Here is a 111,917-nt window from a genome sequence, read left to right on the forward strand (position 1 = left end):
GGAGAGGGGCGCGGCGGGGTCGGGGCCGGCGGTGTCGGGGTGGGCGCCGGCGGCAGGGGCAGCGGCGGCACGGCCGTCGGCGTGGGCGGGGTGGGCGTCGGCGGCGCCGGCATGGAGGGCGCGGCCGGATTCGGCGGCGGCGGGGGCGGTAGCGGCGTCGGCGGCTCGTTCCGCGGCGGCTCGGGCGGGGTGGGCGTGGGCGTTGGGGTCGGCGGCGTCCGCTCCGGCGCCGGCGGGGCAGGCAAGGGCAGCGGCTCCGGCGCCTGGGCCAGCTGCGGCATGTCCGGTGTCACGATCTCGACGGGCATGGCCGTCTCCACCGGCTCCGGAAGCTCCCGGCCCGGCAGCTCGATCAGCAGCAGCGCGAAGACGAGGGCGTGCGCCACCAGCGACGCCACCAGCCAGGGGCGGAGCCGGTCGTCGCCCCCCTTCATCACGCCTGTGGCCCCCGACATCGCCGTTTACCGCCTTGGTGTGCTCGCCGGGGCCGCCGGGGCGGCGGCGGCCGCGCCGCGCGCGGGGGCGGCGCCACCCGTGCGGGCCGGCGTGCCAGCCGGCTGCTCGGCCAGCAGCGCGACGCGGGAGAAGCCGGCGGAGGAGACGATGCCCATCACCTCCATGATCTTCCCGTAGGCGATGGTGCGGTCCCCGCGCACGAAGATGCGCCGCTCCGGCTGGCCGGAGGGCTGGGCCTCCATGATGGCGCGCAACTGCGGCACGAGCCCGTCCGGCTGCACCTCGGTCTCCTGCAGGAAGATCCGCCCCTCCGGGTTGATGGAGATGGTGATCGGCTCCTGCTCCTGGTTCAGGGCGGCGGCCTGGGTCTTGGGCAGGTCCACCGGCACGCCCACCGTCATCAGCGGCGCGGCCACCATGAAGATGATGAGCAGCACGAGCATCACGTCCACCAGCGGGGTGACGTTGATCTCCGCCATCGGCCGGCGGCGGCGCCCGCCGCGCCCGCCACCCGTCTGGATCGAGGCCGCCATCGGCTCAGACCTGTGCCGGCTGGCGCGGGGGCGCGTTGGGGGACGGCGCCACCGGCGCCTCGTCCGCCTGGCGGGAGAGGATGGCGCCGAACTCGGCCGCGAAGCCCTCCAGCCGCCCGGTGAAGCGCGCCAGGTCCGTGTTGATCTTGTTGTAGGCCAGCACCGCCGGGATGGCGGCCACCAGGCCAATGGCGGTGGCGAAGAGCGCCTCCGCGATGCCCGGCGCCACCACGGCGAGGTTCGTGTTGTTCATCCCGGCGATGGCCGAGAAGGAGTTCATGATGCCCCAGACCGTGCCGAACAGCCCGATGAAGGGCCCGACCGAGCCGACGGAGGCGAGGAAGGTCATCCACTTCTCCAGCCCGTCCATTTCGCGGTTGATGGCCACGTTCATGGCCCGCTCCGCCCGCTCCTTCATCCCGGTCATCGCCAGCGCGCCCGTCAGGCCCATGTCGGCCGCGCGCGACCACTCCCGCATGCCGGAGCCGAACACGGAGGCCATGGGATGCGTCGGCCGCTCCCCCTCGCTGCGGTAGAGGTCCTCCAGGCTGCCGCCCGACCAGAACTTGTCCTCAAACCCGTCGGCCGCGCGGTTCACGCGCCGCATCGTCGTCCACTTCTCGAAGACGATCGCCCAGACCCAGACGCTGGCGAGCAGCAGGCCGATCATCACCGCCTTCACGACCCAGTCCGCCTGGAGGAACAGCCCCCACAGCGAGAGATCGTGCCCGGCCGCGGCCAGGTTCTGCGCAGTCACACCACCGTTCACGGGCGGTCTCCTCGTTCACGCGCCCGATGCGGGCGCCATCCCCTGGCGCCCCCCGGCGCCCCCGAACGGCCCTTGCGGGCCACACCATTATCCCCGGCCGGAGCCTGCCCGGCACCGGGAGCGGCATTGCGGCAGCCCCGCCACCGCAAAGCCCGAATCCGTCAGCCCGCCGCCGAAGGCCGCAGCGCGGAGCGCCAGGGCTCCGGCAGCGGCGCCGGCCGCAGGCTCTCCTGCGAGACGCAGACCAGCCCGACCTTCAAGCGCGCCAGCACTCCGCCATCCTCTGCCACCACGTCCTGCCCCACATCCACCGAGGCCCCGCCCGCCTTCAGCACCCGGGTCTCGATGAACACCAGGTCATCCAGCCGCGCGGGCCGCAGATACGCCACTTCGATGCGCCGCACCACAAGCAACGAAGCATAACGTTCCATCAAAAGATGATGCGGCAAACCTATGTCACGCAAGGATTCCGTCCGGGCCCGCTCCGCCCAGCGCAAATAGTTGGCGTGATAGGCCACCCCGCCTGCGTCGGTGTCCTCGAAATAGACGCGGATGGGATAGCGGTGCACGGCCATGGCGCCCGCCCCTAGCGCCGAATGAGGCCCGCGCCCAGGCCCGCCGCACCGCGGCAGCCCCGCATGCCCGTCATTTCTGCCGGGGAACCGAAGATTCCACTGCGGGCCATGGCCGCCTGACCCGCCCCACCAGCATCAGAGGCTGGTCCAGAACGCCCCCTCATAGGGCACGGCGGAGAAGTCCGCGTTGATTGCCGCCATCGTCGCCACCGGGTCCAGATCGGCGAAGAGTTCGGGCCGGACGGCGCGCGCCATGGCCTCCAACTGCACGATGTTGGCCGCCAGCGCGTTGAAGTAGTTCCAGATCCCCAGCGCCCGCCGAGACCGCACCGCCGGCAGGCCGGAGTATTCCGCCATCCGCAGCACCCGCTCCAGGCTGGCCCGCGCCGCATCGGGCGGCGCCCCCGGGCCAACCTGGATGCCGGCCGAGGTGTCGCCCGGCGCGTAGAGCCCCGTCCCGATGAAGACCTCGGCGTTGGAGAGCAGCACCTGCTCCACCGCGATGTTGCCGCCGCGCGGGTTGCCGGTCAGCCCCTCGGCCACGTTCCGCGCGCCCAGCATCGCCATGAACTCGCCGTCGCCACCGCCCGCGCCGGGCGACCAGCAGCAGGGCCATCGCCCCGGGAAGGCGGAGAGAAGCACTCGCGGCCCCGGCTTCCCCGCCTCGGCCACCCGCTTCACGATCCGGTCGCGCCGCTCCTCGTAGAAGCGCGCATAGGCCTCGGCCTTCTCCTCCGCCCCCAGCACGGCGCCGAGGAGCCGAATGGTGGGCAGCGTGTTGCGACCGGGCTGCTGGAAGATGTCCATGTAGACCACCGGCACCCCGGTGCTCTCAAGCAGCTCCACCCCGCGCCGCATCTCCGGCGAGTTCGCCTGCCAGGTGCTGAGGATCACCAGGTCCGGCTTCAGCGCCAGCGCCCGCTCCGCCGAGAACCCCTGCCCCACGGCGGCCGTCAGCTCCGGCACCTTGTCCAGGGCCGGGAAACGTTGGCGGTAGGCCGCGTCGCTCACCGGGTTCACCTGTTTCAGCTCGCCTCCCATACCCACGAGGACGGAGACCGGGTCCGGCAGGAGAAGCGCCATGTTGAGGAGCTGGAACCCCTCCCCGATCAGCACCGCCCGCGGCCTGGCGCGCAGGGTGACGCTGCGGCCCAGCAGATCCGTGACCTGCCGCGGCCAGGCGCCCTGGCCGGAGGCGCGGAGCGCGGGAAGGACCAGCGGCGCGGCGAGCAGCGCGCGGCGCCGGAGGGAGTGCGAAGGCATGGCCCAGCCCTTCGTTGAGAACGGTTCGCGGTTACCTACACTCGCTGGGCGCCGCAATCTCCCTTCCCATCACATCGGCAGGCCGCCGCTCAGGCCAGCGGGTCGTCCAACAGGTCCCCCTGGGAAGCCATGGCGTTGCGCGGCGGCGTCATCCCCAGGTGCTTCCAGCCCGGCAATCCCAGCACGCGCCCGCGCTGGGTCCGCAGGATCAGCCCTTCCTGGATCAGATAGGGCTCGATCACCTCCTCCAGCGTGTCCCGGCTCTCCGCCAGGGCCGCGGCCAGCGTCTCCACCCCCACCGGCCCGCCGCCGTGGTGGTCCGCCAGCCGCCGCAGATAGCGCCGGTCCATCGCGTCCAGGCCCAGGCGGTCCACCTCCAGCCGCTCCAGCGCCGAATCCGCCAGCGCCTGGTCCGCCGGCCGCCCGGCCACCGCCGCGAAGTCGCGCACCCGCCGCAGCAGTCGCCCGGCGATGCGCGGAGTGCCGCGGCTGCGCTTCGCGATCTCCCGCGCCCCGTCGGCCGTCAGCTCGAAACCGAGCTTCTGCGCGCCACGGGCCACGATCCGCTCCAGCTCCTCCGGCGTGTAGAACTGCAGGCGCAGCGGGATGCCGAACCGGTCCCGCAGCGGCGTGGCCAGAAGCCCCGCCCGCGTGGTGGCACCCACCAGCGTGAAGGGCGGCAGGTCGATCCGCACCGTCCGCGCCGCCGGCCCCTCCCCGATGATGAGGTCCAGCTGGAAGTCCTCCATCGCGGGATAGAGGGTTTCCTCGATCGCCGGCTGCAGCCGGTGGATCTCGTCCACGAAGAGCACGTCGCGCGGCTGCAGGTTCGTCAGGATGGCCGCCAGGTCGCCCGCCCGCTGCAGCACCGGCCCGGAGGTGGCGCGGAATCCCACGCCCAGCTCCCGCGCCACGATCTGCGCCAGCGTCGTCTTGCCCAGGCCGGGCGGCCCGAACAGCAGCACGTGGTCCAGCGCGTCCCCGCGCGCCCGCGCGGCCTGGACGAAGACCGACAGGTTCTCGCGCAGCGCGGGCTGGCCCGTGAAGTCGGCCAGGGTCTGGGGGCGCAGCGTGGCTTCCGCCGCGTCCTCCTCCTGCCGGTGGCCGGCGGTAATGCGTTCCGTATTCATGACGGGGAACATAGCGTGACCGTGCGCCCCTGTCGCGGCCACCCATCGCCGCACGCCCCCGGCACCCTGGCCTCAATCCTTTGTTCACGCCGGCCGATGCAGGCTGCGGCGCCATCCCGGGCCCGGCCCGGGGAGAGGCGGGAAGGATTCCCACCCTCCACCCACCGCCGAAAAGCACGCATGACCCCGCAGATCGCCAACCTCGCCTTCTACCTCGTCCTGCTGCCGCTGGTGGCGGCGGTCGGGTCCATCGCCCTCGGCATCATGGCGCGCGCCGTCGTGGAGCCCTGGGCACGACGGGTCCGCAACCCCGCCCCGATCCGGGCAGCGCGCGCCAGGCGCGGCGCCCGGACGCCGGCACGCGAGGCCGGTCCCGCGGGGCCGGAGACAGCACCGGCGGCACGGGCGCCGGGGCCCGCCTGACTAGGGCGGCACCGGGGGTCCCGTGCGGCCCCGCTTCCTTCCGGTCAGGCGCGTTCTTCGGAGACCGAGAACGGCCTCATGCCCGGCCAGCTAGCGCGGGGCCATCTCCTTCAGGCTCTCACGGATCAGCGTGTTCAGGTCCGCCCCGTCACCCAGCCGGTCCTGCACCCGCGCAACCACGGAGGCCGCCTCAGGGCGCCGCCATCCCAGGTTCAGCAGGGCCGAGACGGCGTCCGCCGCCGCACCTCGCTCCGGGGCCACCGGCACGGCGGGCACGACGAAGCCGGCGTCGCCCGTCGGCATCCCGCCCACCTTCTCCCGCAGCTCGGAGAGCAGCCGCACCGCCAGCTTCGGTCCCACCCCCGGCGCCCGCGTCAGGCTTCCCCGGTCCCCCGCCACGATCGCGGCGGCAAGGTCGCGCGGGGAGAGCGCGGAGAGCAGACCCAGCGCCACCTTCGGCCCCACGCCCTGGATGCCCGTGAGAAGCCGGAACCAGTCCCGCTCCGCCGCGTCGGCAAAGCCGTAGAGGGTGATCGCGTCCTCCCGCACCATCGTCTCGATCCACAGCGTGCCCACCCCGTCCTGCGGCAGGGCCGAGACCGCGCGGGAGGAAGCGGAGACGAGGTATCCCACCCCGTTCACGTCCAGGATGCAGCCGCCCTCGTGCACGGAATCCAGGCGGCCGCGCAGCTTGCCGATCATGCCCCGCCTCCGATGACCAGAGGGCGGAGCCCGAAGGTCTGAACCGGAGGCGTCCTCATGCCGTCTGGTAACCCCGCGCCATCGCCATGCGGGTGGAGCGGTGATTGGCGTGGCAGATGGCGATCGCCAGCGCATCCGCCGCGTCCGCCCGCTTGATCGTGGCGCCCGGCAGCAGCCGCCGCACCATGTCCTGCACCTGCACCTTGTCCGCGTGCCCGGTGCCGACCACGGCCCGCTTGATCTCCATGGCCTGGTACTCCGCCACCACCACGCCCAGCAGGGCCGGCGCCAGCAGCACCACGCCCCGCGCCTGGCCCAGCTTCAGCGCCGCGCCCGGGTTCTTGTTGACGTAGGTGTGCTCCACCGCCGCCTCGTCCGGGCGCATCTCCTCCACCAGCGCCGTCAGCGCCCGGTGGATGGCGCAGAGCCGGTCCGCCAGCGGCATGTCCGCCTTCGTGCTCACCACCCCGTCGCCCAGGTGCCGCAGGCGCGACCCCGTGCTCTCCACCAGCCCCCAGCCCGTGTGCTGGAGGCCGGGATCCAGTCCCAGGATCCTGACAGAGTGATTCAAGCGGTGAGCTTCTCCAGGATCTCGTCCGGCACGTCGAAATTGGCGTAGACGTTCTGCACGTCGTCGTGGTCGTCCAGCGCGTCCACCATTTTCAGCACGCCGCGCGCGGCCTCCTCGTCCAGCGGCACGGTGGCGTTGGGGCGCCACTCCAGCTTCGCGCTCTCGGCCGGCCCCAGCTTCGCCTCCAGCGCGTCGCGCACCGCGAACAGGTCCTCGATCGCCGTGCGGATCGCGTGCCCGTCCTCGTCCGTCTCCACGTCCTGCGCCCCGGCCTCGATCGCGGCCTCCAGCACCGTGTCGGCATCCCCGGCGGAGGGCAGGTAGCGCACCACCCCCTCGCGCTCGAACTGGAAGGCCACGGAGTTCATCTCCCCCAGCGCCCCGCCGTTCTTGGAGAAGATGGAGCGCAGGTCGGAAGCCGTGCGGTTCCGGTTGTCCGTCAGTGCCTCGACAATCACGGCCACGCCGCCGGGGCCGTAGCCCTCGTAGCGCACCTCATCGTAGTTCTCCGTGTCCGTGCCCTGGGCCACACGCTTGATGGCGCGCTCCACCGTGTCGCGCGGCATGTTCGCCACCAGCGCGGCCTTCACGGCCGCCCGCAGGCGGGGGTTGTGGGCCGGATCCGGCAGGCCCTGCTTGGCGGAAACCGTCACCTCGCGGATCAGCTTGCCCCAGGCCTGGGCCCTCTTGGCGCTCTGCGCCGCCTTGCGGTGGGCGATGTTCTTGGCATGCGAATGGCCGGCCATGGTCGGCGTCCTGTTCCTTCTCTGGCATCGGCGCGCCGGCCCGGAGGGAACCCGGGGGGCCGCGCACCGGCCCGCCGGGGCCAGGCCCCCGGAAGGCAGGGGAGGCGGCCCGCGCGGCGGGGCTGGGAAGCCCCATCCTACATCAGCGCCCCGTCCCGGCGCCACCCGGCCCAGGCCGGCATCCCCAAGTCGGCTTCCCACAAGTCGGCTTCCCCCAGGGGCAGGCCTCACCCGGGCCGGCCTCCCCCGGGCCGCCCCTCACCGCTCCTGCCGGCGTCTCGCAGGCAGCCGCCCCGAACCGGCCCCGCGAGCCTGCGCGGAGATCGCGCTTGCCCTGGCCGCCGGGAACCGCTTCACCATGCGCCGCACTCGCATCCCGCCTGCCGCCCCGAGGTCGCCATGGACGCCAACCCCGCCGCCAACCCCTTCGACGTGACGTCGCATGAGGCGCTCTCGGCCCTTTACGACGCCCCCCGCCCCTTGGTCCTGGCCAAGGCCACCGACCGGATCGAGGGCAAGAGCGCGGCCTTCATCGCGGCCTCCCCCTTCTGCGTCCTTTCCACGGTCGGCAATCGCGGCCCCCACGCCACGCCGCGCGGCGACGCTCCGGGCTTCGTGGCGCTGCTGGACGAGAAGACCCTCGTCCTACCGGACCGCCGCGGCAACAACCGCATCGACGCCATGCGCGACGTGCTGGACGACCCCCGCGTCGCCCTCCTCTTCCTCGTCCCCGGCATGGGGGAGACGCTGCGGGTCCACGGCACCGCCCGCATCAGCACCGATCCCACCCTGCGGCAGCGCCTGGCCATGGGCCGCGCCGTGCCGCCCACCGTGCTGGTGGTCTCCGTGACCGAGGTCTTCATGCAATGCCCCCGCGCCCTGCTCCGGGCGGAGCTCTGGGCCGGTCGCGAGAAGCCCCAGGGCGCCCCCACGGGCGGCGAGATGATCTCGGAGCACACCAAGGGCGCCTTCGACGCCAAGGTCTACGACAACGAGACCGCCCCCTTCTGCGCCGAGAACCTCTACTGAGCCTGTGCCCGACCTCCGCATCACCCGGAGCCTGACTGTCCCGGACGCCGCGCTGGAGGAGAGCTTCATCGCCGCCTCCGGCCCGGGCGGGCAGAACGTGAACAAGGTGGCCACCGCCGTGCAGCTCCGCCTGCACACGGCCCGGGTGCCGGGGCTGAGCGAGCGCGTGATGACGAACCTCCGCGCCCTGGCCGGGCGCCGCATGAACGAGGAGGGAGTCCTCCTCCTCGTCTCCCGGGAGCACAGGACGCAGGAGCGCAACCGGGAGGCCGCCCGTGCCCGCCTGGAAGCGCTGCTGCGGGAGGCCGCCGCTCCTCCCCCACCAGTCCGTCGCCCCACGCGTCCCACGAAGGGAAGCCAGGAACGCCGCCTAACCGAGAAGGGCGTGCGGTCCGGCATCAAGCGCAACCGCGGCCGTATTCGGGACGAATAGTCCAGCCTATCTTCCGGTCTACACCTTAAGGTTGTATTTCTGCGCGAGATCGCCGCGGTAAGGGTCAAATTCGTCCACTTTCGGACCTTGTTACATCCGTAAAGAAACTGTGACCTTCGAAACGCAATCATAGGTTGTATGTTCTCTCGCGGCGCAACCGTTCGTTAACTATTTCTGGGACGGGACGACGGAGGTGGCGCTCCGCCCGCGGGCAGGAAGCAATCCCGTCCTACGAGCCACGAACCCTCCCGTGCGGCGCGGGTAGGTAATTCATCAGGGAGCGATCAGCATGAGCGGCACGACCACCGGCGTTGGCATCTGGACCCAACCCCCTCTGAGCATCGGGTTGCCCATCGCGGACCAGGGTAACCCGACCTCCGGCGATGACCGTTTCGACGGCGACGCCATCCTCGTCGCCAACGTCCTCGGCGTGATCACCCCCACCCTGGCGCTCACCGCCACGGACAACTTCGCCAATGGCGGCGCGGGGAACGACCAGCTCTTCGGCAATGGTGGCGACGACACCCTCGTCGGCGGCGTCGGCGCGGACGTGATCGATGGTGGTGCGGGTTTCGACACCAGCACCTACGCCTCCAGCCGGCTGGCGGTCACGGTGGACCTGCGGACCGGCACCGGGACAGGTGGCGACGCTGAGGGTGATAACCTCTTCAGCATTGAGCGCGTGATCGGCTCCAGCTTCGACGACACCCTTTATGGCGGATCTGGGGATGACGTCCTCAGCGGCGGCAGCGGCAACGACACGATCAACGGCTTCGCCGGCGCCAACACGCTGAACGGCGGCGCCGGCAACGACACCATCAACGGCGGCAGCGACAACGACCGTATTTCCGGCGGGACCGGCATCGACATCCTCCGCGGCGGCGACGGCTCTGACCGCATGGATGGCGGCACCGGGAACGACCTGCTGATCGGCGGCGGCGGAGCCGACCTGCTCCGGGGCGGCGATGGCGCGGACACCTTCCGCTACAACGAGCTCGCCGAGAGCACCCGCGGCGGCGTGGACCGCGTGCTCGACTTCAGCTCGGCCGAGGGCGACAAGATCGACCTGTCCGTCTTCGGGGCCTCCTATGCCGGCGATGGGCCCTTCTCCCGCGGCGAGGCCTCGGTCGTCTGGCGCGATGTGGACCTGGACGTGGGCAGCGGCGTGCAGGTGCTGCTGGACGCAGACGGTAACGGCACTGCCGACCTGATGGTCTTCCTCCAGGGCGTGCAGTCCCTGTCCCAGAACGACTTCATCCTCTGAGCACCAGCGTTTGAGTAAGGGGGCTTCCGGCCGGAACGGCTGGAAGCCTCTCCACCCGGCCGGGCGTGCTCGGTCCACCCATGTCCTTCTTGAACGCTCAGCCCGCTGTTGCGGGCGCAGCCTCACGCTTCCCGGCAGCGTCACCTCGTGACAATCCGTCCACTGGCAATCGCCCGCGCCGGTATGGAAATCGGCCCGGCCGGCGCCAGAACGTCCCCCGCAAGCGCCTCTGCTTCGAAGGACATGACGGCTCGTCCGGGAACCGGACCACGCGTTTTCTGGCCCCGGCCCGGTCGCCCGGCCGATAGTCTGGCTGTTCCGCCGCCTGCCCTCGCGCCGCCAGGCGGACCGGATCAGCCGGAGGACGCCCCATGGCCAAGCATCGCCACGCCCTGCCCCAGATCGGCGGAAAGACCTTCCTGACTGATGGCGGCATGGAAACCACCCTCATCTTCCTCGAGGGGATCGAACTGCCCCACTTCGCCTCCTTCGTCCTGCTCGAATCCGAGGAAGGCCGGCGTCAGCTTCGCCGCTACTACGAGGCCTATCTCGCCATTGCGCGGGAGCGCAGGCTCGGCTTCATCCTGGATTCCCCAACCTGGCGCTCCAACCCCGAATGGGGCGCCCGGCTGGGCTACGACGCGGAGGGGCTCCGGCGCATCAACACCGCCGCCGTCACGCTCATGCACGAGCTCAGCCGGGACTGGGACACGGCGGAGGCGCCCTGCGTGATCAGCGGCGCCATCGGCCCACGCGGCGACGGCTATCAGCCCGGCCGCACAGGGATCGAGGAGGCCCGGCGCTACCACTCCGCCCAGATCGCCACCTTCGCCGAGGCCGGGGCGGACATGGTGGCCGCCTATACCCTGACCGGCACGGACGAGGCCGTCGGCATCACCCTTGCCGCATCCGACCACGGCATCCCCTGCGCGATCTCCTTCACGGTGGAGACCGATGAGCGGCTGGCCACCGGCGTCACCCTGCGGGAGGCCATCGAGGCGGTGGACGCCGCCACGGGCAATAGTCCGGCCTATTACATGGTGAACTGCGCCCATCCCACGCATTTCCAGGGCGCGCTCTGGGCCGGCCAACCCTGGGTGGAACGGATCCGCGGCATCCGCGCGAATGCCTCTACCCGGAGCCATGCGGAGCTGGACGAGTCAGCGACCCTCGACATCGGCGACCCGGCCGATCTCGGGCGCCGCTACCGGGCCCTGCGCGCCTCCTTTCCCGGCATACAGGTTCTCGGCGGCTGCTGCGGCACGGACCACCGCCATATCCGCGCCATCTGCGAGGCCTGCCTGCCCGCCGCACGCGCCTGAACTGCCCCGCACGGGCCGCGCGCCCCGGCCTCCCCGCTTCACAGTTCCGCGAGCCGGTGGCATGTCGCCGCCCTACCCAGCGGAGAGGAACCGTGGCCGGCCACGCCCATGTCGACCATTCCGGCGAGAACAAGCGCGTCGCCCTGCTGATCGCAGTGCTGGCGCTCCTTCTCGCCGTTGCCGAAACCGGCGCGAAATCCGCGCAGACCGAAGCGCTCTCCCGCAACGTGGAGGCTTCCAACCTCTGGGCTTTCTTCCAGGCCCGTACCATCCGGCAGACGGTGGTCCGCACCGCCGCGGAGGCCGCCGCCCTCGATCCCGCCGGCAGCGAGGCCTCGGCCCGCCAGCGAGAGGCCTGGAACGCCACGGCCCAGCGCTGGGAGAGCGAGCCCGCCACCGGCGAGGGCCGGCGCGAGCTGGCCGAGCGCGCCAAGGCCGCCGAGCGCGTCCGCGATCGCTCCATGGCCGCCTATCACATGCACGAGTACGGCTCCGCCGCCTTCCAGGTGGCCATTGTCGTGGCCTCGGCCAGCATCGTCACCGGCGTCCCGTTGCTCGCCCTCGGCGGCGCGATCCTCGGCGTCCTCGGCATCGCCCTCAGCGGCCTTGGCTTCTTCGCGCCGGAGATGATCCACTTCTGACAGCCGCCGCCCCGCCACCCGGAAGGGCGGCGGGGCAGCAACCTACTGCGTGTTCCCCAGCGCGGAGGGCGGCGGGGAATGTGTCTTCGCCCCGGCATCGGCCCCCACGGTCTCGGGCCGCCTCGCCTCCCGCCCCGGATCCAAGGCTTCCGCCTCGGCCGGCGTCCGCGCGAAGCGGGAGAGGATGACGCTCTGCGCCGGCACGGCGATGGCGATGCCCAGCTCCTCGAAGCGCCCCTTAATCCGCCGGTTGAACTCGCGCTGCACGCCCCAGCGCCCGGTATCCGTGCAGGGCATCTGGCCGAGCACGGTGAAGGTGGCGCCGTCCACCTTGTCCACGCCCCACAGCGCGAAGTCGTCCAGGATGTTGTCCTTGAAGGCCGGGTCGGCGCGCATCCCCGCCCCGATCTCCTTCAGCACCTGCCCCACCCGGTCCGGGTCCTCGGAGAAGGCGACGGTGACGGAGACCGCGGCATTGCCCTTGCCCCGGTTCGTGTTCGTCACCGTGGTGACGGAGCTGAAGGGGATCACGTGCACGGAACCATCCCCCGCCCGCAGCCGGATGGTGCGGATGGAGAGGTTCTCCACCGAGCCGGAGAGGCCGGAGACCGTCACCCAGTCCCCCACCTGCATCGTGTTCTCCAGCAGCAGGAAGATCCCGGTGATCACGTCCTGCACCAGCTTCTGCGATCCGAAGCCGACGGCCACGCCCAGGATCCCGGCGCCCGCCAGCAGCGGCGCGATGTTGACCCCGAGTTGCGAGAGCGCGGTGAAGCCCACGATCGCCACGATCAGCACCAGCAGGGTGGTATGCAGCAGCGGCAGCAGCGTCCGCAGCCGGGCGGACCGCGCGCGGTCCCCGCGCTGGGCCATCTCCGCGATCGTGCGGTCGATCCAGGCGTTCACCCCCTCCCAGATCATCACGGCCAGCACGCCGGCCACGAGCAGGATCAGCGCGGAGGTCGCGAGCCGTTGCCCCAGCCCGCCGTCGCGGAAGGATTCCATCACGTCCACGCCCCAGACCTGCAGCAGGGCGAGCACGGTAACGAGGCCGATCGCGACGGAGATGCCGCGCCGGAGCACGGGCACGTAGCGGTTGGCGCGCCCCTCCAGCAGCGGCAGCCGCTGCGCCGTCTCCGCCTTGATGCGGAACACCCGGTCCAGCAGGCCAAGCAGAGTCACCGCCACCAGCCGCGCGACCACCAGCACCGCGAGCGTCGAGCCGGCGTAGCGCAGGAGCAGCCCGTAGCCGTTCTCGATCTGCAGCGCCCAGACGAACCACAGCGCCAGCAGCAGGAAGATCGCCATGATGTGCCACACCCGCGCCAGCCAGCGCCGGGCCAGCGCCAGCCCACCCGTCGCCTCGGGCGCCGGCTCGATCAGCGCGGCGATCCCGCGGCGGCACTGCAGCACCACCACCATCAGCAGCACGTGGTTCAGCAGCACCACCAGCTTCGCCGCGGAGGCATAGGCGGCGGGGTACAGCCCGAGGATGCGCGCGATCTCCAGCGCCGCCATGCCGTAGATCGCGATACCCGTCACGCGCCCCAGCCAGACCTCGGCATAGGCCGCCGTCTCGTCGGACATGCGGAACAGCCGCAGGAAGCGCGACTTCGGCGAGACCACCGCGCAGCCCGCCGCCATGACGACGTGCTGCACCACGAAGGCGTTCACGGCGGCCAGGATGATCAGCGGCGTCACGCCCCCGTCGCTCAGCGGCGTCGCCAGCAGCAGGTTGCCCACAAGCGCGAAGACGCCGATCGGGATCAGCTCCAGCACCAGCCGGATCAGGGCCAGCGGCGCGCGCTGCATCAGGCGCAGCTCCGCCTGGCTCGCCACCTGCGGCGTGCCCGCCGTGGCGGCGGAACGGCGCGCCACGGCCTTCTCCACCGCCCGCCTCTCCAATGCCGCCAGCGGCCGCCGCAGCGCCCGCCGCAGCACCCAGCGCGCGCCCCAGGCCAGCGCCACCACGACCGCCAGCCGCCAGGCCGCGTCAAGGATGGCCGACTGCGCGAAGGGGTTGGTGGCCGTCCGCACCAGCCACATCCAGGCCAGCGGCAGGCTGGAGACGGTGGCTCCCACCGTCGCCAAGTGGTTCGACAGCGCCGAGAGCCAGCGCGACAGGGCCGCGATGACCTCCGCCAGCAGGCTGTCAGAGGTGAGGGAGACCTTCTCCGTCGGCTCAGCCGGTGCCGGAGCGGGTGTGGTAGCGGGCGCCGCTGCCGCCGGGGCCGCCGCGGGCGCGGCCCCGGCGGAAGCCGCCGGCCGCGCATCATGGGCCGGCGCCACGCCCGCCACGGCGCGCAACGCGTCCAGCACCTGCTGCCGACGCGCATCGTCCTGGAGGATGTCCAGCGCGTTCCGCGCCTGCTCCGGCGTCAGCGCCTCCGCCCCGGCAACGCTCCCGGCCACTGGCTGGGACCGGGCCGGAAGCGTCGCCAGAAGCAGCAAGGCGGCGAAGGCAAGGGGACGCGCGAAGGGGCTCAGGGCACGGATCAGCTGCTGCATTCCTCGGAGCACTCCAGGGATCATCCGAAATCGCCCCGGGCCTCGGCCCGGAGCCGGCGGGGACCCCTGGCCCCCGCGCGTCACGGCCGGGCGCGGCCCCGGAAGGGGCGGCGCGCGATCCGGCACGGCAGATGCACCCCGCCGCCCCATGGGCGCGGCGAAGGTACGCTCCCCCGAGAAGCGACCGAGGGCCGCGCTTGGTTGCAGTTGCGAAGGCGGAAGGGAGGCTGGGTTAGAAGCCCGGCATGATCTGGGAAAGCCGGCCGCCCAGACGCACCGGCCCGATCCGCGTGGCCAGCCCCGTCGCGTCGTCCGTTTCGGCCAGCACGCCGCAGAGCGTCGCCTCGCCCTCGGCAGGCGCCAGCCGCTCGCTCGGCACCTTCCGCCAGAAGCGGATGGAGGCCCCCGCCTTCCCCATGCCGATCACGCTGTCGTAATCCCCGCACATCCCGGCGTCAGTGACATAGCCGGTGCCGCCCTCCAGCACCTGGTGGTCGGCGGTGGGGACATGGGTATGGGTGCCGCAGACCAGGCTCACCCGGCCGTCGAAGGAATGGCCGAAGCCCAGCTTCTCGCTCGTCGCCTCGGCGTGGATGTCCACCACCACGGCCTGGACCGACCCGTTCGCCCCCATGGTGTGCCGGGCCAGTTCAGCCTGCGCGGCACGGAAGGGGTCGTCCAGCGGCTCCATGAACAGCCGCCCCATCACCTGCATCACAAGCGCCCGGCCCTTGCCCGGCACCTCCACCACCGTCGCCCCGCGCCCGGGCGTGCCGGGCGGGTAGTTCATCGGCCGGATCAGCCGCGGCTCGCCCTCGATGTAGGGCACGATCTCCTTGCGATCCCAGGCGTGGTTGCCCAGCGTCAGCACGTCCGCCCCGGCCTCCAGGAAGGCGCGCGCCATGTCCGGCGCCAGCCCGAAGCCGTGCGAGGCGTTCTCGGCGTTCAGCACCACCAGGTCGGCCGAGAGCTCCCGCCGCAGCCCCGGCAGGCGGGAAACCACCGCATCCCGCCCCGAGCGCCCAACCACGTCACCGAGGAAGAGGATCCTCAACCCGCCGATCCCCGAAACCGCACCACGCCCGTCTCCGTCGCCACCGCGTCCAAGGGGGCGTCATGCGGCCCGCAGGGCACGCTGTCCATCTCCTGGCAGGCAAAGGCCACGCCGAGCGTCCCCGCATCCGGCAGGGCCGCCAGGGTCCGGTCGTAGTAGCCGCCGCCATAACCCAGCCGCCGCCCCGCCCGGTCGAAGGCCAGCAGCGGCACGATCAGCCAGTCCGGCACCAGCGCCGGCGAGTCCTCGCCTGGTTGCAGCGTGCCGAACGGCCCCTTGGACATGGGATCGCCGAAGGCGAAGGCCCGGAAATCCAGCGGCAGCCCGCGCTTCGGCGTGCGGGGCAGGCACAGCCTGTGCCCCCGCCCCTCCAGCGCCCGCATCAGCGGCCGGATGTCGATCTCGTGCCCCATCGGCCAGAACCCGGCCACCACGGCGCCCGCCGGCGGCGGCGCATCCCGCAGCACATGCGCGGCCAGGGCCGGCCCGGTACCGGCCGCCTCGGCGCGCGCGCGCCGGGCCTGCGCTTCCTCGCGCGCCACGATCTTGGCGGCACGGAGCGCGGCGTCGTCGCCGATCGAATGGGGAGGAGAGTGCGGAGCCGCCATGACCGCTGGCGAAACGTCCTCCAAGGCCTGCTATGCAGGTGGGCGCCAGATATCCGGACCAGGGCCCGGACAGAGCCAGCTCCCGGAGGGTGCTTATTGGCCCAGGGGATGATATGCCTGGCGTGAAAGGCAGCCCCGCCAGACCTATCTAGTGCCGCGCGGTCCCTTCCGCCAGCCCGCCGCCAGTTCTTTCGCCCTCAGTTTTTACCGAGATCGGTGGCGATTCCCTCGATCCGCTCCGCCACCCGCGCCAGCCGCTCGGCCAAGCGCGGGTCCGTCGGCGCGGCCGGGGGCAGCATCCCCGCCCGGGCCTGGGCCAGCTCCACCTTCAAGTCATGCACCTCGTCCGCCAGCAGCAGGGCCGCCAGCAGCAGCAGGCGCGATTCGCCGTAGGACCCGCCCATGGTCCGCACCGAGGAGACGCGGCGGTCCACCTCCGCCGCCAGGGCGACGAGATGCGCCTCCTGCCCGTCCTCGCAGGATACGGGATGGCTGTAGCCGCCGACGCGAACCGTCACCTGTCCCAAAGCCTAACCCTCCAACGCCATCAAGAACCGCCCGACCACGCCAGTCACCCGAGATTCGGGCCGGCGGGGCCGCTCCGGCCGCCCTCGTCCTCGGGCAGCCCGGCCTCGTCGAAGCCGGCCTCCTCGCCCATGCCGTCCTCGCCCAAGCCTTCCTCGGCGAGCACCTGGGACCCCTCGGGAAGGGCCGCGCGCAGCCGGGCGATGGTCGCCTCCAGCCGCGCGGAGAGCGCCTCCACCTCCTCGACCGGCACGCCTGCCGGTGCGGGCGCCACGCGCGGCATGGATGCCGCCGCCCGCGCCAGCCGCTCCACCGCCGCTTCCAACCGCGCGGCCGCCTCTGCCAGGCTGTCCGACATGCCGTCCCCAACCTCCGCGCCCGCGCCAGATGGCGGGCCAACCTCTACCGAGTGCCCGCCGCGAACGGACCTGACACGTGAGCGTGATGGTCTTACGCATCCCCCCGCAAGGGGGTCAACCGCAGTGCTGCCCGCGATCCGCTTCCATTCCGCCGAGGAGGCGGCCGCCGCCCTCGCCCTCGCCCCCGCCGCGGGCGTGCTGCTCCTCTCCGCGCCCGGCGCCGCCGCCTGGCCCGGGGCGGCCGTGGTGGCAGCCATGGTCGCCCGCGCCGCGGCCGCCCATCCCGGCGCCGCGTACCGGGCGGCACTGGATTGCGGGTGTGCCCCCGGCCTCGCGCTGGACGCCCTGCGCCAGGGCTGGCGCCTGCTGCTGCTGGACCCCGCCCACCCCGCTTTCCCCGCGATCCACGCCGCGGCGGAGGAGGCCGGCGCCGCCCTGTGGCCCAGGGCACCGGAGGCGCTGGACCTCTCGCGCCTCGATCTCCGCAAGCCAGGTGGGCGCGCCATCCTCGCCCGCCACCTCGGCGCGGAGATGTCGGAGCTTTAACCGCACCGCCACGCCGCTCGGGCCGGCGTGGGGCGTTCAGGAAAGGCATTCCCCACAGAGGAAAACTCCCATGCGCCTCCTCCTTCCCGCCGCCCTCCTTGCCGCCACCATGGCCGCCGCCCTCCCCGCCCAGGCCAGGGAAGGCGGCTGCGTGAAGGATGGCGCGGTCGGCGCGGTCGCCGGGCATTTCGTCGGCAGCGGCCACGCGGTCGCGGGCGCAGCGGTCGGCTGCGCCGTTGGCGTCCACCGTCGCCACGCGGCGGAGCGGCGGGAGCAACAGCAGCAGCAACAGAATCCCAGCCCCGGCAACCACGGCTGACGCGCCCGTCACGGGCCCCATGGAAGGGGCCCGTGACAAGCCCGCCGCCCTGCGGCTTACTCCGCCCGCCCCGGCCACGCCCCGGCAAAGGAGGAACCCGCCCGATGCAGCTCACCCCCAAGGTCCGCGAGATCCTCGGCTGGTACGAGAGCGACAATCCCGGCACCAAGGCCAACCTTTCCCGCATCCTGATGGAAGGGAAGCTCGGCGGCACCGGCCGCCTGGTGATCCTGCCGGTGGATCAGGGCTTCGAGCACGGCCCCGCCCGCTCCTTCGCCCCCAACCCCGCCGCCTACGACCCGCGCTACCACTTCGAGCTGGCGATCGAGGCCGGGCTGAACGCCTATGCCGCCCCGCTCGGCATGATCGAGGCCGGGGCCGCCACCTATGCCGGCGCCATCCCGACCATCCTGAAGGTCAACAGCAGCAACTCCCTCTCCACCACCAAGGACCAGGCCGTGACCGGCACGGTGGCGGACGCGCTGCGCCTGGGCTGCTCCGCCATCGGCTTCACCATCTATCCCGGCAGCGAGTACCAGTTCGAGATGATGGAGGAGCTGCGCGAGCTGGCGGAGGAGGCGAAGGCCTCCGGCCTCGCCGTGGTGGTCTGGAGCTACCCGCGCGGTCCGAACCTGGACAAGACCGCCGAGACCGCGCTCGATATCTGCGCCTACGCCGCGCACATGGCCGCGCTGCTCGGCGCCCACATTATCAAGGTGAAGCCGCCCACCGAGGCCATCTCCCTCGATGCCGCCAAGAAGACCTACGAGAAGAGCCCCGTGCCCGACATCGGCACCCTCTCCGGCCGCATCGCGCACGTGGTCCAGGCCTGCTTCGGCGGCCGCCGCCTCGTCGTCTTCTCCGGCGGGGAGGCCGGGACGACAGATTCGATGCTGGACATGGCGCGCGGCATCCATGCGGGCGGCGGCAACGGCTCCATCATCGGCCGCAACACCTTCCAGCGCCCGAAGGCGGAGGCGCTGAAGCTGCTCTCCGACATCATCGGCATCTACAAGTCCTGAAACGCCGCCGGGCGGGCCGCGCGCCCGCCCCGCGAAGCATGACCGGGTTCCCCAGCACGTGCCCCATCCCGACGAGCCCCGTCGTCACGAACCAGGCGGCTGCCGCCTCTACCTCATCACCCCGCCGCGCATCGACCTCGCCACCTTCCCGGACAACCTCGCCCGCGCGCTGGACGCCGGCGACGTGGCCTGCCTCCAGCTCCGCCTGAAGGATGCGCCGGAGGATGAGGTCCGCCGCGCCATCGACGCGCTGCGCCCCGTGGCCCAGTCCCGCGACGTCGCCTTCCTGCTGAACGACAATGCCGAACTCGCCGCCCGCACGGGATGCGACGGCGCCCATCTCGGCCAGGAGGACGGCGACCACGAGAGGGCGCGGAGGCTGCTGAAGGCCGGCACGCTCGGCATCACCTGCCATGCCAGCCGGCACCTCGCCATGGAGGCGGGCGACATGGGCGCGGACTACGTCGCCTTCGGCGCCTTCTTCCCCACCACCACGAAGGAGGCGAAGCACAAGGCGGAGCCGGAGATCCTGGAGTGGTGGTCCTCCCTCTTTGAGATCCCCTGCGTCGCCATCGGCGGCATCACCGCGGAGAACTGCGCCCCGCTGGTGCGCGCGGGCGCCGATTTCCTCGCCGTGGTCGGGGCCGTGTGGAACCACCCCGAAGGCCCGGCCGCCGGCGTGCGCGCCATGAACGCCGCCATCGCGGCGGCCTGAAACGCGAAAGGCCGCGCCCCCACCGGGAGGCGCGGCCCACGGGCCGGGATGTGGCCGGCGATCAGCGGACGATCGAAACGCCCGGGTTCCGCGTGCCCATCGGGGTGATGGAGCCGGCCGGCGCCGTCTGCTGCGGCATCGGGGCCGGGGCGCCGGGCGCGCCCTCCAGGACCATGCCGCCGCCGTTATAGGCGCGGTCCGAATCCGCCGTGCGTCCGCCGCGGTCGATCGGCGGGCCGGGGGAGCGGCCGGTGCTGCTGCGGCCATCATACATGTTGGCCATCGCCGGAACGGCGAAGAGCGCAGCGGCAGCCGCGAGGGCGAGAACGCGCATTGTGCACCTCCGTACTTGTCCCCGCTGAACGTCACCCCTTCCCCCGGGTTGCACCGCGGCACGGGCCCGGCGATGACCCGTCCATGGACGAGCTGACCTTCCTCACCGCCTTGCACCGCCCGGGCACGCTGGTGGATGTGGGCGCGCACCAGGGCCTGCTCTCCCTGCCCCTGGCCGCCCTGCCCGGCGCCCGGGTGATCGCCTTCGAGCCCCTGGCCGAGGCCCGCGCGGTGCTGGAAACGCGCGCGCCAGGAATCACGATCCGCCCGGAGGCGCTGGGCGATGCACCGGGAACGCTGGACCTCTCCATCCCCGTTCTGGACGGCGCGCCGCAATGGGAATGGGCCAGCACCGCCAAGAGCTACCAGGCGCATGAGGGGCCACACCTGGTGGTGCGGCGAAGCCCTGTCCCCGTCATCACCCTGGACAGCCTGGCCCTGCCCGACGTGACAGCGATCAAGATCGACGCGGAGGGCGCGGAATACGCCGTGCTACGCGGCGCGCGGGCCACCCTCGCCCGCTGCCGCCCCTTGCTGACCCTGGAACTGGAGGAGCGCCACGCGGAGGGCTGCACCTGGGCCGTCCCCGCCTTCCTCGACGCGCTGGGCTACGAAACCTGCTTCGCCCACGAGGGACGCTGGCACCCCATGGCCGCCCTGCACCGCCCGACGATGCAGCGCGCCAGCCCGGACCCCGCCGTGTTCGCGGCCTCGGACCCCTACATCTTCAACTTCTATGCCTGGCCGGCGGAGCGCGCGGTGGAAGCCCGCGCGCTCCTGCCGGGATAGCGGATCAGCCGGGCTGCTGCCCGCCCAGCTCGCCGGACTGCACCAGCCGGTTCGCCTCCTCCGCCTGCGAGTCCAGCGACTGCCGCAGGCCGGAGGCCAGCCCCAGCCGGTGCGCCAGCGCATCCAGATAGGCCCGCTCCGCCGCCGTATCCGGCTCCGCCACAAGGCGGGAGACCATGTAGATCTCGGATTTCTGCGCGTCCGTCCGCGCCATCGCCGCGATGGCGCCCGGATCGACGGGCGCGTCCAGCGCCTGGAACACGAAGCCCTTGGCGTCCGCGTCCAGCCCCAGCCGCTCCACCTCGTCGAAGATCCGGTTGCGCTCCGAATCGTCCAGGTGCCCGTCCGCCTTCGCCGCGGAGATCATCGCGCGGATGAGCGAGAGGCCGAAGGGGTTCCCATCCGCCGCCGGCGCATCGTCGCGCGCAAACTCGGCGGGCGGCGGCACGGCAGCCGCCCCACGCCCCGGCGCCGCGCCGGACCAGGGCCCGGATGAAGGGACCGAGGCGGGCGCGGGGGCCGGCGCCTGTCCGGCGCCGCCCTGGTTCTGCGAATCCTGCCACTGCTTCCAGGCGCGGTAGGCCAGCGTGCCGAGCACGGCCATGCCGCCCATCCGCAGCAGCCCGCCCCCGCCCCCGCGCCGGCCGCCGCCGAGCACGGAGCCGAGCAGACCGCCCGCCGCCGCCGTGCCCATGGCCCCGCCGAGCATGCCGCCCAATCCACCGCCCAGGCCACCCCCCGTGCCGCTCCCCGCGCTCCCGCCGAGGCTGCCGATCGGCCCGCGGAAGAACCCGCCGCCCGCGCGGTCGCTGTCCTGGTCGCCGGAGCGGCCGGGCGTCGCCATCGCGCCGCCGGTGTCCCGCTCGTTCCCCAGCGTCCCGATCGGGCCGCCGAAGAAGCCGCCCCCGCCGCGCGAGCCGCCCTCGTTCCCCAGGCTGCCGATCGGGCCGCCGAACATCCCGCCGCCGCGCGAGCCGCCCTGGTCCCCAAGGCTGCCGATCCCGCCGCCGAGCAGCCCGCCCAGCACGTCGCGCAGCGATCCGCCACCGCTGCCGCCCAGGCTGCCGATCCCGCCCTGAGGCCGGGAATCGGTCCAGCGTCCGCCACCGGAGTTCCCGCCGAGGAATCCGTCCAGCAGCCCTTTCGTGTCGAACATGCGCGCCTCTCCCGATTGAGCCCAGGGAACGCAGCAGGCGGCCCTTCGATGCGGCCCGCCTCAGCGCGCCATGCCTGCCCAGGCCGCTCCCGCCCCGCCCGGCGGGTCCCAGAGCCCGTCCTCCGCCTGCCTCAGCAGGGCCCCGAAATCAGCCGCGCCCCCCGGCCCGTCCGCCACGGCCACGCGCAGCTTCAGCCCGGGCTCCTGGCCGAAGGGATCCGCCGGCCCCATGCGCTCCGGGATCAGCCGCGGCAGGTCCTCGGCCAGCCGCCGCGCCGCCGCGGGCGGGATGCCCTCCAGCAGCAGCGCGAAGCCCCGCGCCCCGTGGCGGAACACCAGGTCATCCACCCGCAGCGCCCCGGCCAGCGCCTGCGCCATCTCCCGCAAAGGCGCGGCCGGCCCTGGCGCGGCCACCTGCACCAGCAGCAGCCCGAATCCCCGGCCGCGGCGCCGCGCCCGCTGGAACCGCTCCGCCCCGAGCGCCGCCAGATGGCGGGAGGCCAGCGCGCCCGTCACCTCGTCCCGCTCCAGCGCCCTCTCCGCCATCGCCTCGCGCCGGTAGGTCAACAGGTCGAAGAGGTCGCCCAGCCGCCGCCGCGCCCCGGCGTCGCCCCGCGTCTCGAAGTACCGGAAATAGCCGGCCAGCAGCGCGCCATAGACAAGCGCCGCCCCCATCTTCGCCGCCCAGCCGCCCAGGAGCGCAGCCGGCGGCACCCCCGCCACCATCCGCAGCACCCCGAAGAAGGCCAGCTGGTCGAAGGTCAGCACCACCGCCAGGCAGAAGATGACCCGCGCAGCGTGCTGCCGCCCGAACAGGGAAGCCGTGCCCTCGTAGAGCAGCACGACCATGAGGCTGTCCACGAAGAGCAGAAGCGTGCCCCAGATCATCAGCACGCCCATCTGATCGACGAAGCCCAGGTCCGGCGCCATCGCGCCCAGCGCCACGGGCGCGTGAAAGCGCAGGATCAGGCAGCTTGCGACGACGAGCAGGTTGCCGATCAGCAGCCCGTACACGGGCTGCCGCACCGTCTCCGCGTCCTCCTTCACGTAGAGCAGCAGCACCATCGCCAGCTTGCCGGAGAACAGCACCACGGAGCCGGGCGAGATCAGCCCGAAGGGCAGCTCGATGAAGAACACCGCCGCCAGATAGGTCTCCAGGAAGTGCATAACCCCGAGCGCGCAGACGAAGACGCCCGTGCCAAGCGCCCCCCGCGCGCGGAACAGCACCGCCATGACGCCGAAATACAGGACGGCCTGCAGCAGCAGCAGCGAAACACCGCTCACCGTCCGTAAGCCCCGCGCGAGGGTATCATACGCCCATCCCGTCCTGCCCCTCGCAGGATGGGGGAATGTCGTTAAAGATCAACCTTCGGTTGTCTTTATGAAGCAGAACGCACTTTCTTTAGGGCGCCCGGATGTAAGGCCAGCCTCCCAGCCACCGCACCCCGCCCAGGTCCGGCACCCCGGCCGCCAGCATCGCCAAGCGGTCGAAGCCCATCGCAATTCCCGCTACCGGCGGCATGCCCTGGCGCAGCGCCGCCAGGAAGTCCTCGTCCACGCCCCAGGCGGCGCCGTACAGCGCCTCCCGCTCCGCGACGTCCCGGGCAAACCGCACGGCCTGCTCCTCCGGGTCCAGCAACTCGTCGAAAGCGTTGCCCAGCTCCAGCCCCGCCGCGAAGACCTCGAAGCGCAGCGCGGCCCGCGGGTCGGCCGGATTCCGCCGCGCCAGCGCCGCCTGCGGCGCCGGCCAGTGCGTCAGGAAGGTTCCGCGCTCCCGCCCGAGGGCCGGCTCCACATGCTCCAGCATCAGCCGGAAGAACAGGTCCTCCCATCCCAGCCCTTCCGGCACGGAAAGCCCCGCCGCCCGCGCCGATGCGGCCAGCGCGGCCGCATCCCCCTCCGCCGTCTCAGGATCGACGGACGCCAGCACATCCACCCCCACCCGCGCGAAGGCCTCCGCCACCGTCACCCGCTCGAAAGGTAGGGAAAGGTCGGTCTCCACCCCCGCATGGGTCACGCGGGCTGGCAGCACGGCGCGCAGATACGCCTCCACCGCGTCCATAAGCCCCTCCAGCCCGGCGCCGAGGAGATAGACCTCCAGCATCGTGAACTCCGGCGCGTGGCGGGGCGAGACCTCACCGTTCCGCCACACCCGCGCCAGCTCGAAGCAACTGCCCGCGCCCCCTACCAGCAGCCGCTTGATGGACAGCTCCGGCGAGGTGCGGAGCCACAGCTCCCGCCCCTCCCCGCGCCCGAGATGCGGCTCGAATCGGCTGCGGAATCCGTGCAGGTGCACCTCCATCCCCGGCACGGGCACGAGGCAGGGCGTCTCCACCTCCGCGCAGCCCCGCGCCTCCCAGAAGCCGCGCGTTTCACGCACCAGTGCCGCCCGCCGCCGCAGCGCTGGCAGCCGCGCCGCCAGGGCCTCCGGATGCCATGGGGGAAGAGGGTCATGCGCCACGCTCGGGCCTCCGTTCCGCAAGGCGTCCCGTGACACAACCGCCCGCTCCGGGCTACCAGCCCCGGCCATGCCCGACGGCTTCCCCCTGAACCACCCCCTGCGCGACATCCCGGCCCGCCCCTTGCGCGACGCCGACGCCCTCGCCACGGCCGGCCTCGTCCCGCCCGAGACCCTGCCGGAGCTGCGCCGGGTCGCGGCGCGCTACGCCGTCTCCGTCACCCCCGCCATGGCCGCGCTGATCGACCCGGCCGACCCGGCCGACCCCATCGCCGCCCAGTACATCCCCACCCCGGCCGAGCTGGAGACCTCCCCGCTCGAGCTGGAGGACCCGATTGCCGACCACCCCCACTCCCCGGTGAAGGGCGTGGTCCACCGCTACCCCGACCGCGCGTTGCTGAAGCCCCTGCTGGCCTGCCCGGTCTATTGCCGCTTCTGCTTCCGCCGCGAACAGGTCGGCCCCTCCGGCGGCGTGCTGAGCGAGGCGGAGCTGGACGCGGCCCTGGACTGGTTCGCCGCCCACCCGCAGGTGAAGGAAGCCATCCTCACGGGCGGCGACCCGCTGATGCTCTCACCCCGCCGGCTGGGCCACATTGTCCGCCGCCTCTCGGCCATGCCGCATATCGGCATCATCCGCCTGCACACCCGCGTTCCCGTGGCCGACCCCGCGCGCGTGAACGAGGCATTGGCCGAGGCGCTGGACACGGAAACCGCCCTCTTCCTCTGCCTCCATGCGAACCACGCGCGCGAGTTCACCGGGGAAGCCCGCGCCGCCCTGCGCCGCCTGTCCCGCGCAGGTGTCGCGCTGCTCGGCCAGGCCGTGCTGCTGCGCGGAGTGAACGACACGGCGGAGAGCCTGGAAGCCCTGCTCCGCACCATGCTGGAGCACCGGGTGAAGCCCTACTACCTGCACCAGCTGGACCGCGCCCCGGGCACCGCCCGCTTCGAGGTGCCGATCGCCGAGGGCCGCGCCCTGCTGCAATCCCTCCGTGGCCGCGTCACCGGCCTCGCCTGGCCCACCTACGCGCTGGACCTGCCGCAGGGCCAGGGCAAGGCGCCCATCGGGCCGGACTTCGCGGAGCGTGTGGAGGGCGGCTGGAAGGTTCGCGGCCCGCTCGGCGGAGGCCACTTCCAGGCGGACGGGGCGGACTGAAACACCGCCGAAGCCCCTGGCCAGGCCGCGCTTCGGGCAAGCCCGGCAGGGCGGCTCACCGAGGAACCGGCCCGCGGCCATCCGGCGTCAGGGAACGGTGTAGTCCGAGCACTCGGGCAGGGCCGTGTCGGGGCGGTAGGCGGCAGCCGCGGCATTGAAGCGGAAGCGGCGCGTGAAGCTGCACGCCGGGTCGCGGTGCCGCACCAGATCACCCGGCCTGAGCGGCGGCATTCGCGTCGAATCCGCGGACCGCGAGACTCCGCGCGGAAAGGTCCATGCCTCGGTCGTGTAGGTCAGGATCGGGAGGCTCGCCGCGGCGCCGGGTGCCAGCCCGATCCGGGCGGAGAAGCCGTATTCGTCGTGGCAAGCGCCCCGGCGCCTTTGCATGTCTCTCTCGCTGAAGCAGGCCCTGATCATCAGGGAGCCCTGCAGCGGCACGCTCAGCGAAGGCTCGGCGGCCACAGTCCCGTCGGATGACACGTGGAAGATGCGAAGCTCCGTCGCGCTTCCGCCGCCACCGGAATAGGAGGTGCCCGTCCGGACCTGGACCCCGGCCAGGAAGCCACCGTCCCTCAACGTCACCAGGGCGGGCCAGACCGCGTACGACTCCTCGGTCGAAGGCTCCTCCGCCGGCGGAGGCGGCGCTGCCCTCACGGCACCACCGGCGGAAACCACTGGCCGCACGGCGCCGCCTTCGTCGGGCTCGTCCAGGAGGACGCACCAGCGCCGGTTGCGCGTGCAAGACCCGGCCTGGCCGGCGCCGCGCGGGACCAAAGGGAGAAGTTGGTCACCTCCGTGGCCACCAGTCGCGGCCGCGGCCTGCCCTCCGGCAACGACTTCAGCCGCCAGCAGCGCGAGGACGAGAACGCCGGGCATCATCAGATTCATCCTTCCCGACTACCGCCTCCGGGGCGCGTCGGCCAACCACCTCTCCCGGGAAACGGCTCTCCACCTCGCGCAGCGGTCCTGCCGGCCCCATTAGAGGTCCGGCCACGAAGAAGGCCCGGGCAGCAACGCCGCCCGGGCCTCCTCAGCGTACGAAACGATCAGCGCGACTTCTTGTACAGCTTCGTCGCGATCTCGAACATCTCCTCCGGCGCGTAGTCCGGCGTGAAGGCGGAGGGGACGCCGACCAGCTGGTGGATCTTGCCGCCCTCGGGCATGCCGTCCACCACCGTCAGCTCGCCCGGCGGATCGGTCGGCAGCGCCTGCTCGCCTTCCCAGATGCCCGCGATCTCCTTGTAGTCGTTCGGGCTCCAGGTATAGAGCCGGCGGTGCGAGCCCTCCTGCAGGTACTTCTGGCACTCCGGAATCTTGTCCAGCGGGATATTCGGCGTCGGCAGGAACTTCTCCAGCTCCACGCCCGTGATCTTCTTCAGCGCCAGCGCGTAGGAATGCGCGTGCACGGAACCGCGGACGAGGAGGTAGCCGCAGACCTCGCGCCCCGTCGGATCGGACAGGGTCTCATAGACCCGCAGCTTGTGCAGCCGCGCGCCGCATTCCAGGTGGAAGTTGTGCAGCAGGTCCACCACCACGTTGCCCGTTGTCGTGATCATGTCGTTGTTCCACGACATGGAATTGCTGTTCACCGGCATCGCGCCGCCCGCGCCCGAGAGGAAGGAGGCGGCGGAGCGGATCTCCTTCATTGCCTCGAAGGGCGACATGGAGATGTCGCCGCCATCGCCCGCATCGGCGCCGGGCTTGTCGGGGCCATTGTTGAGCATGGCCACGCCGTTGCTCACCAGTTCCACATGGCCCAGCTCCTCCGCCGTGATGGAGGCGACGAGGCTGTAGAAGGGCCGGAGCTTGTCCTTGGAGCGGAAGTTGAAGCTCTGGAACATGTAGTTCCCGAGCGTGGACATCTCGCCGTACTTCCCGCCCAGAAGCTCCTGCAGGGCTGCCGCGGCGTTGGGATCCTGCTTCTTCGGCGGTGGCAGTTCGGCCTGCAGCTTGTCGACGCGCATAAACATAGGTTTGCCTCCAACGGACGCGGTTGCGTTGGAGAACGGTGAAGACTGTCATGGGTTATCGGCCTGACGAACCCGTGTTCGATCGTTTCGATGAAAACTGCGGACCCTTCCCCTCGCCCCGCCGCCCGGTCCAGAATTTGCGTGCGAGCGGCGCCCGCGAAGGAGGCGCCGCCGGGGAGACTTCCATGACAGCACTCACCCGCCGCGCCCTCGCGGCGACCAGCCTCGCCGCGCTCGCAGCCCCTCGCCTTGCCCGCGCCCAAGGGGGAGCCCAGGGAAGCACCCAAGGCAGCTTTCCCAGCCGCCCCGTCACCATGGTCATCCCCTTCGCGCCGGGCGGCCCCACCGACATCGTCGGCCGCCTTCTGGCGGAGGCGATGGCGAAGGACATGGGCCAGCCCGTGGTGGTGGAGAACAGCACCGGCGCCGGCGGTACCATAGGCGCCCAGCGCGTCGCCACGGCCCGGCCGGACGGCTACACGGTGCTGCTGCACCACATCGGCATGGGGGTGATCCCCACCATGTACCGCCGCCTGGCCTACGACCCCGTCAACGGCTTCGAGCCGCTGGGCCTCGTCACCGAGGTGCCGATGACGCTGGTGACGCGGAAGGACATGCCCGCGAACAACCTGGCGGAACTCGTGGCCTACATGAAAAGCCAGGGCGACCGCTTCAACCTGGCCGATGCCGGTATCGGCTCCTCATCAGCCCTCTGCGGCGCCCTCTTTGCCAATGCCATCGGCGCCCGGCCCACCATCATCCCCTTCCGCGGCACCGGCCCGGCCATGCAGGAGATCCTCGGCGGCCGGGTGGACCTGCTCTGCGACCAAACCACCCAGACCACGGAATATATCCGCGGCGGCAACGTGAAGGTCTTCGCCACGCCGTCCCGTACCCGCATCGCCACCCTGCCGGAGATTCCCACCACGGCCGAGGGCGGGCTTCCGGACTTCGTGGTCACAGTCTGGCACGGCCTCTATGCGCCGAAGGGCACCCCCGCCCCGGTCTGCGCCCGGCTCACCGCCTCCCTCCAGGCCGCGCTGCGCGATCCCCGCATCGTCCAGCGCTTCAGCGAGATTGGCACCGCCCCCGTCTCCCAGGCCGATGCCACGCCCGAGGCGCATCAGCGCTTCTGGACGGCCGACATCGCCAAGTGGAAACCCGTGATCGAGGCGACCAGCGCCTATGCGGACTGATCCGGCCGGGCGTCATCCCCAGGGAGGACGCCCCGGCGACACAGCTTGCCAACAGGGTTATCCACAAGCCGGCCCGGAGATCATTTGGGACTTTTCATATACTTACGGGGCGGCACGACGGCCGCCCCACAGCTTTTCCCACTAAATGCGCTCTCGAAACCGTGAGTAATGTCGCGGTGCCCAATCGCGGCGTTCCCGCGGATCCCAGCCGGCCCGCGCGAAGGGCCGGCAACCCCGCCAGAATGTTGCCAAGCCCAGGGCCCGCGTGTAGAGCCCGCGGCCTGATCCTTCCCTTCCGCGGCGCCACCCCCGCGCTGCCCCAGACGACGAACAGGACGCCCCCAATGGCGAAGATGCAGGCCAATCAGATGCGCGCCGGCATGGTCATCGAGTTCGAGGGCCAGCGCTACACGATCCTGAAGCAGAACATCATGATCCCCGGCAAGGGCGCCGCGGTGATCCAGGTGGACATGCGCAACATCAAGACCGGGGCGAAGAAGGACCAGCGCTGGCGCACGGCCGACACTGTCGAGCGCCTGACGACCGAGGACAAGGAGTTCACCTACTCCTACGCCGAGGGCGACAACATCGTCTTGATGGACCCCGAGACCTTCGAGCAGACCACCGTCTCCAAGGACATCCTCGGCGACCGCCTTCCCTTCCTCGTCGAGAACATGACGGTCAACGTCCGCCTCATCGAGGGCGAGCCCGTCTCCATGGACCTGCCGGACACGGTGGTGCTGGAGATCGTGGAGGCCGACCCCGTCGTGAAGGGCCAGACAGCCTCCTCCTCCTACAAGCCCGCCGTCCTCTCCAACGGCGTGAAGACGATGGTTCCGCCCTTCATCACCGCCGGCGAGAAGATCGTCGTCCGCACCGAGGACGCCTCCTACCTCGAGCGCGCCAAGGGCTGATCTGGTGTCCGGCGCACAACCCTCCGCACGACTCTCCCCCGCGCTGACCGTCGTGGTGAACGCTGCCCGCAAGGCCGGGCGGCGCCTGCTGCGCGACTTCGGCGAGGTGGAGAACCTCCAGGTCAGCAGCAAGGGCCCCGGCGACTTCGTCTCCCAGGCCGACCTGCGGTCCGAGGAGACGCTGCGCGAGGAGCTGCGCCGCGCCCGCCCCGGCTTTGCCTTCCTCATGGAGGAGTCAGGCGAGAGCGGCGGGGATGACTGGGAGTGGCGCTGGGTCGTCGATCCGCTCGACGGCACCACGAACTTCCTGCACGGCATCCCGCAGTGGTGCATCTCGGTCGGCATTGAGAAGCGCACCGCTGACAAGACCTCGGAGATCATGGCGGGCGTCATCTACAACCCCGCCTCCGACGAGCTGTTCTGGGCGGAGAAGGGCCGCGGCGCCTTCCTGAACGACCGGCGCCTCCGCGTTTCCGGCCGGCGCGACCTGAACGCCGCCCTCTTCGCCACCGGCATCCCCTTCGCGAAGGTGCCGCACCGCGCGGAGTTCTCCACCACCCTCGCCCGCCTCATGCCCCACGTCGCGGGCATCCGCCGCTTCGGCTCCGCCGCGCTCGACCTCGCCTGGACCGCCGCCGGCCGCTACGAGGGCTACTGGGAGCTGGGCCTGAAGCCCTGGGACTGCGCGGCCGGCATCATCATGGTGAAGGAGGCCGGCGGTTACGTGACCGGCCCCGGCGAGGAAGACCCCTACGCCACCGGCAACATCGTCGCCGGCAACCCCTTCCTGCACGCCAGGCTGCGGGAAGCGGTGGTCGAGGGCATCGGCTACGTCGCCGAGCGCCGTGGCGCGGCGGCCGGCGACGCAAACCCTGCTGCCTGATCCCGCGGGTTGAACCGCTCTGCCCTTCCGGTGATCCTGCCCTTGCCGGGCAGGGCGTGAGATGAGCGATTCCCACGAGCACGACGTCGAGCTGATCGGCCGCATCGAGGCGGTTCCGATGATCCTGGACGTCGTGTGCCGGACCACGGGCATGGGCTTCGCCGCTGTGGCCCGTGTCACGGAGGACCGCTGGATCGCCTGCCAGGTCCTCGACCGCATCGCCTTCGGCCTGGCGCCCGGCGACGAGCTGCAGATCGAGTCCACGATCTGCAACGAGATCCGCGAAAGCCGGGAACCCGTGGTGATCGACCACGTGGCGGAGGACGCCGCCTTCTGCGGCCACCACACCCCGGCGAGATACGGCTTCCAGAGCTACATCTCCGTCCCCATCACCCTGCGGGACGGCCGGTTCTTCGGCACGCTCTGCGCCATCGACCCGCACCCCGCGCGGGTGAACAACCCCGAGACGATCGGGATGTTCCGCCTCTTCGCCGAGCTGATCGGCACCCACATCGCGAACGAGGAGGCGCTGCGCGAAGCCCAGGCCGAGCTGACAAGCCAGCGCACCCTCTCCCAGCTGCGGGAGGAGTTCATCGCCGTCCTCGGGCACGACCTTCGCAACCCCGTCGCCTCCATTGCCTCCGGCGTACGGCTGCTCCGCCACAGCGTCACGGACGAAGGTGGCCTCCGCATCCTCGGCCTCATGCAGGGCAGCGTCGCGCGCATGAGCGCCCTCGTCGGCAACCTGATGGATTTCGCCCGCGCCCGCCTGGGCGACGGCCTGAGCATCGAGGCCGCCCCGGCCCAGTCCATCCGGCCGGCGGTGGAGCAGGCGATCGCGGAGCTGCGCTCCGTCCATCCCGACCGGGACATCGAATCCGACCTCGACCTGGACCTGCCGGTCGTGGCCGACCACGCCCGCATCGCCCAGCTTCTTTCCAACCTGCTGAGCAACGCCATCGCCCATGGCGCCCCCGAAGGCCCGGTCCGCGTCGGCGCCACGGCGAAGGACGGCCGGCTGGCGCTCTGGGTCGCGAATGCCGGCGCGCCGATCCCACCGGAGGTCCGGGCCGCCCTGTTCCTCCCTTTCGCCCGCGGCACGCCGGGCCGTGCCGGCCTGGCCTCGCAAGGGCTGGGGCTGGGGCTCTACATCGCCGGCCAGATCGCCGAGGCCCATGGCGGCCATATCGAGGTCGCCTCGGACGAGACCGAAACCCGCTTCACCCTCCACATCCCGGCCTGACGCCACATCGCTTCAAGCCCGTGCCGTCCTGGGCTACCCTGCCGGCGTGATCGCCCCCGCCCTGCGCCGGGCCGCCCTTGCCGCGGCCCTGGCCCTTCTCCCCCTCGTCGGAACGGCCATGGCCCAGCCGGCCATGTCCGAACCACCCTCCTTCCCGCCCGCCGAGGGCGCGGAGGACGAGCCGGGCGACCCCGCCGCATCCGCGCCCAACCCCGCCAACCTCTCCGCCCGCCCCCGCCCGTCCGAGCCGATGGAGGTGGCGAACCTCACCCTCGCGCCGGACCTCGCCCGCCGCCACGCGGGCGGCTGGCGCCTCTCCGGCCGCGCCGGAGGGGGTGAGCCGGACCACGGCGCCCGCTTGTCGATCGAGACGATCGGCCGCTACCTCGCCAATCAGAGCACCGGCCGCGTGACCGTGGTCGCCCAGGTGAGTGGCCCGGCCGACGACCCGTCCGTCGCCCGCCGCACCAGCCTCGCCCGCGCCATCGCGATCAAGGCCTCCCTCCTTCGCGGCGGCCTGGCGCCCACGCGGATCGACCTCCGCCCGCTCGGCGTCACGCCCGAAGGGCTGGACGTCATCGACATCCTCGCCCCACCCGCCCCCCGCCCGAAGGAGGCGGCCGCCGCTCCCGCCACGGGGCCCGCGCCATCGCCACGCCCCAACCCCGCCCCGAGAGGCGGCTGAGCGCCATGACGAACCCCACCCGCTATCTGCTGCGCATGGTGCTCTTCCTCGTGGTGGTGGCGCTGGTGGCCGCCCTGCTCTTCGGGGAGTTGCGGCACGCCTTCGCCGTGAACCCCGTGCTGAACGCCCTCATCCTGGCGGTGCTGCTCCTCGGCACGGGCTGGTGCATCCGGCAGGTCCTCCTCCTCAAGCACGAGGTGGACTGGCTGAACGCCTTCCGGTCCACGAAGCCGGGCGCGCCCGCCGCCGCGCCGCCGCGCCTCCTCGCCCCCATGGCCTCCATGCTGGCCAGCCGCCGGCCCGACCGGCTGATGCTCTCCACCGGCGCCATGCGCAGCGTGCTGGACGGCATCGCCTCCCGTCTGGACGAGCAGCGGGAGCTCTCACGCTACATGACGGGGCTGCTGATCTTTCTCGGCCTGCTCGGCACCTTCTGGGGCCTGATCCTCACCATCGGCTCCGTCTCCGACGTGATCCAGAACATGTCTGTGGGCAGCGGCGACGTGACCACCCTGTTCAATCAGCTGAAGTCCGGCCTTGCCCAGCCGCTCCAGGGCATGGGCGTCGCCTTCTCCTCCTCCATGCTCGGCCTCGCCAGCGCGCTGGTGCTCGGCTTCCTCGACCTCACCGCCGGCCAGGCCCAGACCCGCTTCTACAACGAACTGGAGGAGTGGCTGGCCGGCGTCACCCGCCTCTCCTCCGGCGTGCTCGGCGATTCGGGCGCGGAGGGCGGCTCCGTCCCCGCCTATGTCCAGGCCCTGCTGGAGCAGACCGCCGAGAACCTGGAAGGCCTGCAGCGCATCCTGGTCCGGGGCGAGGAGCGCAGCGCCGGCGCCGGCCGCGCCCTCGAAACCCTCGCCGAGCGCCTGACCGTGCTCACCGACCAGATGCGCGCCGGCCAGGTGCTGATGCAGCGCGTGGCGGAGGCACAGTCCGGCCTCGCCCCCGTCCTGCAGCGCCTCGCGGACACCGGCGAGCACGACGCCGCCTCCCGCAACCACCTCCGCAACGTGGAGCTCTACCTCGCCCGCCTGCTGGAGGAATCGGCCCAGGGCCGCGCCCAGTCCACGCAGGAGCTGCGCTCGGAGATCAAGGTCCTGGCCCGCACCATCGCGGCCATGGCCGAGGCCCCGCCCCAGCCGTGAACGGGGCGCGCGACCCATGGCCCTAGGCAACGCCCGCCGCAACCGGGGCGAAGGCCTCAACGCCTGGCCGGGCTACGTGGACGCCCTGGCCACGCTGCTCATCATCATCATCTTCGTCCTGCTCGTCTTCGTCCTCGCCCAGGGCTTCCTCTCCGTCGCCCTCTCCTCGCGCGACCGCGCGCTGGACCGGCTGAACCGCCAGGTGGCCGAGCTCGCCGAGCTCCTCTCGCTCGAGCGCGGCGGGGCGGAGGAGCTGCGCGCCGCCCTCGGCCGCGCGCAGGAGGAAGCCCGCGCCACCCTGGCCGACCGCGATGCCGCCCGCCGCGACCTCGCCGCCCTGCAGGGAGAGGCCGCCCGCACCACCTCCGCCCGCGATGCGGCGCGGGAGGAGCGGGACCGGCTCGCGGCCCGGCTGGCCGATGCGGAGCTGGCCGCCTCCGGCAATGCCCAGCGCATCGCCAGCCTCGAATCCCGCCTCGCCGAGGCCCTTTCCGGCGCTGAGGCCGCGGGCGCCGACACCGCCCGCACCGTGCGCGGCCTGACCGAGACCCGCCGCGCCCTCGCCACCGAGCAGGCGGCCCGCCAGGGCGCCGAGCGGAGCCTCGCCGAGACGCGCACCGCGCTGGAAGCCGCCCGCCGCGACCTCGCCGCGATCCGGGCCGAGGCCGAGCGCCTGGGCCAGCAGGGCACGGCGGACCGCGCGACCATCGAGGCGCGGCTGGCCGACATCGCACGGCTGAGCGAGCAGCTCCGCGCCCTCACGGCCCTGCGGGACCAGGCCGAGAAGGAGGCGCGGGACGCCCTGGCCCGCGCCGGCGAGGAGGAGCGCCGCCGCCGCACCGCCGAGACCGCCACCGCCGAGGCAGCCCGTGCCCGCCAGGCGGCCGAGGCCAGCGCAGCCGAAGCCGCCCGCGCGCAGCAGGCCGCCGAGGCCCGCGCGACGGCCGCCGCCACCGCCCGCGGCACCGCCGAGACCGCCCTGGCCGAGGCGGCCCGCGGCCGAACCGCCGCCGAGGCTCTCCTCGCCGAGGCCACACGCAGCGCCCGCACGGAGGGCGAGGCCCGCCGCGCCGCTGAGACCCAGGCCGGGGAATACGCCCGCCTCGCCGAGAGCGCCCGCGCCCAGGCCGCCCTCCTCAACCAGCAGCTGGACGCCCTGCGCGCCGAGCTGCGCCGCGTCGCCTCGGCGCTGGACGCGCAGGAGGCCCAGGACCGGGAAAAGGACACCCAGATCGCCGCCCTAGGCCAGCGCCTGAACGCCGCCCTCGCCGCCCGGGTGGAGGAACTGCAGCGCTACCGCTCCGACTTCTTCGGCCGCCTGCGCGACGTGCTGGGCGACCGCCCGGAGATCCGCATCGCCGGGGACCGCTTCGTCTTCCAGTCGGAGGTCCTCTTCCCCATCGGCAGCGCGGAGCTGTCCGACACGGGCCGGGAGCAGATCGCCAATGTCACCCGCCTGCTGCTGGACATCGCCGGCCACATCCCGGAGGGCACGAACTGGGTGCTGCGCGTGGACGGCCACGCCGACAACTCCCCCGTCCGCCCCGGCGCCCGCTACGCCAGCAACTGGGAGCTCTCCTCCGCCCGCGCCATCGCGGTCGCCCAGCTGATGATCCAGAACGGCCTTCCGGCGAACCGCGTGGCCGCCACCGCCTTCGGCGAGTTCCAGCCGCTCGACACCGCGGACACCCCTGCCGCCCGCGCCCGCAACCGCCGGATCGAGCTGCGCCTCACGGATCGCTGACCCGGCCGCGCTTGAAAGCCGCCCCCACCATCGACAGGTGCGAGAAGGGAGGACCCGTCGTGGACAAAGACCAGCTCGCAGCCATTGCCGTCGCGAACGCCGAGGAGGTGGAGCGCGCCAAGCAGGCCGCACGCCCGGCCGAATCCGGCTGGACCGACACCCTCCTCCAGTTGGACAGTGCCAGCCAGGCCGTGGAACTGGCGGCCCGTGCCGGCGGCCTGATCTGGGACGGCGTCTGCGCTGTCGGCAAGGGCGTCGGCGCGGCCTGCGAGGCCGTGGACAGCGTTATCCCGAAACTCGACTGACTCGCCGGGGGTCCCGCCCGCTTCCTTAGAGGATCACCGCCTCGAAGGGCGGCAGCAGGTCCGGCGCCTCGAACTCCAGCACCCAGAGGTCCGGGTCGCGCTTCACCTGCCGCGCGACGTAGGCGTCCACCGCCTCGTCATCCACCGGCGCCGCCCCGGTGCCCCGCACCCAGGCCGGGCGCCCCTGGGCGTCCCGCGTCTGGGCCAGGGCCACCAGCCCCTCCCGCCCGCGCAGCACCACCAGGATCCCGCCGCTGTCCGGATCGCCCTTCCGCAGCACCGCCCCGGGCCGCCCGGCGGCGTCCCCCATCCGCAGCGCCATCGAGGCCCAGAGCCCCGCCTTCACCCGTGCTTCCATGCCCCGCCTCTTCCCACCCCGTGCCGCTCCATGGAAGGGGCTTGATGCCCGCCCGCCGTCGCGCCATTCACGGGCCAGCGATCCGCCGCCTCCTCTTCCGTGAGATGCCCGCATGGCCAACCCGCCGCGCATGACCGACGCCCAACGCGCCTACGAGGCCCGCCGCGCCGCCAAGGCCGGCCTGTCACTCGAGAAGTGGCTCGCCGCGAAGGAAAAGGACCGGGAGGAGGAGCGCCGCGTGGCGGCCGGGGCCGCCGCCGCCCGCGCCGCGGCCGTCGAGCCCGCGAAGAAGCCCAACCTTTTCCGCCGCCTGCTGGACCGCGCCCAGCAGCCCCTGAAGGGCTCCTGACCGCCGCTCCCCTGGCGGAGGTGACGGCGGCTCACGCCGACTGGTCCGCCCACCCCGCCAAGCGCTGGATCAGCATCGCCCGCAAGCGCCGCGGCGCCTGGCTCGCGGAGGCTCCGGCCCCGGTCGGCGACCCCGCCGCCCGCACCGCCGCCCTGATGGCGGAGGGCCCGCCCCTCGCCCTCGGCCTGGACCTCCCCCTCGGCCTTCCCCGTGCCTGGGCCGCCGTACGGCCGGAGCCGGGCTTCCCCGCCTTCCTCCGCGCCCTGCCGCCCGGCTTCCTGCAGGTCAGCGACACGCTGGAGACGGTCGGCCCCGATCGCCCATTCTATCCGCGCGTCGGCCTACGCGGCATGACCCGCGCCGCCCACGCCGCCGCCCTGGGCCTCGCCGGCGCTGGGCATCTCTCCCGCCTCTGCGACCGCGCCACCTCGGAGCGCCCGGCCGGCGCCCCGCTGTTCTGGACCCTCGGCGCCAACCAGACCGGGAAGGCCGCCATCGCCGCTTGGCGCGACTGGATCGCCCTCGCCCTGATGGAGGGCGCTTCCTATCGCCTCTGGCCCTTCGAAGGTGGCCTCCACGCCCTCCTCGCCCCGGGCACCGCCACCCTGGCAGAAACCTACCCGGCCGAGGCCATGCGCCACCTCGGCGTCCGTCTTTCCGGCAGCAAGCGCTCCCGGCCCGCCCGGCTGGCCGCGGCCCCTGCCCTGCGCGCGGCGATGGCACGCCAGGGCGTCACTCCCAGCCCCGCGCTGGAAGCGGCCCTCGCCTCCGGCTTCGGCGACGACACGGCGGGGGAGGACCGGTTCGACAGCCTCCTCGGCCTCCTCTGCGTGATCGCGGTGCTGGACGGTGACCGGCCGGACTTCATCCCCGACGATCCCTGGATCCGCACCTGGGAGGGCTGGGTGCTCGGGCAGACCGCATTGCCCTCTCCCCTTCCCGGCGCCGCCACCCCATATTCGGTCCACGACGAAACGCGGCGGGCACCATGAGGCAGGCCGCCACGGGAGGACACGAAGTCACCCCGCCCCTGCCATAATCCCGCGCCACTTCGCCGCCAGGATCGCAGCATCAAGGAAGCCCCGGAGGGCTGGTCGGATGAACAGGTTTCGCACTCTCGCCCTCGCCGGCGTCGCGGCAGCCGCGCTGACGGCCACTGCCGCCCCGGCCCAGGCCCAGGGCTGGCACCGTCACCACCACGGTGGTGGCGGCGCCGTCGCCGGTGCCATCGTGGGCGGCCTCGCCCTCGGGGCCATCGCGGGCGCCGCCCTGGCCCCGCCGGCCTACTACGCGCCGCGCGCCTACTACGCACCGCCGCCGGTGGTCTACGCACCCCCGCCGCCGGTCTATTACGCGCCGCCCCCGCCGGCCTACTACTACCCGCCCCGCGTGGGCTACGGCTGGTAGGCCCGGGAGCGGATTCCGAGAGAAGGGCCGGACGGGTCGCCCCGTCCGGCCTTTTTCATGCCCGGCGCTCAGCCCGCCGGAACGTACTGCCCCGAAGCCTCGGCCGCCTTCCGCGCCAGCCCCACCAGCAGATCCAGCGTCGGCGTCTCCACCCCCGCCATGCGGGCCAGGGCCAGGGGCTGCACCAGCATCGCCTCCATCTCCACCGTCTTGCCCGCTTCCATGTCCTGCAGGATGGAAGGCTTGTGCGCGACCGGCTCGGAGCCCTTCACCCGCGCATCGGCGTCGAAGTCGAGCGGCAGGCCCAGGCCGCGCGCGATGGTCCCCGCCTCCTCCAGAGCCCGCACCGCGGCGGCCCGCAGCGCCGGTTCCGCCAGCGTCGGCCCGATCCCCTGCCGGGAGAGAAGGCAGAGCGGCCCGAAGGAGATGTTGGAGACGAGCTTCATCCACACCTCCCGCCGGATGTCCGGCACCACCGGGCTCGACAGCCCGCCCCCGGCCGAGAGCGCGGCGGAGAGCGCCTTCGCCCGCTCGCTGACGCTGCCGTCGAGCTCGCCCAGGATCACCTTGCCCTTCGCGTTCTCCACGTGAACGTGGCCGGGCTCCCTCACCGTGCAGGCGGAATAGACCACCCCGCCGATCGTCCGCTCCACCCCCACGGCCGCGCGAACCGCGCCGCCCGGGTCCAGCGCAGGCAGCGCGCGACCGTCCAGCGCCCCGCCATGCCGGTCGAAGTACCACCAGGGGATGCCGTTCATCACGAAGGCGACCGCCGTCTGCGGCCCCAGCAGCGGGGCGATCGCGGCGGCGACGCCCGGCAGCTGGTATCCCTTCACCGTCACCACCACCGCGTCCTGCGGCCCGAGCGCGGCGGGATCGTCGCTGGCGTCGGGCCGCACCGTGAAGGTCGCGTCCGGCGCCTCCACCGTCAGCCCCTTCTCCCGGATGGCTGAAAGGGCGGCACCCCGCGCCACCACGCTCACCTCCGCCCCGCCGCGCGCCAAGCGCCCGGCCAGGTGCCCGCCGATCGCCCCGGCCCCGAAAACGCAGACCCTCATGCCAAAATCTCCAGCGCCGCGCGCGAGAGGGCCTGCACGCCCATGGCGATGCAGCCCTCGTCCGGCTGATACCCGGCATTGTGCAGCTTGTCCGCCCGCCCCGGCGCGCCGGAGCCGATCCGCAGATGGGCGGAGGGCACGATCCGCGCGAACTCCGCGAAGTCCTCGCTCCCCATGCTCGGTACCCCGGCCTTGGGCGCCTCGCCCAGCTGGGCGGAGACGGCGGCCAGCACCCGGTCCAGCACGGAGTCGTCGTTCACCAGCGGCGGCACCAGCCGGCGGTAGTCCAGGGCGCACTCCACCCGGAACCCCGCCTCAAGGCCCGCGCAGAGCCGCCGGATCGCCGCCTCCGCCAGTTCCCGCGTCCCATCGTCCAGCGTGCGGACGGTCCCCTTGAGGTGAACCCGCTCGGGGATGATGTTGTAGGTGGTGCCGCCCTGGAACATGCCGATCGTCACCACGGCCGGGTGCAGCGGGTTCACCTCCCGGCTCACCACGGTCTGCACCTGCGAGACGAAGTTGGACGCCGCGACGATCGGGTCCACCGCCGCATCCGGATGCGCCGCGTGGCCGGATTTCCCGCGCACCACCAGGTCGAACCGGTCCGAGGCCGCGAGGCAGGACCCGCGCGCGAAGCCCGTCTCCCCCACCGGCATGTCCGGGTGGTTGTGGAAGCCGAGCGCCAGGTCGATCCCCTCCGCCGCCCCGTCCGCGATCATGGCGGCGGCACCGCCGAGCACCTCCTCCGCCGGCTGGAACACCAGTGCCACCCGCCCGGCCAGCATCGGCGCCATTCCCTTCAGCACCTCCGCCACGCCGAGCAGGGTCACCGTGTGGATGTCGTGCCCGCAGGCATGCATCTTCCCGTCCACCGTGCTGGCGAAGGGCAGGCCCGTCTCCTCGTGGATCGGCAGCGCGTCCATGTCTGCTCGGATAGCGAGCGTCGGCCCGGGCCGCCCGCCCTCGATTATTCCCACCACGCCGGTCTTCCCCAGCCCCGTGCGGTGCGGGATCCCCAGCCGCGCCAGCTCGGCCGTCACGATTCCCGCCGTCCGCACCTCCTCGAAGGCGAGTTCGGGGTGTGCATGGATGTCACGCCGGATCGCGGAGAGCGCCGGCAGCAGCGCCGCCGCCTCCTCCGCGATCCGGCGGCCCGGCTCATTGATTCCCGTAACCTGCGCGGCTGTCATGACATGGAATCTCGCAACGATGTTGCGCTGCATCGTAGGTGAAGAAGCATCCATGACAAGAAGCCCCTCAATCCAACGCTTGTGGCATCGCGCGCAGGCAAATAGGTTGCGCCACCTCTCTCTTTCGGGGGGAGCGTCAGGAATCACGGACGAGGCACGGAAGATGCCGGCCGCGGAGCCCATTTCGGGCTTCCGTGGGCGGCAGCATATCCACCCCTCATCCCCCGGCGCCCCTCCTGCTGGACGGTTTGTTTGAGGGACTTAGGGGTGGAGAGTTCATGAAGATCAGCGCCAAGGACCTTTGGGCAGGGGGCATTCTGATGTTCCTCGCCGCGGCAGGTCTGTTTATCAACGGCGGCTTCCTGGGCCTGGGCCTGGAGCAGCACACGCTCGGCACTGCGCGCCGCATGGGCCCCGGCTACATGCCGATGCTCGTCTTCTGGCTGCAGTTCGGCCTCGGCCTCATCGTCTTCCTCGTCGGCCTGACCGGCGGGCCCGACCCGCTGGAGCGCTGGACGAAGCTGGACTTCACCACCCTCGCCATCAGCGTCGCCGTTGGCGTCGTGATCTGGCGGGTGATGGAAGCGGTGGGCTACAACAACAACTACGTCCAGATCGGCGCCGCCTGCCTTGTGGCCCTGCTGATCCTGGCTATCTCGCCGGCCTGGCGGCCGCTGGGGCTGACCCTCGCTTCCTTCGCCGTCTTCGCTCTCGCGCTGGAGCCGCTGGGGCTGATCTGCGCGATCATCCTCCTCTGCATCATCTCCGCCATGGCCGACCGTGAGCACAACCCGATCAGCATCGCCGGGATGACGGTCTTCCTGTGCGTCCTCTGCTGGTTCGTCTTCATCAAGGAACTCGACATCCGGGTTCCGCTGTGGCCGACCATCTTCGGTTAAGCGCCAAGAAAGGAAGGGCCAGAACAAAACCATGGAACTGCTTCTCTCAAATCTGGCGCACGGGTTCGGCGTCGCCCTGACGCTGGACAACCTGCTCTTCGCGCTTCTCGGCGCGTTGATCGGGACGGCGATCGGCGTGCTGCCCGGCATCGGGCCGGTCGCCACCATCTCGCTGCTGCTGCCGATCACCTTCGGCCAGCCCGCCACCACCGCCATCATCATGCTCGCCGGCATCTACTACGGCGCGCAGTACGGCGGCTCCACCACCGCCATCCTGCTGAACCTGCCGGGCGAGGTCTCGTCGGTCGTCACGACCCTCGAGGGCTACAAGATGGCCCGCAACGGGCGCGCGGGCGCGGCGCTGACCATCGCGGCGGTCGGCTCCTTCTTCGCCGGCTCCGTCGCCACCGTCCTCGTCGCGGCCTCCGGCCCCCTGCTTACCCAGGTGGCGCTCTCCTTTGGCCCGGCGGACTACTTCTCGCTCATGCTGCTCGGCCTGATCATCTCCGCGGTGCTGGCCCAGGGCTCGATCCTGAAGTCCATCGCCATGGTGGTGCTCGGCGTCGCCCTCGGCCTCGTCGGCACGGACGTGCAGACCGGCCAGCAGCGCTTCACCTTCGGCGTGCCTGAGCTCTCCGACGGCCTGGGCTTCGTGTCCATCGCCATGGGCATCTTCGGCATCGGCGAGATCATCCTGAACCTGGAGCGCCCCGAGGCCCGCTCGGTCATGTCCGGCAAGGTCGGCAGCCTGTGGCTGACCGGGCATGAGTTCAAGCGCGCCGTCCCCTCCGTGCTGCGCGGCACGGTGGTCGGCTCCGTCCTGGGCATCCTGCCCGGCGGCGGCGCCTCCCTCGCCGCCTTCGGCTCCTACATGATGGAGCGGAAGATGAGCCGCTACCGTCATGAGTTCGGTAACGGCGCCATCGAGGGCGTGGCCGGTCCGGAGTCCGCGAACAACGCGGCCGCCCAGACCAGCTTCATCCCGCTGCTCACCCTCGGCATCCCGGCCAATGCCGTGATGGCGCTGATGGTCGGCGCGCTGATCATCCAGGGCATCCAGCCCGGCCCCCGCATGGTGGAGGCCCAGCCGGACCTGTTCTGGGGCCTGATCTGCTCCATGTGGATCGGCAACCTGATGCTGCTCGTCATCAACCTGCCGCTCATCGGCATGTGGGTGAAGCTGCTGCAGGTGCCCTACAAGTACCTCTACCCGTCGATCCTCGTGTTCTGCGCCATCGGCGTGTACTCGCTGAACAACTCGGTCTTCGACGTCTACCAGACCCTGTTCTTCGGCATCCTCGGCTACATCTTCTCCAAGCTCCGGATGGAGGCCGCCCCTCTCCTCATCGGCTTCGTGCTCGGCCCGATGATGGAGGAGCACCTGCGCCGCGCCATGCTGCTCTCCCGCGGCGATCCGATCGTCTTCGTGGAGCGCCCGATCAGCGCAACGCTTCTCGCCCTCGGCGCGATCGTCCTCGCCGCCATGCTCCTGCCCGGCCTGCGCGCCGGCAAGGACAAGGCCCTGGCGGAGTAACCCCGCGCGGTTCACGCCGCGGAACGAATGGGCCGCCCCGGGAAGCCGGGGCGGCCTTTTTCATGCCCGCACCGCACGGGCACGGCACCCTCGTCCTTTCGCCGGCCGCCGCGCGGCGCCAGAGTTCCCCCATGCATCTCCTCGAGATCGTCCTGGCCCTGCTGGCGGCCTGCATCGCCCTGGCCGTCCTGGCCCGGCGCACGCGGCTGCCCTATGCGGTGGTCCTCATCGTCGGCGGCATGGCCCTGGCCTTCGTCCCCGGCATCCCGCGGGTGGAGCTGGACCCCGAGCTGGCGCTGGCCGCCTTCCTCCCCCCCTTGCTCCAGGCCAGCGCCTGGCGCACGGACTGGGAGGAGTTCCGTGCCTCCCTCCGCCCCATCCTGCTGCTCGCCGTCGGCGCCGTCCTCTTCACCGCCGCCTGCGTGGCCCTCGTGGCGAAGCTCCTCCTGCCGGACCTGCCCTGGGCGGCCGCCATCGCCTTCGGCGCCGTCGTCGCGCCGCCCGATGCGGTTTCCGCCTCCGCCATCCTGCAGCGCCTGCACCTGCCCCGCCGCATCGTGACGGTGCTGGAGGGCGAGAGCCTGGTGAACGACGCCTCCGCCCTCGTCCTCTTCCGCCTAGCCGTCGGGGCGCTGGCCACCGCCAGCGTCAGCCCCGCCATCGCCGCCCTCACCTTCCTCGGCGTCGCCCTCGGCGGGCTCGCCGTCGGCTGGGCCGTGGCATGGGCCGCCTCACGCCTCCTGCCGCTGCTGGAGGACACGGCGCTGGAGGTCGCCGTCACCTTCCTCATCGCCTATGCGGCGTTCATGGCGGCGGAAGCCCTGCACGTGTCCGGCGTCATCGCCGTCGTCACCACCGGCATCATCGTCTCCGGCCGCCAGCGCGCCCTCCTCGCGCCCCAGACCCGGGTGCAAGCCCTGGCCACCTGGAGCTTTGTGGAGTTCACCCTCACCAGCCTCGTCTTCATCCTCGTCGGGCTGCAGCTCAACGGCATCCTGGAACGGCTGGAGAGGGAACCGGCCCTCATTGTTCTCCTCGCCGCCCTCGCAATCTCCCTCACCCTCGTCGTCTCGCGCCTGGCCTGGGTGATGCCCTTCGCCTACCTGCCGCGCCTCTTCCCTTCCCTGTCCCATGACCACGCCCTGCCCCGGCCGGCCCATGCCGCGATCATCGGCTGGGCCGGCATGCGCGGCGTCGTCTCCCTCGCCACCGCCCTCGCCCTGCCGCTGGAGGTGCCCCACCGCGACCTCCTCATCTTCCTCGCTTTCGTCGCCATCCTCGCGACCCTGGTGGTCCAGGGCACCACCCTCGAATGGCTCATCCTCCGCCTGGGCGTGATGGAACCCCGCAAGAACGGCATGGGCGCCCAGGAGGCCGCCGCCCGGCGCCTGATGGCCCACGCCGCCCTTGCCGAGGTGCAGGACCGCCTGGACAGCCCGCTCGACGGCGCCATCGCCCGCGATCTCGTGGGGGAGTTCCGGGACATCGACCGCGTCTTCGGCGGGGTGGCGGCCGGCGGACCGCAGGCCGAGCTGCAGGCCCGCCTCCAGATCCGCCTCGCCGCCCTCCGTGCCGGGCGCCAGGCCCTGCTGGACCACCACGGCGCCAAGCCGATCCCGGAGGAACTCCTGGTCGGACTCGTGGGCGAGACCGACCACGAGGAACTGCGCCTGACACAGCAACTCAACCAACTCGCCTGACCGCGGCGCGCTCCGGTCAAGCCGGATCCTGGCCGCGGCCGCCGGGCGGGATGCCTTACCCCTTCAGTGCAGCCAGCTGCGCCCGCGCACCGGAGATCATGGCGTTGAGGTCGCTCCCCATGGTCGCGTAGTTGAAGCCCATGGCGTGCATCCGCTTCACGTAGGCCCCGGTGATGGCGTGCAGGCCGATGAACTTGCCCTTGTCCTGGCAGGCGCGGATCAGCTTCTCGTAGAGATCCAGCATCTCCTTGTCCTCCCGCTCCATCACGGGCGGCAGATAGCCGTGGGAGATCGCGAGGTCCGTCGGCCCGATGTAGATCCCGTCCACGCCCGGCACGTCGAGGATGGCGTCCAGGTTCGCCACCGCTTCCCGCGTCTCGATCATCGGCAGGCACAGGATGTCGTCGTTCGCGGTGTAGAAGTACCGCCCGACCTCGCCGTAGATCCCCGCCCGCACCGGCCCGTTGGAGCGCGTGCCCGCCGGCGGGTAGCGGCAGGCGGAGACGAAGGCCTCGGCCTGCTCCTTCGTGTTCACCATCGGGCAGATCAGCCCCATGGCGCCGGCATCCAGCAGCTTGCCCGCGATCCCCGGCTCGTTCCACGGCAGGCGGGCCATGGGGACAGGCCCGTGCCGCTGCATTCCCTGGAAGCACTCCACGGCCGACATGTAGTCCTGGACCCCGTGCTGCAGGTCCACCGTCAGGCTGTCGAACCCGAGTCCCGCCATCAGCTCAGCCGAGAAGGCCGAGGGGATGGAGAGCCACCCGTTCACCGTCTGCCGCCCGGCCTTCCAGGCCTCCTTCAGCGCATTCGCCACACGCGTCCCCCTCATGTTATCGCGCCGGACCTGCGGCGCCGTTCCGCATCCTTCCCCGTCCTCCTGCCCGGTGCAATGCGCGACGGTTCCATGTCGATTTCGATTCGATTCACTAACATGTTTGAACCCGCAACCCTCCGTGGAGGCCGGCGCTAGCCATGCGAAGCCTACAGGACGGCATCGGGACAAGGAGCAGCGCCATCACGCACGAGGAGGAAGAGGCGATTGCCTCGGCGATCGAGGCAGCGCTGCGTCAGGGCACCATCCGCCCGGCCTTCCAGCCGATCGTGCACTTCAAGACCGGCGCGATCGCCTGCTTCGAGGTGCTCGCGCGCTGGACCGACGAGACCTTCGGCCCCATGCCCCCCGCCCGCTTCGTCCCCATCGCGGAGCGGCACGGGCTGGCCGCGAACCTGGCCCGGCACCTGATCCGCACCGCCTGCCTCTCGGCCCTGGACTGGGGCGGCAGCTTCCGCCTCGCCTTCAACATCTCGCCCCTGCATTTCCAGGACCGCGCCATGCCCAGCCTCTTCGAGGAATCGGTGCAGGCCACCGGCTTCCCTCTGGAGCGCACGAAGATCGAGATCACGGAGACCGCCGTGATCGGCGACATAGAGGCCGCCCGCGTCGCCGCCGACCTGCTGCGCGGCAAGGGCGTGAAGATCGCGCTGGATGATTTCGGCACCGGCCATTCCAGCCTCACCCGCCTGCGCGCCCTGCCCTTCGACGAGATCAAGCTCGACGGCAGCTTCGTGCGCACCATGGAAGAGTCGGAGGAGAGCCGGCAGATCGTCGGCGCCGTGATCAGCCTCGGCCGCAGCCTCGGTGCCCCCGTGGTGGCGGAAGGCGTTGAGACGGAGCAACAGGCGGAGGCGCTGGCCCGGCTGGACTGCGACTACGCGCAGGGCTGGCTCTTCGGCCGCCCGGTTCCCGCCGCCGAAGCGCCGGCCATGCTGCACGCGCGCGGCGCCATGTCCTTCACGCCCACGCCTCGCTATCCCTCCGGCGAGCAGCGCCTGTCGCAGATGGAGGCCATCTACGCCGCCGCCCCGATCGCCCTCGTCTTCGTGGACCGTGCCCTGCGGGTCGGGGTCGCCAATCGCCGCTTCAGCGCGCTGATGGGGCTGGACGCACGGGCCCTGGCCGGCCGCAGCCTCGGCGAGATCGACCCGGCAGCCATGGCCCAGGTCCATGCGGACCTGGAGCGCGCCCGGCGCGGCGAGCCCATCCCGCCGCGGATCTGGTTCCTGCCTGCCGGCCGCAACGCCGCCCTCTGCCACACGGCCCCGGCACGCGATGAGGCGGGCGAGTTGCTCGGCCTCTCCCTCGCCGTCACGGAACTGCCGAACCAGGGCTGAGCCGCCCAGACCCGGGGTGGGCAATCCCGCCCGCCCCCCGTAACCTGCGCCCCATGCCCGAAAGCGCCCCCGGCCCCGCCTGGCGCGTCTCCTCCGAGACCGCCCCGCTGCGCGAGGTCCTCCTCTGCCCGCCGGACCACTACCGCTGGATCCCCACCAACAGCATCGTCCGACGCACCCTGGCGGAGGGCAGGCAGGCCCCCGCCGCGCACCACCTGAAGGCGCAGCACGCGGAACTGGTCCACGCCATCGAGCAGGGCGGCGCGCAGGTCCGGCTGATCGCCCCCGAACCCCACCTGCCCTACATGGCCTATACGCGCGACAGCGCGGTGGTCACGCACCGCGGCCCCGTGCTCTGCCAGCTTGAGCGCCCCCAGCGCCGCGGGGAGTACGCGCCCCTCACCGACTGGCACGAGGTCCATGGCAGCCGCTTCTGGCGCAAATCCAGCGCCGGCACGCTGGAGGGCGGCGATATCCACATCATCCGCCCCGGCCTCGCCGCCATCGGCGCCTCCGGCGGCCGCACGGACGAGGCGGGCGCGGAACAGCTCGCGGGATGGCTGCGGGAGGAGGGCTGGGAGGTCCGCGTCGAGCCCTTCGACGAGCACTTCCTCCACCTCGACGTCCTCTTCTGCATGGCCGCCGAAGGCCTGGCGGTGGCCTGCGAGGACGCGCTGGACCCCGCCTTCCTGGACTGGATGCGGCGCAGCGGCATCCGCTGGATCGACGTTCCCTACCGCGCCGCCATGAACCTCGGCTGCAACATCCTCGCCCTGGGCAATGGCCGCGTGGTATCCGCCCGCGAGAGCACGGAACTGAACGCCGCCCTCCGCGCGGAAGGGCTTGAGGTGCTGGACCCCGCCCTCTCCCTCTTCACCGCCGGCGGCGGCGGCCCCCATTGCCTCACCTGCCCCTTGCGGCGGGACGACTGAACCGGAAGAAGCCCATGACCGCAGAAACCCGCCCCGTCGACCACGTCATCGCCGCCCTGCGCGAGTTCATGGGCGACCGCGTGACCACCAACGCCTCCATCCGCGACCAGCACGCGCGCGGCGAGGACACCACCACCCCCGTCCAGCCAGACGCCGTGGCCTTCGCCGAGACGACGGAGGAGGTTTCCAAGACCCTCGCCCTCTGCAACCGCCACGGCGTCCCCGTGGTGCCCTTCGGCGCCGGCACGAGCCTGGAGGGCCACGTCACCCCCGTCCGCGGCGGCATCAGCCTCGACCTCTCGCGCATGAACGCCATCCTGGACGTCAGCCAGGAGGACATGGACTGCCTCATCGAGCCCGGCGTCACCCGCCACCAACTGAATGACCACCTGCGAGACCAGGGCCTGTTCTTCCCCGTCGATCCCGGCAGCCACTGCACCATCGGCGGCATGTGCGCCACGCGCGCCAGCGGCACCAACGCCGTGCGCTACGGCACCATCAAGGAAAACGTGATGGGCCTGGAGGTGGTGATGGCCGATGGCCGCGTCATCAACACCGGCAGCCGCACCCGCAAGGCCTCCAACGGCTACGACCTCACGCGCCTCATCATCGGCAGCGAGGGCACGCTCGGCGTCGTCACCAAGGTCCGCCTCCGCCTGCACGGCATCCCGGAGGCCACCTCGGCGGCCGTCGTCCAGTTCCCGGACATGAAGGGCTGCGTGGAATCGGTGATCCAGGTCATGCAGCTTGGCATCCCCGTCGCCCGCATCGAGCTGCTGGACGAAGTGCAGATCGCCGCCTGCATCAACTACTCCAAGCTCGACAACCTGCAGATCCTCCCCACCCTCTTCCTCGAGTTCCACGGCACCGAGGCCGGCGTGAGGGAGCAGGCGGAGGCGGTGGAGGCCATCGCCGCCGACCTGGGCGGCCTCGGCTTCGCCTGGGCGGCGGACCAGGAGACGCGCAACAAGCTCTGGACCGCCCGCCACAACGCCTACTACGCCGCGGTCGCCAGCCAGCCCAACGTCCGTGGCGTCACCACCGATGTCTGCGTCCCCATCTCCCGCCTGGCGGAGGCCATTCTCGGCGCCAAGCAGGACATCCTCGCCTCCGGCCTCTCCGCCCCCATGGTCGGCCATGTCGGCGACGGCAACTTCCACACCGTCATCCTCGTGGACCAGGACGACCCCACGGCGCTGGACCGCGCCTGGGCGCTGGACCGCCAGATCGTCGCCCGCGGCCTCTCCCTCGGCGGCACCTGCTCCGGCGAGCACGGCGTCGGCATGGGCAAGGCCGAGTTCCTGGAGCAGGAGCACGGGATGGAGGCGCTGGACGTGATGCGCAGCGTGAAGACTGCCCTCGACCCCAAGGGCATCCTCAACCCCGGCAAGATCTTCCGGAACTGACGCCCCGGACCTGACGCCCGGAAGCCGGGCGGGAACTGCCCGCCCCAACAAGGAAGCGACCCCGTCCCCATGCAGGGACGGGGCGCCGAGGAAACGAGCACCCGATGAACGACGAAGCGCGCGAGGCCTCGATCGCCTTCGCCGCCCCCCTCATGGCCCTGACGCTCGGCCATGTCCTCTCAAACGCGATCCGCACCCTGCCCGCCATCGCGGCCGACAGGCTCGGCCACGACCTCGGCGTGACCGCGGGCGGCCTCGCCTCCCTCACCGGCGCCTACAACCTCGCCTTCGCCGCCGCCCAGGTGCCCATCGGCGTGGCGCTGGACCGCTTCGGCGTGCGCCAGACCTCTCTCGGCCTCCTCGCCGTCACCGGCATCGGCGCCGTGCTCGCGGCGCTCGCCGGCGGGGCGATGGGCTTCCTCCTCGCCCAGATCGTCCTCGGTCTGGGCTGCGCGGGCATGCTCATGTGCCCTGTCACCTACGCCGCCAAGCGCCTCTCCCCCGCGCGCTTCGGCCTCTGGTCCGGCCTCATCCAGGCGCTGGGCAATTGCGGCATGCTCCTCTCCGCCAGCCCCCTCGCGCTCCTGGTGGAGGCGGCGGACTGGCGCGCCGGCTACCTGGCCTGCACCGCCCTGGCCCTGCTCGCCATCACCCTCGTCGCCCTCCTCGTGCGGAAGGAGCCGCCCGCGGGCTCCACTGCCAGCCTCGGCGCGGATGCCCGCGCCGTGCTCCGCCTCGCCGCTTCCCCCGCGCTGCGCGGCGTGGTGGTCCTCGCCTTCGCCTCCTTTGCCGCCGTCATCGGCCTGCGCGGCCTCTGGGGCGGCCCGTGGCTGATGGAGGCGAAGGGCGTGTCCCGCCTGGAGGCAGGCAACATCCTTCTCCTGGCCACCTTCGCCCTCGTCATCGGCCCGGCGCTCTGGGGCATCGCGGACCGCCGCCTCGGCCACCGCCGCGCCCTCCTCGCCATCGGCCATCTCGGCGCCGCAGGGTTCCTCGCCCTCACCGCCCTGGGCGGGCCGGGCGGTCCCTTCGGCACGCTTCCCCCGGCCTGGGATGCCGCCACCCTGCTCGGCTTCTTCTTCCTGATCTCCGCCCAGCCCCTCGCCTTCGCCGCCACCCGCGCCGCCGTGCCGCCCGAACAGGCCGGCAAGGCCCTCTCGGGCGTGAACCTCTCCTTCTTCGCCGGGGCCGCCGTGATCCAGGCCGCCTCGGGCCCGGTCGTGGCCGGCTCCGGCCTTGCCGCCGGCCTCCTCTTCCTCGCGGCGGCCACGGCAGCCTGCACGCTGGGCTACCTCTGGCTTACCCGATAGCCGGACAGGGGAAGACGCAACCCGCCCGCCGGGCTCGATGGATGAGTACCGGCGCCGGGTGGCGGCCACCCTCATCCCACCGCCATGGAAAGAGGGGGGGCGGCCATTCCCTGATTCCCCGGAATCCCCTCAACTCCGCAGGACCTGCGCGCCGTCCCGGAGCGCTGATGGGGATTGGTTCCGGTGAGCGAGAAATCAGGCATGTCCCGCCGGTCAATGGCGGTCGCGGCGCTCTCGACCGTCGTCGAGTGGTACGATTTCACCCTCTACCTGTACCTCGCCAGCGTCCTCTCTCGCGTGTTCTTCGGCGGCGGCGGAAACTCGCTCGCGCTCACGCTCGGCGGCTTCGCCGTCGCCTATCTCATGCGCCCCCTCGGCGCAGCGGTCTTCGGCCATGTGGGAGACCGGTACGGCCGGCGCCGCATGATGCTCCTCTCCATGGCTCTGATGACGGCCGCCATGCTCGCGACGGCCGTGCTGCCCACCCACGCACAGATCGGTCCCGCCGCCGGATACCTCCTGTTGCTGCTCCGCTGCGCGATGGGCTTCTCGGTCGGCGGGGAATACACCGGCGTTGTCGCCTACCTGCTGGAGGGCGCGCGGCCGGAGCGGCGCGGCCTGGTGACCTCCTCGGCCGCCGCGGCGAGCGAGGTCGGCGGACTGCTCGCCGCCGCCGTCGCGGCCCTCACCGTGAGCGCGATCAGCCCCCCCGCCCTCGATTCCTGGGGATGGCGCATCCCGTTCCTGATCGGGGGCGCCCTGGCGGCCACCGTCTGGATCGCACGGTCCGTGATGCAGGAATCCCCGGACTTCGAGCGCCAGGCGGCAGGGGGCACCGTCCCGGCCAACCCGCTGCGCCACGCCCTGGCCAACCACCGCGCCGCCATCGGGCGGGGCTTCGCGATCTCGGCGCTGGGGTCGATCACCTACTATGTCGGGATCACTTACGTCCCCGCCTTCCTCGCCGGCACCACGACGATGAGCGAGGCCGAGGCGCTGTGGCTCTCCACCGCCGCCGCCCTCGTCGTCATCCTCGTCACCCCCGTCACGGGCATCCTCTCGGACCGCTTCGGCCGCAGGCCCGTGCTCCTCTTCGTCTGCGCCTGCGCGGCGATCCTCCCGATCACGATGTTCTCGCTGATGGCGGGGGGATCGCACGCCTGGGCCGCGGTGGGTGCCCTGGTCCTGGCCGCCGTCGGCGGCGGCGTGAGCGCGGTGGGTGCCGTCGCCACGGCGGAGCAATTCCCCGGCGAGGGCCGCCTCAGCGGGCTGGCGCTCGGCGCGACGACCGCGACGGCGGTCTTCGGCGGCCTCGCGCCCTGGCTCGCTCAGGAGATGATGGACCGCAGCGGCTGGCCGATGATCCCGGGGGCGATGATCGCCGTGGTGGCGGCCTGCGTCATGCCCGTCCTGCTCGCCATGCCCGAAACCCGGCCGCGCCCCGCCGCCCGCCGGCCGTAACGCACCGGGCGTGAGGAACGCCCGGCGTCAGGCCGCCTGCGCCGGCGCCGTGCCGAGCGCGGTCAGGACGGCCCCGCGCAGCCCGTCCAGCTTGCGCTCGTTCTCCACCTTCAGCCCGAACAGGTCCTTCACGTAGAACACGTCCACCGCCCGCACGCCGTAGGTGGTGACGTGGGCGGAGGCGATCTGCACGCCCTGGCCGGAGATGGCGGCGGTCACGTCGTGCAGCAGCCCCGGCCGGTCGCGGCCGTTCACCTCGATCACCGTGTGGGTGTTGCTGGCGTGGTTGTCGATCACCACGCGGGGCGGCACGGTCACCGCGCGCAGCCGGGCGGGCTCGCGCTTTACCTTGCGGATCTCCTCGCCGATGCGCAGCCGGCCGGAAAGGGTCTGCTCGATCAGCACGGAAAGGCGCGCCAGGCGGTGCGGCGCGTCCAGCGCGCCCCCGGCCGCGTCCTGCACCCAGAAGGTGTCCAGCGCCATACCGTTGGTCATGGTGTGGATGCGCGCGTCCACGATGCTGGCGCCGGCGATCGCCAGCGCCCCGGCAATCTGGCTGAACAGGCCGGGATGGTCGGCGGTATAGACCGTAACCTCCGTCACCGCCCGGTCCTCCAGCACCTCCGTCCGCACGGTCAGCGGCGCGTTGGTGCATTCGGCCTCGCGGATCATGGCCGCGTGGCGCGCATGGGTGTCGGGATCGAAGGAGAGCCAGTAGCCGGGATAGCCGAGGGAGAGGAAGTGGTCGATCTCGGCCTGCGGCCGCCCGGCCAGGGCACCCGCCGCCGCCTCCCGCGCGCGGGCCACGCGCACGTCGCGCTCGGGCACGGAAAGGCCGCCGGCCAGCACCTCGGCCACGCGCCAGTAGATCTCCCGCAGCAGCGTGGCCTTCCAGCCGTTCCACACCTTCGGCCCCACGGCGCGCATGTCGCAGACCGTCAGCACCAGCAGCAGGCGCAGCCGCTCCGGCGACTGCACCACCTCGGCCATGTCGAGGATGGTCTTGGGATCGTCGATGTCGCGCTTGAACGCCGTCTGGCTCACCAGCAGGTGGTTGAGCACGAGCCAGGAGACCGTCTCCGTCTCCTCCGGCGAAAGCCCCAGGCGCGGGCACAGCTCCTGCGCGATCCCCGCGCCCAGCTCCGAATGATCCCCGCCGCGCCCCTTGGCGATGTCGTGCAGCAGGATCGCCGCGTAGAGCGCCCGGCGGGACTGCAGCTGCCCCACCAGCTCCGAGGCGACGGGGGCGACCGTGTCCAGCTCCCCGCGCTCCAGCGCATTCATCACCCCCACCGCCTCGATCGTGTGCTCCTCGACCGTGAAGACGTGGTAGGTGTCGAACTGCATCAGCCCGACGATGCGCGCCCATTCCGGGATCAGGCGGGAGAGGACCCCCGCCTCATTCAGCGCGCGCAGCCAGCGCCCGCTGTTCTTCCCCGCCAGGATGTCGAGGAAAAGTGTGTTCGCCTCTGCCTGCCCCCGCAGGCGCGCGGCGTAGCGCGCGTTGCGGATCAGGGCGCGCAGGCCGAGCGGATGGATCTCCAGCCCCCGGTCCCGCGCCATCCGCACGATCCGCAGCATGACAGCAGGGTCGGAGGGAATGTCGTGGCCCGGGGCGAACAGGATCTTGCCGTCGGCCAGGGTCAGCCCGGCCCTCTTCATCGCCTCGTCCGGCGCCGGCTGCAGGGCGGGCATCCCCAGCGCCGCCCGCTCGATCGCCGGCTCCAGCAGGCGCTTGAGGCGCACCACCTCCCGCGCCGTGAGGAAGAGGTGCTTCATGAAGCGCTCCACCCCGTCCTGCTTGCCGTGGCGGGTGTAGCCCATGCGGGCGCCCACCACCGGCTGCAGGTCGAAGGTCAGCCGCTCCTCGGCCCGGCCCGTGACGTAGTGAAGGTGGAAGCGCACGGTCCACAGGAAGGACCAGGCCCGCTTGAAGGCCCGCGCCTCCTGCGCCGTCAGCAGCCCGCCGCCGGGGCTGTCCGGCCCCACCATCTCCCACATCTTCTCCACGCCGAAGGCGTAGCGGGCCAGCCAGTACATGGTCTGCAGGTCGCGCAGCCCCCCGCGCCCCTCCTTGATATGGGGCTCAACCAGGTAGGGGCTGTCGCCGTAGCGGGCATGGCGGAGCCCGCGCTCGATCTGCTTGGCGTGAAGGAACTGCCCCAGGCCCCACTCCCGCCGCGCCTCGGCATAGGCGGCCTCGAAGCGGTCGTAGATACCCCGGTCGCCCTCCAGGAAGCGGGCGTCGAGCAGGGCGGTCTGCACCGTCGTATCGGTCTTCGCGTCCTCCAGGCACTCGGCAATGGAGCGGGTGGCATGGCCCACCTTCACCCCGAGATCCCAGAGCAGATAGAGCATGAACTCCACCGCGCGCCGGCCCGTCGCGTCCAGCGGCTCGTCCGAGACGAAGAGAAGGTCGATGTCCGAGTAGGGCGCCAGGGTCCCGCGCCCGTATCCGCCCGTCGCCGCCAGGGCGAAGGCGGGGTCCACCCGCCCGGCCGTGGCCAGGAAGCTGTAGCGCAGGATGGCGGCGATCAGCCCGTCCATCTCCGTCGCCAGGGCCCGCGCGGCCACGAGGCCGGGCAGGGTCTCCCGCTCGAACCGCTCCTGCATGCCGCCCTGGATACGGCTGAGATGCCGGCGCAGCAGCGCCAGGGCCGCGTCGCGGGAGGGCGGAGGCGAGGATTCGAGGCCGTCCAGCCCCGGAGGAGGCGCGATCTGTGCTTCGGTGGCGTCCAGGCCAGCGGTGTTCATTTAGCGGAAGATAAGGACTCGCGCTGCGCCGCAACAGCCGTTCCCTGCACCGGAAGCAAGGATTTCAGCCGGTATAGCGCCTCCAGGGCCTCCCGCGGGGCCATCGCGTCCGGATCCAGGGCTTCCAGCGCCCCGCGCAGAAGGTCCTGCTCCACCACCGGTTGCAGCCCGGCAACAGGGGCGGCCGGCGCTGCGAAGAGCGGCAGCTCCCCGGAGAGCGGGTCGAGTCCCCTCGCCCGCTCCTCCAACGAGGCCAGGACCGTCTCGGCCCGCCCCACCACCTCCCGCGGCACCCCGGCCAGACGGGCCACGTGCAGCCCCCAGGACCGCTCCGAGGCACCCGGCCCGACCAGGTGCTGGAACACCACCTGCCCCCGGTGCTCCCGCACCTTCATGGCGGCCGGCGCCAGCTCCGGCAGCTTCCCCGCCAGCGCCGTCAGCTCGTGGAAATGGGTCGCGAACAGGGTGCGGGACCGCAGGCGGTCGTGCAGCGCCTCCAGCACGGCCCAGGCGATGGCCAGCCCGTCCCAGGTGGCCGTGCCCCGCCCCACCTCGTCCAGCACCACGAAGGATCGCGGCCCGGCCAGGTTCAGCACCGCCGCCGTCTCGCTCATCTCCACCATGAAGGTGGACCGCCCGCCGGCGATGTCGTCCGCCGTCCCCACGCGGGAGAAGAGTCTGTCCACCAGCCCGATCCGCGCCGATTCCGCCGGCACGAAGAGCCCGGCCTGGGCCAGCACGACCATCAGCGCGTTCTGGCGGAGATAGGTGGACTTGCCCGCCATGTTCGGTCCGGTCAGCAGGCAGAGTCGCCGCCCCGGGGAAAGGTCAGCGTCGTTCGGCACGAAGGCGGGCCCGCGGTTCCGCCGCAGCGCCGCCTCCACCACGGGATGCCGCCCCTGGACGATGCAGAATTCCGGCCGCTCCGGCATCTCCGGCCGGCACCACCCGCCAGAGGAGGCCAGCTCCGCCGCCCCGGCATGGACGTCCACCTCCGCCACCGCCCGGGCCGCGGCGGCGATCCCGGCCGCGGCGTCCAGGCACAGCTTGCGGAGATGCCGGACCACCAGCGCCTCCCGCTTCGCCGCCTCGTCCCGCGCCTGAGACAGCTTGCGGTCCAGCTCGGAGAGCGCACCGCAGGTGAAGCGATGGGCATTGGCCATGGATTGCCGGTGCACCGGCGCCATCGGCCCCGGGGCGGGCTTCTGCCGCAGCAGAGCCTCCCCCGCCGCCGCCGGCACCTCGGCCAGGAAGCCGAGCTGCTGGTGGTGCCGGATCTTCAGGCTCGCCACGCCCCAGGCCTGGGCCAGGTCCATCTGCAGCGCCAGGATCGCCCCACGCGCGTCGTCCCGCAGGCGCCGCAGCGCGTCCAGCTCCCCGTCGTAGCCGGGGCCGACGACGCCCCCCTCCTCCAGCCGGGCCGGAAGCTCCGGGGCCAGCGCCCGCGCCAGCTCGGCGCGCGGGGAATTCCCGGGCACCAGCGCTTCCCCCGCAGCCAGCAGCAGCGGCGGGACCGGCGGCACCCCGGCCGCATCGGACAGGGCCGCCCGCATCGCCTCGGCCCGGGCCAGCCCGTCCCGCAGCGCCGCGAGGTCCCGCGGAAAGAACCGCTCCACCGAGAGCCGCCCAAGGGCACGCGCCATGTCCGGCGCGCCCTTCAGCGCCTCCCGCAGCCGCCCGCGAAGGGTTGTGGCGGCGAAGAGGAAGGCCACCGCATCGTGCCGCGCGGCGATCGGCGCGGCCTCTGCCAGCGGCGCCGCCAGCCGGGCGGCCAGTTCACGCGCCCCGGCGGCCGTCAGGGTCCGGTCCACCGCGGCCAGGAGGCAGTCCCTCCCCCCGCGCTCGGCCTTCAGGATCTCCAGGGACCGCCGGGTGGCGGCGTCCATCCGCAGCGTCCCCTCCCCGCCCCGGCATTCCGGCGGGGCCAGCCGGGGCAGGCTGCCGCCCGAGGTGGCGCGCACATAATCCAGCGCCATGGCCAGCGCCGCCGCCTCCCCCTCGGAGAAGCTCCCGAACGCGTCCAGCGAGGCTACGCCCCAGGCCTCGGCGGCCAGCCGTGCTCCGTCCTTCGGCGGTGTCGCCTCGCGCACCATCCCGCCCAGGGGCGTCAGCGCATCCCCGGCTGCCAGCGCCTCGGGCGCCAGCACCTCCGCCGGGTCCAGCCGGGCCAGCAACGCACCCAGTTCCGGCGCCGGCAGGGACTCCGTGCAGACATGCCCCGTGGACACGTCCAGCCACGCGGCCCCGACCCGCTCCGAACCATCCGGCACCAGCGCCAGCAGCCAGGAAGGCCGCGCCCCCTCCAGCAGCGCCTCCTCCGTCACCGTGGCCGGGGTGACGATCCGCACCACCTCCCGCCGCACCGCCGGCGCCTTGCGCGCCTTGGCCTGCTCCGGCATCTCCATCTGCTCGCAGATCGCGACACGGAAGCCGCGCCGGATCAGCCGGGCGAGATAGGCCTCCATCGCGTGCACCGGCACGCCCGCCATGGGAATGGGCTGCCCCCCGTGCTCCCCGCGCTGTGCCACGGCCAGGCCCAGTGCCTCCCCGCCCAGGATGGCGTCGCCGAAGAACAGCTCGAAGAAGTCGCCCATGCGGAAGAAGATCAGCGCGTCCGGATGCGCCGCCTTCGCCGCGAACCACTGGGCCATGGCCGGCGTGGCGCCGGCCGCGTCTGGGATGGGGGCACTGAGACCTGGCGGGGCGGCGTCCATGGCGGGACTCCTATGGCGCGCCGGGGGATCGGTCCAGCACTCCTCCCCCAATGCTTGCACGGGCGCATCGAGCAGGGGCACGCTTCGGCCAAAGCGGAGGACGACCATGATGGAACGCCGGACCCTGTTGCGCGCCGGGGCGGGCGCGGCCCTCGTCGGCGGCCTCTCCGCCCCCGCCCTGGGCCAGGATGCCCGCGCGCGCACCCTGCGCTTCGTGCCGCAGGCCAACCTGACGAGCCTGGACCCGATCTGGACCACGGCCACCGTCACCAGCAATCACGGCTACTACGTCTTCGACACGCTCTACGCCGTGGACGCCCGCAACCGCCCGCAACCGCAGATGGCCGAGGGCCACGAGGTGCTGGATGACGGCCGCCGCTGGCGCTTCCGCCTGCGCGATGGCCTGCGCTTCCACGACAACACCCCCGTGCGCGCCGCCGACTGCATCGCCAGCGTCAAGCGCTGGTGCGTGCGCGACCCCTTCGGCCAGCTCCTCGCCCGGGCGGTGGCGGAGTGGCGCGCCGTGGACGACCGGACCTTCGAGGCCGCCCTGCGCCGCCCCTTCCCCCTGATGCTGGACGCCCTGGCCAAGCCCGATGCCAGCGTGTGCTTCATCATGCCCGAGCGGATCGCGGCCACGGAGGCCACGCGCGCCATCACGGAGATGATCGGCTCCGGCCCCTATCGCTTCCTGCCCGGCGAGTACAATTCCGGCTCCCGCGTGGTTTACGAGAAGTTCGACGGCTACGTGCCGCGCCAAGAGCCGCCGGAGCGCGCCTCCGGCGGCAAGGTCGCCCACCTCCAGCGCATCGAGTGGCACGTCATCCCCGATGCTTCCACGGCCGCCGCCGCGCTGACCAACGGCGAGATCGACTGGTGGGAGCGCCCGCTGTCGGACCTGCGCGCCGTCCTCAACCGCAACCGCGACATCCGCCAGGAGGTGCTGGACGTGGAGGGCCGCATGGCCCTGATGCGGCTGAACTGCCTGCAGCCCCCCTTCGACGACGTGCGGCTGCGCCGCGCCGTGCGCCTCTCCGTTATGCAGGAGGACTACATGCGGGCGGCGCAAGGCGACGACGCCTCGCTCTGGAGCGACTGCCGCAGCCTCTACCCGCGCCGGACGCCCTACTTCAAGGACAACCCGGACCTGATGCCCGGCAGCATCGACGCCGCCCGCGCCGCGCTGAAGGAGGCCGGCTACTCCAACGCCAAGGTCGTCATCATTAACCCCACGGATTTCCCGGACATCGGCCCGCTGGGCCAGGTCACGGCGGACGCGCTGCGGCGGGCAGGCATGAACATCGACCTCGCCGAGAGCGACTGGGGCACGGTCATCCAGCGGCGCAACTCGCGCGAGCCGGTGGATAAGGGCGGCTGGAGCATCTTCCACACCACGGGCAGCGCGAACACCTATGGCAGCCCCGCGATGTCCCCCCTGATCCGCGGCCAGGGCGAGGCCGGCTGGTTCGGCTGGTGGAAGAGCGACAGGGCTGAGGCGCTGACTGCCGAATGGGTGGACGCGCCGGACGACGCCGCGCGTGCCCGCCTGGCCGGCGAGATCGGACGCCTGGCGCTGGAGGAGGTGGCGACGGTCCCGCTCGGCCAATTCACCATCCGCACCGCCTTCCGCCGCAACCTGACGGGGATGCTGGAGGGCAGCACGCCCTATCCCTGGAACATCCGCCGGACCTGACCCGCCGGAGCTGCAGGCACTGCACAACGCGCCACACGCGTTGTGCAGCGCACACCGTGCAATGCAGCACGCAAGATTCTGACTCCGCCATTCCCCGGCAAGCACTGATCCGCTACACGCGGCCCTCCTGGCGCCCCATACTGGGGTGAGAGCGGAGGAGCCGGCATGGACGACGTGCGACGCAACGGGAACGGGGACTCCCGCACCGCCCGCATCACGCGCGAGGAAGCGCTGGCGATGCACGCCGAGGGCAAGCCCGGCAAGCTCGAGATCCGCCTCACCAAGCCGCTCGCCACCGCGCGCGACCTCTCCCTCGCCTACTCGCCCGGCGTGGCCGAGCCCTGCCTGGAGATCCACCGCGATCCCTCGCTGGCCTACGACTACACGGCCAAGGGCAACATGGTCGCTGTCATCTCGAACGGCACCGCCGTGCTCGGCCTCGGCGACCTCGGCGCCGTCGCCAGCAAGCCCGTGATGGAGGGCAAGGCGGCGCTGTTCAAGCGCTTCGCCGACGTGGACTCCATCGACCTCTGCGTGGACACGGCGGACGTGGACGAGTTCGTCAACTGCGTGCGCTACCTCGCGCCCAGCTTCGGCGGCATCAACCTCGAGGACATCAAGGCCCCCGAGTGCTTCGTGATCGAGCAGCGCCTGCGCGAGATCATGAACATCCCCGTCTTCCACGACGACCAGCACGGCACCGCCATCGTCGCCGCCGCCGGCCTCATCAACGCGTGCCACCTGACGGGCCGCGAGCTGAAGGACACGAAGCTCGTCCTCAACGGCGCCGGATCGGCGGCCATCGCCTGCGCGGAGCTGCTGCGCGCCATGGGGATGCGCCCGCAGAACATCATCATGTGCGACACCAAGGGCGTGCTCTACCGCGGCCGCGTGGAGGGCATGAACCAGTGGAAGTCCGCGCACGCCGTGGACACTACCGCGCGCACCCTCACGGAGGCCCTGACGGGCGCCGACGCCTTCTTCGGCCTCTCCAAGAAGGGCGCGGTCACGCAGGAGATGGTGAAGGCGATGGCGGAGAAGCCCATCATCTTCGCCATGGCCAACCCCGACCCGGAGATCACGCCGGACGAGGCCAAGGCCGCCCGCCCCGACTGCATCGTGGCCACCGGCCGGTCGGACTACCCGAACCAGGTCAACAACGTCCTCGGCTTCCCCTTTATCTTCCGCGGCGCGCTGGACGTGCGCGCCACCACCATCAACGAGCACATGAAGATCGCGGCCGCCGAGGCCCTGGCGCTCCTGGCGCGCGAGGACGTGCCGGAGGAGGTGGCGGGCGCCGGCGGCGGCGCGGGCCTGCGCTTCGGGCCGGACTACATCATCCCCCACGCCTTCGACCCGCGCCTGATCTCCCGCGTCTCCCCCGCCGTCGCGCGCGCCGCGATGGAGAGCGGCGTCGCCCGCAAGCCCATCACGGACATGCAGCAGTACGCGCGCATGCTGGCGCAGAAGCTGGACGCCGCCGGCGGAGCGCTTGAAGCCATCACGGAGCGCGTGCGCCAGAACCCCCGCCGCGTCGTCTTCGCCGAGGGCGAGGAGGAGAAGACGATCCGCGCCGCGATCGCCTTCCGCAACGCGGGCTACGGCACGCCCGTGCTTGTCGGCCGGGAGAACCGCATCCACGCCACCGTCGCGGCGCTCGGCGTGCCGATGCCGGACGGTATCGAGATCCACAACGCCGCCCTGTCCGACAGCAACCGCCGCTACGCGGACTACCTCTACGCCCGCAAGCAGCGCGACGGCTTCCTCTTCCGCGACGCCCAGCGAGCGGTGAACCTGGACCGCAACGTCTTCGCCGCCTGCATGGTCGCCATGGGCGATGCGGACGCCATGGTCACCGGCACCACCCGCTCCTACTCCGCCAGCCTGAAGCAGATCTCGCTCGCCATCGACCCGGCCCCCGCCTCCGATGGCGGCAAGGGCGTGATCTTCGGCCTCACCCTCCTGCTCACGCGCCGTGTCGGCACCGTGCTGGTGGCCGACACCGCCATTCACGAGCGGCCGGATTCGGAAACCCTGGCCGAGATCGCCGTGCAATCCGCCGCCCATGCCCGCCGCCTCGGGCTTGAGCCGCGCGTCGCCTTCCTCTCCTTCTCCAACTTCGGGGACCCGCGCTACTCCGTGATCCCGGAGACGGTGCGCGATGCCGTGCGCCTGCTGGACGGGCGCAGCGACCTCGGCTTCGAGTACGAGGGCGAGATGGCCGCCGACGTCGCCCTCGATCCCTCGCTGCGCGCCCTCTACCCCTTCTGCCGCCTGACAGGGCCCGCCAATGTTCTGGTGATGCCCGGCCTGCACGCGGCCCATATCCTGTCGAAAGCCGTGCCGCGCCTGACCAGCGCTCCCGCGATCGGCCCCCTGCTCATGGGCATGTCCAAGCCCGCGCAGATCCTCTCCATCGCGGCCGGCGTGAACAACATCCTGGACATGGCCTGCCTGGCCGCCCACGACGCCATCCCGCGCTAGCGCGGTCTCCGTTCGCCTTCTCGCTGCAACCGCTCCCGCTGATCGGTTGCAGCACCGATCCACCCCGTTCCGGTGATCCCACCGGAATGGGATGGGCTTCAGCAGCGCGTCACGGCAACGTCAGAAGAGGCCGGTTGGATCGAGGGGTGATGGCCCCAAATGGCGGGGCGTGGGCAGCGCCGCGGCGCCAGCTCCACCCGCCTCCGGCCCCTTGCGGCCCGGAGCATCCCGTTCAGCCAAAGGACGGCGGCGTCCCCTGGGCACCGCCGCAACGGAGGCCATCGCATGTCTGACAGCTACGGTTACGGCCAGCTCGACCCCTCGATCTTCGGGCCGGGCTATGGGCAGCAGGACCCGGCCGAGTTCGGCCCGGGCTACGGCCAACTCGATCCCTCCACCTTCGGGCCGGGGTACGGGCAGCAGGACCCGGCCGAGTTCGGCCCGGGCTACGGCCAACTCGATCCCTCCACCTTCGGGCCGGGGTACAGGCAGCAGGACCCGGCCGAGTTCGGCCCGGGCTACGGCCAGCTCGACCCTTCCATCTTCTCCAGCGGCGCGGAGGAGCAGCCGGTGGTGAGCGTGACGACCTCGGATTGGCTATTCGGCTGAGGCTGGCGGGGCAGCCTCACGAAGGCCGCCCCGCCGTCCCGCGCGGCGCCGGTTCAGGCCCGCTTCTCCACGATGAACCCGATGGAGGTCGAGACCAGCCCCTGGATGGAGAGCCGCAGATGCGGCGCTTCCGGGATGGAAAGGGGTGCCGAGTTGCCGGGATAGGGCGGAAGGTCCACGAACTGGTCCAGCACGCCCGTCCCCGTGCCGAAGTCCATCGGCAGCATGCGATGCCCGGCGAGCGCGAGGCGGGCCTCCAGCTCCTCAATATGCCGGCGCTGGAAGAGAACCGTGGTGCCCTCCTCGAGGGTCGGGCCTTCCGGGTCCATGTTGAACTCGGTGGTGTGCACCGCCACGCCGCCAGGGCGCAGGCACTTCATCGCCTCCACCACGAAGTTCAGGCCCTGCTGAATGGAGCCGCAATGCTCCAGCGAGCAGATGGACCAGAGGAAGTCGAACCCCCCGTGCAGGTCCGCCGGGATCTCGTTCATATCCACGGAGCGCATGGAGACGCGCTGGTTGAAACTCTCCATGTCGATCAGGCCGGGCTTGAAGATCGTCTCCACGCGCCCGCCGTGCTGGTCGGTCTGGATCCAGTTGCGGGCGCGCAGGTCGCTCGCGTCGATGTCGGTCGCCAGGATCTCCACCCCGCGAGCGGCCAGGAAGCTCGGCAGCCACTCCGCCCCCACAGCGAAGCCAAGGCCGCGCCGGCCCGGCATCATCATCCCCCGCTCATAGAGCGCCTGGAGGGCGTAGCAGTCCTCCCACACCTTGCGGTGGTACAGGGGCACGAACCCGATCTGCCCGCACCAGTGGCGCAGCCAGTGGCTCTCGATATCCTCCTGCCGGCAGAGCCGCCCGCCGAATCCCGTGTCCACCGGGTCCGGCGGCAGCGGTGCCTGGCGCCCCGCCACCCCGGATTCGTAGAGCTGGCTGGCGATGACGGAGCCCATCACCTTGGTGTTCCAGGCCGCCAGCTCCGCATTGCGCTCGGCGGCCCCGGAGGCGAGATCCAGGGATTGCAGCTTGCCGAGGATCTGGCCCGGCGGGGTGCGGCTCAGGCCTTTGGCCAGGGAGCGGAGACGACGGAGCAAGGGCACCTGGTTCCAGAAAGGGCGGGCTGCCCAGGCGGGCAGCCCCAGCCCATTACCTACCGATCATCCCCATCCGTGACCACCCCCGGCGGGGTACCAACTCAGCTGTCCAGCCGGATGCCCAGTTCCCGGATCAGCGGGCGCCACTCCCCGTTCTCCTTCGCCACGAAGGCCGCGAACTCGGCGGGGGAGAAGTTGGCCCGCTCGATCCCCAGCGTCGTGAAGCGGGCGCTCATTTCCTCGGAGGCAATGGCGCGGGCCAACTCCGTGGAAAGGCGGGACACAACCGGCGCCGGCGTGCCAGTGGGCACGCAGATCCCCTGCCAGCCATAGGCGACCGCGGTCGGGTAGCCGAGCTCCCGCGCCGTCGGCACCTCCGGCGAGGTGGGGGAGCGCGCCTCGCTCAGCACGCAGAGCGCCTTCACCTTCCCGTCCCGGATGAAGGCCGTGCCGGTCGCGCAGTCGATCACCACGCTGTCCACCGTGCCGGCCAGCAGGTCCTGCATCGCAGCGGGGCCGCCGCGATAGGGAACATGGGTCGCATCGAACCCCGCGCGCCGCTTGAACATCTCCATCGCCAGGTGGTGCGGCGAGGCGACGGCCGGCGTGCCGTAGGTCGGGACCTTCGTCTTGGCCTCCGCGATGTAGCCCGCCAGGTCCCGAATCGGGCTGTCCGCCCTCACCACCAGGAAAAGCGGGAAGCGCCCGATGAAGCCGACGCCCGAGAGGTCCTTGTCCGGGTCGTAGGGGAGCCGCGCGTAGAGAGCGGGGTTATAGACGAGGATGCCGTTATCGACATGCAGCAGCGTGTAGCCGTCCGGCGCGCTGCGGGAGACGGCCTCGCTCGCCACCACCGCTCCGCCGCCCGGCCGGTTCTCCACCACCAGGTTCTGGCCGAGCCGCGGCCCCATCTGCCCGGCGATCATCCGCCCGAACAGGTCGGAGGCGCCGCCCGGCGGATAGCCGATGATCAGGCGCAGGGGCCGGTCCGGCCAGGCCGCCTGCGCGTCCGCCCGCGTGGTGGCGAAGGCGGCCGCACCGAAGCCGAGAGCCCCGCGCGCGAGGGCCCTGCGGGTGATGATAGGCTGCGTCGGCATCGGAAAGTCCCCGGGAAGGCGGTCGGTCGGATCGGCGGCCATCATGCGGCAGCGGAACGGCCCCGCCAATTGGAGCAAGTCAAAGGATTCGGCCCGCCAGTCGGCGCCGCGCCCAATCCCGCATCAGGGCAGCGGCAGGAATGCCCAGAGGATGAACAGCCACACCGGCAGCGTCACCACGGCCAACACGTGCTGCATCGTCGTCATCGCCGCCATCAGCGGCGCATCCCCGCCCATCAGCCGCGCCATGACATAGGCGGTGGTGGCGGTGGGCTGGGCCATGAACACCGTGGCGATGGTCGCGGGCAGCGCCTCCAGCCCCAGCACGAGGCAGAGGGAAAGGGTCAGGGCCGGCATCAGCAGCAGCTTCAGCGCCGCCGTCGCGGCCTGCAGGGTGAAGCGGTCCCGGATCGCCTCCGCCCCCAGCGCGGCCCCGACCGCCAGAAGCCCGAGCGAGACGGAAGCCTGCCCCAGCGTGCGCGCCAGCGGCCCCAGCCCCGGCGGCAGCCCGCCCAGCGCCGCCAGCACGAACCCCGCCGCGCAGCCGAGGATCAGCGGGTTCAGCACCACCTGCCGCAGCACCCTCCAGGGATGCAGCCCCGATCCCGCTCCCCCCAGCGCGAAGGCGGGGGTGATGATCACCTGCACGCAGGGCACGATCAGCCCCACCGTCACCGCGGCCAGCCCTGTGCCCGGCGCCCCGAACACCGCGCCCGTGATGGCGAAACCCAGCAGGTTGTTGAACCGGATGCCGCCCTGCAGCACCGATGTCGCGGCCGGATGCGCCTGCCCGAAGGCGCGCGCCAGCAGCAGGGAAAGCCCCGTGCCGATCAGCAGCGCGAGCCACAGCGCCGCCGCCATGCCCCCGATCGGCAATTCCCCCAGCCGCACGGAAGAGAGTGAGGAAGCGAGCAGGCAGGGCAGCAGCACCCAGAAGACGAGCTTCTCGATCCCCGCCCAGACCGCGTCGTCCATCAGCAACCCGCGCTTCAGCCAAGCGCCGAGCGCGATCAGCCCGAAGGCCGGCAGGAAGGCGTCGAGCCAAGGTCCCAACTAGCGCGGGCCCGACACTCAGGTCAGGTCCTCGGCAGGGACGTTCCGCGCAAGCCCGCCGAAAGCGTCCAGCAGCCGCCCGCGCCAGGCATGCACGGGGTCATCCTGCTTCAGCAGCGGAAAAGCGGAGACGCAGCGCGCCCATTGCAGCGGTCCGAAAGCGATGTAGTCCGCCGCCCCGGCCGTTGGGCCGGAAAGCCAGGGCCGCTCCCGCAGCACCATCCGCAGCGGGTGCAGGTCGCGCCGGAACGCCTCAACCGCGCCCTCCCGGTCCGCCGTCACCTCCGCCAGCGGCTTTCCAAACCGCGCCTCGCGGCTCCGCACGAAGTACGCCGCGTCCTCCGGCGCCAGGTGGCCGGGAATGTCGGAGACGACCAGCTTCACGATGCCCGGCACCATCACCGCGTCCGCCCAGGTGTTGACGAAGCGCGCCAGCGCCCGCCCCCCTTCCCCGCCGAACAGGCTCGGCGCCCCCGGCCAGTGATCCTCCAGGTATCCCAGGATGTGCCAGCTCTCATGGACCGTGCGCTCGCCATGCCGCAGCACCGGCACCTTGTCCGTGCCCGCATCGGCGATGGCCGCCTTCTCCGTAAAGCGCCAGGGGCGGACCTCGTAGGGGATGCCCTTGTGCGCCAGCGCCATCTTCACCCGCCAGCAATAGGGGGAGAAGCGCCGCGCCGGGTCCGCGCCGCAGAGGTCATGGAGGATCACGTCCATGCCGCCTATCGTGCGCCCCGAATCGTCCCCGTGGAAGCGGAGGGACGGAAGCGGGAGGACAGGAATGCCGGAAAGCCTTCTGGCGCTCGACCAGGGCACCACCTCAACCCGCGCCATCCTCTTCGACGCGGCGCTGACCCCGCGGGCCACGCACCAGATCGAGCTGCCCCAGCACTTCCCCCAGCCCGGCTGGGTGGAGCACGACCCGGAGCAGATCTTCGCGCATTCCGTGGAATGCCTCCGCGGTGCCCTGGCCCGCGCCGGCACGGCACCCGGCCGCGTGGCCGGCATCGGCATCACCAACCAGCGCGAGACCACCCTGGTCTGGGACCGCGCCACGGGCCGCCCCGTCCACAATGCCATCGTCTGGCAGGACCGCCGCAGCGCCCCGATCTGCGAGCGCCTGCGCGCCGCGGGGCTGGAGGCGCTGCTGACGCAGCGCACCGGCCTCCTCGCCGACCCCTACTTCTCCGCCACGAAGCTCATGTGGCTGCTGGAATCCATCCCCGGCCTGCGCGCCCGGGCGGAGAGCGGCGAGCTGGCCTTCGGCACGGTGGACAGCTTCCTCCTCCACCGCCTCACTGGCGGCCGCGTTCACGCGACGGACGCGACCAACGCCGCCCGCACCATGCTGCTGGATATCCGCCGCGGCGAGTGGGACGAGGAGATCCTGCGCGCCCTGGACATCCCCCGCGCCCTGCTGCCGGAGGTGCGGGACTGCGCCGCCGACTTCGGCACCACCGATCCCGCCCTGCTGGGCGCCGCCATCCCCATCCGCGGCATGGCCGGGGACCAGCAGGCCGCCACGCTGGGCCAGGCCTGCTTCCGCCCGGGCATGGTGAAATCCACCTACGGCACGGGCTGCTTCATGCTGCTGAACACGGGCGCCGCCCCCGTGCACTCCGGCCACCGGCTGCTGACCACCATCGCCTGGCAGATCGGCGGCGCCCGCACCTACGCGCTGGAGGGCGCGATCTTCACCGCCGGCGCCGCCGTGCAATGGCTGCGCGACGGCCTCCGCATCATCGGCAGCGCCGCCGAGGCCGGAGAGTTGGCCGCGGGGGCCGATCCCGAATGCGGCGTGGTCATGGTCCCCGCCTTCACCGGCCTCGGCGCCCCTCACTGGGATGCCTCGGCGCGCGGCGCCATCCTCGGCCTCACACGCGGCGCCGGCGCCGCCGAGATCGCGCGCGCCGCATTGGAAAGCGTCGCCTGGCAGACCCGCGACCTGCTGGACGCCATGCGCGCGGACTGGCCGGACATGGGCGACACCGTCCTGCGCGTGGATGGCGGCATGACCGCGAGCGACTGGACCATGCGCTTCCTGGCAGACGCCCTGCAGTGCCCCGTGGATGTTCCGGCGGTCGCGGAGACCACCGCCCTCGGCGCTGCCTACCTCGCCGGCGTCGCGGCCGGGCTGCTCCCGCCACCGGGCGACAGCGCGGAGCAGGAAGCAACCCACTGGCGCCGCCGCGTGCGCTTCGAACCGGCCATGCCGGCGGAGGAGGCGGACCGGCGCCACGCCGGCTGGCGGGATGCCGTGGGGCGGGTCCTGACGGGCCAGGGCTGAGGCGCGCGGATCAACCCGCCGCCTTCACCCGCAGCACTGTCCCTTCCACCGCCTCCACCCGCACCACCGCGCCCGCCGCGGGAACCGCGCCTTCCGCCCGGGCCGCCCAGTCACTGTCGCCCACGCGCACCCGCAGCCCGGGCCCCGCGGAGGGCAGGACCACCCCGTCCCGCCCCACCAGCCCGGATTCGGGCGTGTTCAGCCCGGAAGCCCCGCCCACACGCCGCCTCCGCAGCGCCAATGCAATCCCAGCCGCCAGCAGCACGGCAAAGACGACGACGGAGAGCGGGAAGCCCGGCTCCACCGCCAGCCCCAGAAGCCCCGTCCCCACCGCCGCGATCCCTGCCCAGAGCAGGAAGGCGCCGGGCAGGATCATCTCCGCGCCAAGCAGCAGCAGCCCCGCCAGGAGCCAGATCAACCAGGGCTCCACGGTCCCGCCCCCTGCGGCCCGGAGGGCGGCACCGAACCGGGCGGCGCCACCACGGGTGCCGCCGCCGGCGGCACGCCCCTGGCCGGAAGGGCGGCCGCCGCCCGGGCCGGCGCCGCCGCACCGCCCGGCGCCGTGCGCAGCAGCTCCAGCGCTGCCGTCACGCCGCCGGCCAGCCCGGACGCCTCCATCGGCACCACCACCAGCCGCGATGTCGGGCTGGACGCGATCGCCTGGAACGCCCCCACATACTTCTCCGCCACGAAGTAGCGCAGCGCGTCCGCACCGGCGCCGGAAGCGACCTCCGCCACCATCCGCGCCGCCTCCGCCTCGGCCTGGCCCATCCGCTCCCGCGCCTCGGCGTCCCGGAAGGCCGCCTCGCGCCGCCCCTCAGCCTCCAGCACCAGCGCGGCCTTCGCGCCCTCCGCCTTCACCACCGTCGCCCGCCGCTCGCGCTCTGCCGTCATCTGCAGGTTCATCGCGCGGATCAGGTTCTCCGGCGGCTCGATCTTGCGGATCTCCACGCGCGCCACCTTCACGCCCCAGGGGTCCGTCGCCCCGTCCAGGATCGCCAGCAGCGCGGAGTTGATCCGCTCGCGCGAGGACAGGGTCTGGTCCAGGTCCATCTCACCGATCACGGCGCGGATGTTCGTCATGGAGATCGCCGTCAGCGCCGCCTGCAGGTTCTGCACCTGGTAGGCTGCCTTCGCCGGGTCCATCACGCGGTAGTAGACGATCCCGTCCACCGTCACCGTCGCGTTGTCCCGCGTGATCACGGACTGCTCGGGGATGTCGAGCACAACCTCCTGCACGTTCATCCGGCGCCCGATGCCGTCGATATAGGGGATGATGAAGTTCAGCCCGGGCTGCAGCAGCCGGGTGAAGCGCCCGAAGCGCTCCACCGTCCAAACCTCCCCCTGCGGCACGGTACGGATGCCCATGGCCGCCGTGACCACGGCCAGGACGAGCAGCAACGCGAAGACGACAACGCCCGCCGAAACCATCCCGCCTCTTCCCCTTCGATTCGCGGCCACCCTAACGCGAATCGGCCGGGCGCGCGGCCCGGCCGTCCTGAAATCACCGTGGGCCGTGGCCCCGGCCTAGCCCATCAGCCCCCGGGTCAGCCCCGCCGCCGCATCGGCCACCAGCCCCTTCACCCGCTCCGCCTCTGGCCAGAGCCGCTCCGAGGCGCCGGAGATGGTCAGCGCCCCGCAGAGCGCCCCGCCCGGCTGGAACACCGGCGCGGAGACCGCCGCCGGATCCAGGTCCCGGCTGCCCTGCGTCGCCACCACCGGGTGCGCCCCCGGAACGGTGGCGGGTGCCGCCTCCGCCTCCTCGCCGAAGCCCGGATCCCAGGTCGCGAAGACCCGCCCCGTGGCGGCCCCGCCCAGCGGCATCATGTCCCCGGCCTGCACGGCCACGCGCAGCGTGCGCGGCGGCGCAGCGCGGTAGAGGCAGATCCGCCGCTCGTCATCCGTCTTTACCCAGAAGGCCGCGCCGTGCCCGGTCGCCTCCGTCAGCGATTCGAGCACCGGCGGCACCAGCGCCTCCAGCCCCAGGCTGCGTGTGTAAAGCGACCCCCAGTGCAGCAGCATCGGCCCCGGGGACCAGGACCCGTCCGCGTTCCGCTTCACGCAGCAGTGCCGCTCCAGCGAGGCGAGCAGGCGCAGGATCGTGCTCTTGTACAGCCCCGTCCGCGCCGCCAGCACCCGCAGCGGCAGCGCCGTATCGCCGGGGCGGAAGGCACCCAGCACCGTCATCGCCCGCCCGACCGCGGCCACGCCGGAGGCGGTGGAGGGCGGGGAGAGCAGCCGCGCGCGGGGCAGCGCCGGACGCTCCATGGTACGCTCCATGGGGCGTTCCGGTCCGATCCCCCGTCCCGCCTGGATCACCGGCGCGTCCGCCCGGACAGCGACGGTATCAACGGTCAGCACGTTGGGTTCCAAAGGCTTCAACTCCCTCAATGGCGCGGTCTCCCGCCCCTTCGGCTCTGCCTGCGGCACCGCCCCCCGGCGCACGGCCGGACTATCGACTATCGCAAGTTGGCCCGGGAAGGGTTTTGTACCGCGCGACAGAACGGAACCGGCGTTAAATGCGAAAGATTGTCAATCACACCTATGTTCCCGCCCTCGGTATGTCGCTTCGAAACTGAACTGGACGGTGCGGTTCAGAGAGCTTGCACAAACGTGAACCTTCCGCCACATGCCGCAACATGATGCGCCGCACCCCTCCCGCGCCCACCTCCCGGGACCGGGCCGCCCGAACCGCGCTGCTTCGTGCGGCGCCTCTGCTGGCGCTGCTCGCCAGCGCAACCCCGGCCCTGGCCCAGTTCGGGCCCCAGGGCCCGCCCGCCGTCGGCATCATGGAGGCCGCCCGCCGCCCGGTGACGGAGAGCACCGACTTCGTCGGCCGCGTCGAGGCGCTGGAGCACGTGGACATCATCGCCCGCGTCACCGGCTACCTCCAGGAACGCCTCTTCCAGGAAGGCCAGGAGGTAAAGAAGGGCGATCCCCTCTACAGGATCGAGCGCCAGACCTTCGAGGCCGACCTCGCCCGCGCCCAGGCCACCGTTGCCTCCGCGGAAGCCGAGCTGGCCAATGCCCGCGTCTCCCTCTCCCGCGCGCAGGAACTCTCCCGCACCGGCGCCGGCACCCGCGTCTCGCTGGACAACGCGGTGGCGCAGGAGCGTACGGCGAATGCCCAGCTCCTCTCCGCCCGCGCCGCCGCCCGCGCGGCCGAGATCAACCTCGGCTACACCGAGATCACCTCCCCCATCGACGGCAAGATCGGCCGCACGAACCTGACGATCGGCAACGTCGTCGGCCCCAATGCAGGGGCGCTGGCCACCATCGTCAGCGTGGACCCGATGCGCGTCTCCTTCCCCATCTCCCAGCGCCAGGCGCTGGAGCTGCGGGACCGCTACGCCGGCCGCGGCGGCGTGGACGCCGTGGTGATCCGCTTCCGCACGGTGGACGGGAAGACCTACCCTCAGCCCGGACGCATCGAGTTCATCGACAACCAGATCAACCGCAACACGGACAGCATCCTCGTCCGCGCCCGCGTGCCCAACCCGCCGAACGGCCCCGGCGGCGACCGCCAGCTGATCGACGGCCAGTTCGTCAACGTCTCGGTGGAGGGCGCGGAGCCCGTCCAGGCCATCACCATCCCCCGCGCCGCCGTGCTGCAGGATCAGCAGGGCACCTACGCCTTCATCGTGGATGCGGAGAACAAGGCGCAGCGCCGCAACCTCCGCCTGGGCCGCAGCACGCCGCAGACCGCGGTGATCGAGGAAGGCCTGAACCCCGGCGACAAGGTGATCGTCGAGGGCATCCAGCGCGTCCGCCCCGGCCAGGAGGTGAACGCCGCCCCGGCCGGCCCCGCGCCGGGCGCCCCCGCTCAAGGTCAGGGCGGCAGCGCCGCGCCGGCCGCCTCCGGCAGCACCCCCGCGGGCAACGCCGCGGCCGGCAACTCCCCCGCCAGCGCCGCACCGGGGCGCGCGAACCAGGGCACGACCCAGGGCGCGCCCGCCGGCGCCGGCGCTTCCCCGCCCGGCGCCCCGGCCGCTCCCAGCACCGGCCAGCCCGGCACCACCCAGCCCCAGGCCGCGAACCCGCCAGCCAACCAGTCCGGCACCGCCCGGTAAGGCGCCCCCATGATCTCCGCCACTTTCGTCGATCGCCCGCGCCTGGCGATCGTCATCGCGCTCCTCACCCTCATCGCGGGCGCGATCTCGCTCATCCGCATCCCCGTCGCCCAGTTCCCGGACATCGTCCCGCCCCAGGTCTCGGTGAACGCCCGCTACCCCGGCGCCTCGGCAGCGGTGGTGGAGCAGACCATCGGCCAGGTGCTGGAAGGCCAGATCAACGGCGTGGACCGCATGATCTACATGCGCTCCAACTCCGCGAACGACGGCACCTACGCCCTCAACGTCTCCTTCTCCCTCGGCACCGACCCCGACCTGGCGACGGTGAACGTCAACAACCGCGTCCAGGCCGCCATGGCCCGGCTGCCGCAGGAGGTGCAGCGCAGCGGCGTCACCGTCCGCAAGCAGTCCTCCGCGGTGCTGATGTTCGGCTTCCTCTACGCGAAGCAGGGCGGGCTGAACCCGCTCTTCCTCTCTAACTACTTCACCATCAACATGCTGGACGACCTCGCCCGCGTCGCGGGCGTCGGTCAGGTGAACGTCTTCGGCGCGCAGGACTACTCCATGCGCATCTGGTTCGAGGTGGATCGCCTCACCAGCCTGAACATGACCCCGCAGGACGTGATCGCCGCCATCCAGGGCCAGAATGTCCAGGCGGCCGTGGGCCGCCTCGGCGGCCGCCCGATCAGCGACGACCAGTCCTTCCAGATCAACCTGGAGACCCGCGGCCGCCTCCAGACGCCGGAGGAGTTCGGCAACATCGTCGTCCGCGCCAACCCGGACGGATCGGTGCTGCGCGTGCGCGACGTCGCCCGCGTGGAGATCGGGGCGGCCAACATGGACACGGAGAACCGGTTCAACGGCCAGCCCGCCATCGCCTTCGGCATCTACCTGGCCCCCGGCGCCAACGCCGTCTCCGTCTCGGAGGCCGTGAAGCAGCGCCTGCGCGAGCTTTCCGCCCGCTTCCCCCAAGGGCTGGACACGGAAGTCTTTTACGACAGCTCGGACTTCGTGAACGAGACGATCCACGAGGTCATCAAGACCCTGCTGGAAGCCTTCGCCCTCGTCGTCATCGTCGTCTACCTCTTCCTCGGCTCCTGGCGCGCGACCATCATCCCCACCATCGCCGTCCCCGTCTCGCTCATCGGCGCCTTCATCATCCTGCTCGGCCTCGGCTACTCGGCCAACACCGTCTCCCTCCTCGCCATGGTGCTGGCCATCGGCATCGTGGTGGACGATGCCATCGTGGTGGTCGAGAACGTGGAGCGCGTGATGGAGGAGCACCCCGAGCTCTCCGTCCCCGATGCCACGAAGAAGGCCATGGGCGAGATCACGGCGCCGATCATCGCCATCACCCTCGTCCTCCTCTCCGTCTTCGTCCCGATCGCCTTCATCCCCGGCCTCTCGGGCGAGCTGTTCCGCCAGTTCGCGGTGACGATCTCGGCCTCGATGGTCATCTCGGCCATCAACGCCCTCACCCTCTCCCCCGCGCTCTGCGCCATCATCCTCAAGCCGCACCATGGCCCGCGCCGCGGCCCGATCGGCTACGTCCTGCGCGGCATCGACTGGACGCGGGACAAGTACGCGGGCGGCGTCAGCCGCCTCGTCCGCGTCTCCGCCCTCTCCCTCGTCATCACCGCCGGCCTCGGCTTCGCCATCTGGACCATCAGCGGCAAGACCCCCACGGGCTTCCTGCCGCAGGAGGACCAGGGCGCCTTCTTCATCCAGGCCCAGCTCCCGCCCGGCGCCAGCGTCTCCCGCACGCGCGAGGTGGTGCGCCAGATCGAGGAGATCGTCCGCCCCATCCCCTCCGTGCAGGGCACGCTCGGCATCGTCGGCTTCTCCCTCATTGACGGCGGCGCCCAGTCCAACTCCGCCTTCATGGTGGTGCGCATGAAGCCCTTCGCGGACCGCGAAGGCGCGATGAACTCCGTGCAGGCCGCCATCGGCCGCGTCTTCGGCGCGACCCAGGGCATCCGCACCGCCAATGTCTTCGCCTTCAACCTGCCGCCGATCATCGGCCTCGGCACCGGCGGCGGCTTCGAGTACATCCTGCAGGACCTGGAGGGCCGCGACATCTCGGCGCTCAACGCCGCCATGCTCGGCCTGATCGCGCCCGCCAACGCCGATCCCAGCCTGACCGCCGTCTTCTCCACCTTCGCCGCGAACAACCCCTCCCTCTACCTGGAGGTGGACCGCGACAAGGCCCAGGCGCTGGGCATCCCCATCGCCAACGTCTTCACCACCCTGCAGGCCGCGCTGGGCGGCATCTACGTCAACGACTTCAACCTCTACGGCCGTGTCTGGCAGGTGAACATCCAGGCCGAGGCCGGCGACCGCAACGACATCGACGACATCTGGCGTATCCAGGTCCGCTCCAACACCGGCGAGATGGTGCCGCTCCGCGCCTTCGCCGATGTTCGCACCGTGGTCGGCCCGCAGACGATCACGCGCTACAACAACTACCGCGCCATCTCCATCAACGGCTCGCCCAAGCCCGGGGTCTCCTCCGGCCAGGCGCTGACCGCCATGGAACAGCTCTCGGACCGCGTGCTGCCCAACGGCTACAGCTATTCCTGGACCGGCACCGCCTATCAGGAGAAGCTCGCCTCCGGGCAGACGGCCTACATCCTCGCCCTCGCCGTCCTCTTCGCCTACCTCTTCCTCGTCGCCCTCTACGAGAGCTGGACCATCCCGGTCCCCGTGCTGCTCTCCATCGCGGTCGGCGTGCTCGGCTCCTTTGTCGCCATCCTCCTGGGCAACCTCTCGCTCGACATCTACGCCCAGATCGGCCTCGTCGTGCTGATCGCGCTGGCGGCGAAGAACGGCATCCTCATCATCGAGTTCGCGAAGGAGGCGCGGGAGCGCGGCATGCCCATCCGGGAAGCCGCGACGGAGGGCGCGCGGCTCCGGTTCCGCGCGGTGATGATGACCTCCATCGCCTTCGTCCTCGGCCTCGTGCCGCTGGTCACGGCCACCGGCGCGGCCGCCGTCTCCCGCCGCGCGGTCGGCACGCCCGTCTTCGGCGGCATGCTCGCGGCGTCCCTCATCGGCATCTTCATGATCCCGATGCTCTACGTGGTCTTCCAGGCCACGCGTGAACGGGTGAAGGGCTGGTTCGCCCCGCGGGAGCGCAAGGTCGGCCCGCCCTCTACCGGCACGCCCGCGGACCAGCACTGATCCCGGCACCGCCGGCGGGCCTCCCCCGCCGGCGGTGCCAGGCAACAACGACCCGGCGCGTTGACGTTAAAGTGATCGTAGCGCAAATTTTCGCGAGCAATGCCGCGAATCCTCCTCGCCTCGCCCGGATCCCTGGGGGACGTCCTCCCCTTCATCGCCCTGGCGAAGGCCCTGCGCGCGGCGGGGCATGAGGTCCGCCTGGGCAGCAGCCGCAACAACTGCCACGTGGTCGAGGCGAACGGCATCTAGTTCGCCGCCCTCCGCCCCCATCCCGGCGGCAACGACAAGCACCGCGTCCGCCTTCAATCCGCCGGCGGCGCCGTCTACCGGATCCGCGAGATCGTCGTGCCCAACATGCGCGACGCCCATGCCGACCTAGTGGAGGCCGGCCGCGGCGCCGACCTCCTCCTCGCGGGCCTCTCCTGCACCGCGGCACCGATGGCCGCCGAGACGCTGGGCATTCCGTGGGCGCCCGCCGTGCTGCAGCCGATCGCCTTCCTCTCGGCGCAGGACCCCTGCCTGCCGCCGCACCTCCACAGCCTCGCCCCGCTCCTCCCCCTCGGGCCCCTGATCGGGCGTCCGCTGCGGATCGGCGTCCGCGCGGGGCTGCGTCACCTGCACGCCCCCATCAACCACCTGCGGGCGGAACTCGGCCTGCGCCCCTTCGCTGATCCCATGCTGAACGGCGCGGCGGAACCGCCCCTGGCGCTTGCCCTCTTCTCACCCCGCCTCGCCGCCGCCCAGCCGGACTGGCCCGCCGGCGCCCGCCCCACCGGCGCGCCCATCCACGACGGAACCGGCCTGGCCCCCCTGGCACCCGACACCCGCGCCTGGATCGAGGCGGGCACGCCGCCCGTGCTCGCCACCCTCGGCTCCTCCGGCACGCGCGGCGCCCGCGGCGGAACGGTGCTGCGCGCCCTGGCCGGCGCCGCCTCCGGCCTGGGGCGCCGCACCCTCGTCCTCTCCGGCAGCCCCGCCGTCGCGGAGGACCTGGGCGAGCTGCCCCACACCCATATCCGCCCCTTCGTCCCGGTGGAGGAGGCCATGCCGCTCGCCGGCATCGTCGCCCATCACGGCGGCGCGGGCAGCACCGCCGCCGGCCTCCGCGCCGGCCGCCCGACCCTCGTCCTTCCCATCACCGGCGACCAGTTCGACCACGCCGCGCGCCTGGCCCGGCTCGGCGTCGCCCTCGTCCTGCCGGCCGCCCGCGCCACGCCGGATCGCGTCGCCCGCGCCCTCCAGCGCCTGGCGGAGGTGCGCCGCTTCGCCCTGCGCGCCGCCGTCATCGGCGCCGAGGTCCGGCAGGAGGACGGAGCCGGTGCCGCCGCCGCTCTCGTCACCGCCTTCCTGCGCCGCGCTGCCCCTGCCCCCCTTCCCCGGAAGCTCGCCTTGCACGCATGATCCCGCCGGGAGCGGCGCGGCCGCTCCTCAGGGAAACGGGCGGGAGAGAGCACCATGGCGAAGTTCGGCCTCAGCCAGAGCCTGCGTCGGGTGGAGGATCCCCGCCTGCTTCGCGGCGGCGGCCGCTACACGGACGATCTCGTGCCCCAGGGCGTCGCCCCCGGCGCCGCCATCGGCCACATCCTTCGCTCCCCCCACGCCCATGCGCGCATCCTCTCCATCGACACGGAGGCGGCGAAGGCGGTCCCGGGCGTCCTCGCCATCCTCACCGGCGAGGACTGGAAGGCCGAGGGCCTGAACGAGATCCCCTGCGCCATCCCCATGAAGAACCGGGACGGCAGCCCCCGCGGCAACACCCCGCGCGGTGCCCTGGCTGACGGCGTGGTGCGCCACGTCGGCGATCCCGTGGCCTTCATCGTCGCCGAATCCCACGCCGCCGCGCGCGACGCCGCGGAGGCGATCGAGGTGGATTACGAAACCCTCCACTCCACGACCGACCTGGCCACCGCCACCGATCCCGGCCAGCCCCAGGTCTGGCCGGACATCGCGAACAACACCGTCTTCGACTGGGAAACCGGCAACCGCGAGGAGACGGACCGCCTCTTCGAAAGGGCCGCGCACGTCACCACCGTGCGCATCGTGAACAACCGCGTCGTCGTCGCCTCCATGGAGGGCCGCGCCGCGATCGCGGAGTACGACGAGGGCTACGAGCGCTTCACGCTGCACGCGGGAACCCAGGGAAGCTGGCCGCTGAAGAACACCCTCGCCGGCGTCTTCAACATCCCGAAGGAGAAGCTCCGCGTCGTCACCCACGATGTCGGCGGCGGCTTCGGGATGAAGATCTTCACCTACCCGGAATACGCCCTCTGCATGATGGCCGCGCGCCGCCTGGGGCGCCCGGTCCGCTGGACGAGCGAGAGGACGGAAGCCTTCCTCTCCGACACCCACGGGCGGGACAACATCACCACCGGCCAGCTCGCGCTCGATGCGGACGGAAAGTTCCTGGCGATGCGCACGAAGAACATCGCCAACATGGGCGCCTACCTCTCCACCTACGGCCCCTTCATTCCCACCGCCGCCGGCACGAAGGTTCTGGCCAGCGTCTATGGCTTCCGGGCCATCCACGCCAACGTTGTCGGCGTGGTCACCAACACCACCCCGGTCGATGCATATCGCGGCGCCGGCCGCCCCGAATCCAACTACATCGTGGAGCGCCTGATCGACGCCGCCGCGCGCGAGACGGGGATCGACCGCGTGGAGCTGCGCCGCCGCAACATGGTGCCCTCCTCCGCCATGCCGCACACTACCCCCGTCGGCCAGACCTACGATTCCGGCGAGTTCGCGCAGGTCATGGACCATGCGCTCTCCCTGATGGACTGGGACGGCTTCCCCGCCCGCCGCGCCGCCTCGGCCGCCGCCGGCAAGCGCCGGGGCATCGGCCTCGCCTACTACCTGGAAGCCACCGGCGGCTCCGACAGCGAGCGCGCGGAGGTCCGCTTCGCGGCCGATGGCGGCGTGGAGGTCCTCGTCGGCACCCAATCCACCGGCCAGGGCCACGAGACGGCCTACGTCATGATCACCGCCCATGAGCTGGGCATCCCCGTGGAGAAGATCCGCGTCATCCAGGGCGATTCGGACGAGATCCCCACCGGCGGCGGCACCGGCGGCGCCCGCTCCCTCTACTCGGAGGGCACCGCCCTCCTCGCCACCACCGCCACCGTGATCGAGAAGGGCCGCCAAGCCGCTTCGGAGGCCCTCGAAGCCTCCCCCGCCGACATCGAGTTTGCGGATGGCCGCTTCGCCATCGCCGGCACGGACCGCGCCATCGGCATCCTCGACCTCGCCCGCACCCAGCGGGAGCGCGCCGCGCGCGGCGAGCCCGCCACGGTCCTGGACGCGGCGGAGGTCGCCGCCATCCCCAGCCACACCTTCCCCAATGGCTGCCACATCGCCGAGGTGGAGGTGGACCCGGAAACCGGCACCGTCACCATCCCCCGCTACATCGTCACGGACGATGTCGGCCACGCTCTCAACCCCCTCATCGTCCGCGGCCAGGTTCATGGCGGCGTTGCACAGGGCATCGGCCAGGCCATGCTGGAGCGCACTGCCTACGACCCGGAGAGCGGCCAGCTCCTCTCCGCCTCCTTCATGGACTACGCCCTGCCCCGCGCCGGCGACCTGCCCCCGATCGAGGTGGAGTTCGTCTCCGTCCCCTGCCTTACCAACCCGCTCGGGGTGAAGGGCGCGGGGGAGGCCGGGGCGGTCGGCTCCCCGCCCGCGCTGATGAACGCGCTGGTGGACGCGCTCTCCACGGACGGCGTCACGCATCTCGACATGCCCGCGACGCCGGAAGTGGTCTGGAAGGCCCTGGAGATCTCCCGCGCCGCCTGACAGAAGCGCGCCGCAGCCCGCATGGGCTTCCCCCGGGGTGTCCCGGGGAAGCCTCGCCGGGCCGGTCCCGCACCGGCCCGGCCCCTACCGCATCGCCACCACCGGCCCCGCCGCGGCGGCGGGCGGCGCGTCCAGGAAGCGCACGCCCGTCACCCGGAACCCGTCGCCCTGCCAGGCCATGTCGAAGGCCACCCCGCCCTGCTCGTGACGCGGCCCGTATTCCAGCCGGAAGGAGGCCAGCCCCACGGCCCGCGCCGAGCGCAGGGAGGAGAGCGCGGCCACAGGCCCATCACCCCGCCCGCGCGCCCCCAGCCAGGCCGCCATCCCCTCCGGCCGCGCCCAGGACTCCGCCATCCGGTCCGCCATGGCGGAGAGGTAGCGTCGCGCCCCCGCGCTCTCGTTCTCCGGAACCTCGGCCGCCAGCCCCGCCCGCAGGCTTGCCAGGGTGGAGGGCGCGTCGATCTGCCGCAGCATCGCCGGCCCATCCCCCTGGCCGATGGGAACCGAGAGCCGAACCGCCAGCAGCCAGGGCAGCACCAGCCAGCCCGCTGCCAGCAGCGCCGCCGCCAGCACGGAGAGCCCGACCTGCACCATCGGCCTTAGCCGGGCCCGCCTCGGTGCCGCCGCCCGCCGCGCCCGTTCCGCCTCCCAGGGCCGGGGCCAACCCGGAGCATCGACGCCGAGGGAAGCCGGCACGAAGCCTGATGCCCGTCCACTGCCGACAGCGGGCCTCAGAGCAGGTCGCGGCGCCTCAAGCGCCTGCGCCGCTTGTCGGGCATCGTACTCCGCCCAGACCTCGTCCCAGATCGCTGCCCGCTGATCGACCCGCATCGCGCCAGTCCCGCCCGTCTCAGGAACGGCGCGATTCTGGCGCCTCGTCTCTGTTTTTGAGACTGGCGCTCCGACTCTGACTAAACCCTTAACGTCTCAGGCGATGAGACGAATTCCCGATCACGCCACCGCGCGCAGGTCCGCCTCCAGCCGCCCCAGCACCGCGGCCAGGGCCGCGACCATTCCCGCCGCCTGCGCGTCCGGCCCTAGCGGCCGGTCCGGCGGCACGGGCACCGTGGCCGTCTCGGCGTACTGCCCCACCACCCGCGTGCCGAACTGGCTCGTCTCCCGCATCACCACCACGGTCATGGAGCACACCGCCACCCCGCGCCCGAGATCGACGTGCAGCGCCACCAGCTCGCTCTCCATGGTCAGGTCCACGGCGCTGCGCGTGCCCGGCGCCAGCACGGCCGCGAACATCCCGGAATCCACCAGCCAGCGCCGCAGGGATTCCTCGGCCGCCTCGGCCGGCGGCGCGGTCCACTCCGCATAGTACTCCACCGCCTCCGTCCCATCCGGCCGGATGGAGCGCAGCAGCCGCCCGTCCAGCCCCGCCGCGGCACGGGTCAGCCGCATCAGCAGCGTCTTCTTCCCGCGCGGGCCGGACCTCGCCACTGGGGCGCCGATCACGGAGCCGCCGGGCCGCCGCGGCATCAGCGGGTAGCGCCGCGGCTCCACATAGTCCTGGTTCAGCACGGAACACCCCGCCAACACGGGCACCGCCGCCATCCCGAGCACCGAACGTCGCCGCATCATCGCCTCTCCCTCGTCCAGGCCGGCGCCGGTGGCGGCGGCGCCAGCACGGCCGCCCCCGGGGACCGCCGCAGCATCTCCGTCGTGTCCCGCAGGTTGCCGGATGTCGCGCGCAGGTCACGAAGCGTCGGCGTCAGGTCCACGTTCACGTCGCCCACAAGATTGTTGATGGAGCGCGCGGCCGATTCCACCTGCGTGATCGCCGCCGGCAGCCGCTGCATGCCCTGCTGCAGCTGCTCCAGCGCCCGGTTCGCGTTCTGCACGGCGCCCCGCACGTCCCGCCCGTTGATCAGCGCGCGCGCGTCCGTCACCGTCCCGCGCAGCTCCGCGGAAAGCGCGGGCAGGTTCAGGTCCGCCACCGTCTTCTGCAACGTCTCCAGCGTCTCCCGCGCCGCGCGGCTCGCCTGGGCCACGTCGCCATCGTTCACCTGCCGCCGCAGATCCGTCAGCAGCCCGGCCATGTCCCCCAGGATCTGCTCGATGGGCAGGTTGCTGATCCGCTGCGCCAGCTGCTCCGCCACGCTCGTCACCTGCGCGATGGTGGAGGCAATGGCGGGGATCACCGGGTAGAGCGGCTTCCACGGGATCTCCTCCACCGGGAAGCGCTCGGGATCCACGAAGTCCAGCTCCAGGTAGCCCACGCCCGTGATGCCCGTGGAGGCCAGCCGCGCCCTCAACCCGTACTGCACCGCCCGGCCCACATCCGCCTGCTCCCGCAGCCGGGTAAGGTCGAGAGCGAAGCGCACGATCACCCGCTGATAGGCGGAGGAGAAGGCACCCGGCGGCGGCGTGTACTCGGAGGCGACAAGGTTCACCTCCGTCACCTGCCCCAGCTGCACGCCGCGGAACCGCACCGCCGCGCCCTGGTCCAGCCCCTGCACGCTCTCGCGGATGTAGGTCTCGAAGGTCTGCGTATTCCGCCCGAGCTTCCCGGCGGTGAAGAACAGCACGAAGCCGACGCCCACCCCCAGCCCGACAAGGATGAGGATGCCGACCCGAAGGTAGAGCCCGCGGGAGGAAACGGCCATTCAGTGCGTCTCCCGCCGGAAGAACTTCCGCACGGTGTCGTTCGGCGGGTCGTCGCGCAGCGCGCGCGGGTCGCCCTCGGCGATCATCCCCTGCGCCTCCTTGTCCAGCATGATGCAGCGGTCCCCGATGGCCAGGATCGACTGCAACTCGTGCGTCACCACCACGAAGGTGGTCCCGAGGTCCCGCGCCAGGTCCTTGATCAGCTCGTCCAGCCCCGCCGATGTCACGGGGTCCAGCCCCGCGCTCGGTTCATCGAGAAAAAGGATCGGCGGGTCCAGCGCCATGGCGCGCGCGATCCCCGCCCGCTTGGCCATGCCGCCCGAGATCTCCGCCGGCAGGCGGGATGCCGCGTCGGAAAGACCCACCAGCCCCAACTTGACCCGCGCCACCGCCTCGCGCGCCTCGTGCGGCAGGTCGGTATGAGCTTCCAGCGGCAGCATCACGTTCTCCAGCAAGGTCATCGAGCCGAAGAGCGCGCCTGACTGCCACATGACGCCCAGCCGTGTCAGCAGGTTGCGCCGCGCTGCCCCCTCCGCCTCCGCCAGGTCGCCGCCCAGGATGGTCACATGCCCCTTGGTCGGGCGGTACAGCCCGATCATCAGCTTCAGCAGCGTGGATTTCCCGCAGCCCGACCCGCCGAGGATCACGAAGACCTCGCCACGGTTCACCTCGAAGTTCACGTCCCGGAACAGCACGCGCTCGCCGAAGCCCATGCTCACGCCCTGGGCCCGGATTACCGCCCTGTGTTCCGACGTAGCCGCCATCACCAGCCCAGCCGGAAGAACATCACGGCGAAGATCCCGTCCAGCACCACCAGCGCCACGATCCCGCCCACCACGGCCGCCGTCGCGGCATCACCCACCGCGCGCGGCCCGCTGCCCGCCTGCAGCCCCGCCCGGCAGCCGATCCCCGCGATCACCAGCCCGAAGACCGCGGCCTTCCCCAGCCCCTGCAACAGGTCCCAGAGCTGCACCCCGGCATGAAGCTGGTTGATCACGACAGAGACCGGGAAACCCCGCGCCACCATCACGAAGCCCATCCCCACCAGCCCCGAGAGGTCCATCAGCAGCGCCAGAACCGGCAGCGCGATCGTCGCCGCCACCAGCCGCGGCAGCACCAGCAGCACCATGGGGTCGATCCCCATGATCCGCAGCGCGCTGATCTCCTCGTTCACGGTCATCGTACCCAGCTCGGCCGCGAAGGCCGATCCCGTGCGCCCCGCCAGGATCACCCCCGCCAGCAACGGCCCCAGCTCCCGCAGCAGGGAGATGCCGACCAGCCGTGGCACGAAGATATCCGCCCCGTACTGCCGCATCGGCACCGCGGACTGGAAGGCCAGGATCACGCCGATCAGCACGCCCAGCAGCAGCACCAGCCCGAAGGCACGCGTCCCCACCTCGTCCAGATGGCGCAGCACGTCCGCCGCCCGCAGGTCGCGCGGCCGCCGGGCCGCGTTCACCACCGTGGCCGCGGACTCGCCGAGGAACTCCGCGCCGTCCCCGGCATTCCTCACCCGCCCCACGCCCCAGGCGCCGAGCCGCCGGATGGGCCCCAGCCGCTTCTTCGGCGCCTGCTGCGCCGGCGGCTTCCCCGCCGCACCCCGCGCCCGCTCCAGCACCGCCGCCACGGGCTCGGAGGCACCCTCGACCGGCACCTCCCCGCCTGCCGCCGCCTGGGCCGCCAGCACCAGCGCCGCCCCACTCGTGTCCAGCGTCTCCAGCGCGGAGAGGTCGATCCGCCCCGCGCCCTTCGCCGCCTCTACCGCGTGTCGCCAGACATGCCCGGCCGACATGCTCGTCAAATGGCCGGAGAAGCGCAGCGCCTCCCCGTCCCGCTCCACTTTCGGCGGTGGCCCGTCCGCCCCGGGCCCCGGCCCCGCTTCCGCATCCGATCCCGCCACGGCACCACCCGGCGCCGGCGCCCGGTCCGGCGGCCGCCCTGGCCCCATATCCTCCGCGGAAGGCAGCGCCGGGCTGCCGGGCTCCGGGGACCGCTCGCGCGCCCCCTCCGCCCGCGCCTCGCGCCGGTTCCCCGCGCCCTCGCCCACCGGGATCGCCGGATCCGGCACCTGCCGCTCCCCGTCCCTCACGCCGCCAGCCCCAGCGCCGCCGCGGCCTCGCGCGCCGCGCGCGCGCCGCTCTGCCAGGCGCCCGCCAGCGTCCCGGCTAGGCTCTCGTGGCAGGCCTCGCCCGCCAGCATCAGCCGCCCTTCCCCGATCGGGGCCGAGAGCGCCGCACGCGCCCCACCCCGCCCCGGCCGCAGCGCCGCATAGGCCCCGCGCGACCAAGGGTCCGTCCCCCAGGAGGACGCAACCGCCCCCTCCCGCCGCAGGGCCCGGTCCACTCGCGCGCCGTACATCCCCCGCAGTTCCGAGAAGGCGAGATCGACGATCGCCCCCTCCCCTTCCCGCGCCAGTTCCCAGGCGAGCGCCCCGCCCGCGAATCCTTCCAGGTGGTCCCGCCCGAAGGGCCAGGCGACAAAGGTCATTGCCCGCTCCCCCGGCTCCAGCCGCCGCTCGATCCCGCCGAAGGAGGGCAGGTCCAGCCTGTCATCGCCGGCCGCGCGCAGCCCCACCTTGCTGAGCAACCCCATTGGCAGGTCATGCACCGCCTGCGCGCTCTCTACCGGCAAGGCCGGGTCGAACCGGATCGCCCCCGATGCCAGCACCCCCGTGGAGACCGTGACCACCGCTGCCCGCGCCTCCACCGCCCCGAACGCCCCTTCCGCCCGCACGCGCCGCCCACCCCAGCACAGGCGCTCCACCGGCGCACCCAGGGTGATCGGAAGCCCCTTCGCCAGCACGGAGAGCAGATGCCCGCACCCGTCCCGCGGCAGAAGGTTCGTCCCGTTCAGCAGCGTCGCCAGATAGTCGTCCAGGTCGATGTCCTGCGCCTCGGCCGCCGAGATCACCGGCCCTTCCCAATGCGTCAGCGTCGCGTCCCAGAACCCGCCGCGCGGCGCCGCGTCACCGAGGCTCCGCACCCCGCCCCGCGCCGCTGCGAGCATTACCGCCGCGTGCCACTCCCTCTCGGCCCGGTCGTACCCTTCCATGTCCGCGTCCGACGCCCAGCGATCCCCCATCCACACGCGGGAGGACCGCACGGAATCATGGTCGAACAGCGCCAGCCCTCGCGCCTCGGCCAGCGGTACCAGCGGGTTGGACTGCGCCGCATGCAGCCAGGTCGCCCCCAGGTCCATCGGCACGGCGGGATCCGTCAGCGCCCGCCCACCCACGCGCCCGCGCGCTTCCAGCACTCGCACGGTCAGCCCAAACGACATCGCCTGGCGCGCCGCGGAGATCCCGGCCGCGCCCGCACCGACGACGAGAAGGTCACAATCCCCCGACACCATCACTCCCAAGCGGCCACAACCGGCCAGGGTTTCCCCCGCCCCGCCCCGCGCGGCCAGCCCCAAACCCGTGCCCCATCGGCTTCGTGAACCACTTGCCCGGGTAGGAGAGCCGGGCCGCGCGCCCCATCATCCCCCACCCACAGCGAGTCTGACGACCATGAACCTTCCCCGCGAACTGGAGGGCCGCCGCGCCCTCGTCATGGGCGGCAGCCGCGGCATCGGCCGCTCCATCGCCCTCGCCTTCGCCCAGGCCGGCGCCGCCGTCGCCCTCTGCGCCCGCGGTGCCGCCGCGCTGGAGGAGACCCGCGCCGAGATCGAGGCCACCGGCGCGCAAGCCTTCGCCGCCCCCTGCGACCTGTCCGACGCCGCCTCCATCGCCGCCTTCGTCCCACAGGCCGCCGACGCGCTGGGCGGCATCGACATCCTCGTCAACAACGCCTCCGGCTTCGGCCGCGCGGACGACGAGGAGAGCTGGGCCGCCTCGCTCTCCGTGGATATCATGGCCGTGGTCCGCGCCAGCCACGCCGCCCTTCCCTGGCTGGAGAAGTCGGGCGCGGGCGCCATCGTCAACATCGCCTCCATCTCCGCCCTGCGCGCGACGAAGCGGAACCCGCCCTACGCCGCGGTGAAGGCGGCGGTGATCCAGTACACCACCAGCCAGGCCCGCATCCTCGCGGGGAAGGGCATCCGCGCGAACGCCGTCTCCCCCGGCTCCATCGAGTTCCCCGGCGGCACCTGGGAGCGCCGGCGCACGGAGGACCCCGCCCTCTACCAGGGCACGCTGGCGCAGATCCCCTTCGGCCGCATGGGCCGCCCGGAGGAGGTGGCCGAGGCCGTCCTCTTCCTCGCTTCCCCCCGCGCCAGCTGGATCACCGGCCAGAGCCTCGTCGTGGACGGCGGCCAGCTCCTGGGCCCCTGACAACCCCTTCTTCACCTTTGCAGGCGAGCATGGCGGCCTTCCCCTTACCTGAATGGACCCGCCATGCCTCAAGCGCTCCGGTCGATCCGCAAGCGGATCGGCCAGGTCGGCATCGTCAACCGCCTGCTCGTCGCCTCCCTCCTCGCCGTTGCCCTCGCCGTCGCCGCCGTCCAGGCATGGACGATCCGCGGCGTCGCCGGCAGCGTGGAGGAGGGCGTGCAGCGAAGCCTCGAGACGAACCTCGCCCTCGCGAAGGAGGAGCTGGGCACTCTCGGCACGGGCTGGCGCATGTCCAACGGCGCGCTGACCCTCGGCGGCAAACCCGTCGCAGCGCATGAGGAGTTGCTGCGCCGCGTGACCGCCATCGCCGGCGCCACCGTTACCCTCTATGCCGGCGAGGGGCCCGTCGCCTCCGGCACCCCCGCCCCGGCTGTGCTGGACGACGCCGCGCGCCAAGCCGTCCTCGGGCGCGGCGAGACGCTGCGCGGCACGGCCACCATCGCCGGTGCCCGCCACGCCACCGTGCAGGACCCCATCCGGGACGCCGATGGCCGCACGATCGGCGTCCTCGCCGTCGCCTTCCCCACCGCCGCCGCCGAGGCCGTGGTGAGCCGCCTGATCACCGAGAGCGCGATAGCCGGGCTCCTCGTCATCCTCGTCGTCGGCGCGGCGCGCTGGTTCATCCTGCGCTCCACCATGCGCCCGCTCAGCAACCTCGCTACTGCCGTGCGCGCCATCGCCGGGGGCGAGCTGGACCGCCCCGCTCCCTGCGCGGACCGCACGGACCAGCTCGGCGAGATCGGCCGCGCGGTGGAAACCCTGCGCGAATCCGCCCTGCGCGCCCGCACTCTGGAGGCGCAGGTGAACGGAGAACGCGCGGCAAAGGACCGCCGGCAGGAGGCGATGGACCGCCTCACCCAGGATTTCGGCACCTCCGTCTCCGGCGTGCTCACCTCCCTTGGCCGGACGGCCGAGACGATGCGCGGCACGGCGGGCGAGATGGCGGAGGCCGCCGGCCAGACCCGCCGCGACATGGCCTCCACCGCCGCCGAGGCCGAGACCTCATCCCAGAGTCTCGCCCAGGTCGCCGCCGCGACCGAGGAGATGAGCGCGAGCGTGGGGGAGATCGCCCGCCAGGTGACCGAGGCCGCCGCCGCCGCGCGAGACGCCGTGGAGCAGGCCCGCAGCACCGACACCACCGTGCAGGGGCTGAGCGCCGCCGCCGAACAGATCGGCGACGTGGTGCGCCTGATCAGCGACATCGCCGGCCAGACCAACCTGCTGGCCCTGAACGCGACGATCGAGGCCGCCCGCGCCGGAGAGGCCGGGCGCGGCTTCGCCGTCGTCGCCTCGGAGGTGAAGACGCTCGCCGCCCAGACCGCCCAGGCCACCGACCGCATCGGCAGCCAGATCTCCGCCATCCAGGCAGCGTCCGGGGAAGCGGTGCGGGCCGTGCGCGGCGTCGCCGGCGCGATCGACCGCGTGAGCGACGTGGCCGCCGCCATCGCGGAGGCCGTGGACCAGCAGGGTGCCGCCACGCGGGAGATCGCCTCCCAGGTGCAGCACGTCGCCCGCAGCACGGATAACGCCACCAACGCCATGCGCGACGTCACCGCGATGGCGGAGCGCTCCGGCGCCGCCAGCCAGGCCGTGCTGGACACGTCCGGCGAGGTCTCCGGCCTCTCCCGCAGCCTGCGGGACGAGGTGGACCACTTCCTCGCCGCCATGCGCAGCAGCGAGAGGAACGGCGAGCGCCGCCGCTACGAGAGGATCAGCGGCCGGGACCTTCCCGTGCGCCTGCGCTGCGCGACGCACGGCACCTTCGAGACGGTGCTGCGCGACATCTCCCTAGGTGGCGCGGCCCTGCCCTGCAACTGGCCCTGCGAGGTGGGCGCGGAAGTCCTGCTGGACCTGCCCGGCGCGGAGGGACCGGCCCATGCGCGCGTGGTCTCCACGCGCGAAGGGCTGCTTGCCATCGCCTTCCGCCAGGACCCCGGCACGATGCAGCGGGTGAGCCGCATCCTCGACCGCCTCGGCGCCGACCTCTCCGGCCAGCGCGCGGCCTGAACGGGATAGGGCCCGCGCCACGGCGCGGGCCCCGTCTCCATCAGTCCAGCGAGGCGCCGGACTCCTCGACCAGCCGCTTCCACAGCAAGTCCTGCTGCTTCAGGTACTCGCCATAGGCCTCCGGCGTCTCGTCCCAGGCCGGGGTGAAGCCCTGCGGCTCCATCCGGGACTTAAAGTCCTCGCCCTTCACCACCTTCAGCAGCGCGTCGTGCAGCTTGTCCACGATCGGCCTCGGCGTGCCGGCCGGCAGGTTCACCCCATACCAGCTCTGCATGTCGATGTTGGAGCCGGGCAGCAGCTCCTTCATGCTGGGAACGTCGCGCAGCTCCGGCACGTAGGTGATGCGCTCCGCGCTCCCCACCGCCAGCGGGCGGAACTTGCCCTCGCGCACGTTCGGCATCGCCGCCGGGATCACGTCGAACATCATGTCGATGTTGCCCGCCAGCAGGTCGGCGAAGGCAGGGCCGCCGCCACGGTACGGCACATGGGTGATCTCCACCCCCGCCGCCTTGGCCACGGTGGAGATGGTGATGTGGCTCACCGTTCCCGTGCCGGAGGAGCCCATGGTCAGCTTGCCCGGGTCCTTCTTCGCCGCCGCGATCAGCTCCCCGAAGGTCTTCCAGGGCCGGTTGGAGTTCACGATCAGCAGCACCGTGCCCGTCGTCACCCGCGTCACGGGTGCCAGGTCGCGCAGCGGCTCCAGCGGCATGGACCGGCGGTAGAGGTACTTGTTCGCCGCCATGATGGAGACGGAGGTGAGCAGGATCGTGTAGCCGTCCTTCTCGCTCCTCGCGACGAAGTCCGCGCCGATGTTGCCGCCCGCGCCGCCGCGGTTGTCCACCACCACGTTCTGCCCGAGGATGCCCTGCAGCCGCTCCGCCAGCAGGCGCCCAGTCAGGTCCACCGCGCCGCCGGGGGCGTAGGGCACCACGATGCGCGGCGGCCGGTTCGGCCAGTTCGTGCCCTGGGCGCGGGCGGTAGGGGCCAGGATAGGCAGGCCGAGCGGCGCGGCGGCCGCGGCGCCCAGCAGGGCGCGTCGAGTTGGGTGCATAAAACTCTCTCCGGAGTCGTGAAGCGGCCGTCATGTCGCCCCGCAAGCCCCGCGGGGCAAGCCCGGAACCTTGTTCAACCACCCGGCAGACCCAAGAAAAGGGCCATGCCCGATCCCATCGCGCCCCCCGAGGAGCGCCCCTGCATCAAGGTCTGCGAGTACGACGAGGACACGGAGTGGTGCCTCGGCTGCGGGATGACCAAGCGCGAGAAGAAGGCCTGGAAGCGGGCCCCGGAGTACCGCGGCGCCATCCACGCCAACCTCCCCGCCCGGCTGGACGCCATGGCGGCCGCCGGCCACCGCACCGGCAAGACAGCGAAGAAGTAGTCCCTACCGCCGCGCCGAGAGCGCGTGGATCAGCACCGCCGCCGCCACGGAGACGTTGAGGCTCTCCACCCGCCCCGATCCCGGCAGCGTCACCTGCATGTCGCAGGCCGCTGCCGTGGCCGGGCTCACGCCTTGCTCCTCGTTCCCCAGCACCAGCGCCACGCAGCCCCCCGGCTGCCGCCGCGCCAGCACCGCCTCGGGCGCCACCCCGCCGGACGCCACCGCCGCCACCGTCAGCACACCCAGTTGCGGCAGGGTGCTCACCAGGTCCGGCGCGGTCCACAGGCTCAGCACCTCCAGCCCGCCCTCGCTCGTCCGCCACGCCGCGTCCGAGAGCCCGGCCTGCCTGGGATCGCCCGACAGCACCATCCCGATGCACCCGAAGAAGGCCGCGGACCGCGCGACGGCCCCCAGGTTGTGCGGGTTGGATACCCCGTCCAGCACCGGCAGAACCGGCGCCGCCCGCAGCGCCGGCGGCAGGGGCAGCGCCACGGGCGCCACGCGCCGCCGCGCCACCACGGCCACGATCCCCCCGTGATGGACCGTGCCCGCCACCCGCGCCAGCTCCTCCTCACCCACCTCGCGATAGGGCTTCCGCGCCTCGGCCAGCACCGCGCAGAACGGGTTCGCCTCCCGCCGGCGGCTGGGCAGGTGGAACAGCCGCAGCACCTCCCGCGGCCGCCGGGAGAAGACGGCCGAGACGGCCGCCAGCCCGCAGATCCGGTCCGGCTCCGGCGGGCGGGGCGGCCTCGGCCCCTCGGGACGGCCCAGGGCCCCTTGCGGGCCTGGCCTGCTCATCGGTCGGTCGCGCTCCATCGGCCGCATCCACACCCGCACCGGGGCCGCGTCAACCGTCCCGCACCCGGAGAAGGCTTAATTTGAACCGACCCCGAAACAACAACTAGCGTTCCGCCACTGGCACCCCGGCGTGCCGGGCCTTCCGGGGCGTAGGGGCTGGGGGACAGGTACGACACCCCCGGCTACCCAGCCCTGGGCCGCCCTCGCCCGCCTTCCTGCCGCCCTGCCGGGCCGAGGAGAGACCATGGACGCGCGCCGCCTGCCCCTCGCCCTGCTGCTGCTCGCCGCGGCGGGCTGCCGGCCGGATCCCGCACCTGCCCCGGCCGCGCCACCCCCAGCCCTGGCCGCCGCGCCGGCGCCCTCCGGCCCCTCCCCCGCCCGCTGGGACTCCCGCCCGAATGGCCGGGAGTGGAGCCGCCTCGCCCTGGCGGGGTTGGAAGCCCACGCCCAGCCGCTCCTCGCCTTCACGCCCCGCGACATCGCCGCCTACTGCCCTCGCTACGCGGCGGCGGACAGGAACGGCCGCGCCGCCTTCTGGGTGGGCCTGCTCTCCGTCCTGGCCGGCTACGAGAGCAATTACGACCCGAGCGTGAGCTTCCAGGAAAGCTTTCCGGACGCCCAGGGCCGCCCCGTCATCAGCCGCGGCCTCCTGCAGATCTCGCGGGAGAGCGCCAACGGCTACGGCTGCGAGATCGGGGACGACCGGACGCTGCACGACCCCGCGGTGAACCTCTCCTGCGCCGCCCGCATCGTGAACCGCCTCGTCACGCGGGACGGGATGATCGCCTCCGACTCCAGCCCCTGGAAGGGCATGGCCGCCTACTGGAGCCCGTTCCGCCGCGCCGACCGGAAGGCGGAAATGGCGCAGTGGACCGCCGCCCAGCCCTACTGCCGCTGAGGCCCCACCCCTTCCCCGCCCACCCCCGCCATGCCAGTTTCCGCGCCCTTTCACGCATGGGGGAGAGAAACATGGCCGGCGTCTTCTGGCACCTCGGCAACTGGTCCACCGAGGAGCCCAAGATCCTCGGCCCCATGGACCACGCCTTCTGGCTGGGCTCTGTGATCTTCGACGGCGCCCGCGCCATCCGCGGCACCGTGCCGGACCTGGACCTGCACTGCCGCCGCTGCGTCCAGTCCGCCCTCAACATGCGGATGAACCCCACCATGACGGCCGAGGAGATCGAGACACTCTGCCGCGAGGGCGTGCGCCGCATGGGCCCGGAGGCGGAGCTCTACATCCGCCCGATGTTCTTCGTTCGGCGCGGCCTCGGCGCCTCCCAGCCCGATCCGGACAGCACGGAGTTCATCCTCTCCATCTACGATTCCCCCATGCCGGCCCCAACGGGTTTCTCGGCCATCACGGCCCCCTTCCGCCGCCCCGCCCCGGACCAGGCGCCGACCGACGCCAAGGCCAGCGCCCTCTACCCCAACGGCGCCCGCGCGGCCGCCTGGGCGCGCGAGCACGGCTACGAGTGGGCCGTGATGCTGGACCCGGACGGCAACGTCGCCGAGTTCTCCGCCGCCAACCTGATGATGGTGAAGAACGGCGTGGTAATCACGCCGAAGCCCAACGGCACCTTCCTCGCCGGCATCACCCGCGCCCGCATCATCGAGCTGCTGCGCCGCGCCGGCCGCGAGGTGCGAGAGGACATCGTCACGCCAGCCATGCTGGAGGACGCGGACGAGATCTTCGCCACCGGCAACTTCGGCAAGGTCCAGCCCTGCACCCGCTACGGCACCCACGACATGCAGCCCGGCCCCGTCGCCGCGGAGGCCCGCCGCCTCTACTTCGAGTTCGCCGAGACCGCCCGCATCCTTCCAAAGGCGGTCTGACTTCCGGATCCGCAGGGCGAGGTACAAACTTCTGCCCCGCGGAACCGAACGCCCCCGTCATCGTTCACGGATCATCCGCCGGCCCTCCCCGGGTCCGGCGAAGGAGATCGCCGGAACACCCATGCCGAGGGACGACAGCCTTTCCAGCTCCACCGCAGACAGGGCCAGGGCGGAAGCCGCCCGCCCCCGCGCCGCCCTGGTCGGGTTCGGCGTCCTCCTGCTCCTCTTCCTAGCCTGGATGATCTACCGCCAGGTCACGGTCGCCCCCGGCCCCGCCCAGATGATCCTCATCGGCCGCGGCGGGGAGGTCACGCGCGTCCTCGGCCCCGGCCAGTGGAGCCTGCTCAACCCCTTCAGCCAGAGCGTCACGTCCTACGACATGGCGCTCCTCAGCTCGGACCGCTCCGCACCGGACCGCGGCATGGGCGCCCTCAGCGCGGAAGGCCACGCCCTGACCTTCTTCGGCACCGCCTTCTGGAAGGAGGGCACCGAGGACGACCTGCGCTGGCGTTATGCCCATATCCGCGCCGGGGCGGACGCGATGCCCGCCCTCATGGCCGCCTCCGCCCAGACCGTCGCGGGCCGCCACACCATGGACGAGATCATCCACAACGCCTCCGCCATCGGGCGCGAGTTGACGGACGACCTCAAGGCTCGCGCCCGCGCCCTCCTGCGCGTGGACGTCGCCGATTTTGCCCTCACCCGCATTGAGCCCGGCGAGACATGGCGCGCGGTGGTGAGCGAGCGGGAGCTGGGCCGCGCCCGCGCCGCCTCCATCGCCGCCTCCCCCGCCATGGCGAATGGCGCCGACAACGCCCTGGAGATGGAGCGGATCCGTCGCTGGGACGGCCGCGGCATCATCCCCGAGCGTCCTGGCCGCCCCGAGCCCTAGGGCCGGGGCGAACCGAAGCCGCTCCCGGCACCGGCCCGGCACCACGCGGATCATTCAGGCACACCCGTACTACGCGCCGCGCCGCCGCCCCGGTAAAAAGACGTGATGAGCCAGGCTCTCGCCACCTTCCAGGCCATGCAAGGCCCCCTCCCCGCCACCGGCGTCGCACACTACGCCCGCACCGGCTGGCTCGCCGCCCGCGGCCTTTTCTCGCCGGAGGAGACGGCCGAGATCTCCCGCTGGACCGACGAGCTGACCGCCGCCCCGGAGGTCCCCGGCCGGCACTGGGTCTATCACGAGCCCAGCCTCATCCCCGGCGCCGCCCCCGTCATCCAGCGCATCGAGAACTTCTGCCCCTTCCACGCGGGCTTCGACCGCCTGGTCCGCGGCGGCGGCAAGCTGGAGTCCGCCTGCGCCCAGCTGATGGGCGGCCCCGTCGTGCTCTTCAAGGAGAAGATCAACTTCAAGATGCCGGGCGGCGCCGGCTTCGAGCCCCACCAGGACCAGCAGGCCGGCTGGTCCGCCTACGCCCCGCTCTTCATCACCGCCCTTGTCTGCATCGACCGCGCGACGGAACAGAACGGTTGCCTGAAGATGGCCAACGTCCCCCGCTTCGCCGGCCTGATCGGCGACGAGTGGAAGCCCCTCACCCCGGAGCAGATGGCCGGCTTCGCCCTCACCTCCCTCCCCACGCAGCCCGGCGACGCCCTGTTCTTTGACAGCTACGTCCCCCACGCCTCCGACCCGAACATGACCGAGGAGGCGCGCCGCATCCTCTACATCACCTACAACCTCGCCTCCGACGGCGACCACCGCGCCCGGTACTACGCCGACAAGCACGCCAGCTTCCCGCCGGACGTGGAGCGCATTCCCGGCCGCGACTACAGGTTCAAGGTTTAGGGCGCGCCCCGCCGAACCGCCCTATCCCCGCCGGTCGGAGGACAGGGCCAGCCGCCCCCGCATCTCCAGCGGGATAATCCCGTGCGCCGACAACCGCCGCCGCACCGCGCGGCGCATCAGCGGCATCGCGCTTCTCCGAAGGATGACCGGCATGTCTCGCTTCTTGCGGGTGTGCCGGACGGGATGGCGGCAGCCCCGAGCGCAACCTCGCTCAGGCCATCGTCTTCGCCTGCGCGTTCGGGGTGGCCGCGGGCCAGTTGTGCGTTTCGGCGACCGCGTCGCGGCTCCAGCGAAAGAAGGCGTCGTACAGAGCCATGGCGGCGTCGAGCTGGGCCAGGTCATCCCGGTACATGCGGGAGAGGCCGAGCGAGGCGGCCAGCAGGCCCGCCGACTGCGGCGTGAGATCGTGCCGGTCGGTATCGGCGCCACGGACGACGAGGGCCAGCCGGGAAAGGGCCTCGGACCTCAAGCCGAACTCCTCGACCATGGTGTCGAAGGTGCAGCCTTCTCCGCGGTGGCTCCAGAACACGTCTTCGACGTCGAACGGGGTTGCGCCGAAGCGTTCAGCGACCGCCAGAACTTCGGACGGAGCGACAAACAGGAACACGGCGTTCGGATCAACGAAGCGGCGGATGAGCCAGGCACAGGCGATACGGTCAACCTTTGGCCTGGACCGTGTAATCCAGACCGTGCGGCCCTGCGGATCTGGCTCCGGCAGTCGTTCAGGCCGGAGCAGGAGTCCGTTCCCCGCGACCCAGCCCTCGAAGCCGCCCTCCAGCACCTCGGCCCTGACACCAGCGTGCCGAAGCCAGGCAGCAACGCCATGGCTGATCTTCAAGCCGCGCTGGCAGATGACAACGACGGAGCGCCCGGTGAACTCCGCGGCCCACTGCGGTACGGCAGCGGAATAGCGCAGGACAGATGTCGGGATGAGCCTCGGGTCGGCCGCGAAGTCCTGCCCGGTGCGGACATCCAGGAGAACCGGCGCGTCGGGCAGGCCTATGAGGCGGGAAAGCTGAACGGCGGTGATGGTGTCGGGCGCAGGCATGGCGCGTCCTCTCCCTTCGGTGTGGGATGGCGGACGCGATACTTCAGCCGAAGCCTCACGGGGTGATCGCGGATCCCCTTCTTAGAACGGTGGTCTCACGCAATGGTTGGCGTCAAGCCGTCTTGAGGGACAATCGTGAGCCCGCCTGTCCGGCAGTTATTCGCTGTCAGGACGGTGCGGGCCAAGCGACCACCCGAAGCCAAACCGGCTGTCGCGGGCAATGCTGAACATCCGACTCTGGGATGGCGCGCGGACCACGCTGCTGGCCGCGATGGTCGCGCAGCGAACACCCCGGCCCGTTCCTACCTCTACCCCTTCCGCCGCGCCCGCACGGAGGGCACGTCCCCACCTCCCGCAACCATCTCCTCCACCATCTCCCGCCCCGGCGTCCTACCGTCCCGCGCCCGCAGCGCCCCCGCGGCCGATGCGAAGCGCAGCGCCGCCTCCACGGCCTGCCCCTCCGCCAGCGCCAGCGCATAGGCCCCGTGGAACACGTCCCCCGCGCCGGTCGTGTTCGTCGCCTCCACCGGGAAGCTCGGCTGCCGGCCGGCTCCGTCCATCCCCGGGGCCCGCCAGAGCACCCCCTTCTCCCCATCCGTCACCGCCGCCATCTCCAGCGGCCCGGAGGTCAGCGCACGCCAAAGCCCCTCCTCCGGCGCCACTCCCGGCGCGAAGATCGTCAGCCCCGTGCGCGCGAAGATCGCGTGCCCGGCCAGCGGCACGAGCTGCCGCAGGATCCGCTCCTCGCTCTTCTCCGCGTCCAGCACCGCAGGCAGGCCCCGCTCCCGCGCCGCGCGGAACACCGCCTCCGCCGCCTCCGGCCAGCGCGGGTCGCATAGCACGCTCCCCGCCCCCGCCAGCCGGTCCAGCGGCAGGCCGGAAGGGTCGGCCGGCAGCCTCTCGCCACGATAGGTCACGATGCTCCGCTCCCCCATCTTGTCCACGATCACGGCGGAGAGCGGCGTCCGCGCCCCCTCGGCCATCACCAGGCCGGAGGCGTCCACCCCCTCCTCCTGCAGGGCGTGCCGCAGCGCCTCCCCGGCCTCGTCCCGCCCCACGCGCCCCCAGAACACCGCCCGCCCGCCCAGCCGCGCCACCGCGATCGCGGCATGGGCCGCCATCCCGCCCACCCCCACGGAATAGCCCCGCGCCGTCACCTTGGAGGGCGGAGGTTCGATCTCGTCCACGCGGAAGCTATGATCCGTCACCACCTGCCCCACGCAGACCACCACTGCCCCCTTCGGCACCGCCCCCTTCGGCACCACCCCCTTGGCCCCCACCCCGCCAGTACCGGACCCCATGCGCGACCCCTCATCCCTGCCCGGCTGGCTCGCCGCGCGAATCCTGCACATCCGGCCCGAGCTGATGGTGATCGACAAGCCCGCGGGCCTGCCGCTGGACCCCGGCCGCACCGGCGCCCCCAGCCTCGCGGAGTGGCTCCCCCTCCTCCAGCTCGGCAAGCGCCACCTGCCCCAGCCCGCCCACAGGCTGGACCAGGACACGGCCGGCTGCCTTGTCCTCGGCCGCACGAAGCCAGCCCTCGCCGCCCTCAACGCCCTCTTCGCCGCGCGCCGCGCCCGCAAGACCTATTGGGCCATCACCACCGGCCGCCCCCAGGGGTCGGACGGCGTGATCAACGCCCCCCTGCGGAAGATCAGCACCCGGCAGGCCGGCTGGCGGATGGAATCCCACCCGGACGGCCAGCCCGCCCGCACCGCCTGGCGTGTCCTCGGCACCGCGAGGGAGGCGGCCGGGGACCTCGCTTGGCTGGAGCTGCGGCCGGAGACCGGCCGCACCCACCAGCTCCGCGTCCACTGCGCCGCGCTGGGCTGCCCCATCCTAGGCGATCCCCTCTACGGCACCCGCCCGCACCCGGCCGGGCTGCACCTCCTCGCCCGGGCCATAGCCCTGCCGGAAACCCCGGAAACCGGCGCCCCGATCGCCGCCGAGGCCCCCGTACCGCCAGCCATGGCCCCGGCCTTCGCCCGCTGCGGCGCATAGGCACCTTTCGTCACGATCATTTGACGACCCCTCCCCGCGCCTGCCAAATCTTGGCTCCCAGGGAGTGGAGAGACATGCCGGAGGGCCCTCATATCGCGAGCCTTCCACTCGCCACGGTGCGGGCCTCGGAGGTCGCCCCCGCGCGCTGGACCTTCAGCCAGCGCCTGGCCCTCGTCTATGGCGCCGTCTCCCTCGTCATCCTCCTCGGCGCCGGCGCCTTCACCTGGTGGCAGGCCCAGACCCTCTCCGCCCGGAACGAGGAACTGGCCGTTACCGAGACCCGCCGCCTCGCGGAACGGGTGGGCAGCGCGCTGGAACAGGCGCGCCAGGGCATCTCCGTCCTCGCCGTGACCGATCTCCTCCCCCGCGGGCCGGATGGCTGCGCCACCCTCCTCCGCGCCGCCCACATCACCATGGAGGCCCTGGTCCGCCACATCTTCGTGGTGCAGGCGAACCACAACGTCTTCTGCTCCACCCTGTCCTCCATGACCGGCCAGCCGACCACCCAGGCCGTCTCCCGCACCGCGGAGCTGACGGGCCGCCCGGTCACCGGCGCCCTCGTCACCTCCTCCTTCGGCGAGGGCCGGGTGATCGGCGTGGCCCACCCCATCCGCCACAACGGCCGGCACGAGGCCGTGGTGGTCGGGGCCGTGTCGGTGGAAGGCCTGCGCGACGACATCGCCCGCAACATGCCCGTACGGGAGGGGCTCCGCGTCTGGCTCGTCGACTCCGCGGAGGCGAGCGTCAGCCTTGTCGGAGAGCCCGCCCCGCTGCCGGCCCTCCCGCCCGCTCTCCAGGCCTCCTTCAACGCCCCCGTGCCGGAGAATGCCGGCATCGCCTACCGGGGCGGCCAGGTCTTCATCCAGGCCCGCGCGACGGACGAGCTGAACCTCGTCGCGGCCTTCCCCGAGAGCACGATCCGCGCCGGCGCCCCGCTGGAGGTGGCGCTTCCGCCCCTCCTCCTCGCCTTCGTGCTGCTGGGCGGCCTCGGCGCACTTTTCTGGTCCGTCCAGCGCTTCGTCGTCGCCCCGCTGGAGGCCGCGACCCGCCGGCTGGAGGCGCCCGACGGCGCCCTGCCGCCCGACAAGCCGCATGGCGAGCCGAGCGCCGACGTCGCCGACCTCATCCGCCGCCTCGGCGCCACCCGCAGCACGCGGGACGAGGCCATCCGCCTGCGCGACCTGCTGCTGCGGGAAGCGCATCATCGCATCAAGAACCACCTCTCCCTCGTCGCCTCCTTCCTGCGCCTGCAGGAGCGCCAACTCTCGGACCACGCCGCGCTGCAGGCCCTCCGCGCCGCCCAGGGCCGCATGCTCGCCATCGGCATGACCTACGAAATGCTGCACGACGGCCCAGGCCAGCAGGTCGCGCTCGACGTCATGCTGGAGCGCTACGCCCGCGCCCTGGCCGCCCGCGAACCGGCCGGCGACGGCGCCGCCGCGCAGGTGGAAACCGATCTCGCCCACCTGGAGGTCCCCGCCGACGTGGCCGTGAAGATCGCGCTGGTGGTGAACGAGCTGGCGACGAACGCGCTGAAATACGCCTTCACCGGCCGCGGCCCCGGCACCGTCCGGGTCACGCTACGCCCGGCCGGGGGCCCCGCTGCCGAGGGCGGCTTCACCCTCCGCATCGCGGATGACGGCAACGGCATGCCCGACGAACCCCGCCGCGGCCTCGGCATGACGGTGGTGGACAACCTGCTGCGCGGCATCGACGCGACGATCGAGCGCCAGCCCGGCCCCGGCACCATCTTCCTCATCTCCTGGCTGCCCCGCTCCGCCAAGGCTGCCACCAAGGCCGACGCCTGATGTTCTCCCGCCTCGATGCCTGTCGCGCCGCCCTGCGCGCCCGCCTGGCGGAGCCGCACCGCGCCTATCACGGCCAGTCCCACGTGGACGCCATGCTGCGCGGCATGGCGGCGCTCCCCGGCCCTCTCGCCCACGCCGCCGCGATAGAGCTTGCCATCTGGTACCACGACGCGGTGTACGACCCCGCGGCGCGCGACAACGAGGCCCGCAGCGCCGCCCTGCTCCGCGCCGATCTCTCCGGCCTCGTCCACCCCCAGGTCATCGGCATCGCGGCGGAGATGATCCGCCTCACCGCCACCCACGAGATCCCGCCCGACCTGCCGGAGAACTGGAGCCGCGAGGTCGCCCTCTTCCTGGACCTCGACCTCGCGGTCCTCGGCGCCGACCCGCCCGGCTACGACGCCTACGAGCGCGGCATCGCCGCCGAGTACGAGCCCGTCCACGGCCGGGATGCCTACCGCGCCGGCCGCGCCGGCTTCCTCCGCGCCCTGCTCGCCCGGCCGCGCCTCTTTCACACGGACGAGTTCCACGCCGCGCTGGATGGCACGGCCCGTGCCAACATTCGCCGGGCCCTGGAACACCTGCCGGGCTGAACGGCTGCCCTCGCCCCGCGTTACCCGGCGGCAGAGGGGAGCTTCCGCATGATCCAGGCCGTGATCTTCGACGTCGATGGAACGTTGATCGATTCCGTCGACCTCCACGCCCGCGCTTGGCAGGACGCTTTCCGGGACTTCGGCCACGACATTCCCTACACGACCGTCCGCGACCAGATCGGCAAGGGCGGCGACCAGCTCGTCCCGGTCTTCCTGCCGCCGGAGGAGCTGGAGGAGAAGCAGGAGTCCCTGGAGAAGCACCGCGCCACCCTCATGAAGGAGCGTTACATCCCGCTCATCCGCCCCTTCTCCTGCGTGCCCGACCTCCTCCGCCGCATCCGGCAGGACGGCACGTGCATCATCCTCGCCTCCTCCGCGAAGAAGCAGGAGTTGCAAACCTTCAAGCGCATCGCCGGCATCGAGGACCTCGTGGACGCCGAAACCTCCTCGGATGATGCCGAGCGCTCCAAGCCCCACCCCGACATCTTCGATGCCGCCTTCGCCCTCTGCGGCACCGATGACCGCGGGCAGGTCGTCACCGTCGGCGACACCCCTTACGATGCCGAGGCCAGCGTGAAGGCCGGCCTCCGCCCTGTCGGCGTCCGCAGCGGCGGCTGGGCCGACGAGCCCCTGCGCGCCGCCGGCTGCATCGCCGTCTATGCCGGCCCCTCCGACCTCCTCGCGCAGTACGGGGACACTCCCCTTGCCGGGCGCCGCTAACCGGTGGCACCGCGCCGAGGTCCTCTCCAGCCCGGCGACGCCGCGCGCCTGGCCCGCGTCCTCGCCCTTCTCGGTTCGGAGCATATCGGCGAGCGCGCCTCCGCCGCCCTCGCCGCCCATCGCCTGCTGAAGCGCCTGGGCCTCACCTGGCAGGAGGTGCTGGCCCCCGCCGATCTGCGCGCCGAACCGCCGCCGCCCCACCTGCTGGAAGCCGCCGAATCCCGCCTGCGCCAGTCCCAGCGCGAGAACGCCGACCTTCGCCGCCAGATCACCCTGCTGAAGCGTCGCCTGGAGGCCCTGCAGCCCCGCCAGCCTGCCCCGGAGTGGGAGGACTAGGCGGGGAGAGCATCAGGCCTGCGGCGCCTCCACCCTTCACCACGGCGTGGGGCACTCGACGAACGCCCCGCCCGCGCGAAGGCGCCGGTCCGCCCCCCGAGGCAGCTACCCCTCCGCATATTCCAGCTGCGGCTCCAGTACCTGATCGCCCTCCGAATGCACGGTCACCGGAATGGCCTTGGCCGCCGGCGTCTTGCTGCCGGCCGCGTAGTGCCAGATCGGCAGCAGCACGTTGCACTCCGGATAGTAGCCACCGATGCAGCCGATCGGGATGTCGTAGGCAACCACGAGCATGCCGGAAAGCTTCCGGTCCACCCCGTCCTTCGCCACCGTCCTCAGCGTCACGGCCTGCCCGACCTTCAGCCCCAGACGATCGATGTCCGAACGATTCATCAGCACCACTTTCCGGGTGTTCCTGATTCCCCGGAACCGGTCGTCGTAGCCATAGACCGTGGTGTTGAACTGGTCGTTGCTGCGAAGCGTCATCAACCGGAGCGCGTCATGCCCCACGTCCGGCATGTCCAGGTCCTCGTCCAGCCCCTTCGGCGTGACGAAGTTCGCCCGCTTCGTCTCCGTGCGCCATTCCCGCCGCTTCACGGGCATGTCGCGCTGAAATCCCCCCGGCTCCCACATGCGCCGCTCGTAATCCCAGAAGGTGTCCGGCAGGGTCTCGCCGATCTCCTCCCGGATAGTGGCATAGTCCGTCATGTAGTCGTCCCAGCGCACCCGCGGGTTCGGCTCGATCACCCTCTTCGCGATCTCGCACATCAGCCGGATCTCGCCGATCAGGTGCGGGGATGCCGGCTTGCGGAGGCCCCGGTTGGCGTGAATGCAGCCCGAGGTGTCCTCCATCGACAGCACCTGCTGCCCCTTGGCGGTCTCGTCGATCTCAAGCCGCCCGATCACCGGCAGGATGTAGCTGATCTCCCCTGGCAGAAGCGCGCTGCGGTTCAGCTTGGTGATCACGTTCACCGTCAAGCGGATCTTGCGCCAGGCCGGCTCCATTATCCCGTGGTCGGGGATCGCGCGGACGAAGTTGCCGCCCAGCATGAAGAAGACCTTCACCTCGTCCCGGAGGACGGCCTCACAGGCCTCCACGGTGTTGTAACCGGCCTCGCGCGGCGGCTCGAAACCGAACTGCTCGCCGAGACGGTCCAGCGGGAAGAGCTCCGGTTTCTCCGTCACCCCCATCGTGCGCTGCCCCTGCACGTTGGAGTGGCCGCGCACCGGGCAGATCCCCGCACCGTCGCGCCCCATGTTGCCGCGCATCAGCAGTAGGTTCACCAGCATCTGCACCGTCTCCACCCCGGCCTGGTGCTGCGTCAGCCCCATGCCATAGATGCCGATGACGCGATGCGACCCGCCATACACCTTCGCGGTCGCCTCCATATCCGCCCGATGCAGGCCGGACCGGCGCTCCAGCTCGTCCCAGTCCTGCGCGCGCAGCCATTCGGCGAAGGTCTCGAAGCCGTGCGTGTGCTCCCGGATGAAGCCCTCGTCCAGCACCGCAGCATTGCCGGCCGCCACGGACTCGTCATGCATGGCCAGCACGGCCTTGCAGATCCCTGCCAGCGCCGCCAGATCGCCGCCATTCTTCACCTGGTGGTACTGGGAACTGATCCGCGTCTCCTTCCCGGTCAGCATCTCCGTCGGGGATTGCGGGTTCAGGAACCGCTCCAGCCCGCGCTCGCGCAGCGGGTTGTAGGTGATGATCGGCACCCCGCGCTGGCTCGCCTCCTGCAACGGATGCAGCATCCGCGGCGAGTTGCTGCCGGGGTTCTGGCCGAAGAACATGATGCAGTCGGCCTTGGCGAAGTCGTCCAGCGCGACCGTGCCGACCCCCTGCCCGATGCTCACCGGCAGCGCCACAGAGGTCGTCTCGTGGCACATGTTGGAACTGTCCGGCAGGTTGTTGTTGCCGTAGAGCCGCGCGAAAAGCTGGTACAGATAGCTCGCCTCGTTCGAGAGCCGGCCAGAGCTGTAGAAAACGGTACGCTTCTTCCGGTCCTCGACGGCCAGCAACTCGCGCGCGATCTCCTCCACCGCATGGCCCCACGACACCGGCACGTACTTGTCCGTCTCCGCGTCGTAGCGCAGCGGGTGGGTCAGGCGCCCCGGTTCCTCAAGGTGGTAGTCGTCCCACTCCCGCAGCTCTGTCACCGTGTGCTTCGCGAAGAACTCCGGCGTGCAGCGATGCGCGGTCAGTTCCCAGGCCACCGCCTTCACGCCGTTCTCGCAGTACTCGAAAGGCAGCGGGCTCGCAGGCTTCACCCAGGCGCAGCTGTTGCACTGGTAGCCATCGACCTTGTTGTGCCGGCTGAGCGCGAGAGGAGCACTTGCCAACACGCCCTCCTGCCTGAGGATGTTGCCCACGGACTTCGCGGAGCCCCAGCCACCGGCGGGCAGGCGATACGGCTTAAACACAGGTCTATCCACGGGCGAACTCCAGCCGGCAGCGGAGTTTCAGAAACACCCGCTCCATGGCCGCGTTGCTACCGCTGCTTGCCGTGGCGAGGTTTTATTCGCCGCGGCCAAACATGTGTTTACGGAGGTCGGCGTGATCATCGGACGCGACTATCTTTTGAAGAAGCCGGCCGGTCCCTCGGCGCCGAAGCTCTTCCTCGACACGAAGGTCGTGCCCTTCGCCGTGAACGTCGCGGGCGGTCTCGAAGTGGCGCTCGATCGCGCATCCGTCCGCACGGGCATCCGGCCTTCCGTGATCCTGGCCGGCGTCACGGGCGTCCTGTCCTTTGCCCTGCTGCGCCTGCTCCGCAACCGGAACCGGATGGACGACAGGTCCTACTGAGCCGCCTCGAAGGCGCCCTACTCCACTCCCCGAACCCGCACCGCCGCGCTCACCACGCCGCCCTCCGCGTCCAGCACCGTCACCCGGTAGAAGCCCGGCCCAGGCGGCACCCACCCGGCCTCACGCCGTGCTCCGCCAGAGGCCACCGGCACCCCGTCCACCAGGAAGGTGAAGGGGCGCCTTCCCCCCGCCGCCCGGATCGTCACCGCTCCCTCGTCGATCACCGCGCCGGAGGGCGGAAACAGCAGCCGCAGCCCGTCCACCGGCGCCGCCCCCGCCCCCCGCGCGATCACCGGCCCTTCCGCCGCGCGCGGCGCGGAGGGCAGCGCCGAGAACACCCGCGCCAGCACCGGCAGGGCCAGGCTCCGCCCTGTCGCGCCGGGAATGGCCGTCCCGTCCGGGCGCCCCACCCAGACCCCCGCCGCGTGCCGCGCATCGAACCCCACCGCCAGCGCGTCCCGCCCGCCCCAGGAGGTTCCCGTCTTCCACGCCACGCCCTCCGGCCCGCCACCTGGGAAGGGCTGGGTCAGGATCCCCGCCACCGCATCCGCCGCCGGCGCCCGCACCACCGCCTCGCCCTCGAAGGGCGCTCCCCCGGGCAGCACCCGCAGCGGCCCGCCCCGCCCGCCATCGCCGACAGCCGCCATCACCCCCACCAGCTCCCGCAGCGTCACGCCCGCCCCGCCCAGCGCCAGCGGCAGCGCCGCCCCGGCGCCCGGCGGCATGCGCGGCGGCGCCCCCAGCCGCTTCATGGCGGAGGCGAAGCGGATCGGCCCCAGCGCCTCCATCAGTGCCACCGCCGGAAGATTCAGCGACTGCCGCAGGGCCGAGGCCGCCGTCACCCGCCCCGAGAACCCGCGCGCGAAGTTCTCCGGCGCCCAGTCCCCGAACAGCCGCGGCAGGTCCTCCATCACGCTCCCCGGCCGCGCCAGCCCGCGATCGAAGGCCATGGCGTAGAGCAGCGGCTTGAGCGCCGATCCCGGGGACCGCACGGCCCGAGTCAGGTCCAGCGCCCCGGCGCGCCCCTCCGCCAGCCACTCGCCCCCCACCACCGCCCGGGCCTCGCGCGAGCGCAGGTCCGCCACCACGATCGCCACCGAGGCCCGCTCCGGCAGCCCCGCCAGCGCCTCCCGCGCGATACCCTCCATCACCCGCTGCGTCCCCGCATCCAGCGAGGTCCGCACCACATCCCCCACAGCCCCCCGCGCCACCTCGCGCGCGAGGTGCGGCGCCAGCCCCGGCATCCGCCGCCGTGAATCCGGCGTCCCCTCCGCCAGCGCCGCCACCCGCTCCACCTCCGGCAGCGCAAGGGCCCCGCGCCGCACCAGCACCGCGTCCCGCGCCGCCCGCGCGGCCACCGGGTGCCGGTCCGGCCGCAGCGCCTCCGGCCGGCGCGGCACCGCCACCAGCAGCGCCGCCTCCGCCACCGAAACCCGCTCCACCGGCCGCCCAAACCAGGCCAGCGCCCCCGCCCGCACGCCCTCCAGGTTTCCGCCCATCGGCGCCAGCGTCAGCCAGGCCCGCAGCACACCCGGCTTGCCCAGCCGCCATTCCAGCTGCACCGCCCGGAAGGCCTCGATCGCCTTGCTCCGCAGGTTGCGCGGCCGCGGCTCCAGCAGCCGCGCCGCCTGCATCGACAGCGTGGATCCGCCCGAAACCACCCGCCCCGCCCGCGCCCATTGAAAGGCAGCCCGCCCCAGCGCGATCGGATCAACCCCGGGATGCCGCCAGAACCGCCGGTCCTCCGCCGCGACCAGCAGCCCCACCAGATGCGGCGGAACCTCCTCCGCCCCAACCGGCAGCCGCCATACCCCGCCCGGCGCCGGCAGCGCCGAAAGGGTCCGCCCCTCCCGGTCCACCACCACGCGCCCCACCGTCTCCAGGCGGGAGAGATCCGGCGGGAATACCCGGTCCAGCACCAGGAACAGCACCAGGGCGCCAGCAGCCGGCCCGAGGACCAGGGCCACCCAAAGCCCGAACCTGCCCATGCCCGACCGCACCAGAAGCATTCCTCCGCCCGGCCGCCGCAGGGCCTCCCTATCCTCGCACGCCCTGCCCCGGCAGCAAGCGGCCGCGCCCGCCGCGCGCGGCCAGTGCTGGACAGGCGCGGCGGAACTGCCACCTCTCGCCCATGCGGCCCACCTGCCTCCTTCCCCTCCTGCTCGCCGCCTGCGCCACCGGCGCGGGCCCGGCGGATCTCTCCTCCCGCCTGCTCGCCGTCCACGCCAGGGAGCGCGCGGCCGTCGGCGTCCCACCCCTCCGCTGGGACCCGGCGCTGGCCGCCGACGCCGACCGCTGGGCCCGCAACCTCGCCCGCAGCGGCCGCCTCGCGCATGAGCCTGGCATCAACGAGGGCGAGAACCTCTGGTCCGGCACCCGCGGCGCCTTCACCCCGGAGCAGATGGCGGGCGCCTGGGTCGCGGAGCGCACCGCTTTCCGCGCCGGTGCCCGCGACCTGGCCCGCACCGGCCACTACACGCAGATGGTGTGGCGCGGCACGACGGCCATGGGCTGCGCCCTGGCCGCCGGCGCCGGCCAGGACGTGCTGGTCTGCCGCTACAGCCCACCTGGCAACATCGCCGGCCGTTCCCCCTTCTGAGCACCTGCGCTTCGGTACCTCGCAACGGCCCCGATCCACCCGGCCCGTCGAAGGCCCCAGATCCAGGACATGTCCCAGGCCGCGATCGCCCCCGGCCGTCCCCGCATACGAGAAGGGCGGTTCCGGCAAACCGGAACCGCCCCCTTCATCACGACAGCTCGGCGCCCCGTCGTTCCGGGATCAGCAGCCACAACGCGATCATGTCCAGCACGTACAGCGCCGCCAGCGCCGCGATCGCCGTCTCGAACCCGTGCGTCGCGGCCACCGCCGCCACCACCACCGGCCCGAACCCGCCAACCGCGCGCCCGATGTTGAACAGCACGTTCTGCGCCGTCGCCCGCACTGCCGTCGGGTACATCTCGCTGATCAGCGCGCCGTAGCCGCCGAGCATCCCGTTCACGAAGAAGCCCATCACCGCGCCGCCGATCAGCAGCGCCGTCGCGTCCGTCAGCAGCGAGTAGACGACGACCATGATGGCCGCACCGATCATGTAGCCCAGGAAGGCCGGCCGCCGCCCCACGCGGTCCGCGATCTGCCCGAAGGCGTAGATGCCCACGGCCATCCCCGCGATCGTCACCGCCGTCCACACCGCGGACTGCGTCAGCCCGTACCCGAACCGGCTGTTCAGGTAGTTCGGCAGCCAGATCATCACGCCGTAGTAGCCGAAGTTCTGCACGGAGCAGAGGATCACCAGCCCCAGGCTGATCCGCGTCGTCTCCGCATCCTTCACCAGCAGCCGCAGCGGGAAGCCCTCCTTCACCGCCGCCGCGTTGCGCGCCGCGAAGATCTCCGGCTCGTGCAGCGTGCGCCGGATGAAGAAGGCCACCACCGCCGGCAGCACGCCGATCGCGAACATGCCGCGCCAGCCGATCACCGGCAGCAGCAGCGGCGTCGCCACCGCCGCCAGCAGAACGCCCGCCTGCCAGCCCAGCCCCACATAGGAGGAAGCCCGCGCCCGCTTCGAAGCCGGCCAGGCCTCGGCCACCAGCGCCATGCCGATCCCGAACTCGCCGCCCAGCCCCAGCCCGGCGATGGTGCGATAGGCCAGCAGGTCCCAGTACCCCTGCGCCAAGGCGCAGAGCCCGGTGAACACGGCGAAGAGCACGATCGTCCAGGTCAGCACCCGCACGCGCCCCAGCCGGTCCGATAGCAGGCCGAAGATCAGCCCGCCCAGCACCGCCCCCACCAGCGTCGCGGTCACCAGCGAGGCCGCCTCGGCCTGCCCGAACCCCAGCTCCGTCGAGATCGCCCGCAACATGAAGCCGAGGATGAGCAGGTCGAACCCATCCATCGCGTAGCCGACCGCAGAACCCCAGAGCGCCTTCCGCGCCTCCGGTGTGACTTCTTCTTCCATTGCCGTGCGCCTTCTTCTTGTACCTGGCCCGGCCCCTATCCTCCCCCGCCATCGCGCACACAACCCGGCACGGCCGGCGAACCGGCCGCACCGCGCCGTCCTATGGCAGTTTCATCACGGTACCGGCGCCACGTTCACCCGCCCCGTGTTCTGCCGCGCGAAAACGGCCGGCCGGTACATGTCCTGAACCTCCGCCCCCGGCAGCTCGAACCGCCCCGCCGTCACCGCCCGCACCTTCACGGCGAACCGCGCCACCGGGCTGTCCGGCGTCATCGTCACCGCCGCGGCGAAGCGGTCGTCCAGCGCCGGGAAGGCATCCGCCGAGGTCAGCTCGCCCAGGAAGTCCATCCCGGCCAGCACCCCCTCGCCATTCAGCCGCCCGACGATCTCCCACCCCGCCGGCAGCCCCTGCTGCACCATGGCCCGGTGCGTCTCCCCGGTCTCGGCCCGCGCCTCCACCTGCAGCAGGAACACCTGGTTCTGCTGCAGCGTGTCGAGGTTTACCGGCGTCCCGTCCGTGTTGAAGAACCGGCGGGAAATCCGCATCCCCGCCCGCCCGGCCGCCAGCGCCTGCACCGGCAGCCCCGCCAGGGACACCGCCTGCGGCACCGCCCGGTCGCCGAGGTTCCGCACCTCCGCGCGCCCCGCCAGCACCGCGGAGACCACCGGCGCCGCCGTCAGGGCGCGCCCGTCCACGGAAACCCGCACCGGCCGCCCATCCTTGCCGAGGGAGGACGCCAGCAGCACCCCCCAGGCCGCCTCCTGGGTCGAGGCCGCCTCCGGCGTCAGCTCGGCGCCCGGCACGCGGCCCAGGGCCTCCGCCATCCGCCCCTCCAGCACGCCGCTCTCCTTCAGCAGCAGCGTCACCGCCAGCGCGTCGCGCGCCGCGCTGCCGTAATCCCCGTGCCAGTACCGCCGCGCCGGCGCCGCCAGCGCCGCCGCGAAGGCCTCCTCCGCCCTGAGACGGTCGCCCATGCGCGCGAAGGCCGCGCCGAGCTGCGCCTTTGCCAGCGGCGTCGGCAACTGCTCCAGGCTCTCGAACAGCCGCCGCGAAGCACCCGGCAGCCCGCGCCCGGCCATCGCCAGCACGTACTGGCGATAGGCCGCCACCGCCCGGTCCAGAGGCTCCTCCGCGTAGGAGTTGTCGGCCTCCTCGCGGATGCTCTTCAGCAGCGCGTCCAGCGGCGCATCCGGCACCGTCGCCCCCGCAGCCTTCGCCCGCAGCAGCGCCTCCGCGCCATAGGCCGTCACGAAGGGATCCGCCGGCCCGCTGGCCGACCAAAGCCCCAGGCTCCCGTCAAAGCGCTGCTTGTCCAGAAGCTGCGCGACCGACCGCTGGATGCCCACCTCGCGGTCCGGCGCCGCCTCGAACCCCACCAGCGCCAGCAGCCGGCTCGCCGCCTGCTCCCCGCAGGCGAAGGGGAAGTCCACGTTCACCCGCATCAGCGCCGCCGGGTCATACCGCACCGGCTGCCCCCAGGTCCCGCGCACCGAAGTCGTCCCCGGCACGAAGCGCCCGAGGTCCGGCGCCACCTGCGCCGTGGCCCCCGGCGCCACGGAGGCCACCGCCACCTCCCGCAGCAGCGGCCGGGGCGAACGCAGCGTGATCCGGCTCTCATGCGTGGCGCTGTAGCCACCCGGCCCCGTCACCGCGACGCGCACCACGCCCTCGCCCGCGCCCGTCACCCGCAGCGTCGCCGCCGGCAGCGCCCGCTGCCCCTGCGCCAGATCGCCCCCGAGATTCTGCCCGCCCTCCACCGAGAGCGGCCCTTCCACGGAGACGCTGGCCCGCACCCCACCCCCGGCGAGGTCCAGGTTGTGCAGCAGCACCGGCAGCCGCGCCTCGTCCCCCGGCGCCAGGAAGCGCGGCAGAAGCGCCTCCGCCACCACCGGGTCCCGCACCGTCACGGGCCGCGAACCGGACCCGACCCGGTCCCCTGACCAGGCCACCGCCATCAGCCGCAGCTCGCCGTTGAACTCCGGCAGTTCCAGCGGCACCACCGCGCGCCCGTCCGCCCCCACGGCCACCACGCCGGAGAACAGCGCCACCACCCGCTGCGGCGGCTGCACCCCCGCCAGATCGCCATCATCGTCGCCGCCCTGCCGCAGCACCGTCGGCTCGCCATCCGCGGGCGCGATCAGCCGCCCGTAATCGTCCCGGATATCCAGCCCCAGCTTCCGCCGCCCCAGGAAATGCGCCGCCGGATCGGGCGAGGCGAAGCGCGTCAGCCGCAGGATTCCCTCATCAACCGCCGCCAGCGTGAGGTAGGCGGCACCCCCGGCATTGGAGACGCGCACCGGCACCTCCACCCGCTGCCGCGGCCGCAGCAGCGCCTCGCCCTCGATCGCCACCTCCATCCGCCGCGCCGCCGGATCCAGCCCAACCCAGGCCAGCCCGATCGCCCGGCGCGGAGCCGCAGCGCCGCCCTGAACAGGCGTCTCGCCCGGCCGGAACACCGTCACCGCAACCCAGGCGCCCGGCCCCCAGCCCGCATCCACGGGCACCTCCACATCCGCACCGCCCGCCGGCACGTCCACGTCCCGCACGGAGAGCACGCGGTCCGTCAGCACCGCCACGCTCGCCCGCCCCGCGAAGGGCGGGGTAATCCGCAGCCGCGCCGTGGACCCGCCGGCATAGGCCTGCCGGTCCGCCGCCACATCCACCTTGTCCGGCACCGCCGGATCATCCGATCCCACCCAGCCCGAGCGGAACCGCAGGGTCGCGATCGCCATGCCCCCGGGCTGCGAAACCTCCAGCCGGTACCGCCCGAAGCCCAGCCGCCGCGCGAACCGCCCCGGCCGCCCCGGCGCCACCGTCAGCTCCGCCGAATCCACCGGCTCATCCAGCCAAACCGTCGCGTAGCGGGAGGTCCCGTTAATCCGTGTCAGCCGCCAGGTCGGCCGCTCCCGCACCAGCCGCGCCCGCAGCCGCCCGGACAGCGCCTCACCCGTCGGCGAGACCAGCGCCGCCTCGACCGTCGCCTCCCCGCCATCATCGACGGAACCGCCCGAGAAGCTCGGCCGCAGCGCCACGAAGGGATTGGCCGAGCGGACCTGCACCGCCGCCGTCCCCCGGCTCCCGCGCCCGCCCGGCTCTGCCATGGTCACCACCACATCGGCCCGCAGAGGCCGCGAGGTATCCGGCAGGTTCGGCAGCTCCAGCGGCACCGCCCCCTTCCCATCGGCCCCCAGTTCCGGCACGTCGATCGTCTGCAGCCCGCCGTCGAAGGGCTCCTCCGCCAGCCCGAAGCGCCAGCCCTTCCACGCCTCGAACGGCTCCGGATCCACCGCCAGCCGCATCTCCGCCTGTCCGGTCAGCCCCGCCCCCGGCGCGCCGTAGAGGAACCGCGCCTCCACCGGCAGCTGCAACGGCGTCCCGCCTGTCAGCGGTCCCGGAGCCGGCCCCACCGTCACCGCCAGCCGCTCCGGCACGAAGGCCTCGACCTGGAACCCGATGGAGGCGATCGGCGGCCGGTTCGGATCCAGCAGCGCCTCGATCGTCCACCCGCCCGCCGGCGCCCCGGCGGAGAGCGTCGGCGCCCACAGCACCACGCCCTCCGGCCCGCGCTCCGGCACCGCCTCCGCCGCCACCTGCCCATTGGGCCGCCGCAGCCGCAGCCGGATCGGCAGGTCCACCACCTTCCCGGAGGGATCGCGCGGCAGCAGGGAGAGCTTCACGGACTCGCCCGGCCGGTAGATCCCCCGGTCCGTCCAAAGGAAGGCATCAACCGCCCCCGGCCACTCCCGCCCCGTCACGCCACGGTCGGACAGGTCGAAGGAGGCCGCCTCCAGGTCCAGCGCCACCAGGTCCTCGCCCAGCTGCGCGTGCACCGCCACCGGCGCCACCGGCCCCTCGCCCCGCAGCAGCGGCCCGCCGAAGCGCGCCAGCCCGTCATCCCCGGTCGTCGCCTCGGCCAGGATGTCGTTGTTGCGCGCCATCAGCGCCACGCGCACGCCCGCCTTCGGCCGAGCATCGCCCAGCCCGCGCGCCTGCACGGCCAGCCCCTCGGCGCCGCGCCACGCCGTCAGCCCCAGGTCGGTCGCCATGATCGGCAGCGCCGCCGTGTCGCTGACATCCCGCTCCCCGTCCTGCGCGTTGCGCGCCAGCAGCACGAAAAGCCCCGGCCCCGAACCCGTCAGCGCCTCCGGCAGTGGCAGCGCCGTGCGCTGCATCGCATTGCGCTGGAAGCGCGGCACATCCGCCGTGCCCTCCCACACCACGCGCCCGCGGCTCTCCGGGATCTCCTCGGCCGTGTAGCCGCTCAGCTCCTCGCCCAGCCGGTTGTTCTGCACCAGCGGCACAAGGTTTCGCTCGCTCACCCGCACCAGCCGCAGGTTCAGCCGCTCCACGTTCATCGTCGCCACCGTTACCCGCGGCGGCGCCCCGCGCGGCAGGATGAAAGCCTTGGAATCGAAACCGATCCGCTGCGCGCGATCCGGCATCGCCACCTCAACTGGCAGGTCCGCGCGCAGGTTCGCGCCCCCTTCCGCCGGCAGCCCGGCGCGCAGCACCAGCCGCGTCTTCCGCCCCCAGGGCAGCCCCGCCACGCAGAGCCGGTCCCCCTCCTTCACCACCGCCAGCCCCTGGATCGCCGGCTCCGCCCGCACCCAGTCCTCAGGCTGCCAGTTATCCGCCCGGCGCGGCGCCACCGTGAAGGCCAGGCACGCCCGCGCCGGCTCCGCCTCCGGCTCAGTCTGCACGCGCCGCAGCAGCATCCCCGCCTCGCGCCGCGCATCGGCCAGCGCGGTCTTGGCCGCGTCGTCGTTCGGCAGCCGCTCCACCACCGCTTCCAGCACCTGGATCACCTGCGGCCAGCGCGCCTGCGCCCGCAGCGCATCCGCCATCACCCGCAGGGAAGGCACCTCCGCCTCCCCCGCCTCAACCTGGTCGAAGTTCCGCTGCGCCGCCTGCAAGGCCTTCGCCAGGTCCGGCGGCACCCGCCTCATCGCCGCCTGGGCGAGGGAGAGCCACATCTCCGGCCGGGCCTGCCCCATGCCCAGCCGCTCCTCCCACGCGGCAATGGCCGCCGCCCAGTCCCCGCGTCCCTCCGCGTCGCGCGCCCGCCGTTCCGCCACCTGCCGCTGCTGCGGCGTGCCGCCGGCGGGGAACTTCGCGGTCAGGGTGCTGGCGTAGCGCGACGCCTCGGAGGAAAGCCCGGGCAGCTCGAACCCCTGCGCGAGGGCCCCACCGCTCCCCAGCAGGGAAGCGGCAACCATCAGGCAGCGGAGCAAGCGCATGGCGTGACCAGACCGTATGTTCGTTGCGCGCAGCTTGCCACAGCCATGGCGCCCGCCCAGACCCAACGCCGCCCGCGCTTCCTGAACTTTACGCTATCGCCCCGACCGTTCTGTTAGGCGCATCGGCCGGGCAAGACTCCTCTAATGCGGCACAAGCTCACGCCAGGTCTCGCTCATGCGGCTGTCCGCGTAGCACCGGCTGCAGGTCGAAATCTCCCCGTGCCGGTTCTCGTCCAGCTGCTGCCGCACCCGACGCCGCCGCTCGTTGACAAGCACGTCCAAGACTGACTCCCGCGTCAGGTCGCCGATCGGCTCCGAGCGACGGAAATCGTTGCAGCAAATCAGCACCCGCCCGTCGCAATCGACGATCAGCTCCTCCAGGATCTGGCGGTCGCAATTGTGCTTCTGCGGCGCCAGGGCCAACGACCGATAGAGCTGCATGTCCTTGGCATCGCGGCTCAGCAGCGGGTCGAAATGGACATGCACGGCGCCACGCTCCGTGAAGTGCTCACGGATGGCCCGCAACTCTCCAAGGTTCATCCGGCTGACCGGCACGCTCACCTCTACTTT

103 protein-coding genes and 1 other RNA gene (1 of these 104 running past the window's edge) are annotated in these 111,917 nt (G+C 72.3%); 54 read left to right on the forward strand and 50 right to left on the reverse strand.

The genetic code is table 11. The features are described from left to right. The 6 genes from NRP21_RS19115 to ruvB all read right to left on the reverse strand — a co-directional run. A partial coding sequence (locus NRP21_RS19115) for a hypothetical protein (RefSeq protein ID WP_408639641.1) occupies nucleotides 1-455 on the reverse strand: 455 nt, incomplete at its 3' end. A 6-nt stretch (nucleotides 456-461) separates the two neighbouring features. Then, nucleotides 462-989 carry a protein TolR gene (tolR, locus tag NRP21_RS19120; RefSeq protein WP_257717829.1) on the reverse strand — a complete coding sequence of 176 codons (528 nt, stop codon included), beginning with the start codon at nucleotides 987-989 and terminating at the stop codon, nucleotides 462-464. Between the two features lie 4 nt (nucleotides 990-993). Next, entirely contained in the window at nucleotides 994-1,758 is a 765-nt protein-coding gene (gene tolQ, locus NRP21_RS19125; RefSeq protein WP_257717830.1) for a protein TolQ, read from the reverse strand. Between the two features lie 161 nt (nucleotides 1,759-1,919). Then, nucleotides 1,920-2,333, reverse strand: coding sequence for a YbgC/FadM family acyl-CoA thioesterase (locus tag NRP21_RS19130; protein WP_257717831.1), 414 nt, complete (start codon nucleotides 2,331-2,333; stop codon nucleotides 1,920-1,922). 135 nt (nucleotides 2,334-2,468) lie between these two features. Further along, entirely contained in the window at nucleotides 2,469-3,596 is a 1,128-nt protein-coding gene (locus NRP21_RS19135; protein WP_257717832.1) for an ABC transporter substrate-binding protein, read from the reverse strand. Nucleotides 3,597-3,685: 89 nt separating this feature from the next. Beyond that, nucleotides 3,686-4,726 (reverse strand): Holliday junction branch migration DNA helicase RuvB, encoded by a 1,041-nt coding sequence (ruvB, locus tag NRP21_RS19140; RefSeq protein ID WP_257717833.1) that lies wholly within the window; start codon nucleotides 4,724-4,726, stop codon nucleotides 3,686-3,688. A 180-nt stretch (nucleotides 4,727-4,906) separates the two neighbouring features. Here ruvB and NRP21_RS19145 point away from each other — a divergent pair, with 180 nt between their 5' ends. After that, complete coding sequence (locus tag NRP21_RS19145) at nucleotides 4,907-5,149, forward strand: hypothetical protein (RefSeq protein WP_257717834.1); 243 nt, start codon at nucleotides 4,907-4,909, stop codon at nucleotides 5,147-5,149. A gap of 90 nt (nucleotides 5,150-5,239) precedes the next feature. Here NRP21_RS19145 and ruvA read toward each other — a convergent pair whose 3' ends face one another. The 3 genes from ruvA to NRP21_RS19160 are packed head-to-tail and all read right to left on the reverse strand — an operon-like array spanning nucleotide 5,240 to nucleotide 7,168. Next, entirely contained in the window at nucleotides 5,240-5,851 is a 612-nt protein-coding gene (gene ruvA / locus NRP21_RS19150; RefSeq protein ID WP_257717835.1) for a Holliday junction branch migration protein RuvA, read from the reverse strand. 55 nt (nucleotides 5,852-5,906) lie between these two features. Continuing rightward, a complete protein-coding gene (gene ruvC / locus NRP21_RS19155) occupies nucleotides 5,907-6,422 on the reverse strand; it encodes a crossover junction endodeoxyribonuclease RuvC (protein ID WP_257717836.1) in 516 nt (171 codons plus the stop codon). Further along, nucleotides 6,419-7,168, reverse strand: a complete 750-nt coding sequence (locus NRP21_RS19160; RefSeq protein WP_257717837.1) for a YebC/PmpR family DNA-binding transcriptional regulator — start codon at nucleotides 7,166-7,168, stop codon at nucleotides 6,419-6,421. Before NRP21_RS19160 ends, ruvC begins: the two co-directional genes overlap by 4 nt. Before the next feature lie 399 nt (nucleotides 7,169-7,567). On the opposite strand from NRP21_RS19160, the gene NRP21_RS19165 reads away from it, so the two are divergent. The 5 genes from NRP21_RS19165 (at nucleotide 7,568) to NRP21_RS19185 (ending at nucleotide 11,857) form a co-directional block, all read left to right on the forward strand. Next, nucleotides 7,568-8,197 (forward strand): MSMEG_1061 family FMN-dependent PPOX-type flavoprotein, encoded by a 630-nt coding sequence (locus NRP21_RS19165; RefSeq protein WP_257717838.1) that lies wholly within the window; start codon nucleotides 7,568-7,570, stop codon nucleotides 8,195-8,197. Nucleotides 8,198-8,201: 4 nt separating this feature from the next. Further along, on the forward strand, nucleotides 8,202-8,630 hold the full coding sequence (gene arfB / locus NRP21_RS19170; protein WP_257717839.1) for an alternative ribosome rescue aminoacyl-tRNA hydrolase ArfB: 429 nt from the start codon (nucleotides 8,202-8,204) through the stop codon (nucleotides 8,628-8,630). A gap of 289 nt (nucleotides 8,631-8,919) precedes the next feature. Beyond that, the gene (locus NRP21_RS19175; RefSeq protein WP_257717840.1) at nucleotides 8,920-9,894 is read left to right on the forward strand and encodes a calcium-binding protein; all 975 of its coding nucleotides are present in this window, start codon (nucleotides 8,920-8,922) and stop codon (nucleotides 9,892-9,894) included. Between the two features lie 371 nt (nucleotides 9,895-10,265). After that, entirely contained in the window at nucleotides 10,266-11,216 is a 951-nt protein-coding gene (locus NRP21_RS19180; RefSeq protein WP_257717841.1) for a homocysteine S-methyltransferase family protein, read from the forward strand. 92 nt (nucleotides 11,217-11,308) lie between these two features. Further along, nucleotides 11,309-11,857 (forward strand): DUF4337 domain-containing protein, encoded by a 549-nt coding sequence (locus NRP21_RS19185; protein ID WP_257717842.1) that lies wholly within the window; start codon nucleotides 11,309-11,311, stop codon nucleotides 11,855-11,857. Between the two features lie 42 nt (nucleotides 11,858-11,899). On the opposite strand, the gene NRP21_RS19190 is transcribed toward NRP21_RS19185, so the two are convergent. The 6 genes from NRP21_RS19190 to NRP21_RS19215 all read right to left on the reverse strand — a co-directional run bounded on the left by NRP21_RS19190 (nucleotide 11,900) and on the right by NRP21_RS19215 (nucleotide 16,910). Then, nucleotides 11,900-14,365, reverse strand: coding sequence for a mechanosensitive ion channel domain-containing protein (locus NRP21_RS19190; RefSeq protein WP_257717843.1), 2,466 nt, complete (start codon nucleotides 14,363-14,365; stop codon nucleotides 11,900-11,902). Between the two features lie 232 nt (nucleotides 14,366-14,597). Further along, complete coding sequence (locus NRP21_RS19195; RefSeq protein WP_257717844.1) at nucleotides 14,598-15,419, reverse strand: TIGR00282 family metallophosphoesterase; 822 nt, start codon at nucleotides 15,417-15,419, stop codon at nucleotides 14,598-14,600. Then, a complete protein-coding gene (locus NRP21_RS19200; RefSeq protein WP_257717845.1) occupies nucleotides 15,416-16,027 on the reverse strand; it encodes a 5-formyltetrahydrofolate cyclo-ligase in 612 nt (203 codons plus the stop codon). The genes NRP21_RS19195 and NRP21_RS19200 overlap by 4 nt, the downstream gene beginning before the upstream one ends. Beyond that, nucleotides 16,014-16,166: non-coding RNA, 6S RNA (ssrS, locus tag NRP21_RS19205), on the reverse strand. Before ssrS ends, NRP21_RS19200 begins: the two co-directional genes overlap by 14 nt. Before the next feature lie 58 nt (nucleotides 16,167-16,224). Next, nucleotides 16,225-16,554: a cell division protein ZapA gene (locus NRP21_RS19210; RefSeq protein ID WP_257717846.1), complete on the reverse strand. Its 330-nt coding sequence runs from the start codon at nucleotides 16,552-16,554 to the stop codon at nucleotides 16,225-16,227. 44 nt (nucleotides 16,555-16,598) lie between these two features. Continuing rightward, nucleotides 16,599-16,910: a hypothetical protein gene (locus NRP21_RS19215; RefSeq protein ID WP_257717847.1), complete on the reverse strand. Its 312-nt coding sequence runs from the start codon at nucleotides 16,908-16,910 to the stop codon at nucleotides 16,599-16,601. 124 nt (nucleotides 16,911-17,034) lie between these two features. On the opposite strand from NRP21_RS19215, the gene NRP21_RS19220 reads away from it, so the two are divergent. From NRP21_RS19220 to thiE, 4 genes are all read left to right on the forward strand, one after another. Further along, on the forward strand, nucleotides 17,035-17,457 hold the full coding sequence (locus tag NRP21_RS19220) for a hypothetical protein (protein ID WP_257717848.1): 423 nt from the start codon (nucleotides 17,035-17,037) through the stop codon (nucleotides 17,455-17,457). 70 nt (nucleotides 17,458-17,527) lie between these two features. Next, the gene (locus NRP21_RS19225) at nucleotides 17,528-17,776 is read left to right on the forward strand and encodes a hypothetical protein (protein ID WP_257717849.1); all 249 of its coding nucleotides are present in this window, start codon (nucleotides 17,528-17,530) and stop codon (nucleotides 17,774-17,776) included. Between the two features lie 104 nt (nucleotides 17,777-17,880). After that, on the forward strand, nucleotides 17,881-18,798 hold the full coding sequence (locus tag NRP21_RS19230) for a class I fructose-bisphosphate aldolase (protein ID WP_257717850.1): 918 nt from the start codon (nucleotides 17,881-17,883) through the stop codon (nucleotides 18,796-18,798). A 58-nt stretch (nucleotides 18,799-18,856) separates the two neighbouring features. Further along, nucleotides 18,857-19,513: a thiamine phosphate synthase gene (gene thiE / locus NRP21_RS19235; protein ID WP_257717851.1), complete on the forward strand. Its 657-nt coding sequence runs from the start codon at nucleotides 18,857-18,859 to the stop codon at nucleotides 19,511-19,513. Nucleotides 19,514-19,574: 61 nt separating this feature from the next. On the opposite strand, the gene NRP21_RS19240 is transcribed toward thiE, so the two are convergent. After that, complete coding sequence (locus NRP21_RS19240; protein WP_257717852.1) at nucleotides 19,575-19,847, reverse strand: hypothetical protein; 273 nt, start codon at nucleotides 19,845-19,847, stop codon at nucleotides 19,575-19,577. 83 nt (nucleotides 19,848-19,930) lie between these two features. Here NRP21_RS19240 and NRP21_RS19245 point away from each other — a divergent pair, with 83 nt between their 5' ends. Beyond that, the gene (locus NRP21_RS19245) at nucleotides 19,931-20,635 is read left to right on the forward strand and encodes an FkbM family methyltransferase (RefSeq protein WP_257717853.1); all 705 of its coding nucleotides are present in this window, start codon (nucleotides 19,931-19,933) and stop codon (nucleotides 20,633-20,635) included. Between the two features lie 4 nt (nucleotides 20,636-20,639). Here the strand turns inward: NRP21_RS19245 and NRP21_RS19250 are convergent, their stop codons facing one another. From NRP21_RS19250 to epmA, 3 genes are all read right to left on the reverse strand, one after another. Continuing rightward, entirely contained in the window at nucleotides 20,640-21,791 is a 1,152-nt protein-coding gene (locus NRP21_RS19250; protein WP_257717854.1) for a tellurite resistance TerB family protein, read from the reverse strand. Between the two features lie 60 nt (nucleotides 21,792-21,851). Then, complete coding sequence (locus tag NRP21_RS19255) at nucleotides 21,852-23,075, reverse strand: nucleotidyl cyclase domain-containing protein (protein ID WP_257717855.1); 1,224 nt, start codon at nucleotides 23,073-23,075, stop codon at nucleotides 21,852-21,854. 118 nt (nucleotides 23,076-23,193) lie between these two features. Beyond that, a complete protein-coding gene (epmA, locus tag NRP21_RS19260) occupies nucleotides 23,194-24,252 on the reverse strand; it encodes an EF-P lysine aminoacylase EpmA (protein ID WP_257717856.1) in 1,059 nt (352 codons plus the stop codon). Nucleotides 24,253-24,319: 67 nt separating this feature from the next. On the opposite strand from epmA, the gene NRP21_RS19265 reads away from it, so the two are divergent. Beyond that, nucleotides 24,320-25,402 carry a lysine-2,3-aminomutase-like protein gene (locus NRP21_RS19265; RefSeq protein ID WP_257717857.1) on the forward strand — a complete coding sequence of 361 codons (1,083 nt, stop codon included), beginning with the start codon at nucleotides 24,320-24,322 and terminating at the stop codon, nucleotides 25,400-25,402. A gap of 87 nt (nucleotides 25,403-25,489) precedes the next feature. Here NRP21_RS19265 and NRP21_RS19270 read toward each other — a convergent pair whose 3' ends face one another. Beyond that, nucleotides 25,490-26,281, reverse strand: a complete 792-nt coding sequence (locus tag NRP21_RS19270) for a hypothetical protein (RefSeq protein WP_257717858.1) — start codon at nucleotides 26,279-26,281, stop codon at nucleotides 25,490-25,492. A gap of 167 nt (nucleotides 26,282-26,448) precedes the next feature. Continuing rightward, complete coding sequence (locus tag NRP21_RS19275) at nucleotides 26,449-27,366, reverse strand: manganese catalase family protein (RefSeq protein WP_257717859.1); 918 nt, start codon at nucleotides 27,364-27,366, stop codon at nucleotides 26,449-26,451. Between the two features lie 191 nt (nucleotides 27,367-27,557). Between NRP21_RS19275 and NRP21_RS19280 the strand changes: the two genes are divergently transcribed. The 8 genes from NRP21_RS19280 to NRP21_RS19315 all read left to right on the forward strand — a co-directional run bounded on the left by NRP21_RS19280 (nucleotide 27,558) and on the right by NRP21_RS19315 (nucleotide 35,487). Further along, a complete protein-coding gene (locus NRP21_RS19280) occupies nucleotides 27,558-28,568 on the forward strand; it encodes a tripartite tricarboxylate transporter substrate-binding protein (protein WP_257717860.1) in 1,011 nt (336 codons plus the stop codon). Nucleotides 28,569-28,912: 344 nt separating this feature from the next. Continuing rightward, nucleotides 28,913-29,482: an elongation factor P gene (gene efp / locus NRP21_RS19285; RefSeq protein WP_257717861.1), complete on the forward strand. Its 570-nt coding sequence runs from the start codon at nucleotides 28,913-28,915 to the stop codon at nucleotides 29,480-29,482. Between the two features lie 4 nt (nucleotides 29,483-29,486). Beyond that, the gene (locus tag NRP21_RS19290) at nucleotides 29,487-30,365 is read left to right on the forward strand and encodes an inositol monophosphatase family protein (RefSeq protein ID WP_257717862.1); all 879 of its coding nucleotides are present in this window, start codon (nucleotides 29,487-29,489) and stop codon (nucleotides 30,363-30,365) included. A 61-nt stretch (nucleotides 30,366-30,426) separates the two neighbouring features. Next, nucleotides 30,427-31,608: a GAF domain-containing sensor histidine kinase gene (locus NRP21_RS19295; RefSeq protein WP_257717863.1), complete on the forward strand. Its 1,182-nt coding sequence runs from the start codon at nucleotides 30,427-30,429 to the stop codon at nucleotides 31,606-31,608. Nucleotides 31,609-31,654: 46 nt separating this feature from the next. After that, nucleotides 31,655-32,293, forward strand: coding sequence for a hypothetical protein (locus tag NRP21_RS19300; protein ID WP_257717864.1), 639 nt, complete (start codon nucleotides 31,655-31,657; stop codon nucleotides 32,291-32,293). 5 nt (nucleotides 32,294-32,298) lie between these two features. Beyond that, a complete protein-coding gene (locus NRP21_RS19305; protein WP_257717865.1) occupies nucleotides 32,299-33,438 on the forward strand; it encodes a MotA/TolQ/ExbB proton channel family protein in 1,140 nt (379 codons plus the stop codon). A gap of 16 nt (nucleotides 33,439-33,454) precedes the next feature. Next, the gene (locus NRP21_RS19310) at nucleotides 33,455-35,182 is read left to right on the forward strand and encodes a peptidoglycan -binding protein (protein ID WP_257717866.1); all 1,728 of its coding nucleotides are present in this window, start codon (nucleotides 33,455-33,457) and stop codon (nucleotides 35,180-35,182) included. A 59-nt stretch (nucleotides 35,183-35,241) separates the two neighbouring features. Then, the gene (locus NRP21_RS19315; RefSeq protein WP_257717867.1) at nucleotides 35,242-35,487 is read left to right on the forward strand and encodes a hypothetical protein; all 246 of its coding nucleotides are present in this window, start codon (nucleotides 35,242-35,244) and stop codon (nucleotides 35,485-35,487) included. A 25-nt stretch (nucleotides 35,488-35,512) separates the two neighbouring features. On the opposite strand, the gene NRP21_RS19320 is transcribed toward NRP21_RS19315, so the two are convergent. Continuing rightward, nucleotides 35,513-35,845, reverse strand: coding sequence for a DUF1491 family protein (locus NRP21_RS19320; protein WP_257717868.1), 333 nt, complete (start codon nucleotides 35,843-35,845; stop codon nucleotides 35,513-35,515). A 112-nt stretch (nucleotides 35,846-35,957) separates the two neighbouring features. Between NRP21_RS19320 and NRP21_RS19325 the strand changes: the two genes are divergently transcribed. From NRP21_RS19325 to NRP21_RS19335, 3 genes are all read left to right on the forward strand, one after another. Beyond that, entirely contained in the window at nucleotides 35,958-36,194 is a 237-nt protein-coding gene (locus NRP21_RS19325; RefSeq protein ID WP_257717869.1) for a hypothetical protein, read from the forward strand. Nucleotides 36,195-36,214: 20 nt separating this feature from the next. Beyond that, nucleotides 36,215-37,186, forward strand: a complete 972-nt coding sequence (locus NRP21_RS19330; RefSeq protein WP_257717870.1) for a hypothetical protein — start codon at nucleotides 36,215-36,217, stop codon at nucleotides 37,184-37,186. A 106-nt stretch (nucleotides 37,187-37,292) separates the two neighbouring features. Further along, nucleotides 37,293-37,601: a hypothetical protein gene (locus NRP21_RS19335; protein ID WP_257717871.1), complete on the forward strand. Its 309-nt coding sequence runs from the start codon at nucleotides 37,293-37,295 to the stop codon at nucleotides 37,599-37,601. 68 nt (nucleotides 37,602-37,669) lie between these two features. Here NRP21_RS19335 and NRP21_RS19340 read toward each other — a convergent pair whose 3' ends face one another. Beyond that, nucleotides 37,670-38,659 carry a ketopantoate reductase family protein gene (locus tag NRP21_RS19340; RefSeq protein ID WP_257717872.1) on the reverse strand — a complete coding sequence of 330 codons (990 nt, stop codon included), beginning with the start codon at nucleotides 38,657-38,659 and terminating at the stop codon, nucleotides 37,670-37,672. Further along, nucleotides 38,656-39,849, reverse strand: coding sequence for a M20 metallopeptidase family protein (locus tag NRP21_RS19345; protein ID WP_257717873.1), 1,194 nt, complete (start codon nucleotides 39,847-39,849; stop codon nucleotides 38,656-38,658). The genes NRP21_RS19340 and NRP21_RS19345 overlap by 4 nt, the downstream gene beginning before the upstream one ends. A gap of 278 nt (nucleotides 39,850-40,127) precedes the next feature. Here NRP21_RS19345 and NRP21_RS19350 point away from each other — a divergent pair, with 278 nt between their 5' ends. The 3 genes from NRP21_RS19350 (at nucleotide 40,128) to NRP21_RS19360 (ending at nucleotide 43,982) form a co-directional block, all read left to right on the forward strand. After that, the gene (locus tag NRP21_RS19350; protein ID WP_257717874.1) at nucleotides 40,128-40,748 is read left to right on the forward strand and encodes a tripartite tricarboxylate transporter TctB family protein; all 621 of its coding nucleotides are present in this window, start codon (nucleotides 40,128-40,130) and stop codon (nucleotides 40,746-40,748) included. 31 nt (nucleotides 40,749-40,779) lie between these two features. Further along, nucleotides 40,780-42,282, forward strand: coding sequence for a tripartite tricarboxylate transporter permease (locus NRP21_RS19355; protein WP_257717875.1), 1,503 nt, complete (start codon nucleotides 40,780-40,782; stop codon nucleotides 42,280-42,282). Between the two features lie 62 nt (nucleotides 42,283-42,344). Further along, nucleotides 42,345-43,982 (forward strand): Na+/H+ antiporter, encoded by a 1,638-nt coding sequence (locus tag NRP21_RS19360; RefSeq protein WP_257717876.1) that lies wholly within the window; start codon nucleotides 42,345-42,347, stop codon nucleotides 43,980-43,982. A gap of 55 nt (nucleotides 43,983-44,037) precedes the next feature. Here the strand turns inward: NRP21_RS19360 and NRP21_RS19365 are convergent, their stop codons facing one another. Next, on the reverse strand, nucleotides 44,038-44,814 hold the full coding sequence (locus tag NRP21_RS19365; protein WP_257717877.1) for an HpcH/HpaI aldolase family protein: 777 nt from the start codon (nucleotides 44,812-44,814) through the stop codon (nucleotides 44,038-44,040). A gap of 143 nt (nucleotides 44,815-44,957) precedes the next feature. On the opposite strand from NRP21_RS19365, the gene NRP21_RS19370 reads away from it, so the two are divergent. The 5 genes from NRP21_RS19370 (at nucleotide 44,958) to NRP21_RS19390 (ending at nucleotide 51,266) form a co-directional block, all read left to right on the forward strand. Then, a complete protein-coding gene (locus NRP21_RS19370) occupies nucleotides 44,958-46,157 on the forward strand; it encodes a sensor domain-containing phosphodiesterase (RefSeq protein ID WP_257717878.1) in 1,200 nt (399 codons plus the stop codon). A gap of 53 nt (nucleotides 46,158-46,210) precedes the next feature. Beyond that, nucleotides 46,211-47,089: a dimethylarginine dimethylaminohydrolase family protein gene (locus NRP21_RS19375; protein WP_257717879.1), complete on the forward strand. Its 879-nt coding sequence runs from the start codon at nucleotides 46,211-46,213 to the stop codon at nucleotides 47,087-47,089. A gap of 14 nt (nucleotides 47,090-47,103) precedes the next feature. Next, nucleotides 47,104-48,495, forward strand: a complete 1,392-nt coding sequence (locus NRP21_RS19380; RefSeq protein WP_257717880.1) for an FAD-binding oxidoreductase — start codon at nucleotides 47,104-47,106, stop codon at nucleotides 48,493-48,495. A 104-nt stretch (nucleotides 48,496-48,599) separates the two neighbouring features. Continuing rightward, a complete protein-coding gene (locus NRP21_RS19385) occupies nucleotides 48,600-49,805 on the forward strand; it encodes an MFS transporter (RefSeq protein ID WP_257717881.1) in 1,206 nt (401 codons plus the stop codon). Nucleotides 49,806-50,006: 201 nt separating this feature from the next. Next, entirely contained in the window at nucleotides 50,007-51,266 is a 1,260-nt protein-coding gene (locus NRP21_RS19390; RefSeq protein WP_257717882.1) for an MFS transporter, read from the forward strand. A 27-nt stretch (nucleotides 51,267-51,293) separates the two neighbouring features. Here the strand turns inward: NRP21_RS19390 and NRP21_RS19395 are convergent, their stop codons facing one another. After that, a complete protein-coding gene (locus NRP21_RS19395; RefSeq protein WP_257717883.1) occupies nucleotides 51,294-54,020 on the reverse strand; it encodes a [protein-PII] uridylyltransferase in 2,727 nt (908 codons plus the stop codon). After that, nucleotides 54,017-56,734 (reverse strand): DNA mismatch repair protein MutS, encoded by a 2,718-nt coding sequence (mutS, locus tag NRP21_RS19400; RefSeq protein ID WP_257717884.1) that lies wholly within the window; start codon nucleotides 56,732-56,734, stop codon nucleotides 54,017-54,019. The genes NRP21_RS19395 and mutS overlap by 4 nt, the downstream gene beginning before the upstream one ends. Nucleotides 56,735-56,843: 109 nt before the next feature. Between mutS and NRP21_RS19405 the strand changes: the two genes are divergently transcribed. The 3 genes from NRP21_RS19405 to NRP21_RS19415 all read left to right on the forward strand — a co-directional run bounded on the left by NRP21_RS19405 (nucleotide 56,844) and on the right by NRP21_RS19415 (nucleotide 61,520). Next, nucleotides 56,844-58,427, forward strand: coding sequence for an ABC transporter substrate-binding protein (locus tag NRP21_RS19405; RefSeq protein ID WP_257717960.1), 1,584 nt, complete (start codon nucleotides 56,844-56,846; stop codon nucleotides 58,425-58,427). Nucleotides 58,428-58,592: 165 nt separating this feature from the next. After that, the gene (locus tag NRP21_RS19410; protein ID WP_308219914.1) at nucleotides 58,593-60,911 is read left to right on the forward strand and encodes an NADP-dependent malic enzyme; all 2,319 of its coding nucleotides are present in this window, start codon (nucleotides 58,593-58,595) and stop codon (nucleotides 60,909-60,911) included. Nucleotides 60,912-61,196: 285 nt separating this feature from the next. After that, nucleotides 61,197-61,520 (forward strand): hypothetical protein, encoded by a 324-nt coding sequence (locus tag NRP21_RS19415; protein WP_257717885.1) that lies wholly within the window; start codon nucleotides 61,197-61,199, stop codon nucleotides 61,518-61,520. A 53-nt stretch (nucleotides 61,521-61,573) separates the two neighbouring features. Here NRP21_RS19415 and NRP21_RS19420 read toward each other — a convergent pair whose 3' ends face one another. The 4 genes from NRP21_RS19420 to NRP21_RS19435 all read right to left on the reverse strand — a co-directional run bounded on the left by NRP21_RS19420 (nucleotide 61,574) and on the right by NRP21_RS19435 (nucleotide 65,481). After that, nucleotides 61,574-62,614 (reverse strand): class I SAM-dependent methyltransferase, encoded by a 1,041-nt coding sequence (locus NRP21_RS19420; protein ID WP_257717886.1) that lies wholly within the window; start codon nucleotides 62,612-62,614, stop codon nucleotides 61,574-61,576. A 101-nt stretch (nucleotides 62,615-62,715) separates the two neighbouring features. Next, on the reverse strand, nucleotides 62,716-63,711 hold the full coding sequence (locus tag NRP21_RS19425) for a Bug family tripartite tricarboxylate transporter substrate binding protein (protein ID WP_257717887.1): 996 nt from the start codon (nucleotides 63,709-63,711) through the stop codon (nucleotides 62,716-62,718). A 123-nt stretch (nucleotides 63,712-63,834) separates the two neighbouring features. Then, a complete protein-coding gene (locus tag NRP21_RS19430) occupies nucleotides 63,835-64,764 on the reverse strand; it encodes an AEC family transporter (RefSeq protein WP_257717888.1) in 930 nt (309 codons plus the stop codon). An 18-nt stretch (nucleotides 64,765-64,782) separates the two neighbouring features. Then, nucleotides 64,783-65,481: a glutathione S-transferase family protein gene (locus tag NRP21_RS19435; protein WP_257717889.1), complete on the reverse strand. Its 699-nt coding sequence runs from the start codon at nucleotides 65,479-65,481 to the stop codon at nucleotides 64,783-64,785. Between the two features lie 64 nt (nucleotides 65,482-65,545). Between NRP21_RS19435 and glpK the strand changes: the two genes are divergently transcribed. Further along, nucleotides 65,546-67,051, forward strand: coding sequence for a glycerol kinase GlpK (gene glpK, locus NRP21_RS19440; RefSeq protein WP_257717890.1), 1,506 nt, complete (start codon nucleotides 65,546-65,548; stop codon nucleotides 67,049-67,051). Between the two features lie 10 nt (nucleotides 67,052-67,061). Here the strand turns inward: glpK and NRP21_RS19445 are convergent, their stop codons facing one another. The 3 genes from NRP21_RS19445 to NRP21_RS19455 all read right to left on the reverse strand — a co-directional run bounded on the left by NRP21_RS19445 (nucleotide 67,062) and on the right by NRP21_RS19455 (nucleotide 69,412). Next, the gene (locus NRP21_RS19445; protein ID WP_257717891.1) at nucleotides 67,062-67,469 is read right to left on the reverse strand and encodes an NfeD family protein; all 408 of its coding nucleotides are present in this window, start codon (nucleotides 67,467-67,469) and stop codon (nucleotides 67,062-67,064) included. Continuing rightward, complete coding sequence (locus NRP21_RS19450) at nucleotides 67,466-68,482, reverse strand: SPFH domain-containing protein (protein ID WP_257717892.1); 1,017 nt, start codon at nucleotides 68,480-68,482, stop codon at nucleotides 67,466-67,468. Before NRP21_RS19450 ends, NRP21_RS19445 begins: the two co-directional genes overlap by 4 nt. Before the next feature lie 96 nt (nucleotides 68,483-68,578). Then, a complete protein-coding gene (locus NRP21_RS19455) occupies nucleotides 68,579-69,412 on the reverse strand; it encodes an IclR family transcriptional regulator (protein ID WP_257717893.1) in 834 nt (277 codons plus the stop codon). Between the two features lie 278 nt (nucleotides 69,413-69,690). Between NRP21_RS19455 and NRP21_RS19460 the strand changes: the two genes are divergently transcribed. The 5 genes from NRP21_RS19460 to NRP21_RS19480 all read left to right on the forward strand — a co-directional run bounded on the left by NRP21_RS19460 (nucleotide 69,691) and on the right by NRP21_RS19480 (nucleotide 78,093). Further along, a complete protein-coding gene (locus NRP21_RS19460; RefSeq protein WP_257717894.1) occupies nucleotides 69,691-71,121 on the forward strand; it encodes an efflux RND transporter periplasmic adaptor subunit in 1,431 nt (476 codons plus the stop codon). 9 nt (nucleotides 71,122-71,130) lie between these two features. Next, nucleotides 71,131-74,301: an efflux RND transporter permease subunit gene (locus NRP21_RS19465; RefSeq protein ID WP_257717895.1), complete on the forward strand. Its 3,171-nt coding sequence runs from the start codon at nucleotides 71,131-71,133 to the stop codon at nucleotides 74,299-74,301. 99 nt (nucleotides 74,302-74,400) lie between these two features. After that, nucleotides 74,401-74,550, forward strand: a complete 150-nt coding sequence (locus tag NRP21_RS19470) for a glycosyltransferase (protein WP_257717896.1) — start codon at nucleotides 74,401-74,403, stop codon at nucleotides 74,548-74,550. 105 nt (nucleotides 74,551-74,655) lie between these two features. Beyond that, a complete protein-coding gene (locus NRP21_RS19475; protein WP_257717962.1) occupies nucleotides 74,656-75,702 on the forward strand; it encodes a glycosyltransferase in 1,047 nt (348 codons plus the stop codon). 54 nt (nucleotides 75,703-75,756) lie between these two features. Then, entirely contained in the window at nucleotides 75,757-78,093 is a 2,337-nt protein-coding gene (locus NRP21_RS19480; RefSeq protein WP_257717897.1) for a xanthine dehydrogenase family protein molybdopterin-binding subunit, read from the forward strand. A gap of 84 nt (nucleotides 78,094-78,177) precedes the next feature. On the opposite strand, the gene NRP21_RS19485 is transcribed toward NRP21_RS19480, so the two are convergent. The 6 genes from NRP21_RS19485 to NRP21_RS19510 form a co-directional block, all read right to left on the reverse strand. Continuing rightward, entirely contained in the window at nucleotides 78,178-78,687 is a 510-nt protein-coding gene (locus NRP21_RS19485) for a hypothetical protein (RefSeq protein WP_257717898.1), read from the reverse strand. Between the two features lie 357 nt (nucleotides 78,688-79,044). Next, nucleotides 79,045-79,680: a hypothetical protein gene (locus NRP21_RS19490; protein ID WP_257717899.1), complete on the reverse strand. Its 636-nt coding sequence runs from the start codon at nucleotides 79,678-79,680 to the stop codon at nucleotides 79,045-79,047. After that, complete coding sequence (locus tag NRP21_RS19495) at nucleotides 79,677-80,705, reverse strand: MlaD family protein (RefSeq protein ID WP_257717900.1); 1,029 nt, start codon at nucleotides 80,703-80,705, stop codon at nucleotides 79,677-79,679. The genes NRP21_RS19490 and NRP21_RS19495 overlap by 4 nt, the downstream gene beginning before the upstream one ends. Beyond that, entirely contained in the window at nucleotides 80,706-81,419 is a 714-nt protein-coding gene (locus NRP21_RS19500) for an ABC transporter ATP-binding protein (RefSeq protein WP_308219918.1), read from the reverse strand. Between the two features lie 50 nt (nucleotides 81,420-81,469). Beyond that, complete coding sequence (locus NRP21_RS19505; protein ID WP_257717902.1) at nucleotides 81,470-82,795, reverse strand: MlaE family ABC transporter permease; 1,326 nt, start codon at nucleotides 82,793-82,795, stop codon at nucleotides 81,470-81,472. Next, the gene (locus tag NRP21_RS19510; protein ID WP_257717963.1) at nucleotides 82,792-84,057 is read right to left on the reverse strand and encodes a flavin monoamine oxidase family protein; all 1,266 of its coding nucleotides are present in this window, start codon (nucleotides 84,055-84,057) and stop codon (nucleotides 82,792-82,794) included. Before NRP21_RS19510 ends, NRP21_RS19505 begins: the two co-directional genes overlap by 4 nt. Before the next feature lie 157 nt (nucleotides 84,058-84,214). Between NRP21_RS19510 and NRP21_RS19515 the strand changes: the two genes are divergently transcribed. Further along, the gene (locus NRP21_RS19515) at nucleotides 84,215-84,976 is read left to right on the forward strand and encodes an SDR family NAD(P)-dependent oxidoreductase (protein WP_257717903.1); all 762 of its coding nucleotides are present in this window, start codon (nucleotides 84,215-84,217) and stop codon (nucleotides 84,974-84,976) included. A 63-nt stretch (nucleotides 84,977-85,039) separates the two neighbouring features. Beyond that, complete coding sequence (locus NRP21_RS19520; RefSeq protein WP_257717904.1) at nucleotides 85,040-87,043, forward strand: methyl-accepting chemotaxis protein; 2,004 nt, start codon at nucleotides 85,040-85,042, stop codon at nucleotides 87,041-87,043. Between the two features lie 40 nt (nucleotides 87,044-87,083). Here NRP21_RS19520 and NRP21_RS19525 read toward each other — a convergent pair whose 3' ends face one another. After that, nucleotides 87,084-88,094, reverse strand: a complete 1,011-nt coding sequence (locus NRP21_RS19525; protein WP_257717905.1) for a Bug family tripartite tricarboxylate transporter substrate binding protein — start codon at nucleotides 88,092-88,094, stop codon at nucleotides 87,084-87,086. Nucleotides 88,095-88,199: 105 nt separating this feature from the next. Here NRP21_RS19525 and NRP21_RS19530 point away from each other — a divergent pair, with 105 nt between their 5' ends. Next, the gene (locus NRP21_RS19530; RefSeq protein ID WP_257717906.1) at nucleotides 88,200-88,421 is read left to right on the forward strand and encodes a DUF1289 domain-containing protein; all 222 of its coding nucleotides are present in this window, start codon (nucleotides 88,200-88,202) and stop codon (nucleotides 88,419-88,421) included. Nucleotides 88,422-88,424: 3 nt separating this feature from the next. On the opposite strand, the gene NRP21_RS19535 is transcribed toward NRP21_RS19530, so the two are convergent. Further along, the gene (locus NRP21_RS19535) at nucleotides 88,425-89,219 is read right to left on the reverse strand and encodes a TrmH family RNA methyltransferase (protein WP_257717907.1); all 795 of its coding nucleotides are present in this window, start codon (nucleotides 89,217-89,219) and stop codon (nucleotides 88,425-88,427) included. A 244-nt stretch (nucleotides 89,220-89,463) separates the two neighbouring features. Between NRP21_RS19535 and NRP21_RS19540 the strand changes: the two genes are divergently transcribed. From NRP21_RS19540 to NRP21_RS19555, 4 genes are all read left to right on the forward strand, one after another. Beyond that, nucleotides 89,464-90,117 (forward strand): transglycosylase SLT domain-containing protein, encoded by a 654-nt coding sequence (locus NRP21_RS19540; protein WP_257717908.1) that lies wholly within the window; start codon nucleotides 89,464-89,466, stop codon nucleotides 90,115-90,117. A 71-nt stretch (nucleotides 90,118-90,188) separates the two neighbouring features. Next, a complete protein-coding gene (locus tag NRP21_RS19545; RefSeq protein ID WP_257717909.1) occupies nucleotides 90,189-91,052 on the forward strand; it encodes a branched-chain amino acid aminotransferase in 864 nt (287 codons plus the stop codon). A gap of 121 nt (nucleotides 91,053-91,173) precedes the next feature. Continuing rightward, nucleotides 91,174-91,944, forward strand: a complete 771-nt coding sequence (locus NRP21_RS19550; RefSeq protein ID WP_257717910.1) for an SPFH domain-containing protein — start codon at nucleotides 91,174-91,176, stop codon at nucleotides 91,942-91,944. A gap of 105 nt (nucleotides 91,945-92,049) precedes the next feature. Then, nucleotides 92,050-92,844, forward strand: a complete 795-nt coding sequence (locus tag NRP21_RS19555; protein ID WP_257717911.1) for a phytanoyl-CoA dioxygenase family protein — start codon at nucleotides 92,050-92,052, stop codon at nucleotides 92,842-92,844. Between the two features lie 21 nt (nucleotides 92,845-92,865). Here NRP21_RS19555 and NRP21_RS19560 read toward each other — a convergent pair whose 3' ends face one another. From NRP21_RS19560 to NRP21_RS19570, 3 genes are all read right to left on the reverse strand, one after another. Continuing rightward, a complete protein-coding gene (locus NRP21_RS19560; RefSeq protein WP_257717912.1) occupies nucleotides 92,866-92,997 on the reverse strand; it encodes a hypothetical protein in 132 nt (43 codons plus the stop codon). A 58-nt stretch (nucleotides 92,998-93,055) separates the two neighbouring features. Next, the gene (locus NRP21_RS19565) at nucleotides 93,056-93,892 is read right to left on the reverse strand and encodes a sulfurtransferase/chromate resistance protein (RefSeq protein WP_257717913.1); all 837 of its coding nucleotides are present in this window, start codon (nucleotides 93,890-93,892) and stop codon (nucleotides 93,056-93,058) included. A gap of 308 nt (nucleotides 93,893-94,200) precedes the next feature. Beyond that, nucleotides 94,201-95,193: a PfkB family carbohydrate kinase gene (locus NRP21_RS19570; RefSeq protein WP_257717914.1), complete on the reverse strand. Its 993-nt coding sequence runs from the start codon at nucleotides 95,191-95,193 to the stop codon at nucleotides 94,201-94,203. On the opposite strand from NRP21_RS19570, the gene NRP21_RS19575 reads away from it, so the two are divergent. The 5 genes from NRP21_RS19575 to NRP21_RS19595 all read left to right on the forward strand — a co-directional run bounded on the left by NRP21_RS19575 (nucleotide 95,192) and on the right by NRP21_RS19595 (nucleotide 99,350). Next, on the forward strand, nucleotides 95,192-95,893 hold the full coding sequence (locus NRP21_RS19575; protein ID WP_257717915.1) for an RluA family pseudouridine synthase: 702 nt from the start codon (nucleotides 95,192-95,194) through the stop codon (nucleotides 95,891-95,893). The genes NRP21_RS19570 and NRP21_RS19575 overlap by 2 nt on opposite strands. 74 nt (nucleotides 95,894-95,967) lie before the next feature. Beyond that, complete coding sequence (locus NRP21_RS19580; RefSeq protein ID WP_257717916.1) at nucleotides 95,968-97,701, forward strand: sensor histidine kinase; 1,734 nt, start codon at nucleotides 95,968-95,970, stop codon at nucleotides 97,699-97,701. Further along, nucleotides 97,701-98,294, forward strand: a complete 594-nt coding sequence (locus NRP21_RS19585) for an HD domain-containing protein (RefSeq protein ID WP_257717917.1) — start codon at nucleotides 97,701-97,703, stop codon at nucleotides 98,292-98,294. The genes NRP21_RS19580 and NRP21_RS19585 overlap by 1 nt, the downstream gene beginning before the upstream one ends. A gap of 48 nt (nucleotides 98,295-98,342) precedes the next feature. Then, nucleotides 98,343-99,014, forward strand: coding sequence for an HAD family hydrolase (locus NRP21_RS19590; RefSeq protein ID WP_257717918.1), 672 nt, complete (start codon nucleotides 98,343-98,345; stop codon nucleotides 99,012-99,014). A 3-nt stretch (nucleotides 99,015-99,017) separates the two neighbouring features. Then, a complete protein-coding gene (locus tag NRP21_RS19595) occupies nucleotides 99,018-99,350 on the forward strand; it encodes a hypothetical protein (RefSeq protein WP_257717919.1) in 333 nt (110 codons plus the stop codon). Between the two features lie 105 nt (nucleotides 99,351-99,455). Here NRP21_RS19595 and NRP21_RS19600 read toward each other — a convergent pair whose 3' ends face one another. After that, nucleotides 99,456-101,786, reverse strand: a complete 2,331-nt coding sequence (locus NRP21_RS19600; RefSeq protein ID WP_257717920.1) for an FdhF/YdeP family oxidoreductase — start codon at nucleotides 101,784-101,786, stop codon at nucleotides 99,456-99,458. A gap of 121 nt (nucleotides 101,787-101,907) precedes the next feature. Between NRP21_RS19600 and NRP21_RS19605 the strand changes: the two genes are divergently transcribed. Continuing rightward, a complete protein-coding gene (locus NRP21_RS19605) occupies nucleotides 101,908-102,156 on the forward strand; it encodes a hypothetical protein (RefSeq protein ID WP_257717921.1) in 249 nt (82 codons plus the stop codon). A gap of 17 nt (nucleotides 102,157-102,173) precedes the next feature. Here NRP21_RS19605 and pbpC read toward each other — a convergent pair whose 3' ends face one another. Then, nucleotides 102,174-104,156, reverse strand: a complete 1,983-nt coding sequence (pbpC, locus tag NRP21_RS19610; RefSeq protein WP_257717922.1) for a penicillin-binding protein 1C — start codon at nucleotides 104,154-104,156, stop codon at nucleotides 102,174-102,176. A gap of 131 nt (nucleotides 104,157-104,287) precedes the next feature. On the opposite strand from pbpC, the gene NRP21_RS19615 reads away from it, so the two are divergent. Next, nucleotides 104,288-104,755 carry a CAP domain-containing protein gene (locus NRP21_RS19615; protein WP_257717923.1) on the forward strand — a complete coding sequence of 156 codons (468 nt, stop codon included), beginning with the start codon at nucleotides 104,288-104,290 and terminating at the stop codon, nucleotides 104,753-104,755. A 148-nt stretch (nucleotides 104,756-104,903) separates the two neighbouring features. Here the strand turns inward: NRP21_RS19615 and NRP21_RS19620 are convergent, their stop codons facing one another. The 3 genes from NRP21_RS19620 to NRP21_RS19630 all read right to left on the reverse strand — a co-directional run. Continuing rightward, nucleotides 104,904-106,109, reverse strand: a complete 1,206-nt coding sequence (locus NRP21_RS19620) for an MFS transporter (RefSeq protein ID WP_257717924.1) — start codon at nucleotides 106,107-106,109, stop codon at nucleotides 104,904-104,906. A 114-nt stretch (nucleotides 106,110-106,223) separates the two neighbouring features. After that, nucleotides 106,224-111,347: an MG2 domain-containing protein gene (locus NRP21_RS19625; protein ID WP_308219915.1), complete on the reverse strand. Its 5,124-nt coding sequence runs from the start codon at nucleotides 111,345-111,347 to the stop codon at nucleotides 106,224-106,226. A 141-nt stretch (nucleotides 111,348-111,488) separates the two neighbouring features. After that, nucleotides 111,489-111,917, reverse strand: partial view of an SPASM domain-containing protein gene (locus NRP21_RS19630; protein ID WP_257717925.1) — the 3' end only. It continues 837 nt past the right edge of the window; 429 of the gene's 1,266 nt are visible here — the last part of the coding sequence; the start codon falls outside the window, past its right edge; the stop codon is at nucleotides 111,489-111,491.

It is taken from the genome of Roseomonas populi (assembly GCF_024594815.1).
GTDB lineage: Bacteria > Pseudomonadota > Alphaproteobacteria > Acetobacterales > Acetobacteraceae > Roseomonas > Roseomonas populi.

Excerpts from the sequence above, each read along its gene's own strand:
- glpK (WP_257717890.1), top strand. The coding sequence starts at position 65,546 with ATGCCGGAAAGCCTTCTGGCGCTCGACCAGGGCACCACCTCAACCCGC.
- NRP21_RS19135 (WP_257717832.1), bottom strand. The coding sequence starts at position 3,596 with ATGCCTTCGCACTCCCTCCGGCGCCGCGCGCTGCTCGCCGCGCCGCTG.
- NRP21_RS19435 (WP_257717889.1), bottom strand. The coding sequence starts at position 65,481 with ATGGACGTGATCCTCCATGACCTCTGCGGCGCGGACCCGGCGCGGCGC.
- NRP21_RS19175 (WP_257717840.1), top strand. The coding sequence starts at position 8,920 with ATGAGCGGCACGACCACCGGCGTTGGCATCTGGACCCAACCCCCTCTG.
- NRP21_RS19335 (WP_257717871.1), top strand. The coding sequence starts at position 37,293 with ATGAACAGGTTTCGCACTCTCGCCCTCGCCGGCGTCGCGGCAGCCGCG.
- NRP21_RS19265 (WP_257717857.1), top strand. The coding sequence starts at position 24,320 with ATGCCCGACGGCTTCCCCCTGAACCACCCCCTGCGCGACATCCCGGCC.
- ruvB (WP_257717833.1), bottom strand. The coding sequence starts at position 4,726 with ATGAATACGGAACGCATTACCGCCGGCCACCGGCAGGAGGAGGACGCG.
- NRP21_RS19515 (WP_257717903.1), top strand. The coding sequence starts at position 84,215 with ATGAACCTTCCCCGCGAACTGGAGGGCCGCCGCGCCCTCGTCATGGGC.
- efp (WP_257717861.1), top strand. The coding sequence starts at position 28,913 with ATGGCGAAGATGCAGGCCAATCAGATGCGCGCCGGCATGGTCATCGAG.
- NRP21_RS19585 (WP_257717917.1), top strand. The coding sequence starts at position 97,701 with ATGTTCTCCCGCCTCGATGCCTGTCGCGCCGCCCTGCGCGCCCGCCTG.
- NRP21_RS19395 (WP_257717883.1), bottom strand. The coding sequence starts at position 54,020 with ATGAACACCGCTGGCCTGGACGCCACCGAAGCACAGATCGCGCCTCCT.
- NRP21_RS19405 (WP_257717960.1), top strand. The coding sequence starts at position 56,844 with ATGGAACGCCGGACCCTGTTGCGCGCCGGGGCGGGCGCGGCCCTCGTC.
- NRP21_RS19160 (WP_257717837.1), bottom strand. The coding sequence starts at position 7,168 with ATGGCCGGCCATTCGCATGCCAAGAACATCGCCCACCGCAAGGCGGCG.
- NRP21_RS19530 (WP_257717906.1), top strand. The coding sequence starts at position 88,200 with ATGCCCGATCCCATCGCGCCCCCCGAGGAGCGCCCCTGCATCAAGGTC.
- NRP21_RS19565 (WP_257717913.1), bottom strand. The coding sequence starts at position 93,892 with ATGCCTGCGCCCGACACCATCACCGCCGTTCAGCTTTCCCGCCTCATA.
- NRP21_RS19360 (WP_257717876.1), top strand. The coding sequence starts at position 42,345 with ATGCCCGCACCGCACGGGCACGGCACCCTCGTCCTTTCGCCGGCCGCC.
- NRP21_RS19145 (WP_257717834.1), top strand. The coding sequence starts at position 4,907 with ATGACCCCGCAGATCGCCAACCTCGCCTTCTACCTCGTCCTGCTGCCG.
- NRP21_RS19480 (WP_257717897.1), top strand. The coding sequence starts at position 75,757 with ATGGCGAAGTTCGGCCTCAGCCAGAGCCTGCGTCGGGTGGAGGATCCC.
- NRP21_RS19555 (WP_257717911.1), top strand. The coding sequence starts at position 92,050 with ATGAGCCAGGCTCTCGCCACCTTCCAGGCCATGCAAGGCCCCCTCCCC.
- NRP21_RS19200 (WP_257717845.1), bottom strand. The coding sequence starts at position 16,027 with ATGGCGGCTCCGCACTCTCCTCCCCATTCGATCGGCGACGACGCCGCG.
- NRP21_RS19295 (WP_257717863.1), top strand. The coding sequence starts at position 30,427 with ATGAGCGATTCCCACGAGCACGACGTCGAGCTGATCGGCCGCATCGAG.
- NRP21_RS19410 (WP_308219914.1), top strand. The coding sequence starts at position 58,593 with ATGGACGACGTGCGACGCAACGGGAACGGGGACTCCCGCACCGCCCGC.
- NRP21_RS19180 (WP_257717841.1), top strand. The coding sequence starts at position 10,266 with ATGGCCAAGCATCGCCACGCCCTGCCCCAGATCGGCGGAAAGACCTTC.
- NRP21_RS19425 (WP_257717887.1), bottom strand. The coding sequence starts at position 63,711 with ATGCCGACGCAGCCTATCATCACCCGCAGGGCCCTCGCGCGCGGGGCT.
- NRP21_RS19580 (WP_257717916.1), top strand. The coding sequence starts at position 95,968 with ATGCCGGAGGGCCCTCATATCGCGAGCCTTCCACTCGCCACGGTGCGG.
- NRP21_RS19590 (WP_257717918.1), top strand. The coding sequence starts at position 98,343 with ATGATCCAGGCCGTGATCTTCGACGTCGATGGAACGTTGATCGATTCC.
- NRP21_RS19240 (WP_257717852.1), bottom strand. The coding sequence starts at position 19,847 with ATGCGCGTTCTCGCCCTCGCGGCTGCCGCTGCGCTCTTCGCCGTTCCG.
- NRP21_RS19485 (WP_257717898.1), bottom strand. The coding sequence starts at position 78,687 with ATGGTGCAGGTCGGGCTCTCCGTGCTGGCGGCGGCGCTGCTGGCAGCG.
- NRP21_RS19520 (WP_257717904.1), top strand. The coding sequence starts at position 85,040 with ATGCCTCAAGCGCTCCGGTCGATCCGCAAGCGGATCGGCCAGGTCGGC.
- NRP21_RS19625 (WP_308219915.1), bottom strand. The coding sequence starts at position 111,347 with ATGCGCTTGCTCCGCTGCCTGATGGTTGCCGCTTCCCTGCTGGGGAGC.
- NRP21_RS19225 (WP_257717849.1), top strand. The coding sequence starts at position 17,528 with ATGCGCCTCCTCCTTCCCGCCGCCCTCCTTGCCGCCACCATGGCCGCC.
- NRP21_RS19345 (WP_257717873.1), bottom strand. The coding sequence starts at position 39,849 with ATGACAGCCGCGCAGGTTACGGGAATCAATGAGCCGGGCCGCCGGATC.
- NRP21_RS19375 (WP_257717879.1), top strand. The coding sequence starts at position 46,211 with ATGCCCGAAAGCGCCCCCGGCCCCGCCTGGCGCGTCTCCTCCGAGACC.
- NRP21_RS19320 (WP_257717868.1), bottom strand. The coding sequence starts at position 35,845 with ATGGAAGCACGGGTGAAGGCGGGGCTCTGGGCCTCGATGGCGCTGCGG.
- NRP21_RS19575 (WP_257717915.1), top strand. The coding sequence starts at position 95,192 with ATGCGCGACCCCTCATCCCTGCCCGGCTGGCTCGCCGCGCGAATCCTG.
- NRP21_RS19495 (WP_257717900.1), bottom strand. The coding sequence starts at position 80,705 with ATGGCCGTTTCCTCCCGCGGGCTCTACCTTCGGGTCGGCATCCTCATC.
- NRP21_RS19460 (WP_257717894.1), top strand. The coding sequence starts at position 69,691 with ATGATGCGCCGCACCCCTCCCGCGCCCACCTCCCGGGACCGGGCCGCC.
- ruvA (WP_257717835.1), bottom strand. The coding sequence starts at position 5,851 with ATGATCGGCAAGCTGCGCGGCCGCCTGGATTCCGTGCACGAGGGCGGC.
- NRP21_RS19275 (WP_257717859.1), bottom strand. The coding sequence starts at position 27,366 with ATGCGCGTCGACAAGCTGCAGGCCGAACTGCCACCGCCGAAGAAGCAG.
- NRP21_RS19560 (WP_257717912.1), bottom strand. The coding sequence starts at position 92,997 with ATGCCGGTCATCCTTCGGAGAAGCGCGATGCCGCTGATGCGCCGCGCG.
- NRP21_RS19570 (WP_257717914.1), bottom strand. The coding sequence starts at position 95,193 with ATGGGGTCCGGTACTGGCGGGGTGGGGGCCAAGGGGGTGGTGCCGAAG.
- NRP21_RS19465 (WP_257717895.1), top strand. The coding sequence starts at position 71,131 with ATGATCTCCGCCACTTTCGTCGATCGCCCGCGCCTGGCGATCGTCATC.
- tolR (WP_257717829.1), bottom strand. The coding sequence starts at position 989 with ATGGCGGCCTCGATCCAGACGGGTGGCGGGCGCGGCGGGCGCCGCCGC.
- NRP21_RS19230 (WP_257717850.1), top strand. The coding sequence starts at position 17,881 with ATGCAGCTCACCCCCAAGGTCCGCGAGATCCTCGGCTGGTACGAGAGC.
- NRP21_RS19615 (WP_257717923.1), top strand. The coding sequence starts at position 104,288 with ATGCGGCCCACCTGCCTCCTTCCCCTCCTGCTCGCCGCCTGCGCCACC.
- NRP21_RS19270 (WP_257717858.1), bottom strand. The coding sequence starts at position 26,281 with ATGATGCCCGGCGTTCTCGTCCTCGCGCTGCTGGCGGCTGAAGTCGTT.
- NRP21_RS19215 (WP_257717847.1), bottom strand. The coding sequence starts at position 16,910 with ATGTCGGACAGCCTGGCAGAGGCGGCCGCGCGGTTGGAAGCGGCGGTG.
- NRP21_RS19305 (WP_257717865.1), top strand. The coding sequence starts at position 32,299 with ATGACGAACCCCACCCGCTATCTGCTGCGCATGGTGCTCTTCCTCGTG.
- NRP21_RS19510 (WP_257717963.1), bottom strand. The coding sequence starts at position 84,057 with ATGGTGTCGGGGGATTGTGACCTTCTCGTCGTCGGTGCGGGCGCGGCC.
- NRP21_RS19165 (WP_257717838.1), top strand. The coding sequence starts at position 7,568 with ATGGACGCCAACCCCGCCGCCAACCCCTTCGACGTGACGTCGCATGAG.
- NRP21_RS19470 (WP_257717896.1), top strand. The coding sequence starts at position 74,401 with ATGCCGCGAATCCTCCTCGCCTCGCCCGGATCCCTGGGGGACGTCCTC.
- NRP21_RS19525 (WP_257717905.1), bottom strand. The coding sequence starts at position 88,094 with ATGCACCCAACTCGACGCGCCCTGCTGGGCGCCGCGGCCGCCGCGCCG.
- NRP21_RS19310 (WP_257717866.1), top strand. The coding sequence starts at position 33,455 with ATGGCCCTAGGCAACGCCCGCCGCAACCGGGGCGAAGGCCTCAACGCC.
- NRP21_RS19545 (WP_257717909.1), top strand. The coding sequence starts at position 90,189 with ATGGCCGGCGTCTTCTGGCACCTCGGCAACTGGTCCACCGAGGAGCCC.
- NRP21_RS19350 (WP_257717874.1), top strand. The coding sequence starts at position 40,128 with ATGAAGATCAGCGCCAAGGACCTTTGGGCAGGGGGCATTCTGATGTTC.
- NRP21_RS19475 (WP_257717962.1), top strand. The coding sequence starts at position 74,656 with ATGCGCGACGCCCATGCCGACCTAGTGGAGGCCGGCCGCGGCGCCGAC.
- NRP21_RS19540 (WP_257717908.1), top strand. The coding sequence starts at position 89,464 with ATGGACGCGCGCCGCCTGCCCCTCGCCCTGCTGCTGCTCGCCGCGGCG.
- NRP21_RS19355 (WP_257717875.1), top strand. The coding sequence starts at position 40,780 with ATGGAACTGCTTCTCTCAAATCTGGCGCACGGGTTCGGCGTCGCCCTG.
- NRP21_RS19385 (WP_257717881.1), top strand. The coding sequence starts at position 48,600 with ATGAACGACGAAGCGCGCGAGGCCTCGATCGCCTTCGCCGCCCCCCTC.
- NRP21_RS19340 (WP_257717872.1), bottom strand. The coding sequence starts at position 38,659 with ATGAGGGTCTGCGTTTTCGGGGCCGGGGCGATCGGCGGGCACCTGGCC.
- NRP21_RS19280 (WP_257717860.1), top strand. The coding sequence starts at position 27,558 with ATGACAGCACTCACCCGCCGCGCCCTCGCGGCGACCAGCCTCGCCGCG.
- NRP21_RS19490 (WP_257717899.1), bottom strand. The coding sequence starts at position 79,680 with ATGATGCGGCGACGTTCGGTGCTCGGGATGGCGGCGGTGCCCGTGTTG.
- NRP21_RS19620 (WP_257717924.1), bottom strand. The coding sequence starts at position 106,109 with ATGGAAGAAGAAGTCACACCGGAGGCGCGGAAGGCGCTCTGGGGTTCT.
- NRP21_RS19370 (WP_257717878.1), top strand. The coding sequence starts at position 44,958 with ATGCGAAGCCTACAGGACGGCATCGGGACAAGGAGCAGCGCCATCACG.
- NRP21_RS19245 (WP_257717853.1), top strand. The coding sequence starts at position 19,931 with ATGGACGAGCTGACCTTCCTCACCGCCTTGCACCGCCCGGGCACGCTG.
- NRP21_RS19550 (WP_257717910.1), top strand. The coding sequence starts at position 91,174 with ATGCCGAGGGACGACAGCCTTTCCAGCTCCACCGCAGACAGGGCCAGG.
- NRP21_RS19390 (WP_257717882.1), top strand. The coding sequence starts at position 50,007 with ATGTCCCGCCGGTCAATGGCGGTCGCGGCGCTCTCGACCGTCGTCGAG.
- NRP21_RS19450 (WP_257717892.1), bottom strand. The coding sequence starts at position 68,482 with ATGGTTTCGGCGGGCGTTGTCGTCTTCGCGTTGCTGCTCGTCCTGGCC.
- NRP21_RS19250 (WP_257717854.1), bottom strand. The coding sequence starts at position 21,791 with ATGTTCGACACGAAAGGGCTGCTGGACGGATTCCTCGGCGGGAACTCC.
- NRP21_RS19365 (WP_257717877.1), bottom strand. The coding sequence starts at position 44,814 with ATGAGGGGGACGCGTGTGGCGAATGCGCTGAAGGAGGCCTGGAAGGCC.
- NRP21_RS19415 (WP_257717885.1), top strand. The coding sequence starts at position 61,197 with ATGTCTGACAGCTACGGTTACGGCCAGCTCGACCCCTCGATCTTCGGG.
- NRP21_RS19380 (WP_257717880.1), top strand. The coding sequence starts at position 47,104 with ATGACCGCAGAAACCCGCCCCGTCGACCACGTCATCGCCGCCCTGCGC.
- NRP21_RS19190 (WP_257717843.1), bottom strand. The coding sequence starts at position 14,365 with ATGCAGCAGCTGATCCGTGCCCTGAGCCCCTTCGCGCGTCCCCTTGCC.
- mutS (WP_257717884.1), bottom strand. The coding sequence starts at position 56,734 with ATGGACGCCGCCCCGCCAGGTCTCAGTGCCCCCATCCCAGACGCGGCC.
- NRP21_RS19500 (WP_308219918.1), bottom strand. The coding sequence starts at position 81,419 with ATGGGCTTCGGCGAGCGCGTGCTGTTCCGGGACGTGAACTTCGAGGTG.
- NRP21_RS19535 (WP_257717907.1), bottom strand. The coding sequence starts at position 89,219 with ATGAGCAGGCCAGGCCCGCAAGGGGCCCTGGGCCGTCCCGAGGGGCCG.
- NRP21_RS19130 (WP_257717831.1), bottom strand. The coding sequence starts at position 2,333 with ATGGCCGTGCACCGCTATCCCATCCGCGTCTATTTCGAGGACACCGAC.
- NRP21_RS19325 (WP_257717869.1), top strand. The coding sequence starts at position 35,958 with ATGGCCAACCCGCCGCGCATGACCGACGCCCAACGCGCCTACGAGGCC.